Annotated in this window: 110 protein-coding genes (2 of these 110 running past the window's edge); 59 read left to right on the top strand and 51 right to left on the bottom strand. The window is 73.5% G+C overall.

The features are described from left to right. Positions 1 to 168, bottom strand: partial view of a Gfo/Idh/MocA family protein gene (locus CO540_RS22165; RefSeq protein ID WP_099163501.1) — the 5' portion only. 801 nt of this gene lie to the left of the window's left edge; 168 of the gene's 969 nt are visible here — the first part of the coding sequence; it begins with the start codon at positions 166 to 168; its stop codon lies off the left edge, out of view. 132 nt (positions 169 to 300) lie between these two features. On the opposite strand from CO540_RS22165, the gene CO540_RS22170 reads away from it, so the two are divergent. Further along, entirely contained in the window at positions 301 to 1,128 is an 828-nt protein-coding gene (locus CO540_RS22170; protein WP_099163502.1) for an NUDIX domain-containing protein, read from the top strand. A 64-nt stretch (positions 1,129 to 1,192) separates the two neighbouring features. Here the strand turns inward: CO540_RS22170 and pstB are convergent, their stop codons facing one another. The 8 genes from pstB to CO540_RS22210 all read right to left on the bottom strand — a co-directional run bounded on the left by pstB (position 1,193) and on the right by CO540_RS22210 (position 9,399). Continuing rightward, positions 1,193 to 1,969: a phosphate ABC transporter ATP-binding protein PstB gene (gene pstB / locus CO540_RS22175; RefSeq protein WP_091569147.1), complete on the bottom strand. Its 777-nt coding sequence runs from the start codon at positions 1,967 to 1,969 to the stop codon at positions 1,193 to 1,195. A 20-nt stretch (positions 1,970 to 1,989) separates the two neighbouring features. Next, positions 1,990 to 3,078, bottom strand: a complete 1,089-nt coding sequence (gene pstA, locus CO540_RS22180) for a phosphate ABC transporter permease PstA (protein ID WP_098747710.1) — start codon at positions 3,076 to 3,078, stop codon at positions 1,990 to 1,992. Further along, positions 3,075 to 4,163 carry a phosphate ABC transporter permease subunit PstC gene (pstC, locus tag CO540_RS22185; protein ID WP_099163503.1) on the bottom strand — a complete coding sequence of 363 codons (1,089 nt, stop codon included), beginning with the start codon at positions 4,161 to 4,163 and terminating at the stop codon, positions 3,075 to 3,077. The genes pstA and pstC overlap by 4 nt, the downstream gene beginning before the upstream one ends. Before the next feature lie 41 nt (positions 4,164 to 4,204). Then, positions 4,205 to 5,305 (bottom strand): phosphate ABC transporter substrate-binding protein PstS, encoded by a 1,101-nt coding sequence (gene pstS / locus CO540_RS22190; RefSeq protein ID WP_099163504.1) that lies wholly within the window; start codon positions 5,303 to 5,305, stop codon positions 4,205 to 4,207. 291 nt (positions 5,306 to 5,596) lie between these two features. Continuing rightward, positions 5,597 to 6,661, bottom strand: a complete 1,065-nt coding sequence (gene pstS, locus CO540_RS22195) for a phosphate ABC transporter substrate-binding protein PstS (RefSeq protein ID WP_099163505.1) — start codon at positions 6,659 to 6,661, stop codon at positions 5,597 to 5,599. 2 nt (positions 6,662 to 6,663) lie between these two features. After that, positions 6,664 to 7,608: a mycothiol synthase gene (gene mshD, locus CO540_RS22200; protein WP_099163506.1), complete on the bottom strand. Its 945-nt coding sequence runs from the start codon at positions 7,606 to 7,608 to the stop codon at positions 6,664 to 6,666. Positions 7,609 to 7,675: 67 nt separating this feature from the next. Beyond that, positions 7,676 to 8,536, bottom strand: coding sequence for a polysaccharide deacetylase family protein (locus CO540_RS22205; protein WP_099163507.1), 861 nt, complete (start codon positions 8,534 to 8,536; stop codon positions 7,676 to 7,678). A gap of 143 nt (positions 8,537 to 8,679) precedes the next feature. Next, a complete protein-coding gene (locus tag CO540_RS22210) occupies positions 8,680 to 9,399 on the bottom strand; it encodes a response regulator transcription factor (protein ID WP_216642299.1) in 720 nt (239 codons plus the stop codon). Positions 9,400 to 9,646: 247 nt separating this feature from the next. On the opposite strand from CO540_RS22210, the gene CO540_RS22215 reads away from it, so the two are divergent. The 6 genes from CO540_RS22215 (at position 9,647) to CO540_RS22235 (ending at position 14,045) form a co-directional block, all read left to right on the top strand. Next, the gene (locus CO540_RS22215; RefSeq protein ID WP_099163508.1) at positions 9,647 to 10,696 is read left to right on the top strand and encodes a hypothetical protein; all 1,050 of its coding nucleotides are present in this window, start codon (positions 9,647 to 9,649) and stop codon (positions 10,694 to 10,696) included. A gap of 82 nt (positions 10,697 to 10,778) precedes the next feature. Beyond that, complete coding sequence (locus CO540_RS22220; RefSeq protein ID WP_099163509.1) at positions 10,779 to 11,561, top strand: DUF2993 domain-containing protein; 783 nt, start codon at positions 10,779 to 10,781, stop codon at positions 11,559 to 11,561. Between the two features lie 61 nt (positions 11,562 to 11,622). Beyond that, a complete protein-coding gene (locus CO540_RS31375) occupies positions 11,623 to 11,700 on the top strand; it encodes an Ms5788A family Cys-rich leader peptide (protein WP_310503780.1) in 78 nt (25 codons plus the stop codon). 196 nt (positions 11,701 to 11,896) lie between these two features. After that, positions 11,897 to 12,745, top strand: a complete 849-nt coding sequence (locus CO540_RS22225; RefSeq protein WP_091569166.1) for a sulfurtransferase — start codon at positions 11,897 to 11,899, stop codon at positions 12,743 to 12,745. 1 nt (position 12,746) lies between these two features. After that, positions 12,747 to 13,079, top strand: coding sequence for a DUF1416 domain-containing protein (locus CO540_RS22230; RefSeq protein ID WP_091569169.1), 333 nt, complete (start codon positions 12,747 to 12,749; stop codon positions 13,077 to 13,079). A gap of 117 nt (positions 13,080 to 13,196) precedes the next feature. Further along, positions 13,197 to 14,045, top strand: a complete 849-nt coding sequence (locus CO540_RS22235; RefSeq protein WP_099163510.1) for a hypothetical protein — start codon at positions 13,197 to 13,199, stop codon at positions 14,043 to 14,045. A 6-nt stretch (positions 14,046 to 14,051) separates the two neighbouring features. Here the strand turns inward: CO540_RS22235 and CO540_RS22240 are convergent, their stop codons facing one another. The 3 genes from CO540_RS22240 to CO540_RS22250 form a co-directional block, all read right to left on the bottom strand. Beyond that, the gene (locus CO540_RS22240; RefSeq protein ID WP_099163511.1) at positions 14,052 to 16,112 is read right to left on the bottom strand and encodes a glycogen debranching N-terminal domain-containing protein; all 2,061 of its coding nucleotides are present in this window, start codon (positions 16,110 to 16,112) and stop codon (positions 14,052 to 14,054) included. Further along, complete coding sequence (locus tag CO540_RS22245; protein WP_099163512.1) at positions 16,109 to 16,492, bottom strand: SCP2 sterol-binding domain-containing protein; 384 nt, start codon at positions 16,490 to 16,492, stop codon at positions 16,109 to 16,111. Before CO540_RS22245 ends, CO540_RS22240 begins: the two co-directional genes overlap by 4 nt. Positions 16,493 to 16,572: 80 nt before the next feature. Further along, positions 16,573 to 16,947: a DsrE family protein gene (locus tag CO540_RS22250; RefSeq protein ID WP_091569179.1), complete on the bottom strand. Its 375-nt coding sequence runs from the start codon at positions 16,945 to 16,947 to the stop codon at positions 16,573 to 16,575. A gap of 12 nt (positions 16,948 to 16,959) precedes the next feature. Here CO540_RS22250 and mtfM point away from each other — a divergent pair, with 12 nt between their 5' ends. Then, on the top strand, positions 16,960 to 17,064 hold the full coding sequence (gene mtfM / locus CO540_RS31225; RefSeq protein ID WP_013288813.1) for a small membrane protein MtfM: 105 nt from the start codon (positions 16,960 to 16,962) through the stop codon (positions 17,062 to 17,064). Then, a complete protein-coding gene (locus tag CO540_RS22255) occupies positions 17,030 to 17,656 on the top strand; it encodes an FABP family protein (protein WP_099163513.1) in 627 nt (208 codons plus the stop codon). Before mtfM ends, CO540_RS22255 begins: the two co-directional genes overlap by 35 nt. Before the next feature lie 68 nt (positions 17,657 to 17,724). Here CO540_RS22255 and CO540_RS22260 read toward each other — a convergent pair whose 3' ends face one another. Continuing rightward, complete coding sequence (locus CO540_RS22260; RefSeq protein ID WP_099163514.1) at positions 17,725 to 18,585, bottom strand: aminotransferase class IV; 861 nt, start codon at positions 18,583 to 18,585, stop codon at positions 17,725 to 17,727. A gap of 91 nt (positions 18,586 to 18,676) precedes the next feature. On the opposite strand from CO540_RS22260, the gene CO540_RS22265 reads away from it, so the two are divergent. From CO540_RS22265 to CO540_RS22280, 4 genes are all read left to right on the top strand, one after another. Continuing rightward, entirely contained in the window at positions 18,677 to 19,084 is a 408-nt protein-coding gene (locus CO540_RS22265) for a Fur family transcriptional regulator (protein WP_091569188.1), read from the top strand. Next, positions 19,081 to 20,193, top strand: coding sequence for a folate-binding protein YgfZ (locus CO540_RS22270; RefSeq protein WP_099163515.1), 1,113 nt, complete (start codon positions 19,081 to 19,083; stop codon positions 20,191 to 20,193). The genes CO540_RS22265 and CO540_RS22270 overlap by 4 nt, the downstream gene beginning before the upstream one ends. Before the next feature lie 111 nt (positions 20,194 to 20,304). After that, complete coding sequence (locus tag CO540_RS22275) at positions 20,305 to 21,132, top strand: 3-keto-5-aminohexanoate cleavage protein (protein ID WP_099163516.1); 828 nt, start codon at positions 20,305 to 20,307, stop codon at positions 21,130 to 21,132. 94 nt (positions 21,133 to 21,226) lie between these two features. Then, positions 21,227 to 22,186 carry an asparaginase gene (locus tag CO540_RS22280; RefSeq protein ID WP_099163517.1) on the top strand — a complete coding sequence of 320 codons (960 nt, stop codon included), beginning with the start codon at positions 21,227 to 21,229 and terminating at the stop codon, positions 22,184 to 22,186. Positions 22,187 to 22,198: 12 nt separating this feature from the next. Here CO540_RS22280 and CO540_RS22285 read toward each other — a convergent pair whose 3' ends face one another. Beyond that, positions 22,199 to 22,996: an alpha/beta fold hydrolase gene (locus tag CO540_RS22285; protein ID WP_099164895.1), complete on the bottom strand. Its 798-nt coding sequence runs from the start codon at positions 22,994 to 22,996 to the stop codon at positions 22,199 to 22,201. Positions 22,997 to 23,107: 111 nt separating this feature from the next. Between CO540_RS22285 and CO540_RS22290 the strand changes: the two genes are divergently transcribed. The 5 genes from CO540_RS22290 to CO540_RS22310 all read left to right on the top strand — a co-directional run bounded on the left by CO540_RS22290 (position 23,108) and on the right by CO540_RS22310 (position 26,392). After that, positions 23,108 to 23,707 (top strand): helix-turn-helix domain-containing protein, encoded by a 600-nt coding sequence (locus CO540_RS22290; RefSeq protein WP_099163518.1) that lies wholly within the window; start codon positions 23,108 to 23,110, stop codon positions 23,705 to 23,707. Further along, positions 23,704 to 24,372, top strand: coding sequence for a hypothetical protein (locus CO540_RS22295; RefSeq protein ID WP_099163519.1), 669 nt, complete (start codon positions 23,704 to 23,706; stop codon positions 24,370 to 24,372). Before CO540_RS22290 ends, CO540_RS22295 begins: the two co-directional genes overlap by 4 nt. A gap of 72 nt (positions 24,373 to 24,444) precedes the next feature. Beyond that, positions 24,445 to 24,759, top strand: a complete 315-nt coding sequence (locus CO540_RS22300) for a DUF2516 family protein (RefSeq protein WP_091569207.1) — start codon at positions 24,445 to 24,447, stop codon at positions 24,757 to 24,759. Continuing rightward, positions 24,756 to 25,643, top strand: a complete 888-nt coding sequence (locus CO540_RS22305; RefSeq protein WP_099163520.1) for an alpha/beta fold hydrolase — start codon at positions 24,756 to 24,758, stop codon at positions 25,641 to 25,643. The genes CO540_RS22300 and CO540_RS22305 overlap by 4 nt, the downstream gene beginning before the upstream one ends. 11 nt (positions 25,644 to 25,654) lie before the next feature. Then, a complete protein-coding gene (locus tag CO540_RS22310; RefSeq protein WP_099163521.1) occupies positions 25,655 to 26,392 on the top strand; it encodes an alanyl-tRNA editing protein in 738 nt (245 codons plus the stop codon). A gap of 1 nt (position 26,393) precedes the next feature. Here the strand turns inward: CO540_RS22310 and CO540_RS22315 are convergent, their stop codons facing one another. Beyond that, positions 26,394 to 27,143: a DNA polymerase beta superfamily protein gene (locus CO540_RS22315; protein ID WP_371682239.1), complete on the bottom strand. Its 750-nt coding sequence runs from the start codon at positions 27,141 to 27,143 to the stop codon at positions 26,394 to 26,396. Between CO540_RS22315 and CO540_RS22320 the strand changes: the two genes are divergently transcribed. Beyond that, positions 27,142 to 28,056, top strand: coding sequence for an SDR family oxidoreductase (locus CO540_RS22320; RefSeq protein WP_099163523.1), 915 nt, complete (start codon positions 27,142 to 27,144; stop codon positions 28,054 to 28,056). The two genes, CO540_RS22315 and CO540_RS22320, sit on opposite strands and share 2 nt — an antisense overlap. Here CO540_RS22320 and CO540_RS22325 read toward each other — a convergent pair. Further along, positions 28,047 to 29,033 (bottom strand): YafY family protein, encoded by a 987-nt coding sequence (locus CO540_RS22325; RefSeq protein ID WP_099163524.1) that lies wholly within the window; start codon positions 29,031 to 29,033, stop codon positions 28,047 to 28,049. The two genes, CO540_RS22320 and CO540_RS22325, sit on opposite strands and share 10 nt — an antisense overlap. A 102-nt stretch (positions 29,034 to 29,135) precedes the next feature. On the opposite strand from CO540_RS22325, the gene CO540_RS22330 reads away from it, so the two are divergent. Together CO540_RS22330 and CO540_RS22335 are read left to right on the top strand one after the other, a co-directional pair. Continuing rightward, positions 29,136 to 29,927 (top strand): EI24 domain-containing protein, encoded by a 792-nt coding sequence (locus tag CO540_RS22330; protein ID WP_099163525.1) that lies wholly within the window; start codon positions 29,136 to 29,138, stop codon positions 29,925 to 29,927. 1 nt (position 29,928) lies between these two features. After that, positions 29,929 to 30,447, top strand: a complete 519-nt coding sequence (locus CO540_RS22335) for an O-acetyl-ADP-ribose deacetylase (RefSeq protein WP_099163526.1) — start codon at positions 29,929 to 29,931, stop codon at positions 30,445 to 30,447. Here CO540_RS22335 and CO540_RS22340 read toward each other — a convergent pair. The 7 genes from CO540_RS22340 to CO540_RS22370 form a co-directional block, all read right to left on the bottom strand. Further along, on the bottom strand, positions 30,440 to 31,345 hold the full coding sequence (locus CO540_RS22340; protein ID WP_099163527.1) for a GNAT family N-acetyltransferase: 906 nt from the start codon (positions 31,343 to 31,345) through the stop codon (positions 30,440 to 30,442). The two genes, CO540_RS22335 and CO540_RS22340, sit on opposite strands and share 8 nt — an antisense overlap. A gap of 93 nt (positions 31,346 to 31,438) precedes the next feature. Further along, complete coding sequence (locus CO540_RS22345) at positions 31,439 to 32,446, bottom strand: LacI family DNA-binding transcriptional regulator (protein WP_099163528.1); 1,008 nt, start codon at positions 32,444 to 32,446, stop codon at positions 31,439 to 31,441. A 19-nt stretch (positions 32,447 to 32,465) separates the two neighbouring features. Then, positions 32,466 to 33,833, bottom strand: a complete 1,368-nt coding sequence (locus tag CO540_RS22350) for a GH1 family beta-glucosidase (protein WP_099163529.1) — start codon at positions 33,831 to 33,833, stop codon at positions 32,466 to 32,468. Then, complete coding sequence (locus CO540_RS22355; RefSeq protein ID WP_091569244.1) at positions 33,830 to 34,663, bottom strand: carbohydrate ABC transporter permease; 834 nt, start codon at positions 34,661 to 34,663, stop codon at positions 33,830 to 33,832. The genes CO540_RS22350 and CO540_RS22355 overlap by 4 nt, the downstream gene beginning before the upstream one ends. Further along, positions 34,660 to 35,649: a carbohydrate ABC transporter permease gene (locus CO540_RS22360; protein ID WP_099163530.1), complete on the bottom strand. Its 990-nt coding sequence runs from the start codon at positions 35,647 to 35,649 to the stop codon at positions 34,660 to 34,662. Before CO540_RS22360 ends, CO540_RS22355 begins: the two co-directional genes overlap by 4 nt. A gap of 68 nt (positions 35,650 to 35,717) precedes the next feature. Then, a complete protein-coding gene (locus tag CO540_RS22365) occupies positions 35,718 to 37,025 on the bottom strand; it encodes an ABC transporter substrate-binding protein (protein WP_099163531.1) in 1,308 nt (435 codons plus the stop codon). Between the two features lie 178 nt (positions 37,026 to 37,203). After that, complete coding sequence (locus CO540_RS22370) at positions 37,204 to 37,959, bottom strand: maleylpyruvate isomerase family mycothiol-dependent enzyme (RefSeq protein WP_099164896.1); 756 nt, start codon at positions 37,957 to 37,959, stop codon at positions 37,204 to 37,206. A 70-nt stretch (positions 37,960 to 38,029) separates the two neighbouring features. Between CO540_RS22370 and CO540_RS22375 the strand changes: the two genes are divergently transcribed. Next, positions 38,030 to 39,121 (top strand): UDP-N-acetylmuramate dehydrogenase, encoded by a 1,092-nt coding sequence (locus tag CO540_RS22375; RefSeq protein WP_099163532.1) that lies wholly within the window; start codon positions 38,030 to 38,032, stop codon positions 39,119 to 39,121. Between the two features lie 629 nt (positions 39,122 to 39,750). Here CO540_RS22375 and CO540_RS22380 read toward each other — a convergent pair. Then, positions 39,751 to 40,539 carry an SAM-dependent methyltransferase gene (locus tag CO540_RS22380; RefSeq protein WP_099163533.1) on the bottom strand — a complete coding sequence of 263 codons (789 nt, stop codon included), beginning with the start codon at positions 40,537 to 40,539 and terminating at the stop codon, positions 39,751 to 39,753. A gap of 2 nt (positions 40,540 to 40,541) precedes the next feature. Continuing rightward, positions 40,542 to 41,306, bottom strand: a complete 765-nt coding sequence (locus tag CO540_RS22385) for an SDR family NAD(P)-dependent oxidoreductase (RefSeq protein ID WP_091569269.1) — start codon at positions 41,304 to 41,306, stop codon at positions 40,542 to 40,544. A gap of 171 nt (positions 41,307 to 41,477) precedes the next feature. On the opposite strand from CO540_RS22385, the gene mshA reads away from it, so the two are divergent. The 3 genes from mshA to CO540_RS22400 all read left to right on the top strand — a co-directional run bounded on the left by mshA (position 41,478) and on the right by CO540_RS22400 (position 44,474). Next, positions 41,478 to 42,839, top strand: a complete 1,362-nt coding sequence (mshA, locus tag CO540_RS22390; RefSeq protein WP_091569275.1) for a D-inositol-3-phosphate glycosyltransferase — start codon at positions 41,478 to 41,480, stop codon at positions 42,837 to 42,839. A 48-nt stretch (positions 42,840 to 42,887) separates the two neighbouring features. Beyond that, positions 42,888 to 43,421 (top strand): YbjN domain-containing protein, encoded by a 534-nt coding sequence (locus tag CO540_RS22395; protein WP_091569278.1) that lies wholly within the window; start codon positions 42,888 to 42,890, stop codon positions 43,419 to 43,421. An 81-nt stretch (positions 43,422 to 43,502) separates the two neighbouring features. Beyond that, on the top strand, positions 43,503 to 44,474 hold the full coding sequence (locus CO540_RS22400) for a hypothetical protein (protein WP_099163534.1): 972 nt from the start codon (positions 43,503 to 43,505) through the stop codon (positions 44,472 to 44,474). Positions 44,475 to 44,852: 378 nt separating this feature from the next. Here CO540_RS22400 and CO540_RS22405 read toward each other — a convergent pair whose 3' ends face one another. Together CO540_RS22405 and CO540_RS22410 are read right to left on the bottom strand one after the other, a co-directional pair. Continuing rightward, positions 44,853 to 46,103, bottom strand: a complete 1,251-nt coding sequence (locus CO540_RS22405) for an MFS transporter (protein ID WP_099163535.1) — start codon at positions 46,101 to 46,103, stop codon at positions 44,853 to 44,855. Positions 46,104 to 46,183: 80 nt separating this feature from the next. Continuing rightward, positions 46,184 to 47,509 (bottom strand): MFS transporter, encoded by a 1,326-nt coding sequence (locus tag CO540_RS22410; protein ID WP_099163536.1) that lies wholly within the window; start codon positions 47,507 to 47,509, stop codon positions 46,184 to 46,186. 151 nt (positions 47,510 to 47,660) lie between these two features. On the opposite strand from CO540_RS22410, the gene CO540_RS22415 reads away from it, so the two are divergent. Beyond that, the gene (locus CO540_RS22415) at positions 47,661 to 48,428 is read left to right on the top strand and encodes a phosphoglyceromutase (RefSeq protein ID WP_091569294.1); all 768 of its coding nucleotides are present in this window, start codon (positions 47,661 to 47,663) and stop codon (positions 48,426 to 48,428) included. A 102-nt stretch (positions 48,429 to 48,530) separates the two neighbouring features. Here CO540_RS22415 and phoU read toward each other — a convergent pair whose 3' ends face one another. Continuing rightward, positions 48,531 to 49,175 carry a phosphate signaling complex protein PhoU gene (gene phoU / locus CO540_RS22420; protein ID WP_091569299.1) on the bottom strand — a complete coding sequence of 215 codons (645 nt, stop codon included), beginning with the start codon at positions 49,173 to 49,175 and terminating at the stop codon, positions 48,531 to 48,533. Positions 49,176 to 49,376: 201 nt separating this feature from the next. Here phoU and CO540_RS22425 point away from each other — a divergent pair, with 201 nt between their 5' ends. The 3 genes from CO540_RS22425 (at position 49,377) to CO540_RS22435 (ending at position 52,865) form a co-directional block, all read left to right on the top strand. Continuing rightward, positions 49,377 to 50,669 carry a cell wall metabolism sensor histidine kinase WalK gene (locus CO540_RS22425; protein WP_172967910.1) on the top strand — a complete coding sequence of 431 codons (1,293 nt, stop codon included), beginning with the start codon at positions 49,377 to 49,379 and terminating at the stop codon, positions 50,667 to 50,669. Between the two features lie 21 nt (positions 50,670 to 50,690). After that, positions 50,691 to 51,374: a response regulator transcription factor gene (locus CO540_RS22430; protein WP_099163537.1), complete on the top strand. Its 684-nt coding sequence runs from the start codon at positions 50,691 to 50,693 to the stop codon at positions 51,372 to 51,374. A gap of 936 nt (positions 51,375 to 52,310) precedes the next feature. Beyond that, the gene (locus CO540_RS22435) at positions 52,311 to 52,865 is read left to right on the top strand and encodes a hypothetical protein (RefSeq protein WP_099163538.1); all 555 of its coding nucleotides are present in this window, start codon (positions 52,311 to 52,313) and stop codon (positions 52,863 to 52,865) included. Positions 52,866 to 52,911: 46 nt separating this feature from the next. On the opposite strand, the gene CO540_RS22440 is transcribed toward CO540_RS22435, so the two are convergent. Beyond that, complete coding sequence (locus tag CO540_RS22440) at positions 52,912 to 53,565, bottom strand: NADPH-dependent F420 reductase (protein ID WP_099163539.1); 654 nt, start codon at positions 53,563 to 53,565, stop codon at positions 52,912 to 52,914. Positions 53,566 to 53,703: 138 nt separating this feature from the next. Between CO540_RS22440 and CO540_RS22445 the strand changes: the two genes are divergently transcribed. Then, on the top strand, positions 53,704 to 54,282 hold the full coding sequence (locus CO540_RS22445; RefSeq protein WP_099163540.1) for a TetR/AcrR family transcriptional regulator: 579 nt from the start codon (positions 53,704 to 53,706) through the stop codon (positions 54,280 to 54,282). Positions 54,283 to 54,327: 45 nt separating this feature from the next. Here CO540_RS22445 and CO540_RS22450 read toward each other — a convergent pair whose 3' ends face one another. Continuing rightward, positions 54,328 to 55,134 (bottom strand): hypothetical protein, encoded by an 807-nt coding sequence (locus CO540_RS22450; protein ID WP_099164898.1) that lies wholly within the window; start codon positions 55,132 to 55,134, stop codon positions 54,328 to 54,330. A 74-nt stretch (positions 55,135 to 55,208) separates the two neighbouring features. On the opposite strand from CO540_RS22450, the gene CO540_RS22455 reads away from it, so the two are divergent. Beyond that, complete coding sequence (locus CO540_RS22455; protein ID WP_091569317.1) at positions 55,209 to 56,153, top strand: Ppx/GppA phosphatase family protein; 945 nt, start codon at positions 55,209 to 55,211, stop codon at positions 56,151 to 56,153. 75 nt (positions 56,154 to 56,228) lie between these two features. After that, positions 56,229 to 57,035, top strand: coding sequence for a sugar phosphate isomerase/epimerase (locus CO540_RS22460; RefSeq protein WP_172967911.1), 807 nt, complete (start codon positions 56,229 to 56,231; stop codon positions 57,033 to 57,035). Between the two features lie 67 nt (positions 57,036 to 57,102). Here the strand turns inward: CO540_RS22460 and CO540_RS22465 are convergent, their stop codons facing one another. Genes CO540_RS22465 through CO540_RS22475 form a run of 3 tightly spaced genes read right to left on the bottom strand, consistent with a single transcriptional unit; the run spans position 57,103 to position 59,132 of the window. Then, entirely contained in the window at positions 57,103 to 57,669 is a 567-nt protein-coding gene (locus CO540_RS22465; protein WP_091569324.1) for a CGNR zinc finger domain-containing protein, read from the bottom strand. A gap of 19 nt (positions 57,670 to 57,688) precedes the next feature. Then, positions 57,689 to 58,855 carry a glutathionylspermidine synthase family protein gene (locus CO540_RS22470; protein WP_099163541.1) on the bottom strand — a complete coding sequence of 389 codons (1,167 nt, stop codon included), beginning with the start codon at positions 58,853 to 58,855 and terminating at the stop codon, positions 57,689 to 57,691. 1 nt (position 58,856) lies between these two features. Further along, entirely contained in the window at positions 58,857 to 59,132 is a 276-nt protein-coding gene (locus tag CO540_RS22475; protein WP_245666126.1) for a hypothetical protein, read from the bottom strand. Positions 59,133 to 59,249: 117 nt separating this feature from the next. Here CO540_RS22475 and CO540_RS22480 point away from each other — a divergent pair, with 117 nt between their 5' ends. The 12 genes from CO540_RS22480 (at position 59,250) to CO540_RS22545 (ending at position 71,223) form a co-directional block, all read left to right on the top strand. Next, positions 59,250 to 60,170, top strand: coding sequence for a proline dehydrogenase family protein (locus CO540_RS22480; RefSeq protein ID WP_091569337.1), 921 nt, complete (start codon positions 59,250 to 59,252; stop codon positions 60,168 to 60,170). Positions 60,171 to 60,209: 39 nt separating this feature from the next. Continuing rightward, the gene (locus CO540_RS22485) at positions 60,210 to 61,004 is read left to right on the top strand and encodes an alpha/beta fold hydrolase (RefSeq protein WP_099163542.1); all 795 of its coding nucleotides are present in this window, start codon (positions 60,210 to 60,212) and stop codon (positions 61,002 to 61,004) included. Further along, on the top strand, positions 60,997 to 61,566 hold the full coding sequence (locus CO540_RS22490; protein ID WP_099163543.1) for a TetR/AcrR family transcriptional regulator: 570 nt from the start codon (positions 60,997 to 60,999) through the stop codon (positions 61,564 to 61,566). Before CO540_RS22485 ends, CO540_RS22490 begins: the two co-directional genes overlap by 8 nt. Further along, the gene (locus tag CO540_RS22495) at positions 61,563 to 61,898 is read left to right on the top strand and encodes a YrdB family protein (RefSeq protein WP_099163544.1); all 336 of its coding nucleotides are present in this window, start codon (positions 61,563 to 61,565) and stop codon (positions 61,896 to 61,898) included. The genes CO540_RS22490 and CO540_RS22495 overlap by 4 nt, the downstream gene beginning before the upstream one ends. 1,345 nt (positions 61,899 to 63,243) lie before the next feature. Then, entirely contained in the window at positions 63,244 to 64,542 is a 1,299-nt protein-coding gene (locus tag CO540_RS22505) for a hypothetical protein (protein WP_099163546.1), read from the top strand. A gap of 29 nt (positions 64,543 to 64,571) precedes the next feature. Next, positions 64,572 to 65,969: an efflux RND transporter periplasmic adaptor subunit gene (locus CO540_RS22510; protein WP_099163547.1), complete on the top strand. Its 1,398-nt coding sequence runs from the start codon at positions 64,572 to 64,574 to the stop codon at positions 65,967 to 65,969. After that, positions 65,966 to 66,823 carry an ABC transporter ATP-binding protein gene (locus CO540_RS22515; RefSeq protein WP_091569360.1) on the top strand — a complete coding sequence of 286 codons (858 nt, stop codon included), beginning with the start codon at positions 65,966 to 65,968 and terminating at the stop codon, positions 66,821 to 66,823. Before CO540_RS22510 ends, CO540_RS22515 begins: the two co-directional genes overlap by 4 nt. Next, positions 66,820 to 68,004, top strand: coding sequence for an ABC transporter permease (locus CO540_RS22520; RefSeq protein ID WP_099163548.1), 1,185 nt, complete (start codon positions 66,820 to 66,822; stop codon positions 68,002 to 68,004). The genes CO540_RS22515 and CO540_RS22520 overlap by 4 nt, the downstream gene beginning before the upstream one ends. 222 nt (positions 68,005 to 68,226) lie before the next feature. After that, positions 68,227 to 68,436 (top strand): helix-turn-helix domain-containing protein, encoded by a 210-nt coding sequence (locus CO540_RS22525; RefSeq protein WP_013288759.1) that lies wholly within the window; start codon positions 68,227 to 68,229, stop codon positions 68,434 to 68,436. 220 nt (positions 68,437 to 68,656) lie between these two features. Continuing rightward, positions 68,657 to 68,758, top strand: coding sequence for a 30S ribosomal protein bS22 (locus CO540_RS22530; protein WP_007465623.1), 102 nt, complete (start codon positions 68,657 to 68,659; stop codon positions 68,756 to 68,758). A gap of 120 nt (positions 68,759 to 68,878) precedes the next feature. Next, positions 68,879 to 69,952 carry an NAD-dependent epimerase/dehydratase family protein gene (locus CO540_RS22535; RefSeq protein WP_091569368.1) on the top strand — a complete coding sequence of 358 codons (1,074 nt, stop codon included), beginning with the start codon at positions 68,879 to 68,881 and terminating at the stop codon, positions 69,950 to 69,952. Positions 69,953 to 70,365: 413 nt separating this feature from the next. After that, a complete protein-coding gene (locus CO540_RS22545; RefSeq protein WP_091576911.1) occupies positions 70,366 to 71,223 on the top strand; it encodes a lysophospholipid acyltransferase family protein in 858 nt (285 codons plus the stop codon). 21 nt (positions 71,224 to 71,244) lie between these two features. Here the strand turns inward: CO540_RS22545 and CO540_RS22550 are convergent, their stop codons facing one another. The 3 genes from CO540_RS22550 to CO540_RS22560 form a co-directional block, all read right to left on the bottom strand. After that, on the bottom strand, positions 71,245 to 72,120 hold the full coding sequence (locus tag CO540_RS22550) for an HAD family phosphatase (RefSeq protein WP_099163550.1): 876 nt from the start codon (positions 72,118 to 72,120) through the stop codon (positions 71,245 to 71,247). Between the two features lie 111 nt (positions 72,121 to 72,231). After that, positions 72,232 to 73,092: a DUF5667 domain-containing protein gene (locus CO540_RS22555; RefSeq protein ID WP_099164899.1), complete on the bottom strand. Its 861-nt coding sequence runs from the start codon at positions 73,090 to 73,092 to the stop codon at positions 72,232 to 72,234. Between the two features lie 291 nt (positions 73,093 to 73,383). Then, positions 73,384 to 74,358, bottom strand: coding sequence for an ECF subfamily RNA polymerase sigma factor, BldN family (locus CO540_RS22560; RefSeq protein ID WP_099163551.1), 975 nt, complete (start codon positions 74,356 to 74,358; stop codon positions 73,384 to 73,386). Between the two features lie 560 nt (positions 74,359 to 74,918). Between CO540_RS22560 and CO540_RS22565 the strand changes: the two genes are divergently transcribed. From CO540_RS22565 to CO540_RS22575, 3 genes are read left to right on the top strand one after another with little or no spacing between them, the layout of a single operon-like run. After that, the gene (locus CO540_RS22565; RefSeq protein ID WP_172967912.1) at positions 74,919 to 76,547 is read left to right on the top strand and encodes an AMP-binding protein; all 1,629 of its coding nucleotides are present in this window, start codon (positions 74,919 to 74,921) and stop codon (positions 76,545 to 76,547) included. Continuing rightward, positions 76,537 to 76,791, top strand: coding sequence for a glutaredoxin family protein (locus tag CO540_RS22570; RefSeq protein WP_091569385.1), 255 nt, complete (start codon positions 76,537 to 76,539; stop codon positions 76,789 to 76,791). The genes CO540_RS22565 and CO540_RS22570 overlap by 11 nt, the downstream gene beginning before the upstream one ends. Positions 76,792 to 76,805: 14 nt before the next feature. Continuing rightward, positions 76,806 to 77,456: an HAD family hydrolase gene (locus tag CO540_RS22575; RefSeq protein WP_099163553.1), complete on the top strand. Its 651-nt coding sequence runs from the start codon at positions 76,806 to 76,808 to the stop codon at positions 77,454 to 77,456. Between the two features lie 9 nt (positions 77,457 to 77,465). Here the strand turns inward: CO540_RS22575 and CO540_RS22580 are convergent, their stop codons facing one another. Both CO540_RS22580 and CO540_RS22585 read right to left on the bottom strand, forming a co-directional pair. Next, positions 77,466 to 78,122, bottom strand: a complete 657-nt coding sequence (locus CO540_RS22580; RefSeq protein ID WP_099164900.1) for a response regulator transcription factor — start codon at positions 78,120 to 78,122, stop codon at positions 77,466 to 77,468. Between the two features lie 80 nt (positions 78,123 to 78,202). After that, positions 78,203 to 79,507 carry a sensor histidine kinase gene (locus tag CO540_RS22585; RefSeq protein WP_099163554.1) on the bottom strand — a complete coding sequence of 435 codons (1,305 nt, stop codon included), beginning with the start codon at positions 79,505 to 79,507 and terminating at the stop codon, positions 78,203 to 78,205. A 389-nt stretch (positions 79,508 to 79,896) separates the two neighbouring features. Between CO540_RS22585 and CO540_RS22590 the strand changes: the two genes are divergently transcribed. From CO540_RS22590 to hemB, 5 genes are read left to right on the top strand one after another with little or no spacing between them, the layout of a single operon-like run. Next, the gene (locus CO540_RS22590; RefSeq protein WP_099163555.1) at positions 79,897 to 80,667 is read left to right on the top strand and encodes a redox-sensing transcriptional repressor Rex; all 771 of its coding nucleotides are present in this window, start codon (positions 79,897 to 79,899) and stop codon (positions 80,665 to 80,667) included. Continuing rightward, positions 80,664 to 82,037, top strand: coding sequence for a glutamyl-tRNA reductase (locus tag CO540_RS22595; protein WP_099163556.1), 1,374 nt, complete (start codon positions 80,664 to 80,666; stop codon positions 82,035 to 82,037). The genes CO540_RS22590 and CO540_RS22595 overlap by 4 nt, the downstream gene beginning before the upstream one ends. Next, positions 82,034 to 83,002: a hydroxymethylbilane synthase gene (gene hemC, locus CO540_RS22600; protein ID WP_099163557.1), complete on the top strand. Its 969-nt coding sequence runs from the start codon at positions 82,034 to 82,036 to the stop codon at positions 83,000 to 83,002. Before CO540_RS22595 ends, hemC begins: the two co-directional genes overlap by 4 nt. Then, positions 82,999 to 84,579, top strand: a complete 1,581-nt coding sequence (locus tag CO540_RS22605) for a uroporphyrinogen-III synthase (RefSeq protein WP_091569409.1) — start codon at positions 82,999 to 83,001, stop codon at positions 84,577 to 84,579. The genes hemC and CO540_RS22605 overlap by 4 nt, the downstream gene beginning before the upstream one ends. Before the next feature lie 14 nt (positions 84,580 to 84,593). Next, positions 84,594 to 85,577, top strand: a complete 984-nt coding sequence (gene hemB / locus CO540_RS22610) for a porphobilinogen synthase (protein WP_099163558.1) — start codon at positions 84,594 to 84,596, stop codon at positions 85,575 to 85,577. A 632-nt stretch (positions 85,578 to 86,209) separates the two neighbouring features. Here the strand turns inward: hemB and CO540_RS22620 are convergent. The 3 genes from CO540_RS22620 to CO540_RS22630 form a co-directional block, all read right to left on the bottom strand. Further along, complete coding sequence (locus CO540_RS22620) at positions 86,210 to 89,482, bottom strand: lamin tail domain-containing protein (RefSeq protein ID WP_099163559.1); 3,273 nt, start codon at positions 89,480 to 89,482, stop codon at positions 86,210 to 86,212. 95 nt (positions 89,483 to 89,577) lie between these two features. Further along, on the bottom strand, positions 89,578 to 90,594 hold the full coding sequence (locus tag CO540_RS22625) for a GNAT family N-acetyltransferase (RefSeq protein ID WP_099163560.1): 1,017 nt from the start codon (positions 90,592 to 90,594) through the stop codon (positions 89,578 to 89,580). A gap of 72 nt (positions 90,595 to 90,666) precedes the next feature. After that, positions 90,667 to 91,896 (bottom strand): murein transglycosylase, encoded by a 1,230-nt coding sequence (locus tag CO540_RS22630; protein WP_371682240.1) that lies wholly within the window; start codon positions 91,894 to 91,896, stop codon positions 90,667 to 90,669. Between the two features lie 38 nt (positions 91,897 to 91,934). Here CO540_RS22630 and CO540_RS22635 point away from each other — a divergent pair, with 38 nt between their 5' ends. Continuing rightward, positions 91,935 to 92,156 carry a zinc ribbon domain-containing protein gene (locus tag CO540_RS22635; RefSeq protein WP_099163562.1) on the top strand — a complete coding sequence of 74 codons (222 nt, stop codon included), beginning with the start codon at positions 91,935 to 91,937 and terminating at the stop codon, positions 92,154 to 92,156. Positions 92,157 to 92,314: 158 nt separating this feature from the next. Continuing rightward, a complete protein-coding gene (locus CO540_RS22640) occupies positions 92,315 to 95,131 on the top strand; it encodes an adenylate/guanylate cyclase domain-containing protein (protein ID WP_099163563.1) in 2,817 nt (938 codons plus the stop codon). A gap of 112 nt (positions 95,132 to 95,243) precedes the next feature. On the opposite strand, the gene CO540_RS22645 is transcribed toward CO540_RS22640, so the two are convergent. Beyond that, positions 95,244 to 95,786, bottom strand: coding sequence for a phospholipase (locus tag CO540_RS22645; RefSeq protein ID WP_091569438.1), 543 nt, complete (start codon positions 95,784 to 95,786; stop codon positions 95,244 to 95,246). 177 nt (positions 95,787 to 95,963) lie between these two features. Beyond that, positions 95,964 to 97,625 carry a glycoside hydrolase family 10 protein gene (locus CO540_RS22650; RefSeq protein WP_099163564.1) on the bottom strand — a complete coding sequence of 554 codons (1,662 nt, stop codon included), beginning with the start codon at positions 97,623 to 97,625 and terminating at the stop codon, positions 95,964 to 95,966. Positions 97,626 to 97,901: 276 nt separating this feature from the next. Here CO540_RS22650 and CO540_RS22655 point away from each other — a divergent pair, with 276 nt between their 5' ends. Beyond that, positions 97,902 to 99,398: an amino acid permease gene (locus CO540_RS22655; protein ID WP_099163565.1), complete on the top strand. Its 1,497-nt coding sequence runs from the start codon at positions 97,902 to 97,904 to the stop codon at positions 99,396 to 99,398. Between the two features lie 86 nt (positions 99,399 to 99,484). Here CO540_RS22655 and CO540_RS22660 read toward each other — a convergent pair whose 3' ends face one another. Genes CO540_RS22660 through CO540_RS22680 form a run of 5 tightly spaced genes read right to left on the bottom strand, consistent with a single transcriptional unit; the run spans position 99,485 to position 105,179 of the window. Next, entirely contained in the window at positions 99,485 to 100,498 is a 1,014-nt protein-coding gene (locus tag CO540_RS22660; protein WP_099163566.1) for a glycoside hydrolase family 43 protein, read from the bottom strand. Continuing rightward, positions 100,495 to 101,319 (bottom strand): carbohydrate ABC transporter permease, encoded by an 825-nt coding sequence (locus CO540_RS22665; protein ID WP_099163567.1) that lies wholly within the window; start codon positions 101,317 to 101,319, stop codon positions 100,495 to 100,497. The genes CO540_RS22660 and CO540_RS22665 overlap by 4 nt, the downstream gene beginning before the upstream one ends. 10 nt (positions 101,320 to 101,329) lie before the next feature. After that, a complete protein-coding gene (locus CO540_RS22670) occupies positions 101,330 to 102,292 on the bottom strand; it encodes a carbohydrate ABC transporter permease (protein ID WP_091569461.1) in 963 nt (320 codons plus the stop codon). Positions 102,293 to 102,298: 6 nt separating this feature from the next. Next, a complete protein-coding gene (locus tag CO540_RS22675; RefSeq protein ID WP_099163568.1) occupies positions 102,299 to 103,630 on the bottom strand; it encodes an ABC transporter substrate-binding protein in 1,332 nt (443 codons plus the stop codon). A gap of 37 nt (positions 103,631 to 103,667) precedes the next feature. Continuing rightward, positions 103,668 to 105,179, bottom strand: coding sequence for an alpha-N-arabinofuranosidase (locus CO540_RS22680; protein ID WP_099163569.1), 1,512 nt, complete (start codon positions 105,177 to 105,179; stop codon positions 103,668 to 103,670). Positions 105,180 to 105,331: 152 nt separating this feature from the next. Here CO540_RS22680 and CO540_RS22685 point away from each other — a divergent pair, with 152 nt between their 5' ends. Continuing rightward, positions 105,332 to 106,339 carry a LacI family DNA-binding transcriptional regulator gene (locus CO540_RS22685; RefSeq protein ID WP_099163570.1) on the top strand — a complete coding sequence of 336 codons (1,008 nt, stop codon included), beginning with the start codon at positions 105,332 to 105,334 and terminating at the stop codon, positions 106,337 to 106,339. A 28-nt stretch (positions 106,340 to 106,367) separates the two neighbouring features. Here the strand turns inward: CO540_RS22685 and CO540_RS22690 are convergent, their stop codons facing one another. From CO540_RS22690 to CO540_RS22700, 3 genes are all read right to left on the bottom strand, one after another. After that, a complete protein-coding gene (locus tag CO540_RS22690) occupies positions 106,368 to 107,093 on the bottom strand; it encodes a methyltransferase domain-containing protein (RefSeq protein WP_099163571.1) in 726 nt (241 codons plus the stop codon). 539 nt (positions 107,094 to 107,632) lie between these two features. Then, positions 107,633 to 107,950, bottom strand: a complete 318-nt coding sequence (locus tag CO540_RS22695) for a hypothetical protein (protein ID WP_091569484.1) — start codon at positions 107,948 to 107,950, stop codon at positions 107,633 to 107,635. 38 nt (positions 107,951 to 107,988) lie between these two features. Then, the gene (locus CO540_RS22700; protein WP_099163572.1) at positions 107,989 to 109,626 is read right to left on the bottom strand and encodes an ABC-F family ATP-binding cassette domain-containing protein; all 1,638 of its coding nucleotides are present in this window, start codon (positions 109,624 to 109,626) and stop codon (positions 107,989 to 107,991) included. Positions 109,627 to 109,711: 85 nt separating this feature from the next. On the opposite strand from CO540_RS22700, the gene CO540_RS22705 reads away from it, so the two are divergent. The 3 genes from CO540_RS22705 to CO540_RS22715 form a co-directional block, all read left to right on the top strand. Further along, a complete protein-coding gene (locus tag CO540_RS22705; RefSeq protein ID WP_099163573.1) occupies positions 109,712 to 110,482 on the top strand; it encodes an ROK family protein in 771 nt (256 codons plus the stop codon). Positions 110,483 to 110,568: 86 nt separating this feature from the next. Further along, a complete protein-coding gene (locus tag CO540_RS22710; RefSeq protein WP_091569498.1) occupies positions 110,569 to 110,931 on the top strand; it encodes a M48 family metallopeptidase in 363 nt (120 codons plus the stop codon). A 56-nt stretch (positions 110,932 to 110,987) separates the two neighbouring features. After that, positions 110,988 to 111,086: the 5' end (the start) of a Smr/MutS family protein gene (locus CO540_RS22715; protein WP_013288724.1), read on the top strand. The gene runs 156 nt beyond the window's last position; only the first 99 of its 255 coding nucleotides appear in the window; its start codon is at positions 110,988 to 110,990; its stop codon lies beyond the right edge, outside the window.

Below are 111,086 nucleotides of genomic sequence, written 5' to 3' on the forward strand. Positions count from 1 at the left end.
GGCCCAGGAGGCGTACGCCCGCGGCACGTCGTGCCGCCGCGCGAACGTCTCGGCGCTCTCCCGGGTGCGCGACCCGACCGCCACCAGTTCGGCGTCCGGCACCAGCCGCAAATCGTCGGCGAAACAGGCGGCGATGTGCCCGGTGGCCAGGATTCCCCAACGCGTCATGCCGGCACGCTATCCCGGACGGCGTCGCCGTCGGCAGGGTGATCCACCGGTCGGGACGGGCTGGGCGGGCGGCGCGTGGGCCGGCGGGCACCGTCGCCGACCGGTACGCCCCAGGGGAACTAGGCTCGCCGCATGACGATCGACGGCTTCGCCGCACCCCCCGCCCTGGTGGAGCACGCCCGCCGGTTCCACGCCGAGGGTGGCGTGCCGGCGGTGCCCCGGGTCGCCGCCACCGTGCTGCTGCTCCGCCCGGCCGGTGACGACTTCGAGGTCTACCTGATCCGCCGGGTCGCGGCGATGACGTTCGGCGGCATGTACGCCTTCCCCGGCGGCGGGGTGGACCGCTCCGACTCCGAGGCGCACCTGGGCTGGGCCGGCCCGGAGCCGGCGGCCTGGGGTGAGCGGTTCCGGCTCGACCCGGCGGACGCGCAGGCGGTGGTCTGCGCCGCCGCCCGCGAGGTTTTCGAGGAGGCGGGCGTGCTGCTGGCCGGCCCGGACGCGGACACCGTGGTCGGCGACGTGAGCGGCGACGACTGGGAGGCGGCCCGGCAGGACCTGGTGGGTCGGCGTACCGGCTTCGCGGATCTGCTGGCCGGGCGCGGTCTGACGCTCCGGTCCGACCTGCTGCTGCCGTGGACCCGGTGGATCACGCCGGAGTTCGAGCCGCGCCGCTTCGACACGTACTTCTTCGTGGCGCTGCTGCCCGAGGGGCAGCGGACCCGCGACGTCTCCGGCGAGGCCGACCACACGCTGTGGCTGCGCCCGGCGGACGCGCTGGCCCGGGCGGAGGCGGGGGAGCTGACCATGCTGCCGCCGACGATGGTCACCCTGGGCGAGATCGCCGCCGCCGGCGACCTGGCCGGCGTGGCCCGCGCCGCCGCGGACCGCGACCCGGGTACGCCCATCCTGCCGCGCATCGAGGACCTGGACGGTGCCCAGCCGCGCTTCCTGCTCCGCTGAGCGAGGTGTTAAAAGGGGCCCCCTGCTATGCAGAATGCGTTAACAGGGGGCCCCTCCTTACACCTCAGCCGAAGCGGCCGGTGATGTAGTCCTCGGTCTTCTTCTGGCTCGGGTTGCTGAAGATCTTCTGGGTGTTGTCGTACTCGATCAGGCGGCCCGGGTCGCCGGTCTTCTCGATCGAGAAGAAGGCGGTGCGGTCCGACACCCGCGCGGCCTGCTGCATGTTGTGCGTGACGATGATGATGGTGAACTTGTCCTTCAGCTGGAACATCAGGTCCTCGATGGCCAGCGTGGAGATCGGGTCCAGGGCCGAGCACGGCTCGTCCATCAGCACCACCTGCGGCTCGACCGCGATGGTGCGGGCGATGCAGAGCCGCTGCTGCTGACCGCCGGAGAGGCCGGCGCCGGGCTTGCCGAGCCGGTCCTTGACCTCGTCCCACAGGTTCGCCGAGCGGAGCGCCTTCTCGGCCGTCTCCTCCAGGATCGACTTGCGTCGGACGCCGTTGAGCCGCAGCCCGGCCACCACGTTCTCGAAGATGCTCATGGTGGGGAACGGATTCGGCCGCTGGAAGACCATGCCGATCATCCGGCGTACGGCCGTGACGTCCACGTCGCGGTCGTAGATGTCCTGCCCGTCGATGGTCAGGTTGCCCTCGACCCGGGCGCCGGGCAGCACCTCGTGCATCCGGTTGATCGACCGCAGGAAGGTGGACTTGCCGCAGCCGGACGGGCCGATCAGGGCGGTCACCGTCTTCGGCTCGACGGTCAGGTTGATGTTCTCGATCGCCTTGAACCCGCCGTAGTAGGCGGTGACGTTCGACGCTTCGACGCGCTTGGCCATGGTGGCGGTACCTCCGGGGTTCATCGGCCGAGCCGGTTTCGACGGGCCAGCAACTTCGCCGCGACGGTCAGGACGAGGACGAGCGCGACCAGGGTGAGCGCCGCGGTCCACGCCCGCGCCGGCGAGTACTTCGAGGCCTCGCCGGCCTGCTGGTAGACGAAGAGGGCCAGCGACGACTGGTTGTTCTCGAACGGGTTGAAGTTGATCGAGGCGCCACCACCGGCGACGAGCAGCACCGGCGCGGTCTCGCCGGCGGCCCGCGCGATGGCGAGCATGATGCCGGTGACGATGCCGGGCAGCGCGGTCGGCAGCACGACCCGCAGGATGGTCTTCCACTTCGGCACGCCGAGGGCGTAGGCGCCCTCGCGTAGCGGCGCCGGCACGAGCCGGAGCATCTCCTCGGTGGACCGGACGATGGTGGGCAGCATGAGCACGCTCAACGCCAGCGCGGCGGCGAAGCCGGAGAAGCTCGGCCGGCCGTCGTTGAACCACGGCGAGACGATCAGCACCCAGAACGCCAGCACGAACAGGCCGGTGACGATCGACGGGATGCCGGTCATCACGTCGACGAAGAAGCGGATGGTGAACGCGAACCGGCCCCGGCCGTACTCGACCACGTAGATGGCGCAGAGCACGCCGAGCGGCACGGTGATCAGGGCGGCGATGCCGACCTGCTCCAGCGTGCCGATGATCGCGTGGTAGGCGCCGCCGTTGGCGTCCCGCGCCCCGATGTTGTTCATCGAGGTGCCGAAGAAGTTGCCGTCCAGCCGCTCGGAGCCCTTGCTGACCAGCGTCCACACCACCGAGGCCAGCGGCAGCACGGCCAGCACGAAGGCGGAGTGGATCAGCGCGCTCCAGGTCCGGTTGCGGGCGGACCGCCGGCCCTCCACCGCGTTCGTCGCGACGTAGAGACCGACCAGGTAGAGCAGCGCGCCGAGCACCACGACCAGGACCGGTCCGCCGATGCCGGCGCCGTACACGAGGGCCGCCGCGAGCAGCAGCGCCGCGACGGCGATGACGGGCGCGGCGTACGCCGGGAGGCGTCGGGCCCGCAGCGTGGCCGGCTGGGCCGGCGGGCGCGGGCGGGAGGGGGTGAGAGTGGAGGTCATGCCGCAGACTCCGTGAACTCGCGGCGGCGGTAGATGATCGCGCGCGCGGTGATGTTGACGATCAGTGTGATCGCGAAGAGCACCAGGCCGGAGGCGATCAGGGCGCCGCGGCCGGTGTCGTTCGCCTCGGCGAACCGGTTGGCGATGTTCGCGGCGATCGAGTTGCCGCCGCTCTGCAGGATGTTGAACGAGATGGCGTACGTCGAGCCGAGCGTGAGCGCCAGCGCGATGGTCTCGCCGAGCGCCCGGCCCAGGCCCAGCATCACCGCGGCGATGACGCCCGGCCGGCCGTACGGCAGGACCGCGGTGCGGATCATCTCCCAGCGGGTGGCGCCGAGCGCGAGGGCGGCCTCCTCGTTGGCGGTCGGGGTCTGCCGGAACACCTCGCGGGAGAGCGAGGTGACGATCGGCAGCACCATGATCGCCAGCACCACGGAGCCGAGCAGGATCGAGCTTCCGTACGGGCCGTCGCCGAAGATCGGGATCCAGCCGAAGTACGTGTTCAGCCAGGCGGAGAGGTCGGCGACCGGCTGGGCGAAGTAGTCGCGACCCCAGAGTCCGAAGACCACGCTCGGCACCGCGGCCAGCAGGTCGATCACGAACCCGAGTCCGTTGCCGAGCCGGCGGGGGGCGTAGTGCGACAGGTAGAGGGCGATGCCGAGCGCGACGGGCACCGCCATGAGCAGCGCCAGCAGCGAGCTCAGGACGGTGCCGAAGGCGAGCGCGCCGATGCCGAACTTCGGCGGGTTGTCGTTCGGGAACCAGCCCTCGAAGGTCCAGAACGACTCGGTGTTGGCCCGCAGCGCCGGCACGGCCTTGGCGATCAGAAAGATCGCGATGGCCGCGATGATCACCAGCACCGTGGTGCCGGCGGCCAGGGTGAGGCCGCGGAACGCCCGTTCCGCGCCGAAGGCGCGGGCGCGGGGCAGGCCGCCGCCCCCGCCGAGGTCGCCGCCGGGGCGGCCAAGGGGGTTTCCGGAGCGCTCGGCCACACGCGCCGAGGCACCGGCGGGCCGCTCGTGGCTCGTGGCCACGGGGGTCCCGCCGGTGCCGGCGTGCGCCGAGCGGTGAGGGGTGTCACCCATCTGCTCGCTCGCTTCGCGTTGAGGAGGTGTCGATCAGGGCGTCAGGAGAGGCTCTTGACCGCGGCCTCGACCTTGGTGCGGACGGTCTCGGGCAGCGGGGCGTAGCCCAGCTCCACCAGCTCCTGCTGGCCCTCGGCGCTGGCGGCGTGGCCGAGCAGGCCCTTGACCAGGGGCAGCTTGTCGGCGGCGAGGCCCTTGCTGCAGACGATCTCGTAGGTCGCCAGGACGATCGGGTAGGCCCCGGCCTCCTTGGTGTTGTAGTCGATCGACATCTTGAGGTCGTTGCCCTGGCCCTCGAACTTGGCCCCGGCGATGGTCTTGCCGGCCGAGTCGCCGGTCAGCTCGACGAACTCGCCGGCGCCGTTCTTGACCTTGGCCATCTTCAGGCCGGAGTTCTCGGCGTACGACCACTCGACGTAGCTGATGGTGCCGTCGGTGCTCTTGACCTTGCTGGCCACGCCGTCGGACTTGGCCGCGCCGACGCCGCCCGGGGCCTTCCACGCCTTGGAGTTGCCCAGGGTCCAGTCCGCCTCGGCGGTCTTGGACAGGTACTTGGTGAAGTTGTCGGTGGTGCCCGACTCGTCGGAGCGGTGCACCGCCTGGATCGCGGTCGACGGGAGCTTGGCGTCCGGGTTGTCGGCCTTGATCGCCGCGTCGTCCCACTTGGTGACCTTGCCGGCGAAGATCTTCGCCAGGGTGGCCGGGCTGAACTGGAGGTTGTCCGCGCCGCTGACGTTGTAGACGACCGCGACCGGGCCGATCACCATCGGCAGGTTGAGGGCCTGGCCGCCGGCGCACTTGGCGTCGGCCTGCGGCTGCTCCTCCGGCTTGAGGGCGGAGTCGGAACCGGCGAAGTCGGCGGTGCCGGCGATGAACGCCTGGATGCCGGCGCCCGAGCCGCTCGGCTCGTAGTTGATCGTGGTGCCGGAGCACTTCTGCTGGTAGGCCTTGATCCACTCGGCCATGGCGTTCTTCTGCGCGGAGGAGCCCTGCGCGTTCAGCGTGCCGGTGGCGCAGTCCGCCGCGGCGGCGGAACCGGTGGCACCGGCGGCCGGCTCGTTGTTGTCCGAGCCGCAGGCGCTGAGACCGAGAACCGCGGTAAGAGCGAGACAGACGATGGCGCCGTGCCGCTGGAGCTTCACTGGAGGGGTTTCCCTTCACGTCTTTGGTCAGGTCGCCCGGGGTGCCGGGGGCCGGCGCTGACCGGCTGACGTGAAAGTTAGGAGGGCCAGGTGGACGGTTCGCCGGTCAGAAGTGAACGAGGGGTGAACAAGCCCGATCCGCTCGCCGACGGGAAGCTGTAAGTGTGTTGTCCATTACATGAACTGCCGGGGGCAAGTCCCTCTTATCGTTATTTGTCCGGCGACGCGTGACCTGGGCGCTACCGGGCCGTGACGCCACCGTGATGCTCCCGCCGCGGCGAGTGTCCGATCTCAGGAGATGCGGTCGACGGCGGTCCCCACCCGCCGCCGCACCGCCTCGGGCAGCGCGGCGTACCCGAGGTCGCCCGCTGCGCCCTGACCCTGGCTGCTGATCGTGTAGCGGAAGAACGCCCGGGCGAGCGGAGCCTTGTCGACCGCCAGCCCTCGCTCGCAGATCACCTCGTAGGTGACCAGGGCCAGCGGGTACGCCCCGGGTGCCCGGGTGGCCCGTTCCAGCGAGAGCCGCAGGTCGGGCCCGAGTGCGCCGACGCTCTTGACGGTGGCCCGCGAGCTGGGGGCGACGAACTCACCGGCGCCGTTGCGCACGGCCGCGGCGGGCAGATCCCTGCCGCGCAGGTACGACAGTTCGAGGTAGCCGATCCTGCCCTGCTTCTCCTCCACCGCGTCCGGCACCCGCTTGGACCCGGACACGCCGACGCCTCCCGGCAGCGGCCACTTCCGGCTCGCGCCGTAGGGCCAGCGCCCGGAGGCGGTCTCGGCGAGGAACGTGGTGAAGGCTTCGGTGGTGCCGGACGAATCGGCGCGGTGCACCGGGGTGATCCCGATCGACGGCAGGGCGGTGCCGGGATTGTCCGCCCGGATCGCCGGGTCGTCCCACCGTCGCACCGCCCCGGAGAAGATCGCGGCCACCGTGCCGGGGGTGAGCCGGAGCGGAGGGTTGCCGGGCAGGTGGTAGGTCACCGCCACCGGTCCGACCGCCATCGGCAGCGCGAGCGGGGCGGCGCCCACGCACCGGGTTCGGGCCTGCTCCAGCTCGTCCGGGGACAACGGCGAGTCGGTCCCCGCGAAGTCGGCGACGCCGGCGATGAAGGACGTGATTCCTGCCCCGGAGCCGGACGGTTCGTAGTTGATCGTCGTCCCGGGGCAGGCCCTCTGGAAGGCTGTCGACCACACCTGGACAGCGTTCGCCTGAGCGGAGGAGCCCTGGCCGTTCAGGGTGCCGCGGGCGCACGCGACCCCGGGGGTCGGCTCCCGGGTCGGCGCCGGGCCGCACGCGGTGAGCGCGGACAGCACGGACAGCAGCCCCGCGAAAGCGCCCCGGCGGCTGCCGCGCATCGTCAGACCGTCTGGTAGTTGACGTGTCCACACCAGCGGGCGAAGCCGGTCCGCTCGTACAGCGCGACAGCGCCGGTGTTGCTCTCGTCGACGTAGAGCATCACCCGGTCCAGCCCTCGCCGGTCACGCAGGTAGGTCAGGCCGGCGGCGGTGAGGACCCGGCCGAGCCCACCACGGTGCGCGGACGGGTCGACACCGAGCACGTAGACCTCGCCGATCGGGGCCGACCCGGGCCGCTCGTGCACCTTGGTCCAGTGGAAACCGAGCAGCCGGCCGGTGCCGGACTCGACCGCGAGCAGGAAGCCGGCGCTGTCGAACCACGACTCGCCGAGTCGTACGCGGAGGTCGTCCAGCGTCCACCGGCCCTGCTCGGGGTGCTGGGCGAAGGCGGCGTTGTTGACCGCCAACCAGGCCTCGTCGTCCTGGCCGGGACGGAACGCGCGCAGCTCCACCCCCTCGGGCAGGACCGGCTCGGGCAGCGCGGCGGTCAGCGGCCGGCGCAGCTGCCACAACACCCGGGCCCGGGTGAAGCCCAGATCGACCGCGAGCGCGGCGGCCGACGGGTGGTCGCCGTGCGCCCAGGCGCGCACCGGCCCGGTGGCGGCGGCCAGCACCGCCCGGGCCAGCGCCCGGCCGGTGCCCCGGCGCCGGTGCGCGGGGTGCACGACCAACTCCACGCCGACGCCGTCGGCCGGGGCGGTGGTGTCGAGGTGCGCGTAGCCGGTCAGGGCGCCGTCGGGGGTCCGGGCGGTGAGGTGCACGGCCGGTGCCTCCGGGTCGCGCAGCCGCAGCAGTACGTGTTCGTCGAGCGGGTCGGCACCGTCGGCGTCGCCGGCGGCGCGGGCCAGCGCCAGCACCTCGGTGACCTCGTCCGGCGTCAGCCGGTCCGCCGGGGCGACCTCGGCCGCACTCCGCCCTGCGTCGCTCGTCGGCTCGGTGCTGCTCATCCGTGTCACGGTAGCGGCCCGCGGGCCGCCGTTCGCGCCGGCTCCGGGCGGGTGGCGGTGGCCCTCGTCACGGGGCGTCGACGGGCAGCGGTTCCAGCTCGAACCGGGACAGCAGTTCGGGCAGCAGGCGCTGCAACGCGGCCACGGTGCCGGAACGGTCGCCGCCGGCGTCGTGCATGAGCACGATCGCGCCGGGGCCGGTCTGGGTGCGGACGGTCGCCTCGATGGTGGTCGCGCCCGGCGCCTTCCAGTCCGACGGGTCGACGTTCCAGTGCAGCGGGGTGAGGCCCAGCTCCGCGCAGACCGACACCACCGAGGCGGTCCAGGCGCCGCCCGGCTGGCGGTAGTACGCGATGTGCGCGTCGGGCGCGGCGGCCAGGATCGCGTCGTTGGTGCGCAGCAGGTCGGCGCGGATCGTCTCCGGCGACCGCTTGCCCAGGTTGACGTCGTGCCGCCAGGAGTGGTTGCAGACGGTGTGCCCCTCGGCCACGATCGACCGGAGCAGGTCCGGGTGGCTCTCGACGTTCTCGCCGACGACGCAGAACGTGGCCTTCACGCCGTACTGGCTCAGCAGGGCTAGCACCTGCGGGGTCCACCGGGGGTCGGGGCCGTCGTCGAAGGTCAGCGCGACACGGGCGGAGCCGGTGGCGGTCAGGGCGCCGAACGGGCCGGGGCCGTCGTCGCCACCGTCCGGGGCGCTCGGGTCGGCGTCCGGTGAGGTGTCGGGGAGCGCCCGGCCCGGTGCCGCGGGGAACTCGGTGCTCGGCGGCTGGTCGGCGTAGTGCGGCCCGGCGGTGGAACTGGCCACCCCGGTGGTCGTCGGGTGCTGCTCCGGCACCAGGCTGCGACCCAGCACGTAGGCCGAGGCCAGGAGGCCGGCCAGCACCACGGTCACGATGCCGGTCGCGCGCACGGTCGCGCCCGACATCAGTGGTACCGGCCGTTCGTCGCCCCCGTGGTCACCGCGCGCACCGTCGCCCCCTTTACCCGCCAAATCCGGCAGTCAGGATATGACTGACTGATGGGGCAAAAAGGGCATTCAGTGAAACTGTTCCCCCGTCGGGGGAGCGGTCAGACCGGAATCGGGGCGGGCTCCGACTCGGGCAGCGAACGCGACGGCGGCACCACGAACTTGTAACCGACCTGCCGGACCGTGCCGATCATCGACTCGTACTCGGAACCGAGCTTGGCGCGCAGGCGCCGGACGTGCACGTCCACCGTGCGCGTGCCGCCGAAGTAGTCGTAGCCCCAGACCTCGCGGAGCAACTGGTCCCGGGTGAAGACCCGCCCCGGGTGCTGGGCGAGGAACTTCAACAGCTCGAACTCCTTGTAGGTGAGGTCGAGCGGGCGGCCCTTCAGCTTCGCGGCGTAGGTGTCCGGGTCGATGTTCAGCTCACCGGCCCGGATCGAGCCGCCGGCGCCGGCGGTGGCGTTGCTCAACCGGCCGACCGCGAGCCGCAGTCGGGCCTCCACCTCGGCCGGGCCGGCCGCGGCGAGGATCACGTCGTCCACGCCCCAGTCGGCGTTCAGCGCGATCAGGCCGGCCTCGGTGACCACCGCGACCAGCGGCACGCCCAGCCCGGTGGCGTGGAGCATCCGGCAGGTGGCCCGCGCCTCGCTCAACTCCGAGCGGGCGTCCACCAGGACGGCGTCCGGGGTCGGGCCGGAGACCAGCGTGCGGACGTCGCGGGGTGCGGTGCGGACCGAGTGCGGCAGCAGGTCGAGCGCCGGCAACACCGCCGACGGCTCACCCGCCCGTGCGGTCACGAGCAGCAGGAGCTCCACGATCACCTCCGTCCCGGCGGCCCTTCGGCCGCACGCGACCAGCGGCACGCCCGGGTGTGGGGCGGCGCTGTGAACTTGCGTGGGTCCCGGCGTCGCTGACGGGCGGGGTAACGGGTTGAGCGTAACCGATCGTCCGGCCGTCACCTTCGCGTCCTTTCCCGTTTGCCCCATCTGCCCTCGATCGCGGCGCAGGTTTTAACGTTGCCGAAACCGTGACCTCCGCCGAGCCCCCCGGGTCTGGCACGATCGGGGCGTGTTTCCCTCCACCTCGCGCGACAGCGGTCGTGAACCGTGGGCCGACGACCCGCCACCCGGGCCGTCCGGCCCCGCCCGTGGCTACCCGCCCGCCCCGCGTACCGGGCCCGCTGAAGAGGAGGGCGAACGGCGGGAGCGGAAGGGCCCGCGCCGGCTCCGCAAGGGCGGCCCCGGTCGGCGTCCCGACGACGAGCCCGGCGAGGCCCCCGAGGAGGAGGTCCCGCCGGTGGAGTTCCGCCGGCCGCTGGCGCTGACCGTGGCGGGCTTCGCCGCGCTGCTCGGCGTGGGGCTGGTCCTCGGAGCACAGACCTCCGGCCCCGGGCACCGGCTGCCCTTCGCGATCATCATCTTCGGCGTCCAGCTGCTCTTCGTGCTCGCCTGGACGATGGCCATGCGACCGCCCGCCCTCCTGGTCGTCGCGCTGGTCAGCGTCGGCGCGGCGGTCATCGCGGACGTCGCCGCCGTCCGGTCGGACGTCGCCGGCCTGGCCCCGCTCGGCTACGCGGCCGCCGCCGGACTGCTGCTCGGCGTGCTGGGTCAGCTCGTCCGCCGGGTCGACCGGGCCCGGGTCACCGAGTCGCTGGGCGGCACCCTGCTCATCGTGGTCGGCGTGGTCGCCTTCGGCACGTTGATCGTGCTCAGCCGGATCCCCAAGGGCACCCAGGCGATCACGCTCTGCCTCACCGCCGCCGGGGTGGCCCTGCTGGTGGCCCGGTTGACCGACGCCATCGCCCCCTGGCCCCGGCTCGCCCCGCAGGTGCCCCGCGGCGCGGCCGGTGTGGTGGCGGGCGCCATGCTCGGCACCCTGACCAGCGCCGTGCTCGGCAGCTACCTGGTCGGGTTCACCCCGACCAGCGCCGCGCTGGTCGGCGTGGTCGCCGCGGCCACCGCCGTGCTGGCCGACCTCGCCGTGGGCTACGCCGAGGCGGGCCGGCTGATGGCCGGCGAGCCGCCGACCATGTGGGTGGCCCGGCACATGCAGGGGCCGCTGGGCGGCTTCGCGCTCGCCGCGCCGGCCGCGTACGCGATGTGCGTGCTCTTCCTCTGAGCCCGCGGTTGGGGAGGATTCGCCTCGGGTAAGTACGGTTGCGCCGCGAGGCGCGGTGACGGCGGCGAGGACTGGAGGCGGCGTGGCAGAGGCGTACCCGGCGGAGGGCCGGCCCCGCCGGCGGGGTCGGAAGGTGCTCATCGGATTCGTCGTCCTGCTGCTCGTGCTGGCCGGGCTGCTGGTCGTCGCCGACCGGGTGGCCGCCGGCGTGGCCGAGCGGGCGATCGCCGACCAGGTGCGCCAGGAGGTGGCGAAGCAGGACGCGCAGTCCGCCGCGCCCCAGGTCGAGGTGGGCGGCTTCCCGTTCCTGAACCAGGTTCTCGCCGGGAGGTACGAGCGCATCTCGATCCAGCTGACCGACGTGCAGGGCAACGTCCAGGGCGACGCGGTCAGCGTGCCGCGGCTGGACGTGGACGCCCGCAACGTGACCGCGTCGCTGGACACGCTCCGCTCCGGCCAGGGCGACGTGGTGGCGGAGAGCGTCGTCGGCCGGGGCACGGTCACCTACGACAGCCTGGCCAAGCTGCTGGACCGGCCCGGGCTGACGCTGGGCGAGCGCGACGGCAAGCTCGCCGTCACCGCCCCGGTGGACATCCTCGGCGTCAAGCTGACCGTCAACGGCACCGCCGACGTGACAGTGGTCGACGGCAAGGTGGCGCTGCGCTTCAACGACCTCGCCGCCGAAGGGCTGCCGAACGTGCCGCTGGCGCGGAGCCTGCTGGCCAACTACGCCAAGGGCATCTCGATCGACGTGCCGCTGCCGGAACTGCCGTTCCAGCTCAACGTTCGCAAGGTCCAGCCGACGCCGGAGGGCCTGACCGTGGACGCGGACGCGAAGAACGTGCCGATCAACTCCGCCCGCTGACGTCCCGGATGCTGGTCGGCCCGGTGCCCTGTGGCCGGGTCGGCTGGTAGTCTCCCTCCCCATGGGGACCCACCTCACCAAACGGCGCGCGGTCGACCTGTGCCGCGTGGCCACCTGCCTGTGTCGCCCCGTCATCTGACGGCGGGGCTGTCCCCGGTCGCCTGAGCGACCATCGGCACCAAGGGTCCGCAACACCCCCCTGAACGCCCGGCAGCGGCGCCGTCGCACGTACCCGTGATCCGTTCCTAGCTCTGGGTCCCGCGCGTGGTGCGACACCTAACGACCTCGATCCCCGCGCGCAGGCTCACCACCCATCCTCACCAGGGAGTGATCTGATGAGTCGCGACACCGCACTCGTCTCGGCCGAGTGGGCCGAGAAGAACCTCGACGCCCCGGGCGTCGTCTTCGTCGAGGTCGACGAGGACACCTCGGCCTACGACACCGGCCACATCGCCGGCGCGATCAAGCTCGACTGGCGGACCGACCTGCAGGACCCGATCCGTCGGGACTTCGTCAACCGGTCCCAGTTCGAGGCGCTGCTCTCCGAGCGGGGCATCGCCAACGACGACGTCGTCGTCCTCTACGGCGGCAACAACAACTGGTTCGCCGCGTACGCGTACTGGTACTTCAAGCTCTACGGCCACCGCGACGTCAAGCTGCTCGACGGCGGCCGCAAGAAGTGGGAGCTGGACGCCCGTCCGCTGGTCACCGACGCGGTCGAGCGGCCGAGGACGCAGTACGTGGCGCAGGAGCCGGACACCTCGATCCGCGCGTTCCGCGACGAGGTGGTCGACGCCATCGGCACCAAGAACCTGGTCGACGTGCGCAGCCCCGACGAGTACGCCGGCCGGCTGCTCGCCCCGGCCCACCTCCCGCAGGAGCAGGCGCAGCGGGCCGGTCACGTGCCGACCGCGATCAGCGTGCCGTGGTCCAAGGCGGCGAACGAGGACGGCACGTTCAAGTCCGACGACGAGCTGCGCAAGATCTACGCCGACGCCGGGCTGGACGACGGCAAGGAGACGATCGCCTACTGCCGCATCGGCGAGCGCTCCTCGCACACCTGGTTCGTGCTCCAGGAGCTGCTCGGGCACCGCAACGTGAAGAACTACGACGGTTCCTGGACCGAGTACGGCTCGCTGGTCGGCGTGCCGGTGGCGCTCGGTGACGAGCCCGGGGAGGCCTGACATGACCGCTCCCACCGCTCCCACCGCCGCCGGTTGCGCCGCGCCGGACCAGGCCGCCCCCCTCCCGGCCAGCCTGGACCTGGAGAAGGAAACCGTCATCACCGGCCGGGTGCTGGCCGAGTCCGGCGAGGTCGTGCCGGGTGCGTACGTCCGGCTGCTCGACTCGACCGGCGAGTTCACCGCCGAGGTGGTGACCTCGGCGGCCGGCCAGTTCCGGTTCTTCGCCGCGCCGGGCTCGTGGACCCTGCGGGCGCTCTCCCGCCACGGCAACGGCGACACCGCCGTGACCGCGGCCCGGGGGATCAACGAGGTGACCGTCGCGGTCGCCGCCTGACCCACGCTCTGACCGTGGCCCGTCACCCCACCGGGGTGACGGGCCACGAGCCGTTCCGGGGGGCGGGGGTGCCGAGGCGCGGGCGGCCGGGTCGCCGGCACGTGGCACCATGGCCCGGTGAGTGCCGTCCAGGCGGGATACGCCCCGCCCACCCCTCCCGACCGGCCCGCCGCCGGCCGGCGTCGGCTGCGCTGGCTGGTGGCCGCCACGGTGGTGTGGGCCGTGCTGCTCGCCGGGCTGACCTGGTGGTCGGTGCGCAACGACCCGCCGACGGTCAAGGAGCAGCGCTCGCTGGACCAGGCCGGCCCGGTGGTGGACCGGGCGGTCGGCGTGCTGACCGCCGCGATCGGGGCGGACGGCGTCCCGGCGCTCCTGCCGGACCGGCTGGAGCGGGGCTGCCGGGTGACGCCGCTGGACGACGGCGCGTCCCTGGAACGTGGCGTCGAGGTGGCGACCGGCGACGTCGACGTCCGGGAGGTGTTGCGTCGGGTGGCCGACCGGCTGCCGGCGCAGTGGCGCGCCGGTGTCTCGACGCTCGACGGCGAGCCGCTGCTGCGCGCCGACGCCGGGGAGTTCGTCGCGGTCGAGGGCCGGTCCGGCGGGCCGGGCCGGGTGCTGCTGACGGCCGCCACCGGCTGCCGGCCGGTCGGTGCGGGCTACCGCGCTCCCGCCGCCGACGCCGCCGCCGAGTCCGCCGCGCTGGCCCGCGCGCTGGCCCGCTGGGGCGGCGCCACCGGGCCGGTCCAGGTGCTGGCCGCGCCCTGCCCGGGCGGAGGGACCACACGGACCGCCCGCGCCGAGGCCGCCGTGGCGGCCGACCAGCCGCTCGCCCCCGCGTTCGGCGTCGGCGCCGCGCCGGTGGTGGACTCCGCCGACCGGTACGCCCGGGCGGGTGACCCGGCGGTGCTGGCCGAGCGGGTCGACGAGCGGGTCCGGGTCGCGGTCACCACCTCCTGCCCCGGCTGACCCCGCTCAGTGCCGGTGGCCCCGGTGCTCGTCGTGCGCGGTGCGGCTGCGGCCCAGGGCGTCCACCCGGCCCCACCGGCCGGGGATGTCGAGCAGCTCCACCCGGCCCATGCCCGGCGGCACGGCCGGATCGATGATCAGGTGCTCGCCCTGCGGCTCCAGCCCCAGCATCACCCGGAGCAGCAGCAGCGGCGTGCCGGCGGACCAGGCCTGCGGGCTGCACGCGGTCGGGTACTGCACCGGGTAGTCGGTGAGGCCGCGCTCGTAGCCGGCGAACGCCTCGGGGAGCCGCCCGTCGAAGTAGCGGGACGCGCTCAGCATCGACTCACAGATCCGGCCGGCCTCGTCGCGGAAGCCGTACTTCCACAGGCCCCAGGCGATGATCGAGTTGTCGAACGGCCACACGGTGCCGACGTGGTAGCCGATCGGGTTGTACCGGCCCTGGTCGTCGGCGAGCGTCCGTACCCCCCAGCCGGAGAAGAGCCGCGGTCCGAGCAGGTGCGCGGCGATCGCCGGCGCCCGGGACTCGTCGACGATGCCGCTCCACAGCAGGTGGCCGATGTTCGAGGTGAGCGCGTCCACGTGCCGCCCCTGCGGGTCCAGGGCCAACGCGTAGTACTCCCGCTCCGGGATCCAGAAGTCGCGGTTGAACCGCTCCTTGAGCGCCGCCGCCTCCCGCTCCAGCCGGTCGGCGTACGCCGGGTCGTTCCAGTGGGTGCGGGCCAGCCGGGCGCCGCGCAGCTTGGCGTCGTACGCGTACCCCTGGAGTTCGCAGGTGGCGCGGGGGAAGTCCGGCATCCGGCCGTCGGCGTAGGAGATGGAGTCCGGCGAGTCCTTCCAGCACTGGTTCGGCAGCCCGGTCTCCGGGTTGCGGCTCATGTACCAGACGTAGCCCGTGCCGAGCAGGTCCCCGTACGTGTCGAGCCAGGTCAGCGCCGCCCGGGTCTCGTACTCCAGCTGGTGGACCAGCTTCGCGTCGCCGGTCCAGCGCTCGTACTCGTCGAGCAGGATCACGAACAGCGCGCTGGTGTCGGCCGCGCCGTAGTACGGCGAGTGCGGCTGCTCCTCGAAGCCGGCGGTCTCGCCGTACCGCAGCTCGTGCAGGATCTTGCCGGGCTCCTCGTCCCGGAAGTCGTCGATCCGGCTGCCCTGGAGTCCCGCCAGCATGAGGATGGTCGGCTGGACCAGTTCGGGAAGGAACGGCAGCGCCTGGAGCGAGGTGAACATGCTGTCCCGCCCGAACAGGGTCATGAACCAGGGCAGGCCGGCGGCGACCAGCCGGACCCCGAGGGTGATCGACTCGTACCGGAGGGCGGCCAGGTCGTTCAGGCTGCGCCGGTACGCCCCGGCCAGCGGCTCGCAGTCGCAGCCCAGCTTCGGGGCGCGTTCGATGAGCGCGTTCTGCTCGGCGTGGATCTCCGACGCCGAGCGGTGCCCGCCCAGCGGCAGGGTGGCCCGGATGTCCTCGCCGCGGGCCCCGTAGATCACGGTGGCGACGTGCAGCCGGGTGGTCCACTCGCCGTGTGCCGGCACCCGGATCCGGAACGTCATCCCGTTCGAGTCGACCTCGGCCGGGGCGGTGCTGGTCACCCGGGCCTCGCGGTGGAACGCCTCGCGCCGGTAGGTGAGCCGGAGGGCGTTCTCCTCGACGGTCGGCGTGGTGCTGCCCTTCTTCTCCCGCTGGTGCTTGATCTCGAAGAGGTCGGCGAAGTCCGACCCGATCTCCAGCCGCAGGCGGAACTCCTTCTCCTGCTCGGAGTGGTTGAGCAGGGTCAGTTCCTCGTCGAAGCTGCCGCCGATCGAGCGGCTGCGGATCACCGAGACCTTCGCGTCCAGGTAGTGCGTCGGCTCGCCGGGCACCATGAAGAACCGGGTCTTGTAGGACAGCGAGTCGTCGATCGAGAGCGCGTGCAGCAGTTGGCCGTCGAGCGACAGGATCCAGGTGGAGATGAACCGGGTGTCGAAGGAGAACAGCCCGGTGGGGAAGTCGTACGACGGCTCGATGTTGCCGCGCCCGTCGCTGACCAGGAACGTGTTGCCGTCGAGGATGCTGACCCGTTCCTTCACACCGACCGCCGGGCGTGTTCTCGGGCGGTCTCCCGCGGGTCCCGCACCCCGGGCCGGTCGGGCAGGAAGCGGCGGAACAGCAGGAACAGCGCCACCTTTCCACTGAAGGTGGCCTCGTTGCGCAGCACCGCCGCCATGCCCGCCTCCTCGCCGGTGACCAGTTTCTCGAAGAGCCGGGTGGACACGGTCAGCACGGCGTCCGGCGGTCGCTGCTCCTCCCGGGTCACCTGGGCCGACCCGGGAGCGAGCGTCACGAACCAGTGCCCGGTGCGGTTGCCGTCGGTCAGGTCGATCTGCAGGGTCCCGGCTATCGGGCTGCGCAGGACGGACGCGGCCCGCGCCGGCAACGACGCGAAGAACCGCTCGGTCGCCTCACTCACATCCGAATGGTAGGCAGCCTGGGGACATGTCGGGACGGGTATCGGCTCTCAGGGCAGAATGGACAACCCGGGCGGGTTGCTCAGTAGACGAGGGCCTGCGCGCCCTCGGTCATGGCTTCCTCGACGAAGACCGCCGCGCCCGCGATCCGCACGCCGGGGATCACGTCGTCCGTGCCGATGTCGCGGCGGGCGGCGCACTGGGTGCAGGCCGTCACCCGGCCGGTGGTCAGGATGACGTGCAGCAGCTCACCCAGCGGCGCGGAGTGCGGCAGCTCGAACGACTCCGCCCGCCCGGGCAGCGCGAACCAGGTCGACTCGCCGGTGAGCCAGAGCGACACCTCCACCCCCGCCGCGGCGGCGGTGGCGGCGACGGTGAACGCCTGGGCACAGCGTTCCGGGGCGTCCGCGCCCGCGGTGGCCTTGACGACGAGAGTGCGCGCCATGGCACCCAGCATAGGATGGCCCGGATGGTTACCGAGATCGGGTTCGTCAGCCTGCTGGTCGCCGGCCTGGGCGCGCTCGCCGGTGGCCTGGTCTATGTCGCTGTGCGTATCGCAAGAGGTAAGTGGTGAATCTGTGAGTGAGAATCCGCTTCAGCCGCCATGGCTGAACGCGCCGCCGGTCGACCCGTACCCGTACGAGGAGAGCCACGACCTGCGTGTCGGTCCGAAGCTGCACCGGAGCCTGGACGGGCTGCTGCCGTACATCGGGGTGTGGCGCGGGCGGGGCCGGGGCGGGTTCCCGACGATCGAGGACTTCGACTTCGCGCAGGAGATCCGGATCAGCCACGACGGCCGGCCGTTCCTGTTCTACGAGTCGCGGGCCTGGATCCTGGACGAGCAGAGCCGTCCGGTCCGCCCGGCCGGTCGCGAGGTGGGCTGGTGGCGTCCGGTGATGGACGGCGACCGGGTCACCGACGAGCTGGAGGCGTTGATGACCACGCCGACCGGCGTGATGGAGCTGCACATCGGCAAGCGCAAGGGCACCCAGATCGAGTTCGCCACCGACGCGGTCGTCCGCACGGCCACGGCGAAGGAGGTCACCGCCGGCGCCCGCCTCTTCGGCATCGTCGAGGGCGCCCTGCTCTACGCCCAGGAGATGGCCGCCGTGGGCCAGCCCCTCAGCCCCCACCTCTCCGCCCGCCTCACCCGAGTGGCCGGCTGACCCCCGGTTCTGCGTCGATCAAGGAGTTCGCGTCGGAGTCGATCTCTCCGCTGACGCGAACTCCTTGATCACCGTGTGTCGGCGGGCCGGGGGAAGCCCAGGAGGGTGAGCAGGCGGGGGGTCAGGGGGGAGCGGGGGTGTGGGGTTCCGTCCAGGGTGCGGACCTCCGCGAGGCCGCGCAGGGAGCTGGTCAGCCAGATCGCCTCGGCGTCGCGCAGGTCGGCCACCGTGGGCAGGTGCTCGCCGGCCCCCAGGCCCAGCTCGGCCGCCCGGCCCAGCAGGTGGTGGGCGGTCACGCCGGGTAGCACCCCGGTCTGCGCCGCCGGCACCGTGAGGAGACGGCCGCCGCGCAGCCACACCACGTTGGCGGTGGGCCCCTCCAGCACGTAGCCGTCGGTCGAGAGCCAGAGCACGTCGTCCACGCCGGTCCGCCGCGCCCATCGCCGGGCGGCGGTGCTGAGCGCGTACGAGGTGGACTTCACGCCGCTCGGCAGCCACCCCAGCTCCGGGCGGGAGCGGGCGGCCACCCCGAGCGGCAGCGTGGCCACCGTCACCCCGTCCCGACGGGCCCGCCGGGCGGACGCGGGCACCTCGCCGAGCGTGGCGTACACCGTGGGCGGCCCGCCGCCCTCCGGCCCCCGGGTGCAGACCAGCCGGAGCGCGCCCTCGGTCGGCGCGGGCCAGCCGGCGCACACCGCGTGCAGCAGCTCCACCAGAACCCCGACCGGGGGCAGCGGCAGGTCGATCGCCGCCGCGCCGGCGCGCAGCCGGTCCAGGTGGGCGTCGCGCAGCCAGGGCCGGCCGTCGCGCAGGTGCAGCGTCTCGAACAGGCCGTCGCCGTGCAGGACACCCCGGTCGTCGGCGCGCAGCACCGGCTCGCCGGCCGGCACCAGCCCCCGGCCGGGCACCGCCACCCGTGTCGCCTCCACGGGCGCAGCGTAGTGGCGTACCTCGCGGCGAGCGGGACCGACGCGGCGGCCGAACTATGATCGGACGGTGTCCGAATCCTCCCTCGCGGAAATGCTCCGCTCGCGCGGGCTGCGGCTGACGGCGCAGCGGCAGCTGATCCTCCAGGCCGTCCTCGATCTGGGGCACGCCACCCCGGAGCAGGTGCACACGGCGGTCCGGGAGGTGGCGGCCGGGGTCAACATCACCACCATCTACCGCACGCTGGAACTGCTGGAACGGCTCGGTCTGGTCACGCACACCCACCTCTCGCACGGCTCGCCGACCTATCACGCGGCCGGCGAGCACCAGCACGTGCACCTGGTGTGCCGGGAGTGCGGGGCGATCGACGAGATCTCCCCGGAGATGCTCCGACCGCTCGCCGACCAGTTGGCCGGGCAGCGCGGGTTCCAGGTCGACATCGGGCACGTCGCGCTCTTCGGGGTCTGCGGTCGGTGCGCACAGGACGGGGACAACAAATGATCGACATCGCGGGCGCGGTGGCCGCCGACGCCATCGACGAGGAGACCCGGGACCAGCCCGAGCCGGCCCACCGGGCGGCCGGGGTCGGGCCGGTGGTCGCCCACTACGGCGACCCGATGCGCGAGCAGCGCGTGCTGGCCACCGGCGTCGGGCTGGTGGACCGCTCGCACCGGGGCGTGATCGCCGTGCCGGGCGAGGAGCGGATCGGCTGGCTGCACACGCTGACCAGCCAGCACCTGGCCGCGCTGGCCCCCTGGCAGGGCACCGAGCTGCTGGTGCTCTCGCCGCACGGGCACGTCGAGCAGCACGCGATGGTCGCCGACGACGGCGAGACCACCTGGCTGGACACCGAGCCGGGGACGACCGGCGGACTCCTGTCCTACCTGGAGCGGATGCGCTTCTTCAGCAAGGTCGACCCCCGCGACGCCACCGCCGACCACGCGTTGCTCTCGCTGGTCGGCCCGGAGGCCGCCGGCGCGCTCGACACGCTGGGCGTCACCGGGCTGGCCGCCCCCGACGTGATCGGGGTGCCGGGTCCGAAGTTCCGCTCCGGCGAGCTGCCCGCGCGGCCCTCCGTGGTGTACGACGTGAAGCCGCTGCCGGTGGGCGGGTGGGCCCGGCGGGTGGCGCTCGGCGTCGACCTGCTGGTGCCCCGGCCGGCCATGGCGCAGGTGGTGGCCGAGTTGCGGGGCGCCGGCGTGCCGGTGGCCGGGTTGTGGGCGTACGAGGCGATCCGGGTGGCCGCCCGGCGGGCCCGGGCCGGCGTGGACACCGACCACCGCACCATCCCCGCCGAGGTCGACCTGATCGCCCCGGCGGTGCACCTGGACAAGGGTTGCTACCGGGGGCAGGAGACGGTGGCCCGGGTGCACAACCTGGGCAAGCCGCCCCGCCGGCTCGTGCTGCTGCACCTGGACGGCGTGGCCAGCGACCAGCCGCCGGTCGCCGGTACGCCGGTGACGGTCGACGGGCGGACCGTCGGCTTCGTCGGCACCGCGGTGCACCACTTCGAGTTGGGCCAGATCGCGCTCGCCGTGGTGAAGCGCAACACGCCCGACGACGCCCGCCTGATGGTCGGCGAGAGCGCGGCCGCCATCGACGCCGTGTAAGGAAGGGCCCCCGCTTAACGCCTCCGGTAGAGGAAGGGCCCCTGCTTAACGCCTCTCGCGCCGGAAAATCTTCGGTCGACCCGGCAGTGGGCGGGGGTCTAGGATCCGGGCATGACGACAGGGACGTTGATCACGGTTGCCCCCACCGGCGCGGAGTCGGCCAAGGCGGAGGTGCCGGCGCTGCCGGTGACGCTCGACGAGCTGGTGCTGACCGCCAAGGAGTGCGAGGCGCTCGGCGCGGCCGTGATCCACGTCCACATCCGCGACGACGAGGCGCGGCCCACGCTCGACCAGGGCCGGCTGCGGGCCACCGTGGCGGCGCTGCGGGAGAACACCGACCTGATCGTGCAGCTCTCCTCCGGCGGCGCGGTGACCGACCCGGAGGCCGCCCGCCTCGCCGTGCTCGACGCCGGGCCGGACATGGCCTCCTGCACCATGGGCACCGTCAACTTCGGCGACGACGTCTTCCTCAACCGCTGGGAGTTCATCGTCGACCTGCACACCCGGATGCAGGAGCGGGGCGTCGTCCCCGAGTACGAGATCTTCGACCTCGGTCATCTCACCGCGTTGCAGCGGCTGCTCGGCAAGTACGGCCTGCCGCACGGCGGACACGTGCACGTGGACTTCGTCATGGGTGTGCCGGGCGGCATGCCGGGCACCACCGCCACCCTGGTGGCGGCCCAGCAGATGCTGCGCGACCTGCCCGAGGGCACCACGTTCTCGGCCACCGGCATTGGGCGCAGCACCATCCCGGTGATGCTCGCCTCGCTGTCCACCGGCGGCCACCTCCGGGTCGGCATGGAGGACACGGTCACGTACGCCAAGGGCCGGCCGGTGGAGTCCAACATGCAGCTCGTCGCGCGCGCCGTCGGTTTCGCCCAGCTCGCCCAGCGCCCGCCGCTGACCACCGCCGAGGCCCGAACGCTGCTCGGCGTGTAAGTGGCACACGAGCACCCGCCCTTGTACGCCCGAAGCTGACGTCGCAGCTCACCCCCGTGTCGGACGGGCCCGCCCCGTCGGTACCGTCCATCTCGTGGGAAAGACGTACGAGGGCGGCGTGCCGCTCGCCGAGGTGGTCCGGTCCGGTTTCGTGGAGGGCGTCCACCGTGGCTCCGTGGTGGTGCTCGACGGCGCCGGCGCGCCGGTCGCCGGCGCCGGTGACGTCACCTCGCCGATCTTTCCCCGGTCGTCGAACAAGCCGATGCAGGCGGTCGGCATGCTCCGGGCCGGGCTGCCGCTGACCGACCCGGCCGACGTGGCGCTGGTCGCCGCGAGCCACGCCGGGGAGGAGTTCCACCTCGAACGGGTCGCCGCCCTGCTGCGCCGCGCCGACCTGACCGAGGAGGCGTTGCACTGCCCGCCGGAACTGCCGGTCGGCGAGGCCGCCCGGGAGGCGGTGCTGCGTGCCGGCGGCGGGCCGGCGCGGGTGTCGATGAACTGCTCCGGCAAGCACAGCGGCATGCTGCTCACCTGCCTGGCCGCCGGGTGGCCGCTGGACGGCTACTGGCGGCCGGAGCACCCGCTCCAGCGGCGCCTGACCGCGACCGTGGAGGAGTTCACCGGGGAGCGGGCGGCGGCGGTCGGGGTGGACGGCTGCGGCGCGCCGGTGCTCGCCGTCTCGCTGACCGGGCTGGCGCGGGCCTTCCTGCGGCTGGTCACCGCCGAGCCGGGCACGGTGGAGCGGACCGTGGCGGACGCGATGCGGGCGTACCCGGAGCTGGTCGGCGGCACCCAGGCGGACGACACCCGGCTGATGCGCGGCGTACCCGGGTTGCTGGCCAAGGTGGGCGCGGAGGGTGTCATCGCGGCGGCGGTCCCGGGCGTCGGCGCGGTCGCCCTGAAGATCGACGATGGCGCGTCCCGCCCCCGCATGCCGGTCCTGACCTCGGCGCTGCGTCGCCTGGACGTCGAGGCGCCGATCCTGACCGAGTACACCGAGATCCCCCTGCTCGGCGGCGGCCTCCCGGTCGGCGCCGTCCGCCCCCTCTGGTGACCCCGCCGGGGGTCAGGGAAGGAAGGACAGCAGCGCCTCATTGACGGGGGCGGGGCGCTCCAGGGGGAGCAGGTGGGCGGCGTCGGGGACGTCGGGGAGACGCGTGCCGTGGGGGGCCTCGTCGGCGATGCGGTCGGCCAGTCGGCGGATGTCCGCCAGATCGTCCGCCCCGGCCGCGGTCAGCACGGGCATGCGCAGCTCGCCCAGACGGTCGACGGCCGGCGGGTCCAGCTCCTCCACCTCGATCGCGCTGAGCGCCTGCTCGGCGGCGAGCGCCCGACGGTCCATCTCCTCGGCGAACCGGATCAGCTCGGGGTCGACGTCGGCCGGCTCGCGGGTCGGGCCGACCACCCAGAACCGCACCTCGCCAGCGGCGGTGGCGGCGAAGTCCTCCGGGTCCACGTCGCCGACCAGGTCCTCCCAGAGCCGCTCGGTCTCCTCGGACCACTCGTTGCCGGATACCGGGGCGCCGAAGAGGGCCAACGCGCTCACCCGCTCCGGGTGGGCCAGCGCGGTGTCCACCGCGACCCGGCCGCCGAACGAGCATCCGACCAGCGCGGCGCGCTCGACGCCCAGCGCGTCCAGCAGGCCGACCAGGTCGTCGTGGTGGGCGAACGGGGTGGTCGGCAGCGTCGACTCGCCGTAGCCGCGCAGGTCCAGGGCGATCACCCGGTGCCGGGCGGCCAGCGCCGGCACCTGGCCGCGCCACATCCGCCGGTCCGCGATGCCGGCGTGCACCAGGACGACGACGCTGCCGCTGCCGGCCTCGTCGTACGCGATCTCGGCGCCGTTGACTTCGATCTTGGTCACGAGGGAACGGTACGGACCGGACACCGGGACCGCAACAGCCCCCGGGTGACTTCGCTAACTCTGGCTAGCGTTTTGCTTGCAGCAGCTAGCAGGCCGGGTTAGCGTGGAGTCATGGCCACCAGCAAGGACCTTCCCGATGTCGGCGGGTTCATTCGCGACCTGCGACGCAACGCGAAGATCTCGCTGCGTCAGCTCGCCGAGCAGGCCGGCGTCAGCAATCCCTACCTGAGCCAGATCGAGCGCGGGCTGCGCAAGCCGAGCGCCGAGGTGCTCCAGCAGCTCGCCAGCGCGCTGCGGGTCTCCACGCCGGCCATGTACCTGCGGGCCGGGCTGCTGGACGACAAGGAGGGGCAGGGCGTGCTCGCGGCGATCGCCGTCGACCCTGAGCTGACCATGGCCCAGAAGCAGTCGCTCACCCAGATCTACGAGACGTTCCGCCGCGAGAACGCGCGCCTGGCCGAGGCGACCGGCGCCGACCGGGCGGCGGAACCCGCCGAGCCGGCGGCCGCCCCGGAGGCCCCGGCCACCGTCGCGCCGGCCGCGACCGGCCCCGTCACGCCGGAGGGCACCCCGACCGAGGCGGTCCTCGAGTCGGTCGCCGTCACCGAAGCGGGCCCCGCGCCCGCCCCGACCACCGCCGCCAACGAGCGCACGACCGCCCGCCGGGCGGCCCGGAAGGCCGCCGCCGCGGCCGAAGAGGAGCAGTCATGACCCAGCCGAAGACCAACCGCATCCCCGCCCCCCTCTACGCCGCCGCCGGCGCCGGCGAGCTGGCCATCGAGCAGCTGCGCAAGCTGCCCACCGTGGTCAGCGGCCTCGGCACCCGGGTCGTCGCCGACCTCGGTGGCAAGGCCGTCGTGACCGGCGTCGAGCTGCGCCAGAAGGCGACCGACACGCTCAAGACCGCCAACCTGACCGCCACCGGGCTGCGCGAACGGGCCGGCTCCGCCGACCTGGACCAGCTCCGCGAGGCGGCCAACCTGGACAAGCTCCGCGAGGCCGCCACCCGCAACGCCGCCGCCGTGGTCGCCGGCGCGTACGCCGCGCAGGAGCGGGCCCTGGCCGCGTACGCCGAGCTGGTCGCCCGGGGTGAGCGCGTCGTCGGCGCCGGTGTGCTGGAGGCCGCCGACACGGTGAACGCCGACATCGAGGCGACCGAGACCACGCCGGCCCCCGCCACCACGGCGGACGCCGCGCCGAAGACCGAGGTGCCCAGCCCGGCCGAGGTGGCCGAGGCGGTGGCCGCCCAGCCGGCCGCCGTCAAGCGGACCCGCGCCACCAAGGCGACCGCCACCAAGGCCTCCGCCGCCAAGCCGGCCACGCCGTCGGCGAAGCTGCCGAAGGCCACGAAGCGGACCCGCCCGACCGCCGAGTGACCCCTGGCCCCACCGAGACCCCGGACAGCGTCCTGTCGGACGTTTCCGGGGTCTCGGCATAAGCTTGCCGGCATGGCCTACGCCGCGCCGATCTTCGCGTTCGAAGTCCGCTCCGTGATCGAGCTGATCCTGCTCGTCTTCGCCCTGGTCATCCAGGGTGTGGCCCTGGTGCACGCGGTCACCCAGCGGGGCGACGGCTTCGCCGCGCTCGGCACCCTGCCCAAGGGCGGCTGGGTCGCGATCCTGGCGGTCTGCCTGCTGCTGACCCTGCTCGGCTTCGGCCCGATCAGCCTCTTCGGACTGATCGGCATCGCGGCCGGTCTCATCTACTGGCTCGACGTGCGGCCCGGCCTGCGGGACCTGCACGACGGCCGAGGGTCCTGGTGAGAGGTTTCCGCTGGCCCCCACCGCCGGACGGCGGTCCCCGCACCTGGGGTCCCGGCCCGGGTGGGCCGCGCACCGGGCGGCCCGCCCTGCCCGAGCCGGAGACGGACCTGGTCGCCACCCCGCACGGCGTGAGCCTGGAACGACTGGTCACCGGCACCGGCGACCCGGTGACCGTGTTCGCGCACGGGCTGGGCAACGGCATCGCCACCACCCGACCGTTCGGCAGTGGCGTCACCGGGCGGCGGATCTTCTTCCAGTTCCGCGGCCACGGCCGCTCGGACTCACCGCCCGGGACGTGGACCTACCTCGACCTGGCCCGTGACCTGCGGGCCGTCGCCGACCTCGGCGGGGCCACCCGCGCGTTCGGCGCCAGCCTCGGCGCCGGCGCGCTCTGCCGGTTGCTCGCCGAGAGCCCGGAACGCTTCGAGAAGCTCGTCTTCTTCCTGCCCGCCGTGCTGGACACCCCGCGCGGCGAGGCGGCCCGCGCCCGACTCACCGGCCTGCTCGACGCGGTTGCCGACGGCGACGCCTCGGCGCTGGCCGACGTGGTGTCGCTGGAACTGCCGCCGTCGGTGCGCAACACCCCGGCCGGTTGGGCCTACCTGCGGCAGCGGCTCGACCAACTGCTGCGCGACGGGCTGGCGCCCGGGCTGGCCGGCCTGCCCGAGCAGTCCCCGCTGACCGATTCCGGCGCGCTCGCCGCGGTCACCGCCCCGGCCCTGGTCATCGGCTGCCAGGGCGACGACCTGCACCCGGCCGCCGTCGCCGAGCAGTTGGCCGCCGCGCTGCCCCACGCCACCCTGCACGTGTACGACCGGCCCGGCTTCGCCTGGACCGAACGCGCCGACCTGCGGGAGCGCATCTCGACGTTCCTCAACGGGTAACGTCGCCTGCCATGGGCGTCACTCATCACGGCCGTACGCACCGCCTCGACCTCGCCGACCCCACGCTGCGCGAGTGGACGTGCCGGGTGCTGGCGGCCGACCCCGAGCAGGGCGTCGTGCTGGACCGGTCCGCGTTCTACCCGGGCGGCGGCGGGCAGCCGCCGGACCACGGGGTGCTGCTCTGGCAGGGCGTGCAGACCCGGATCGTGGGCACCCGCAAGGGTGACGACCTGTGGCTGGTTCCGGCCGAAGGAGACCCGTTGCCGCCGGTTGGCACCGAGGTGACCGGCGCGGTGGAGGACGCCCGGCGGACCATGCTGATGCGCACCCACTCCGGGCTGCACGTGCTCTGCGGCGTGGTGTTCCGGGACTTCGGCGCGTTGGTCACCGGCGGAAATATGGATGTTGGGGAGGCGAGAATGGACTTCAACCTCCCCGAGGTGCCGCCCGACTTCAAGACCCGCATCGAGGAACTGGTCAACGCCGAGGTGGCCGCCGACCGCTCGGTCGCCGTCCGGGTCCTGCCCCGCGCCGACGCGCTGGCCCTGCCGGACATCATCCGCACCCAGTCCAACCTGATCCCGCCGGACGAGCAGGAGGTGCGGATCGTCGACATCGTCGGGCTGGACGTGCAGGCCGATGGCGGCACCCACGTCGCCTCCACCGCCCAGATCGGCAAGGTCCAGGTGGTCAAGGTGGAGAGCAAGGGACGGGCCAACCGCCGGGTCCGGGTCCGGCTCGCGGACTGACTCAGCCGGGCAGGTGCGCCGCCCGGACGTCGAGCAGCCAGCGTTCCGCCGTTTCCTCGTCCGGTCGTTCCGGCAGCGGCGAACGCACCCGGGCGAACTCGGCCTCGGCGTCGGCCACCAGGGCCTGTGCCTCGCCCAGCGCGCCGCCGGCCACCCGCTCGCCGAACGCCCGGAACCAGCCCGGGTCGGCGAGCCGGATCTCCAGCACCCCGGTCGCGTAGAGCACCCGGCCCTGGTGCAGCAGCCGGGCCAGGTGGCGGGCGTGCTTCGCCGAGCGCCGCCGGCCGCCGACGTCCGGCGGGGCGGTGGTGAGCTTGCGGAACTGCTGCGAGGCGTAGCCGAGGTAGGCGTCCCGGACCCGGGAGGCGCTGAGGAACGCCGAGCGGATGGCGATCAGCCGCTCGCCGAGGTCGGTGCGGGTCTCGTAGCAGTCGTCCGGCAGCCACATCAGCTCGGTGGCGGTCGGGTTGCCGCTCAACGCCAGCAGCGCGTACTTGCGCGCCTCGTGCAGCGTGACGTCCGGGTCGGTGGTCACCACCGACTCCCGGGGCGGGTGCAGGCCGTGGAACGCGACCGTGGGCGCGGCGAAGACGCCGATCCGGTCGGTGTCCGAGCCCGGCCCGGCCAGCCCGTACGCGACCGAGCCGACGATCCCGGAGAGCAGCAGGTGCATGCCGTCATGATCGCCGATACGGCGCGATCGGGAAAACCGGACTTCGGCTGTCAGGTATCGGTGACACGGTGGTCGCATGAACTCACCACTGACCGGAAAGGTGGCGCTCGTCGCCGGCGCGACCCGGGGCGCCGGCCGGCAGATCGCCGTCCAGCTCGGCGCCGCCGGGGCCACCGTCTACGCCACCGGCCGCACCACCCGGGACCGCCGCTCGGAGATGGACCGGCCGGAGACCATCGAGGAGACCGCCGAGCTGGTCACCGCCGCCGGCGGCACCGGCATCGCGGTCGCGGTCGACCACCTCGACCCCGCGCAGGTACGCGCCCTGGTCGAGCGGATCGACGCCGAACAGGGCCGCCTCGACGTGCTGGTCAACGACATCTGGGGTGCCGACCCGCTGATCACCTGGGAGAAGCCGGTCTGGGAGCAGCCCCTCGACGCCGGCTTCCGCACGTTGCGGCTGGCCGTCGACACCCACATCATCACCAGTCACTTCGCACTGCCGCTGCTGATCCGCAACCCGGGCGGGCTGGTCGTCGAGATCGGCGACGGCACCAAGGAGTACAACGACGGCGAGTACCGCCTGTCGGTCTTCTACGACCTGGCCAAGGTCTCGGTGAACCGGCTCGGCTTCAGCCAGGGGCACGAGCTGGCCCCGTACGGCTGCACCGCCGTCGCGCTGACGCCCGGCTGGCTGCGCTCCGAGGCGATGCTGGAGCACTTCGGCGTCACCGAGGCGACCTGGCGCGACGGCGCGAAGACCGAGCCGCACTTCGTCATGTCCGAGACGCCGGCGTTCGTCGGGCGGGCGGTCGCCGCGCTCGCCGCCGACCCGGACCGGGCCCGCTGGAACGGCCAGTCGCTGGACAGCGGTGGTCTGGCCCAGGTGTACGGCTTCACCGACCTCGACGGCACCCGCCCGCACTGGGCCCGCTACCACGAGGAGGTGGTCAAGCCGGGTCGGCCGGCCGACGACGCCGGCTACCGCTGACCGGGCTCGTCCGCGTAGAGCGCCGCCGCGCGGCGGGCCGCCTCGGCGAACCGGGCCCGCAGCTGCGGCGGCGCGAGCACCTCGACCTCGGGGCCGAGCGCCAGCAGTTGGGCGTACGCCACATCGGCCGACTCGACGGGCAGCCGGAGCACCAGCCGGCCCCGCTCGTCGGGCCGGCCGGCCGCGGCGACCGCCTCCTCGTAGACGAACGGCGCGTCCACCAGGTGGCGCAGCACTCGCAGGCCGGCCGGGCCGAGCCGCACCGTGACCCGCTCCCGCAGCAGTTCGCGCAGGAACGCGCCGGCCTGCTCCCGCCAGTACGCCCCGAGGTCGAAGCTCTCGTCCCGGTCGAAGCCCTCCGCGCCCACCTCGACGTCGACCACCCGGTCCACCCGGTACGTCCGCCAGCCGTCGCCGACCCGTCCGACCAGATACCAGACCCCGTTCTTCAGCACCAGCCCGTACGGCGCGAGCGCGCGGGTCACCTCCCGGTCCCCGCGCCGGTAGCGCAGCTCGACCGTCCGGTCCCGCCACACGGCCCGGGCCAGCTCGGCCAGCCGGGGCGGCGGCGCGGTCTCCCGGAACCAGCCCGGCACGTCCAGGTGGAACCGCTGCCCGGTCCGCGCGGGCGCGTCGCGCAGGCTCGGCGGCAGCGCGGCCAGCACCTTCAGCTCGGCGGCCGCCACCGCGTCGGCGAGGCCCATGTCCCCGGCCGGCCCGGGCAGGCCGGCGAGAAACAGCGCCTCGGCCTCGTCCCGGCTCAGCCCGGTCAGCCGGGTCCGGTAGCCGCCGAGCAGCCGGTAGCCGCCGGCCCGGCCCCGGTCGGCGTAGACCGGGACACCGGCGGCGGAGAGCGCCAGCACGTCGCGGTAGACGGTGCGCTCGGACACCTCCAGCTCGCGGGCCAGCTCGGCGGCCGTCATCGTCTCCCTTGACTGGAGCAGCAGCACCAACGAGATCAGCCGCGACGCACGCACCCCCCATTGTGTAAGGAAGGGCCCCCTCTTAACGCATACGGATTGGAGGGGGCCCTTCCTAACACCCGGGCGGCGTGCGGCGGCGCACTAGGCTGTGCCGTCGTGAACGCCTCCCGTACCGTCGCGCCCGTCACCGGCGCGGCCACCCGCTTCCTCGGCGGCGCCGGCCTGCTGCTGCGCGGCTTCGGCATGTACGTCCGCAGCCCGAAACTGATGCTGCTCGGCGTGGTGCCGGCGCTGATCTCCGGCGCGCTCTACCTGGCCCTGTTCGCCGCGCTGCTGTACTTCGTGGACGACCTGGCCGCCTGGTTCACCCCGTTCGCCGACGACTGGTCGTCGACCTGGCGCGGGCTGCTCCGGGTCGCCGCCGGTCTGGCCGTCGTCGGCGTGGCCGGGCTGGTCGGAGTGCTCACGTTCACCGCCGTCACGCTCGTCATCGGTGACCCGTTCTACGAGGCCATCTCCGAGCGGGTCGAGGACCGGCTCGGCGGCACCCCCGGCGCGGTGGACGTGCCGTTCTGGTCCTCGATGCGGCGCAGCGTCGCCGACTCGCTGCGCCTGGTGGCGCTGTCCGCGCTGATCGGCGTACCCCTGTTCGCGGCCGGCTTCATCCCGCTGGTGGGCCAGACGGTGGTTCCGGTGGTCGGTGCTCTGGTCGGTGGCTGGTTCCTGGCCCTGGAGCTGGTCGGCGCGCCGTTCCAGCGGCGCGGGATGCGGCTGCCGGACCGGCGGACGCGGCTGCGGGCCGACCGGCCGACCGCGCTCGGCTTCGGGGTGGCGGTCTTCCTGTGCTTCCTGATCCCGCTCGGCGCGGTGCTGGTCATGCCGGCCGCCGTCGCCGGGGCCGCGCTGCTGGCCCGCCGGTCGCTCGGGCAACACGTCGAGGAGCACTGAGATGGACACCGTGCTGATCGAGGGAGACATCACCGCGCAGCGGGTCGACGCGATCGTCAACGCCGCCAACTCCTCCCTGCTGGGCGGCGGGGGAGTGGACGGCGCGATCCACCGGCGCGGCGGGCCGGCGATCCTGGCCGAGTGCCGGGCACTGCGCGCCTCCCGCTACGGCCGGGGGTTGCCCACCGGCCAGGCGGTCGCCACCACGGCCGGCGAGCTGCCGGCGCGCTGGGTGGTGCACACGGTCGGGCCGGTCTTCTCGCCGCACGAGGACCGGTCGGCGCTGCTGCGGGACTGCTACGCCAACAGCCTGCGGACCGCCGACGAGCTGGGCGCGGCCCGGGTCGCGTTTCCGCTGATCTCGGCCGGGATCTACGGCTGGCCGGTCGAGGACGCGGTGACCCAGGCGTTGACCGTGCTGCACGCGGCCACCCCGGCGCACGTCGTCGAGGCCCGGCTGGTGCTGTTCGGCGCGGACACGTACGCGACTGCGGTGCGGGTCGCCGCCGGGCTCAGCTGAGCGTGCGCCGGCACGACCACTGGCTGTCCACCGGCCGGTAGCCGAGCCGCGCGTTGATCGCCAGCATCGGCGCGTTCGCCTCGTCGTTGGAGGTGTACGCCGTCCGCACCCCACGCGCCGCGGCGACGTGCAGCGCGGCCTGCTTGGTCAGCCGGGCCAACCCCCGCCCCCGGTACGCGGGCAGCGTGCCGGTGAAGTCCGACCACATCCGGTCCCCGTCGCGCTTCACCAGGCTCAACGCCACCAGCTCGCCGTCCACCTCGGCGACCGTGCTGGATTCCCGGTCCAGCCCCAGGTTCTCCCAGCACTCGTGCAGCCAGAGGTCGTAGTCGAGCGCGTCGGTCGGCACGTCGCCCGGCTCGTCGCGGGCCGACTCGGCGTCGATGCGGTGGACCCGGCGCGGGTCGAGCCCGGCGGCCGGCAGCAGCCGTACGCCGGGCGGCGGCTCGGGCATCGGCGGGGCCGGGTCCAGGTCGAGCGCCGAGTAGCGCATCTCCCGACTGGCGGTGAAGCCGTGCCGCTGGGCGAACGGCAGCGACTCGGCGCGTGCGTTGGCGAGGACCCGGGTCGACCCGAGGGTCCGCAGGTGAGCGAGCGCGGCGTCGAACAGCGCGGTGCCGACGCCCCGGCCGCGGTGGTCGGGATGGACGTGCAGGGTGGAGATCTCACCCACGCCCGGCGTCGAGGTCTGGATGTTGCGGTACGCCGACGCCCAGCCGACCACCTGCCCGTCCGCGTCGGCGACCCAGGCCGCCCAGTCCTCGCCGGGCGGCGGCTCGGCGATCATCCGGCGGGTCGACGCGACGCCCCGGACCAGGTAGGGAAAGACGATCGCGCGCAACGCCACCACGGCGGACGCGTCCTCGGCACGGGCACGACGGATCTCGACGTCAGTCATCCGGGCGACCCTAGCCACGCCTCGGCGGCGTCGCGACCGGTTTGTTAAGCGGGGTCCCCTCCTATACCGGAGGCGTTAACAGGGGGCCCCTCCTTACGCGGAATCGCGCAGGACCAGCTCCGTGGGCAGCACCAGCGCCTGCTCGACGTCCTCGCCCGCCGCGATCCGCAGCAGTTGCCGGGTCATCGACCGCCCCAGTTCCACTATCGGCTGCCGCACCGTGGTCAGCGGTGGCTCGGTGTACGCGGCGGTCTCGATGTCGTCGAACCCGATCACCGCCACGTCCTCGGGCACCCGCCGGCCGGCCTCCCGCAGCGTCCGCAGGGCGGCGTGCGCCATCAGGTCGGAGGCGGCGAACACCGCGTCCAGCTCCGGGTCGGCGGCGAGCAGCTCACGCATCGCGGCGGTACCGGACTCCCGGGTGAAGTCGCCGAACGCGACCAGTTCCGGCAGCCCGGCCGCGGTGACCGCGTTCCGGTAGCCGATCAGGCGCTCGATGCCGGCGACCATGTCCTGCGGTCCGGCGATGGTGGCGATCCGCCGCCGGCCGGTCGCGATGAGGTGCTCCACCGCGCGGGTGACGCCGCCCTCGTGGTCCACGTCCACGTACGGCACGTCGGCGCCGTCGAGCGGCCGTCCGCTGCACACGACCGGGATGCCGAGCCGGGCCAGCCGGCCGGGCAACGGATCCTCACCGTGCAGCGAGGCGAAGAGCACGCCGTCGACGTGCCGCCCGGTGGTGTACCGCTCGACCCGTTCGTGCCCGGCCGGCGAACCGGCGAGCATCAGCACGAGCTGCTTGTCCGCCGCCTCCAGCTCCTGCGCCGCCCCCCGGATGATGCCCGGGAAGACCTGGTCGTCGGAGAAGACCCGGGTGGCCGCCTCGGGCATCACCAGTGCGATCGAGTCGGTGCGCTGGGTGACCAGGCTGCGGGCGGCGAGGTTCGGGACGTACCCGAGTTCCTCGACCGCCCGGCGCACCGCCTGCTGGATCGACTCGGCCACGGTGGTGGAGCCGTTCACCACCCGGGAGACCGTGGCCCGGGACACGCCGGCCCGCCGGGCCACCGCCTCCAGGGTCGGCCGCTGTGCCGTCGTCATCCCCGTTACCACCACCTCGTCACAGCCCGTTCCGGGCGATCACCTCCTGGTACCAGCGGGCACTCTGCTTGGGTGTGCGCCGCTGGGTCAGGTAGTCGACGTGGACGATCCCGAAGCGCTTCCGGTAACCCTCGGCCCATTCGAAGTTGTCCAGCAACGACCATACGAGATAGCCGCGCAGGTCGACCCCGCGGGCGATGGCGGCGTGCGCCGCGCGCAGGTGCCCGTCGAGGTAGGCGGTGCGGTCGGTGTCGGCCACCCGGCCCGACTCGTCCCGGGCCGAGTCGGGGAATGCGCCGCCGTTCTCGGTGATCATCAGCGGCAGCCCGGGGTGGTCGGCCGCCACCCGCTCCAGCAGTCGCGTCAGTCCGGCCGGCTCGATCGACCAGCCCATGTCGGTGAGCGACCCGGTCGCCGGCAGGAACTCGACCGACCCGGCGGTGCCCGGGTACGCGTCGCTGCCGCCGCCGTCCGCCCGGCCGGCCACGTAGGTGGGCGAGTAGTAGTTCAGGCCGAGCAGGTCCAGCGGCGCGGCGATCATCTTCTCGTCGCCGTCCCGGACGAAGTCGGTCGGGACGATCCGACTCACGTGCGCCAGCACGTCCTCCGGGTAGCCGGCGCCGGTGAGCGGATCGAGGAAGATCCGGTTGTGCAGGCCGTCGACCAGCCGGACTGCGTCGGCGTCCGCGGCGTTGCCGGCGTCCGCCGGCTGCACGTCGGCCAGGTTGAGCGTGATCCCGAGCGTCTCCGCGCCGGCCGCGCGCAGCGCCCGCGCCGCCAGGCCGTGGCCGAGCAGCAGATGGTGTACGGCCCGGAACGCGTCCCCGGCGTCCCGCCGCCCCGGGGCGTGCACCCCGTTGCCGTAGCCGAGGTAGGCCGAGCACCACGGCTCGTTGAGCGTGGTCCAGGTGCGGATCCGGTCGCCGAGCCGCTGGTGCACGGCGACCGCGTAGTCGGCGAAGTGCTCGGCGGTCTCCCGGACGGTCCACCCGCCCCGGTCCTCCAGCCCCTGCGGCAGGTCCCAGTGGTAGAGCGTGACGATCGGGTCGATGCCGGCGTCCAGCAGCGTGTCGGTGAGCCGGTCGTAGAAGTCCAGGCCGCGCGGCTCGACCGGGCCGGTACCGTCCGGCCGCACGCGCGGCCAGGCGACCGAGAACCGGTACGCCCGCAGCCCCAGCTCGGCCATCAGCGCGACGTCGTCGGCGTACCGGTGGTAGTGGTCGCAGGCCACGTCGCCGGTGTGGCCCTGGAACACCGCCCCCGGCGTACGGCTGAAGGTGTCCCAGACGGACGGGCCGCGACCGTCCTCGCGGGCGGCGCCTTCGATCTGGTACGCGGCGGTGGCCGCCCCCCAGACGAACCCCTCGGGGAAACGGAGACCCGTCATGCCTTCACCGCACCTTCCATGATGCCGCCGATGATCTGGCGGCCGAAGACGACGAACACCAGCAGCAGCGGCAGCGTGGCGATGGCCGTGCCGGTGAACACCTGCGACATGTCCTGGTAGTAGCCGTCGGAGAGGGCCCGCAGCGACAGCTGCACGGTCGGGTTCTCCGGGTCGTTGAGCACGGCGTAGGGCCAGAGGAAGTCGTTCCAGGTGGTCATGAACGTGAGCAGGCCGAGCACGGCGGCGGCCGGGCGCAGCGCGGGCAGCACCACGTTCCAGTAGATCCGCGCGGTGTTGCAGCCGTCCATCCGGGCCGCCTCGATCAGCTCGGTGCTGACCGCCTGGCCGGCGTACTGGCGCATCATGAACACGCCGAAGCCGGTGACCAGCGCGGGCACGATCACGGCGGGCAGCCGGTCGTTCCAGTTGAGCTTCGTCATCAGCAGGTAGAGCGGGATGACGCCGAGCTGGGTGGGGACCATCATGGTGGCGATGATCGCCAGCAGCAGCGCGTTGCGGCCACGGAAGCGCAGCTTGGCGAACGCGAACCCGGCCAGGGTGGAGAAGAAGACCACCGAGACGGTCACCGTGACGGCCACGATCGTCGAGTTGATCAGGCCGGTGAGGAAGTAGGCGTCGGTGTTGTCGAACAGCCGGGCGATGTTGGCGCCGAGGTTGCCGCCGGGGGTGAGCGGTGGCGGCACCTGCCCCATCGCGTCGCTGGTGCGGCTGGCCACCACGAACATCCAGTAGATCGGGAAGATCGACAGCAGCGCGGAGATGGTCAGCGCCAGGTAGGTGAGTCGGCTGGCCGACCAGAGGCGGTTCATCGGGAGACCTCCTTGCGGGAGCCGCCGCCGAGCCGGCGCAGGAGCAGCACGTTGATCGCCGCGACGATCGCGATCAGCGCGAAGAGCAGCCAGGCGATGGCCGAGCCGTAGCCGAAGTTGTAGTGCGGGGCGAAGGCGTTCTCGAACATGTACATGGTCACCGTCTGCGACTCGCGCAGCGGCCCGCCGCGGATCGCGTTGGTGCCGGAGTTGAACATCCGGGGCTCGGTGAAGAGCTGGAGGCCGCCGATGGTGGAGATGATGACCGCGAAGACGATCGTCGGCTTGAGCAGCGGCACGGTGATGGACCAGAACTGCCGGGCCCGGCCGGCGCCGTCGATCGACGCCGACTCGTACAGGTCGCGCGGGATGGCCTGCATGGCGGCCAGGAAGATCAGCGCGTTGTAGCCGGTCCACCGCCAGTCGACCATGGTGGAGATGGCGACCCAGGCGGCGAACCTGTTCGCCTTCCAGTCGATCGCGCTCACGCCGACATGGTCGAGCAGCCAGTTGATCATGCCGAAGTCGCGACCGAAGAGCACCGCGAAGACGATCGCCACCGCGGCGGTCGAGGTGACGTTCGGGACCAGCACCGCCATCCGCCAGGTGGTGCGGGCGCGCAGCTGTCGGTTGAGCAGGTTGGCCAGCCAGAGCGCGGCCAGCAGCTGCGGGACGGTGGAGATGACGAAGATGCCCAGCGTGTTGACCACCGAGTGCCAGAAGTCCGGGTCGGCGAGCAGCTGGCTGTAGTTGTCGAACCCGATGAACGGGTGCTCGGCGCCGAGCAGGTCCCAGTCGTGCAGCGAGACCCAGAACGTGTACGCCAGCGGGTAGGCCCCGAAGACGCCGAAGAGCAGGAAGAACGGGGCGATGTAGAGGTAGGGCGAGTATTTCGTGTCGAACCGGCTGAGCCGGGCGCCCCGTGCGGGACGGCTGTGTCGGGGTGCCGGTGCGACCGGCGGGCGGGCGTCGAGCTGGACGGCCATGACCCGGGACTCCTTTCCGCCGTGCGGGCGGCACCCGTCACCGGGACCGCCCGCACGCGCTGCTCGGGTTACTTGGCGGCGGCCTTCTCGGCGTTGGCGACCGCGTCGGTCCAGCCCTGCTGCGGGGAGCGCTTGCCCAGCTCCACGGTGCGCACGGCGTTCTCCACCTCGGTGCGGACGGCCTGGTTCTTCGGGCCCATGTAGACCGGCTTCAGGCTCTTGGCGCCCTCGGCGAAGATCTTGCCGACCGGGGCCTCGGAGAAGTAGGCGTTCTTCGAGTCGAGGATCGCCGGGTCGGCCAGCGCCTGCGGCGACGAGGGCAGCGGGCCCTTCGCCTTGAACGCGCCGATCTGACCCTTGGCGCTGGTCAGGAACTTGGCCAGCTCGATCGCCTCGGCCTGGTGCTTGCTCTGCTTCGGCACGGCGAGGAACGAGCCGCCCCAGTTGCCGCCGTTGCCGGGGATCTGGGCGATGTCCCACTTGCCCTTGGCGGCCGGGCCGGCGTTGCCCTCGATCACCCCGGTCATCCAGGCCGGGCAGGCGATGGTGGCGAACTTCGACTGCTTGAAGGCGGAGACCCACTCCTCCGACCAGGAGCCGTACTTGCCGGAGAGGCCGGAGTCGATGATGTCCATCGTGGTGTCGTACGCCTGGCGTACCGCCGGGTTGCTGCCCACGACCAGGTTGTTGCTGGTGTCGTAGTAGCTGTAGCCGGTGGTGTTGCCGGCGTTCTGGAGCAGGATGGTGTTGAACGTGTTCGTCGCGGCGTCGAGGAACGCGGCGCCGGTCTTCTTCGCGGTGAACTGCTCGCCGACCCTGATGTAGTCCTGCCAGGTGGGCCAGAGCTTGGACACGGCCTCCCGGTCGGTGGGCAGCCCGGCCTTGGCGAACAGGTCCTTGCGGTAGCACATGGCCATGCCGCCGACGTCGGTGCCGAGGCCGATGAGCTGCTTGCCGTCGGCGGTGAGGCCCTGGTTCCACTTCCAGTCCAGGAAGTTGCCCTTCAGCTCGCCCGCGCCGTGGTCGAGCAGGTTGACGAAGTTCTGCGGGTTGGCCTTGTACTCGACCAGCAGCCCCTCCTCGATGGCCACGATGTCGCCGGCGCCCTTGCCCGCGGCGAGCCACTGGGTGAGCTTGGGCGAGTACTCGTCGAGGTTGCTGCCGGTGCCCCGCTCGACGATCTTCACGTCGGGGTGGCTGGCCATGTACTCCTGGTAGAGATCCGCGTAGCCGAGCTGGCCGAAGGTGTCGACGGTGAGGGTGATCGGCCCGTCGGAGGCGGCCTCGTCGCCGCCGCCGCAGCCGGTGGTGCCGAGCAGTGCGGTGGCGGCGACCAGGGCCACCGCCGCCAGTCGACGGCGCGTGAAGGTGAGCATGCTGTCCTGACCTCTCGGGGTCGTAACGGGTGGTGGAAGGCGGTTCCGGTACTAAGAGAGCGCTCTCACGACAGCGTGCTGGGTGGCCCCCATCCTGTCAAGAGAGCGCTCTCAGAGCGTCCGAAAAAAGCGGAGAGGGGCGATGACCGCCCCTCTCCGCCCGGTATCGGGTGCTGTGTCAGCCCACCCGCAGGCCGTCCAGCAGGCCGCGGTCGCCGGCCACCCCCAACGTGTCGAAGCTGACCCGGCCCATCAGCGCCAGCAGCAGGTCGCTGGCGGTGCCGGTGACCTGGGCGCGGGCCCGGTGGTCGTCGTGGTCCAGGATCGTCGCGGTGTCCAGCAGCGCGATCCCCTCGCCACGCAGCCGCAGGTACCACTCCTGCGCGGCGTCCGTCGCGGTCAGCTGCACCACGCCGTGCCACTGGCCCGGTCGGGTCCGCCGGCCGGCCGGCAGCCAGGTGTCGAGCACCTCGCTCACCCCGTCGGCGGCGAGCTTGGCCTCGATCGGCTCACCCGCCGCGATGGCCAGCTGGGCGTCCCACCGGTGCACCGCCGTCTCGTGCGCCATCCGGCGCGGCCAGAAACCGGCCTTCTTCGGCTGGGGCGCGAAGTTCCAGGCCGGCGCCTCCGGGTCCAGCGCGTCGAAGAGCGCGTTCAGGCGCTCGTACTCCTGGACGTACCACTGGGCCGGGGTCAGACCGGCCGGCGGCTCCGGGTCGCGCCGCTCCGGCCGGGAGGTGGAACCGGCGGTCAGCACCGTGCCCGCCCAGACGTAGGTCCTGGTCAGGTGGTGGGCGAGATCGGTGACCGTCCAGCCGGGACAGGACAGCACCGGTGTCTCGGGAGGCGCCTCCGACACCGCCGCGGCGAAGGCCGGACCCTCCGTCCGCAGCGCGCCGATCCAGAAGTCCTTCGTGTGGTGCAGTCTGCTCATCGCCATCCTCCCGGGGGTGACCGGGCCACCAGTGGGTGCCGCGGCTACCCCTCAGCCTAGGGTGAAAGGCGTGTCAGACGTCTACGCCGAACCGACGACCGCCGCCGGCCCGACCGATCCGGCCACCCTGGCGCGTTACACCACGCTACGCCTCGGCGGTCCGGCCGGCCGGCTGGAGATCGCCACCGACGCCGACGAGATCGTGCGGAAGGTGCGCGAGGCCGAGGCCCGCGAGGAGGCCGTGCTGGTGCTCGCCGGCGGCAGCAACGTGGTGATCGGCGACCAGGGCTTCCCGGGCACCGTCGTGCTCGTCCGCTCACGCGGGTTCCGGGTCGTCGCCGAGGAGGGCGAGACCGTCACGGTACGCGTCGCCGCCGGCGAGCCCTGGGACGACCTGGTCGCGGCCACCGTCGAGCGCGGCTGGTCCGGCCTCGAGTGCCTCTCCGGCATCCCCGGCTCGGCCGGCGCGACCCCGATCCAGAACGTCGGCGCGTACGGCCAGGAGGTGGCCGAGACGATCGTCGCCGTCGAGGCGTACGACCGCACGCACCACGAGGTGGTGCGGATGGCGGCGGCGGACTGCGGGTTCTCCTACCGGGGCAGCATCTTCAAGTACAGCGACCGCTGGGTCGTGCTCTCGGTCGACTTCCGGCTCACCCGCTCGCCGCTCTCCGGGCCGGTTCGCTACGCCGAGCTGGCCCGGGCGCTCGGCGTCGAGGTGGGCGACCGGGTTCCGCTGGCCGACGCCCGGGCCACCGTGCGCCGGCTGCGGGCGGGCAAGGGCATGGTGCTCGACGCGGCCGACCCGGACACCTGGTCGGTGGGCTCGTTCTTCACCAACCCGGTGCTGGAGCGCGAGGCGTACGAGCTGCTCCGGGAGCGCGCGGCCGACCTCGGCGAGCCGCCGCACTGGCCCGGCGCGGGCGACGTGGTGAAGGTCAGCGCCGCCTGGCTGATCGACAAGGCCGGCTTCGGCAAGGGGTACGCCGGCCCGGAGGGTGTCGCCATCTCCGGCAAGCACACGTTGGCGCTGACGAACCGCTCCGGCGCGGCCAGCACCGCCGCCCTGGTGTCCCTGGCCCGCGAGATCCGCGACGGCGTCCACGCCCGGTTCGGCGTCCCCCTGCACCCCGAGCCCGTCCTCGTCAACTGCACCATCTGACCGCCCCTGCCTCCCTTCCGCCCTCCCTCCCCTCTCGGCTCTCGGCTCTCGGCGATCTTGGAGTTGTGGTGCCATGGTGTGCCGGTTTTGAACCGTTGTCGGAGGTGCCACAACTCCAAGATCGCCGAAACAGGAGGTGGAAGTCCGCGTCTTGGGATTGGTGTTCTACTTCGTGGGACGCGGAGAGATCTTGGTACGAAAATGCCCCTGGAGGGGCCTTTCCGTACCAAGATCTCCCAGCCGTGACCCATTGACCTGTTGACCTGTTGACCGGTGACCCGGTGACCCGGTGACCCGGTGACCCGGTGACCCGGTGACCCGGTGACCCGGTGACCGGTGACCGGTGACCCGGATGGCGCGATCCCTGGACCCGTGCCCCCGTGCCCCCGTGACCGGGTGCCCCCGTGCCCCCGTGACCGGGTGCCCCCGTGCCCCCGTGACCGGGTGCCCCCGTGACCGGGTGATCCCGTGGTCCGTGCCCGTGAGGCGGGAGCCGTGAGCCGGGAGCTGTGAGGCGGGAGCCGTGACGCGTCACCCGTGAGCTGTAAGCCGTACGTCGGGGCCCGTGAATCAATGCCGACCGGCTCGTTTCGAGGGGCGCAACCGCGAGATCGACGGGGGAGGGGCGGTCAGGACGGGGCGACGGTGGACCAGGGGAGGGTGAGGTAGCCGTGGCGCCAGGACCGGGGGCCGTCCTGGACCGGCCAGCCCGACTCCTGCACCGTCGCCACGGCGCGCAGCCAGCGCTGCCGGGGGCCGAAGGGGGCGTAGCCGGCGGCGGAGCGCCAGGCCTGTTCCAGCGCGTCGAGCAGGTCGTGGATGCGCTCACCGGGCACGTTGCGGTGGATCAACGCCTTCGGCAGCCGCTCGGCCAGCGTCGCCGGGCTCTCCAGCGCGGTCAGCTTCGCGGCCAGCGTGAGCGTGCGCGGGCCGGCCGCGTCGAGCAGCACCCACGCGCCGAGCCGACCCGGTTCGTCGCAGGTCCCCTCGACCAGCAGCCCGCCCGGTGCCAGCCGTCCGGTGACCGTCCGCCAGGCGTCGGCCACCTCGCTCTCGTCGTACTGGCGCAGCACGTTGAAGGCCCGCACCAACGCCGGGCGCAACCCGGCCAGCTCGAAGCCGCCCCGGGCGAACGTGAGCCCGGGCGGGTCCGCGGCCGGTTCGGCGGCGGCCACGCGTACCGGATCGATCTCCAGCCCGACCACCCGCACGTCCGCGCGGACCCGGGCGGCGAGCCGGGCCCGCAGTTCGAGCGGGGTGACCGGGGTGGCGCCGTAGCCCAGGTCCACCACGAGCGGGTCGGCGGCGGCGCGCAGCGCGTCCCCGCAGGTCTCGACGATCCAGTTGTCCACCCGCCGGAGCCGGTTCGGATTCGTCGTGCCCCGGGTGACCACCCCGAGCGGCCGGCGCGGTTCCACGGTCAGGACGTCCGGTGCACCTTGTGCTGGGCGGCCTGGGCCAGCGGGCGCACCACGAGTTGGTCGATGTTGACGTGATGCGGCCGGGTGGCGCACCAGGCGACGCAGTCGGCCACGTCGTCGGCGACCAGCGGTTCGGCGACGCCGGCGTAGACCGCCTCGGCGCGGTCCGCGTCCCCGCCGAACCGGACCAGGCCGAACTCCTCGGTCCGCACCATGCCCGGGTCGATCTCGACCACCCGGACCGGCCGGCCGCACAGCTCCAGCCGCAGCGTGCCGGCGACCGCCGTCTGCGCGTGCTTCGCGGCCGTGTAGCCGCCGCCGCCCTCGTAGACGACGTGGCCGGCGGTGGAGCTGACGATCACCACGGTGCCCGCGCCGGACCGTTCCAGCGCGGGCAGCAGCGCCTTGGTGACCCGCAGCGTGCCGAGCACGTTGACGTCGTACATCCACTGCCAGTCGCGCACGTCGGCGGTCTCGACCGGGTCCAGGCCGCGCGCGCCGCCGGCGTTGTTCACCAGCAGGGTGACCGGCCCGGGCGCGGCGTCGGCGGCGGCGGCCAGGCCGGCGACGGACTCGTCCGAGGTCACGTCGCACGCCACCGCGGTGGCGGCGCCGCCGGCCGCCTCGATCTCGGCGACCAGCGCGGCCAGCCGGTCGGTACGCCGCGCGGCGGCGAGCACGTGGAAACCCTCGGCGGCCAGGCGGCGGGCGGTGGCCGCCCCGATCCCGCTGGACGCTCCGGTGACGATGGCGACTGAGGTCATCCGGACATTCTCTCCCGCCGCCCCGCTGCCCGCCGTGATGAGGTCCGTCACGCCGGGGAACCCGCCGCAGGCATTTCCGAACCCCGATGGGGAAGATGACATCCGGCGTACGGGTTGACCGAGAAGCGCCGGTCGTGCGGGACGGCATCAACCGTGACAGAGGGAGCGGACGTGGCGGAGTTGCACACCGGTGTCGGTCGTCAGCGAGGTGCCCTGCCGTGGCCCCGGCCGCGCCGCATCGCCACCCTCTCGGTGCACACCTCGCCGCTGCACCAGCCGGGCACGGGCGACGCGGGCGGGATGAACGTCTACATCCTGGAGGTCGCCCGACGACTGGCCGAGGCCGACGTCGAGGTGGAGATCTTCACCCGGGCCACCTCCGGCGACCTGCCCCCGGTGGTGGAGATGGCGCCCGGGGTGACCGTCCGGCACGTCACCGCCGGGCCGCTGGAGGGGCTGACCAAGGAGGAGCTGCCCGGTCAGCTCTGCGCGTTCACCGCCGGTGTGCTGCGGGCCGAGGCGGCCCGACCGCCCGGCCACTACGACCTGATCCACTCGCACTACTGGCTCTCCGGCCAGGTCGGCTGGCTGGCCAAGGAGCGCTGGGGCGTGCCGCTGGTGCACACCGCGCACACCCTGGCCAAGGTCAAGAACGCCCGGCTCGCCGTCGGGGACCGACCCGAGCCGAAGGCCCGGGTGATCGGTGAGGAGCAGGTGGTCACCGAGGCCGACCGGCTGGTCGCCAACACCCGGGTGGAGGCCCGTGACCTGCTCGACCGGTACGCCGCCGAGCCCGGCCGGGTGGCCGTGGTGGAGCCGGGCGTGGACCTGGACCGGTTCCGTCCCGCCGCCGGTGACCGGGAGGCCGCGACCCGCGCCGCCCGCCGCCGCCTCGGCCTGCCGACCGACGGGCACGTGGTGGCGTTCGTCGGCCGGATCCAGCCGCTCAAGGCGCCGGACGTGCTGGTCCGCGCGGTGGCCGCGCTGCGCGAGCGGGAGCCCGCGCTGGCCGACGAGGTGACCGTGGTGATCTGCGGCGGCCCGAGCGGCAGCGGCCTGGACCGGCCGACCGCCCTGATGGAGCTGGCCCACTCGTTGGGCGTCGCCGACCGGGTGCGCTTCCTTCCGCCGCAGACCGGCGACCGCCTGCCCGATCTCTACCGCGCCGCCGACCTGGTCGCCGTGCCGTCGCACAACGAGTCCTTCGGGCTGGTCGCGCTGGAGGCCCAGGCGTGTGGCACGCCGGTGCTGGCCGCCGCCGTGGGCGGGCTGGTCACCGCCGTACGCGACGGGGTCAGCGGGATGCTCATCGACGGGCACGACCCGGTCGACTGGGCGCGGGCGCTGGCCCGCCTGCTGCCCGACCGGCTGCGTCGCGCCTCGCTGGCCCGGGGCGCCGAGCGGCACGCCCGCGCCTTCTCCTGGCAGCGGACCGTCTCCGGGCTGCTCGCGGTCTACGGGGAGGCGATCACCGAGCACCGGGCCCGGCTGGCCGGCCGGCTCGGTGACCCGGCCCTCACCTGTTCCTGGTGACCCGTCGCCGTCGGGCGGGGCGGGGCGGGCGACCGTAGAGTGGGTGCGATGAGCCGCAGAAGTGAGGTCGCCGCGCTGATCGAGGCCGTCTGTGCCGAGCGGGAGCTGGAGTGGGAAGCCACCGGCGAGGCGTCGTACGCGGTGACCCTGCCCGGCACGCACAAGCTCAAGACGATCTGCAACCTGATCGTCGGTGAGCACGCGCTGCGGATCGAGGCGTTCGTGATGCGCCAGCCCGACGAGCGGCGCGAGGAGCTGTGGGCCTGGCTGTTGCAGCGCAACGCGCGGATGTACGGCGTCTCGTTCTCCATCGACACGGTCGGCGACGTCTACCTGACCGGCCGGGTCAACCTGGCCGGGCTCGACGCCGACGAGCTGGACCGGCTCTTCGGCTCGGTGCTGACCTACGCCGACGAGTCGTTCGACAGCATGCTGGAGATCGGGTTCGGCACCGCCATCCGACGGGAGTGGGAGTGGCGGGTGAAGCGGGGCGAGTCGACCGCCAACCTGGCCGCGTTCGCCCACCTCTTCGAGCCCTCGACGCCGGCCGGCTCGGCCGCCGGAGGTTCGGAGTCCTCCTGACGGGTATGCCGCACCGCGCGGTGCGGAGTGTGTGTGGGGACCCACCGCGAGCCGAGGACGGACTGTCGAGGAGCGTGTCCCATGGCTCAGCGCAACAGCTCAGGTCGCGGCACGACCGCGACCCGGACCAAGCGGCAACCCGGTAACCAGACGCCGAACACCCCGAGGGTGTCGGAGTCCGACATCTCCCGGATGAAGGTCGACGACATCCGGAACCAGCTCCGCCGGCGGGGGGTCTCCGGGACCTCCGCGCTGCGCAAGCCGGAGCTGGTGAAGACCCTGGCCCGGACAATGCGGTCGGAGGGTCGGGGCGGCGCGGCCCGGCGGAGCACCGGCCCGGCCGGTCGCCCGGCGGCGAAGAAGACCACGGCGGCGAAGAAGACCGCCGCCGCGAAGAAGAAGACGGCGGCCCGCCGGAAGGCCACGTCTCCGGCCAAGTCCGCGCCGGCCGCCCGCGCCACCGGCGCCCGGGCCAAGGCGACCGGTACGCGCAGGGCGGCCCCGGCGCGCGCGAAGGCGACCGCCTCGCGGGCGAAGGCCGCCCCGGCGCGCAAGGCGTCGTCGGCCCGCGCGACGGCCTCGCCCTCCGGGGCGAAGGCTGCTCCTTCGCGGGCGAAGGCTGCTCCGTCGCGGGCCAAGGCGGCCCCGGCGCGGAAGGCCGCATCCGCGCGGGCGCAGGCCGCGCCGAGGCTCGGGCCGGCGTCCAGTCGGTCGATCGGGTCCTCGCAGCTCATCACCTCGCTCGCGGACCGTCCGGAGCGTCCCGGCCGGAGCCTGGTCACCCGCAATCACGAGGTGATCCAGCGGTGGGCGCGGGCCCGGGGGGCGAAACCGGCGACCATCGCCGGGACCGAGCGCGGCGACCGGCCCGGGGTGCTGACGTTCAACATCCCCGGCTACCGGGAGAGCAGCCGGATCCGGGAGGTCACCTGGGACGACTGGTTCCGGACGTTCGACTCACGGCGGCTGAACCTGATCTACCAGGAGCAGATGCGGGACGGTCGGCAGAGCAACTTCTTCCGTACCGAGAACCCGAATCGTGAGGACGGCTGAGGTTTGCGGGAATGGTCGCCGGGAACCCCGTGCTGGCCATCCCAGAGACCGGAGCACTGACAGCCGGATAGCCGACACGCGTGCTGTGACGGGCGAGACAGCGATCTGGGTTGAATCCGGAATCCGGTCGAACTAACTTTATTGCACCGCGTCACGCTTGTTTTCGTTCGGGGGAGCGGCGGATCGATCAGATCCGCGCAGGCGAGACGCGAAGATCGGGTGGAGCACACCGTTGGGGGACGGTGCCGCCCGTGGAACCGGCGGCGCGAGCGGGCGACGCTTACGGGGGTGAGTGTCGCCCGCCGCCGCCGGGCGTACGGTACGAGCGCCCATCTCGACGGGGGTCGGGGTGGGCGCTCGGCCGTTCCTGAGCCCGGTTCAGCGCGCGGCGCGGACCGGGTGCCGCGTCGCCGCCCGCAGCGCCGCGACCCGGCGCTCCCGAGGCGGCCCGGCGAGCAGGTGCCCGGCCGCGGCGACCAGGCCCAACCCGCCCACCACCAGCCAGTGCCGCTCGCCGAGGTGTTCCAGGCTCAGCCCGCCGAGCGCCGGCGCCACGAACGACGCCGCCGGGAACGTCAGGTAGAACACCGACTGGTAGCGGGCCCGTAGCTCGGGCGGGGCCAGGTCCGCGTTGATCTGCGCGTTCGGCGGCGCGGCGAGCATCTGCCCGACCGTCCAGACCACCGCCGCGCCGAGGTAGAGCGGCAGCCCGTCGGCGACGGTCAGCGTGCCGAACCCGAGCGCCATCAGCCCGGTGGAGACCGCCAGCACGGTCGACCTGCGGTACGGCTCGATCAGCCGGGGGACGAAGAGCTGCCCGGCCACGATCAGCGCCCCGCCCAACGCCACCACCAGCCCGTACGCCGACGGACGCAGACCGTCCGCGCGCATCGCCAGCGGCATGATGGTCGACGTCTGCATGGTCAGCACGGCCAGCAGGAAGGTCAGCCCGACGAAGGTGAGGAAGGTGCGGTCGGTCAGCGCGGTGTGCAGCCCGGGACGCCGCCCCACCACCGCGCGCGGAGTGACCGCCGGCCGGCGGGTCAACGTCTCCGGCACCTTCAGCGCGATCACCACGGCCGCCGCCAGGGTGGCCCCGGCGTCGACCAGGAACAGCGCCAGGAAACTCGCCTCGGCGAGCACCCCGGCCAGCAGCGACGCCACCGCCATGCCGAGGTTGAACGCCCAGAACTGGAGGTTGAAGGCGCGGGACCGGCGGGCCTCCGGCACCACGTCCACGATGGCCGCCACGAACGCCGGGCTGGGCATCGAGTGCGCCACCCCGACCAGGGCGGCGAGCACGGCGATGACCGCGAGGTGCCGGCTGAACGCCAGCGCCGCCATCAGGCCGGCCGCCGTGAGGTGCGCGGCGAGCAGCGTGGCCCGCCGGCCCCACCGGTCCGCGAGCACCCCGCCGAGCAGTGTGCCGGCCGCGCCCCCGATGCCGTACGCGCCGACCACCAGCCCGGCCAGCGACGGCGAGGCGCCCCGCGCGGCGGTCAGGTAGAGCGAGAGGAACAGCAGCGCGAACGCGCCGGCCCGGTTGATCAGCAGGCCGGACCAGAGGTACCAGAAGGTGGCGGGCAGGCCGCCGGCCGTGTCGTCCCACCAGCGCCGCAGGCCGCGCACCCGTCCTCCAGGAAGGTTTCCTTACCGATGCCCCCGCGTACCGTATCCGCCGGTCCGGCGGCCGGCACGCGGGGGCGTACTCAGGAGCCGACCCGAACCGGCTCGGCGGGCGAGGTGGCCGCGGCCTCGGCCGCCTCCGGCGCCGGGGTGCGGGTGGCGGTGACCGGCGTCACCGTCGTGCCGACGGCGCGCAGCCGGGCCGCGCGCCGCTCCCGGGCCGGGCCGGAGACCAGGTGGGCGACCGCCGCCACGACGCCGATGCCGGCGCAGCCGAGCCAGAGCGCGCTGTTGCCGGCGTGCTCGCGCACCAGGCCGCCGAGGATCGGCGCGGCGGCGCCGGCGAGCTGCCAGGAGAGGGAGAAGACGCCCTGGTAGCGGCCGCGCAGCGCGGCCGGTGACAGCTCCGCGATGAGCGTGGCGTTGGACGGCGAGTTGAGCATCTCGCCGAGCGTCCAGATCAGCACGGTCAGGCCGTAGAGCCAGACCGTGTCGGCGAACGCGGTGAGCCCGAACCCGACGCCCATCACCAGCGCCGCGAGCGCCAGCACGTGCGAGCGGCTCCGGCCCTTGATGAGCCGGGGCACGAATAGTTGGCCGACCACGATGAGTACGCCGTTGAGCGCGATCACCGAGCCGTAGGTGGCGGGGCTGAGCCCGGAGTCGCCCATCGCGATCGGCAGCATCGAGATGTGCTGGAGGAACACCAGCGCGGCGAGCAGGTTGAGCGCCACGAAGCCGAGGAAGACCCGGTCGGCGAGGATGGTCCGCAGCGCGCCGGCGGGCGCGGGGGCGCCCTTGACGACGGGGCCGGTCGGCGTGGTCCGGGTCTCCCGCACCCGGGTGAAGATGATCAGCGCGGTGACCACCGTCGTGGTCGCGTCCACCAGGAAGAGCAGCAGGTAGCCGGCCTGGGCGGCGAAGCCGGCGAGGACGGCGGCGCAGGCGAAGCCGAGGTTGATCGCCCAGTAGTTCAGCGAGAAGGCCCGCAGCCGGTCCTTCTCCGGCACCACGTCGACCATCATGGCGCCGAAGGCCGGGCGGGCCGCCTCGGCGAACGTGCCGAGCAGCAACGCGCCCACGGCCACCGCCCAGAGTGGCCGGGCCAGGCCCAGCGCGACCATCATGGTGGCCGCGCCGAGGTGCGCGGTCAGCAGCGTGGGCCGGCGGCCCCAGCGGTCGGTCAGCGTGCCGCCGACGGTGGTGCCGACCGCGCCGCCGACGCCCCAGAGCCCGATCACCAGACCCGCCTGCGAGGCGGAGAAGTCGCGCTCCTGGGTCAGGTAGATGGCGAGGAAGACCAGGATGAACGAGCCGAGCCGGTTGATCAGGGTGCCGGTCCCGAGGTACCAGAACGTCCGTGGCAGGCCGCCCGCCGTCTCCTGGAACCAGCCCCGCACCGTCCGCATGCCGACGCCCCCCGCTCGGTAATGACCGACCTCTGCCGGATGCCTTACAACCTAGTCCCGCCCCGGAACGCCGGTCATCCGCATTTCCACGTGGTGGTCGTCACCACCGGTCCCCGCGTGTCCGCCGGGCCGGTACGGCAGGATGATCCGCATGACTGCGAGCGAAGGGCCCACCATCGGGACGCTGGTCCTGCTGCGGCACGGCGAGAGCGACTGGAACGCCAAGAACCTCTTCACCGGCTGGGTCGACGTCGACCTGACCGCCAAGGGCGAGACCGAGGCGCGGCGCGGCGGCGAGCTGCTCCGCGAGCACGACCTGCTGCCGGACGTGGTGCACACCAGCCTGCTGCGCCGGGCGATCCGCACCGCCGAGCTGGCGCTGAACGCCGCCGACCGGCACTGGATCGCGGTGCGCCGGTCGTGGCGGCTCAACGAGCGCCACTACGGCGCACTCCAGGGCAAGAACAAGAAGCAGACCCTGGACGAGTACGGCGAGGAGCAGTTCATGCTCTGGCGCCGGTCGTACGACACGCCGCCGCCCCCGATCGACGACAACGACGAGTGGTCGCAGGTCGGCGACCCCCGGTACGCGTTGCTGCCGACCGAGCTGATGCCCCGGACGGAGTGCCTCAAGGACGTCGTCGACCGGATGCTGCCCTACTGGTACGACTCGATCGTGCCGGACATCCTGGCCGGCCGGACCGTGCTGGTGGCGGCGCACGGCAACTCGCTGCGGGCGCTGGTCAAGCACCTCGACCAGATCTCCGACGACGCGATCGCCAAGCTGAACATCCCCACCGGCATCCCGCTGCGCTACGACCTGGACGCGGACCTGCGCCCGCAGGTGCTCGGCGGGACGTACCTCGACCCGGAGGCCGCGAAGGACGCCGCCGCCGCAGTCGCCAACCAGGGCCGCTGAGGGTGTAAGGAAGGGCCCCTTATTAACGTCTGCGGTATAGGAAGGGCCCCTTCTTAACACTGGGCTGTTAAGAAGGGGCCCTTCCTTGCACGGGGGCCGGGGTCAGCTGGACGGCGAACCGGTGATCAGGTAGACCACGTGCTCGCCGGCGTTCACCGCGTGGTCGGCGAAACGCTCGTAGAAGCGGCCCAGCAGGGTCGCGTCGATGGCGGTCTCCACGCCGTACGGCCAGTCGTCGCCGAGCAGCACGCCGAACAGGCTCTTGTGCAGGTCGTCCATCGCGTCGTCGTCCCGGTCCAGCTCCGCCGCCACGTCGGCGTCGGGCTTGGCCAGCACCGCGCCGATCTTCTCGGCCATCCGGTCGGCGATGCCGGCCATGTCGGTGAAGACCGGCCGCAGCTCGGCCGGGACCGCCGGCGAGGGGTGCCGGCGCAGCGCGGTCTTGGCCACGTGGTCGGCCAGGTCGCCCATCCGCTCCAGGTCGGCGGCCACGTGCAGGGCGGTGATCATCGCGCGCAGGTCGGAGGCGACCGGCGCCTGACGGGCGAGCAGGTCGCAGACCCGCTCCTCCACGTGCCGGTAGAGGTCGTCGATCTCGGCGTCCCGCGCGATCACCGTCTCGGCCGCGGCGCGGTCGGCGGTGAGCAGCCCCCTGGTGGCCTGCCGCATGGCCGCGCGCACCGCCTCGGCCATGTCCACCAGCAGTTGGCTGACAATCTGCAGGTCGGCCCGGAACTCGTCGCGCATCGTCACTTCCTGGGGTCGGTTGCCGTCGCCGGGAGCGGCTACGGCGTGAGCAGGTGCGCGCCCCACGGTAGGCCGGACGGCCGGCACCAGGGTGAACGCGGATGAACGACGCGGGACCCGCAGGTGAACTTTCCCGGAAGCGAGAGTGGTTCGTCCCTTTGTGCCCGATCCCCGGGTTAACAATGACCCTACGATCGCCGGGTGGAATGGGCGGTGGCCATCGCGGTGGCCGTGGCGCTGGTGACCGGGCTGGTCGCCGGGTCGCTGCTGTCCGAGCCCGTCGGGGAATGGCGACGCCGCCGGGCGTCGCGGGGCGGCGGGACCTCCCGCCGTGACGCAGGGAGGCCGACGATTCCGGACGACCAGCAGGGGGGCCTCTCCGGGCTCGGCCGCAAGACGATCGACTCGTTGCGCGCCGGCGTGGTGGTGCTCGACCCGGACGACGTGCCGGTGCTCGTGAACCCGGCCGCCCGCGCGATGGGGCTGCTGCGCACCGGGGCGACACCTGGCTCGATCGCGGCGCACCCGTTGATCCGTACCCTCGCCGGGCAGGTGCGCCGCACGGGCGTGCGTCGCGAGATCGAGCTGGACCTGCCCCGGGGCCGCGACAGCTCCGGGGTCAACCCGCTCGGCGTGCACCTGCGGGCCATGGGACTGGGCGCCGGTTACATCTCGATCGAGGCGGTCGACGTCACCGAGTCGCACCGCCTGGCCCGGGTGCGCCGGGACTTCGTGGCCAACGTCAGCCACGAGCTGAAGACCCCGATCGGCGCCCTCCAACTGCTCGCCGAGGCGTTGGTGGACGCCACCGAACCGGCCGGCGACGGCGCGCCCGACCTCTCCGAGGACCTGGTCGCCGCGCGGCGGTTCGCCGAGCGGATCCAGCACGAGTCCACCCGGCTCGGCCGGCTGGTGCAGGAGCTGCTGGAGCTGACCCGGCTCCAGGGCGCCGAGCCGCAGCCCGCCCCCGAACCGGTCTCGCTGGACTGGGTGCTCGCCGAGGTGATCGACCGCACCCGCACCGCGGCCACCGCCCGCCGGGTGGAGATCGTCGTGGACGGGCAGCGGGGCCTGACCGCGTACGGCAGCGACAGCCAACTCGCGACCGCGGTGGCGAACCTGGTGGAGAACGCGATCACCTACTCGGCCGAGGACACCACGGTCCGGGTCACCGTGCGGGGCACCGACGAGTACGTCGAGGTCGCCGTCGCGGACCAGGGCATCGGCATCGCCCCGAACGAGGTCGACCGGATCTTCGAACGCTTCTACCGGGCCGACCAGGCCCGCTCCCGGGCGACCGGCGGCACCGGCCTGGGGCTGGCCATCGTCAAACACATCGCCAGCAACCATGGCGGTCGGGTGGATGTGTCGAGCACCCTTGGTGGGGGGTCGACGTTCACCCTCCGGCTGCCTGCCCGCCCCCCGGACGACCTGGAGGCGACACTCGCCTCCGCTGGGATCGAGGCCGGCCCGGCCGAGCTCCGGCAGGTCTGACCACAGGAAAGGAAACACCCGTTGAGCCGCGTACTGGTGGTCGAGGACGAGGAATCGTTCTCCGACGCCCTGTCCTACATGCTCCGCAAGGAGGGGTTCGAGGTCTCCGTCGCCGCGACGGGTCCCTCCGCCCTCACCGAGTTCGACCGGACCGGCGCCGACATCGTGCTGCTCGACCTGATGCTGCCGGAGATGTCCGGCACCGAGGTCTGCCGTCAGCTCCGCCAGCGGTCGCACGTCCCGATCATCATGGTCACCGCCCGGGACAGCGAGATCGACAAGGTGGTCGGCCTGGAGATCGGCGCCGACGACTACGTGACCAAGCCGTACTCGCCCCGTGAGCTGGTCGCGCGGATCCGCGCGGTGCTGCGCCGGCAGAGCACCGAGGCCAACGAGACGGGCGCGCCGACCCTGGCCGCGGGCCCGGTACGGATGGACATCGAGCGGCACGTGGTGACCGTCGACGGCGCCGGGGTGCAGCTCCCGCTCAAGGAGTTCGAGCTGCTGGAGCTGCTCCTGCGCAACGCCGGCCGGGTGCTCACCCGTGGCCAGCTCATCGACCGGGTCTGGGGCGCCGACTACGTGGGCGACACCAAGACGCTGGACGTACACGTGAAGCGGCTGCGCTCCAAGATCGAGCCGGAGCCGTCCGCGCCGCGCTACATCGTCACCGTCCGGGGCCTGGGCTACAAGTTCGAGCCGTGACCGTCGCGGCTCCTCACCCCGTCACCTGACCGACTCCGGCCACGGCGGGTCGGGCCGCGCTGCCCGTGGTCTCCTGCCTCGTCGCCCCTTTCGCGTCGCATTGCTCCGTGTCCGCGTCGCGCCTGCTCACCCGTTTCGTGCCCCCACCTCCTCGCTGTCCGCCTCGCTCTCGGAGAGCTTCGAAGCGGTCTTCGGGCAGTCGTTGTTCGCCGCGAACGAAACTGTCGGCGATCGTCGCGGGCTGCTAGGGCTGCTGCGGCCTGCTCGGGCGGGCGTCCGGTGTGCGGGGTGGGTCTGAGGTTGGGCGGGCGTAGCGCTCGTTGGCGGGCGGTGGGTGGAACGGGGTGGGCGTCTGCTGGGGCCGGGATGCACCCACGGTGTTCCACCGATGGGGCTGGCGGGCGCTGGATGGAGCGTGATGGGTGTCTCCGCGGCGGGATGCACCCATGGCGTTCCACCGACGGGGCTGGCGGGCGCTGGGTGGAACGTCATGGGTGTCTCCGCGGCCGGGATGAACCCATGGCGTTCCACTGGCCGCGTTGTCGGCCGCTGGGTGGAACGTCGCGGGTGTCCGGATGCACCCGTGGACGTCACCCGTCTGCGTGGAGTGCGGGTGGTTGTCCGGTTCGGTGGTGGTGGGCGGCACCCTGGGCGCGGAATCGCCGCAGGCTGGGCGGCGTTGTAGACGGGTGAACGACCGAGCAGGCGAACACCCCCGAGCCGCCACCCCCGCCCCCGGGGAATGACGGCCGGCCGCCGGTCGTTACACATCATCCCGGCGCCGCGACGAGGCCCCTCGCCCCGCGAGCTGCCGGAATCCGGCCCCCGCCACACTGCCTCCGAGCCCGACGGGCAAGCCGGATCCCCCAAGACTTTTCGAGCGCCTGACGGTGCCCACACCCCCCGGTGTGTTGACCCCCGAATGGAGCCCCCGTCATGAACACGATCCTGCGTAAGAGCGTTCTCGGTATTGCTGGTCTGGCCTTCACCGGTGGTGTGTTCGCCGGTCCGGTCGCCGCCCACGCCGACACCCCCGCCCACGCCGCCGCCGGTAAGCCCGTCGCGGTTGCCAGCGTGCAGGGTGAGCAGTCCCGCATCACTCTGAACGACGAGCAGACCGCCAACGCCAAGGCGATCATCGCCGCGACGAAGAAGGCCGGCCTGCCCGAGCGGGCCGCGGTCATCTCGATCGCCACCAGCCTGCAGGAGTCGAAGCTGGAGAACCTGGGCCACCTCGGCGACCGCAACGACCACGACTCGCTGGGCCTGTTCCAGCAGCGCCCGTCGAGCGGTTGGGGCACGCCGGAGCAGATCACCGACCCCGAGTACTCCACCCTGGCCTTCCTCAAGGGCCTGAAGCAGGTCGACGGCTGGGACAAGATGCCGCTGACCGAGGCCGCGCAGACCGTCCAGGTCTCCGCCTACCCCGACGCCTACGCCCAGTGGGAGAAGCAGGCCACCGACATCGTGGCCCAGCACTGGACCAAGTAAGACCGAAGGCCGGCACCCCCAACCGGGTGCCGGCCTTCGCGCGTTCTCAGCGCACGACCTTGACGTTGAACAGGGAAGTGCCCAGCCGGCCGTAGAGGCGCAGCCAGATCGGCAGCAGCATCTCGGTGCCCCGTGCCGTGGTGATGTCGCCCAGGTCGATCACGTCGGTGTGGCCGAAGCTGGTGAGCAGGTCGACGACCACCTTCTTGGCCTCGGCGTCGTCACCGGAGACGAAGACGCTGTGGTCACCGTCGGCGAGCTGCCGGGGGTGCGTCATCAGGTCGGCCGTGAGCGTGTTCAGCGCCTTGACCACCCGGGTGCGGGGGAACGCCCGCTGGATCCGCTCGGCGAGCGAGTCGTCGTTGACCACGGACAGGGTGGGCGGAAAACCCTTGCTGAAGTCGAGCGGGTTGGCGATGTCGAGCAGGACCTTGCCGGCCAGGTTCTCCGCGCCCGCCGCGTCGAGCGCGGGCAGGGAGCCGTCGCCGCTGGTCGCGTTCACCACCAGGTCGGCCTCGGCGGTGGCGTCGGCGTGGCCGGCCAGGGTGACGCCGGAATGTCCGGCGGCCCAGTCGGCCCAGTCTCCGGCCTGTGTGGCGGCGACGTCCCGGGTGCCGACGACGACCTCGTGCCCCAGCTCGGCCGCGCGAGCGGCGATGGCCCGCCCCACCATGCCGGTGCCCAGTACTGCGATGCGCATGTCGAATCCGTCCTCCGATTACGGCGCGACCACGACTGCCACGCCCGATGCGACCGAGACTAACAGACAGGTCTGTCTACTAGAAGGGTGAGGAGACGTACCGGTCTGTAGACTTCGCCGAACGACGGAGGAGGAACCATGGCCCGCACGCCCGCCGGCACCGCCCGGGACCGCATCCTGGAGACCGCGTTCCGGCTGTTCTACGCGTACGGGCCACGTGGCGTCGGGGTGGACACGGTGATCGCCGAGTCGGGCGTCGCCAAGGCCACGCTCTACAAGCACTTCCCACGCAAGGACGACCTGGTCCTGGCGTACCTGGACAAGGTCGACCTGGCCTGGTCCGGCGCGTTGCGGGACGCGGCCCGGGAGGCCGGTGACGATCCCCGGGCGCAGCTCGTCGGCATGTTCGACGCGCTCGGCGGCGCCTGCCGCCGCGAGGGCTACCACGGCTGCGCGTTCATCAACACCGCGGCCGAGTCACCCGCCGGGAGCCCGGTGCACGCCCGTACCGTCGCGCACAAGAACGCGGTGCGGGCCTGGGTGACCGACCTGGCCCGGCAGGCCGGGGCGGCCGAGCCGGAGTTGCTGGCCCGTCAGCTGACCCTGCTGCTCGACGGCGGGCTGGCCGGTGGAGTGCTCGACGGCGACCCGGCGGTCGCCGACGCGGCGAAGCGGAGCGCCCACGCCCTGATCGACGCGGCGCTCCCGGAGCGTTAAGAGGGGGCCCCTCCTCTACCGGAGGCGTTAATAAGGGGCCCTTCCTTACTCGCTGGCCGGGTGGGGGGCGACCTGGCCCTGGCGGAAGCGGGCGGCGCAGAGTTCGGCCAGCTTCGCGTACGCGGGCGCGCCGACCAGCGCGGTCAGCTCGGGCCCGTAGGAGAGGTACATCGGCTCGGCGCCGACGTGCGCGTCGGTGGACGAGGTGCACCACCAGTCCAGGTCGTGCCCGCCCGCGCCCCAGCCGCGCCGGTCGAACTCGGCGAGCGTGGAGATCAGCACCTTGGTGTTGTCCGGCCGGGTGTGCCACTCCTGGTCGCGGCGCACCGGTAGCTGCCAGCAGACGTCGGGCTTGTATTCCAGCGGGTGCACGCCGTCGCGCAGCGCCTGGGCGTGCAGGGCGCAGCCGCCGCCACCGGCGAAGTCGGCGTCGTTGAGGAACACGCACGGCGCGTCGACGTCGCGGGTGGCGGTGCGCCGGGCCGGGGTCTTGCCGTCGACCGTGTCGTTCTCGGTCCAGTTCTTGAAGCCGCGGCGGAAGTGCTGCCAGGTCTCCGGCGTCAGCCGCTTGACCGCCGCCCGCACCCGCTTCTCGTCGTCGGAGTCGGTGAAGAACGCGCCGTGCGAGCAGCACCCGTCGGCGGCCCGCCCGGCGATGATGCCGTGGCAGCCCCGGCCGAAGACGCACGTCCAGCGGGACAGCAGCCAGGTCAGGTCGGCGCGGACGACGTGCTTCGGGTCGGCCGGGTCGACGAACTCGATCCACTCCCGCGGGAAGTCCAGCCCGACCTCGCGGCTGCGCGGGTCGTCGGGGTCGTCCACCAGCACGTGAAGCTCGATCTGCCCTGTCACCCGGACCAGCGTACGCGCGGTCACCCCGCCCGGCCGGCGAGCCGACGAAACGTGTTGCCCCTAGGGTTCTTCCCATGCGACTGGGTGTCCTCGACGTCGGTTCCAACACGGTGCACCTGCTGGTGGTCGACGCCCATCACGGCGCCCATCCCTGGCCGGCCCACTCCGAGAAGGTGGTGCTGCGGCTGGCCGAGCAGATCGGTCCGGACGGCGCGCTGACCGACACCGGGGCGGACGGGCTGGTCAAGGCCGTCGGCATGGCCCGGGCGGCGGCCGACGGGCTGGGCGCCGAGGACCTGCTGGCGTTCGCCACCAGCGCGGTCCGCGACGCCACCAACGCCGGCGAGGTGCTGGCCCGGGTCCGCGACGAGACCGGCGTACGCCTGGAGGTGCTCTCCGGCGCGGACGAGGCGCGGATGACGTTCCTCGCGGTGCGGCGGTGGTTCGGCTGGTCCGCCGGGCGGCTGCTGGCGATGGACATCGGTGGCGGCTCGCTGGAGCTGGCCGCCGGCATCGACGAGCACCCGGACGTCGCGGTGTCGCTGCCGCTCGGGGCGGGGCGGCTCAGCCGGGAGCGGCTGGCGGTCGACCCGGCCGGCCTGCTGCCGCCGCCGGCCGAGGCCGTGGAGGAACTGCGGGCGTACGTGGACGCGCAGCTCGACCCGGTGGTGAAGCAGCTGACCGAGGTGGGTTGGGAGCGTCCGGTCGCGACCTCGAAGACGTTCCGCACGCTGGCCCGGTTGGCCGGGGCCGCGCCGTCCGGCGCCGGTCTCTGGGCCCGGCGCAGCCTGACCCGCACCGGCCTGCGCCAGGTGCTCGGGTTCGTCCGGCACATCCCGCCGGCCCAGTTGCCGGAGTTGGAGGGGGTCAGCGCGCAGCGGGCCCACCAGCTCCTGGCCGGCGCGGTGGTGGCCGAGGCGGTCATGCGCCGGCTCGACGTCGACAGTCTGGACATCTGCCCCTGGGCGCTGCGCGAGGGGGTCATCCTGCGCCGGTTGGATCAGCTCGCGCCGATGTGATCCGCGCGGCCGCTCTGGGCGCTTTGCTGCTGCTCGTCCCGATGCCTCCTGGCGGGGGCGGCTACCCTCAGAGGCGTGACTTCCCGCGTCCCGGTGCTCCTGTCCACGTCCTCGGTCTTTCCCGAACGGACCGCGGCGGCGTTCCAGCTCGCCGCGGCGCTCGGGTACGACGGCATCGAGGTGATGGTCTGGACCGACCCGGTCAGCCAGGATCCGGGCGCGCTGCGTGGTCTCTCCGAGCACTACGGCGTCCCGGTGCTCTCCGTGCACGCCCCCTGCCTGCTGGTCACCCAGCGGGTGTGGAGCGCCGACCCGTGGGAGCGGCTGCGGCGGGCCGCCGAGCTGGCCGAGACGCTGGAGGCGCCGACCGTGGTGGTGCACCCGCCGTTCACCTGGCAGCGCGACTACGCGCGCACGTTCGCCGACGGGCTCGACACCATCGCCGGGCGCTTCGGCGGGCTGCGCTTCGCAGTGGAGAACATGTTCCCGGTGCGGATGGCCGGCCGGCAGTTCGTGCCGTACGTGCCGGGCTGGGACCCGACCGACACCGGCTACGCCTCCTACACGCTGGACCTCTCGCACTGCGCGGCCTCGCACACGGACGCGCTGGCCATGGCCGACCGGATGGGCTCCGGCCTGGCGCACGTGCACCTGGGCGACGGCACCGGCGAGGGGCGGGACGAGCACCTGGTGCCCGGCCGGGGCGGCCAGCCCTGCGCGGAGCTGCTCCGCTCGCTGGCCGGGCGCGGCTTCACCGGCTCGGTGGCGGTGGAGGTCACCACCCGGGGCGCGAAGAGCCGCGCGGTCCGCGAGGCGGATCTGCGGGAGTCGCTGGAGTTCGCCCGGGCCAACCTGACCGCGCCCTCACCGGTCGACGCCTGAGCCGGCCCCGCGCCGGTCGACGGCCCGCGCCGGTCGACGCCCTGAGCCGGCTCGCGCCGGCCGAGGGTCAGATGACCGGGGAGAGCGGCTGGGCCGGCACCGCCTGCTCGCCGACCGCGGCCCGCTTGCGGGCCCGGTGCGCCGCCACGTGCGAGCGGGTGGCGCAGCGCTCGGAGCAGAACCGCCGGCAGCAGTTGGACGAGGTGTCCAGGTAGACGTTGCCGCAGCGCTCGTCCGCGCAGACGCCGAACCGGGCGCTGCCGTACTCGCAGAGCCAGACCGACAGCCCCCAGACCGCGCCGGCCAGGTATTCGGAGGAGACCGAGGCGCCCCGGCTGGTCACGTGCATGTGCCAGTCGGAGGAGTCGTGGCCGGAGATGCGCGGCTGCACCGGGAACGCCTCCAGCAGCGCGTTCAGCTCCGCCACCGCCTCGCCGTCCCGCCCCGAGGTGCCGTACGCGAAGACGTCCCGGAGGCGCTTCTGCGCCCGCCGGAAGATCGCCAGGTCCCGTTCCGCGACCTCGTCGCGCATCCAGGCGTTCTCGTCCGGGAAGAGGGCCCGCAGGCCGTCGAGGTCGTCCAGCCGGGCGTTGACGAGCTCGACCCCGGTCCGGGCGTACGCGTCGAAGTTCACGACACCAACGGTAGACGACTCAGGGCAGACGCGGCGCGTCGATGTAGTGGGGCAGGAACCGCGCGTAACCGTCAGTGATGAGGCTCTCGCTCTCCCGTACCCCGGCACCGGCCGACCCGCCGTCCACGATCCAACTGCCGAGCACCGTCCGGTAGCCGGCGAACTCGGGCAACGCGCGGAACTCCTGGTAGCAGAAGCCCTCGTCGCCGTAGATCCCCGGGTTGGTGATCTCGGTGCCGCCGGTCACGATGCGTACCGAGCCGCCCTCGCGGCCGAGCAGCGGCTTGGCCACGTACTCGGTCATCCCGCGCGGCGAGTCGAGGTATGCCGGCAGCAGCAGCTCGTGGCCCGGGTACAGCTCCCAGAGCACGGCCAGCAGCGCCTTGTTCGACAGCAGCAGCTTCCAGGCCGGCTCGATCCAGGTGGTCGGGGTGCCCGGGTCCAGCGCCGGCCGCCCGTACGGCTCGGCGAGCATCCACTCCCAGGGGTAGAGCTTGAAGCAGGTGGTGATCGGCCGGTCGTCGGCGTCGACGAAGCGCCGCCCGTCCCAGCCGACGTGCTGGATCGGCATGAGCGTCACGTCCAGCCCGGCCTGGCGGGCGGTCTCGGCCAGGTAGCCGGCGGTGATCTGGTCCTCGCCCGACTCCTCCTCGTTCGACCAGAGCACGTGCACCCGGGGGTCGTGCAGCCCGGCGCCGATCTTGGCCCACGAGGCGGTCAGCCGCTCGTGCAGGCTGTTCCACTGGTCCGCGTCCGGGCGGGTGTCCTCCAGCCAGTACCACTGCACGATGCTCGCCTCGACCAGCGCGGTCGGGGTGTCGGCGTTGTACTCCAGCATCTTCGGCGGCCAGCTGCCGTCGTACCAGAGGTCGAACCGGCCGTAGAGCGTCGGCGGGGCCTCCCGCAGCGAGCGGGCGACCGCCTCGGCGGCCCATTCCGGGATGCCGAACTCGGCGTACCGGCGGCGGGCCACGACGTGCTCGGCGGCGGCGACGGACATCCGGTGCAGCTCCTCGGTCGCCTCCTCCAGCCGGAGCACCTCGTCCAGGGTGAAGGAGTAGGCCGCGGTCTCGTCCCAGTACGACATGATCTCGCCGTCGGGCAGCTCGGTGTCCACGTACACCAGGCCCTGGGTCCGGATGGTGTCGTCCCAGTCGGGGCGCGGGGTGCTCGCCTCGCGGCGCACGTCAGCCGCCGCAGGAGGCGAGGTGGGTGCCGAAGCCGCCCCGGTCGGGCAGCGCGGCGGCCGGGGCCGTGTCGCCGCGTGCGGCGGTGGCCGGGGCCGGGACGCGCAGGGCCACGGCGACGGTGTCGCCGCCCCCGCCGGCCGGGCCGAGCGCGCAGTCGTCATCGTCGTCGTCGTAGCCGTTGTTGCAACCGGTGAGCGCGAGGGCCAGCGCGGTCAGCGCGCCGAGCTGCACGGTGGCCGAGCGGAGCCGGCGCCGGGGGTGTCGTCGATCCACGTGAACGTTGTAGCCGATGGCCGCCAGCGCCGGTGCCCCGCGTCCCGGGTTCGCGTGCCGAGTGAGGTTGGCCGCCGCGCCCGGCGAGGGCCCCGGGCCGGGCGTTACGCTCGGCTCATGCTCCGTTCCGTCATCCTCGCCGCCTCCCGGTCAACCCAGGTGGAGCGGCTCGTCGCGACGGCCCCGTTCACCCGGGACGTCGTCCGCCGGTTCGTCGCCGGCGCCGCCACCGACGACGCGCTGCGCGCGACCCGCGCACTCGTCGCCGACGGCCAAGCGGTCACCCTCGACTACCTGGGCGAGGACACCACCACCCCGGAGCAGGCGAACGCCACCCGGGACGAGTACCTCACGCTGCTGCGCCTGCTCGGGGCCGCCGGCCTCACCCCGGCCGCCGAGGTCAGCGTGAAGCTGTCCGCGCTCGGCCAGGCGTTCGACGAGCAGTTCGCGTACGACAACGCGCGGCAGATCTGCGCGGCGGCCGACGCGGCCGGCACCACGGTCACCCTGGACATGGAGGACCACACCACCACCGACTCGACCCTGGACATCCTGGCCAAGCTGCGCAAGGACCACCCGTCGACCGGCGCGGTGCTCCAGGCGTACCTGCGGCGGACCGAGTCGGACTGCCGCGAGCTGTCCGCGGCCGGGTCCCGGGTGCGGCTGTGCAAGGGCGCGTACAAGGAGCCCGAGTCGGTGGCGTACCAGTCCGCCCGCGAGGTGGACAAGTCCTACGTGCGCTGCATGAACGTGCTGATGGCCGGCGACGGCTACCCGATGCTGGCCACCCACGACCCGCGCCTGATCGCCATCGGCGAGGACCGGGCCCGCTGGTTCGACCGCGACCCGGGGCGGTTCGAGTTCCAGATGCTCTACGGCATCCGCCCGGAGGAGCAGAAGCGCCTGGTCGGCGAGGGCTACACGGTCCGCACCTACGTCCCCTACGGCGACCAGTGGTACGGCTACCTGATGCGCCGGCTCGCCGAGCGCCCGGCCAACCTGATGTTCTTCGGCCGCGCGGTGGTCTCGAAGAAGTGAGCCTTGACCGGCAAGGCTAACGACATTAGCTTTATGGCTATGACGGTTAGCCGGGTGGCGCGGGACGGCGGGACGATCGCGTACGAGACGCACGGCTCGGGGCCTCTCGTGGTGCTCGCGCACGGCATGGGGGAGAACCGGGCGGCCTTCCGGCACCTGACCCCCCGACTGGTGGCGGCCGGCTACCGGGTCGCCTCGATCGACGTACGGGGGCACGGCGACTCCAGCCCGCACTGGCCCACGTACGCCCCGGCCGAGGTCGGCGGCGACCTGCTCGCCGTGGTCCGGGCGCTCGGCGGTGGGCCGGCCACGCTGGTCGGCAGCTCGTCCAGCGGGGCCGGCGTCGTCTTCGCCGGCGCCGACGCGCCCGACCTGGTCAGCGGCATCGTGCAGATCAGCCCGTTCGTCGCCGCCCCGAAGCCGAACCTGGCGATGCGGGCCGCCCAGGCGGCCGTGCTCCGCAGCCCCCGGCTGTTCGGGCTGTTCCACCGCACGCTCTTCCCGTGTGTCCGACCGGCCGACGACGCCGCGTACCGCAAGGAGATGGTCGCCAGGCTGCGCGGCCGGATGGACGCGGTGCGCGGGGTGATCGCGCCGGTCGACCCGCACTGGACCACGCGGGCGCCCGAGGTGCGGCAACCGGTGCTGGTGCTGATGGGCACGAAGGACCCGGACTTCCCCGACCCGGGCGCCGAGGCCCGCGCCGCCCGCCGGCAGTTCGCTGTCGCCGAGGCGCGCATGATCGCCGACTCCGGCCACTACCCGCACGCCGACCAGCCCGACGCCACCGCTGCCGACCTGGCCGAGTTCCTGACGGCGACCGCGCGTGCCTAGGGCCGGGCTGACCCCCGCGACGGTGGTCCGGGAGGCCGCCGTGCTCGCCGACGAGGTCGGCTACGACCGGCTGACCCTGGCCGCGCTCGCCGGCCGGCTCGGCGTCGCGCTGCCCAGCCTCTACAAGCACGTGCGGGGCGTGGACGCGCTGCACCAGAAGCTCGCCGTGCTCGCTGCCGCCGAGATGGCCGACGTGCTGACCGCCGCCGCCGCGGGCCGGGCCGGCGACGACGCCTTGCACGCCGTCGCCGCCGCCTACCGGGCGTACGCCCACCGGCACCCCGGCCGCTACCCGGCCGCCCAGCGCGCGCCCGACCCGGCCGACCCCGAGCACCTGGCCGCCGCCGAACGCGCGGTCGGCGCGATCTTCGCGATCCTGCGCGGGTACGGCCTCGACGGTGACGCGGCCGTCGACGCCACCCGGATGTTCCGGGCCACCGTGCACGGCTTCGTCTCCCTGGAGGCGGCGGGCGGGTTCGGGCTGCCCCGCGACGTCGACCGTTCGTTCGACCAGATGGTCGACGGGCTGGACCTCGCCTACCGCGGCTGGCGGTCCCGGTGAAGGCGCTGCTGCTGGGTCTGATCTTCCTGCTGGAGCTGGCGCTGCTCGCGGCGGCCGGACTCTGGGGCTTCACGCTCGACGCCGGCTGGCCGGTGCGGCTGCTCGCCGGCCTCGGCGCGCCGCTGGTGATCGCCGTCGTCTGGGGTGTGTTCTGCTCGCCCCGGGCGACCGTGGCGCTGCCCGCCCCGGCCAAGCTGGGCGTGCAGGCGGCCTGCTTCCTCGGCGGCGGCGTCCTGCTAGCCCTGGCCGGTCACCCACTTCCCGGCGCGGCCCTGGTGCTGCTCTGGGCCGTCGACAAGGCCGTCCTCATCCGCTCTGGCAACCCGATCTGACCCGCCCTCGCGGCGAGGCGCGCGGCCGATCTTGGTACCGATCCGCCCTCGGAGGGGCGGATCGGTACCAAGATCTCGACACACGGCTGGATCTTGGAAGTTTGAGGCCCCTATGAGGGCCGTTTCCTTCCAAGATCTGGCTCGCGGTCCGGCGCGGAGATTGGTCGCGGGCTCCACCCCCCGGCCGCCCGCGTCCGCACCCTTGCCCGCGTCCGCGTCCCCGTCGATCTTGAAGTTGTGGCACCTGGGATAACGGGTCAATCCGACATGCTGGGCGCCACAACTCCAAGATCGATGCACGGTGCCGGTACGGCGCGGTGCCGGGTGGGGGCGGCAGGGATTACGGGTAGGACTCTTTCCCGGAACGCCCGATTGGTCGTACCCTTCGCCGGTGACCGACGGCGACGAGGAGCCTCCCGGCCGGGCAGCCGACGGCGACGAGCCACGCGCCGGGAGCGACGGCGAGGGGCCACGCCCGCGCGTCGAGGCGTCACCCGATCCGACCCCGGTCGGGAGTTCGGACCCGGCGAGCCGTGAGTCGTCAGCGCAGGTCACACCCCGCCCGGTCGCGAAGGTCCCCGTTTCCGGACCGGCCGCACCCGCACCCCGCACGACCGCCCCTGGACCCGACCCGGCCTCGTCCGGGTCGAGCGCGGCCTCGTCCGGGTCGAGCGCGGCCTCGTCCGGGTCGAGTGCCACCGCGCCCGCTCCTGCACTGGCCGCACCCGATTCGAGCGCATTCGTTCCCGTCCTGATCCCGGCTGCACCCGAGCCGGACGCGGCCCTTCCTGCCCCGAGGCCGGCCGCCCCCGAGCCGAGTGCCGTCGTCCGCGAGCCGAGTGCCGTTGTCCCCGAGCCGCGTGCGGTCGCCCCCGCCCAGAAGCCGGCCACCCCTGATCCAGGTGGCGCCGCCTCCGAGTCGGGTGCGGTCGTCCCCGCCCGGAGGCCGGCCGCCGCCGAGCCGAGTGCCGTCGCCTCCGAGCCGAGTGCTGTCGTCCCCGAGCCGGGCGCGGTCGCATCCGCCCCGGAATCGAGCCCGGCCAACCCGACGCCGAGTGCGGTCGCGCCCACGCGGGTGCCGGCCGCCCCGGCTGCAAGGCCGACAGTGCCCGAGCCGATCACGCCCGCATCCCCTCCGGCAGCGGCCGCGCCCGAGGAAGGCGCCGACGCTCCCCGCCCGGCGCCGTCGCCCTCGACACCACCGTCCTCGGCGCCGTCGCCCTCGACACCACCGTCCTCGGCGCCGTCGCCCTCGACACCACCGTCCTCGGCGCCGTCGCCCTCGACACCACCGTCCTCGGCGCCGTCGCCCTCGACACCGTCGCCCTCGACACCGTCGCCCTCGATGCCGCCGCAGGTGGCCGTACCCCATGCGCCTGCCCCGATCGGGAGGGCGGCGAAGAAACGACGCTGGCCGCTCTGGACCGCCCTCGGCCTGGCCCTCGGGCTGACGGCGGGCGCGGTGCCCGGCGTACTCCTGCGGCAGTTGGCGCCCGACGCGGCCGGGCGGCCGGCCGCGGGCCGTGAGGACCGGGGCACGCCGGAGCAGCGGCGGCTCGCCGAGCGGATGGTCACGCAGCTCGACCGCCAGGCCGGCGCGCTGCTCGGCGGCGACCGGGCCGGGTTCCTCGCGGTGGCCGAGCCGGCGGCCCGGCCGGCGCTCAGCAAGCGGTACGCGGCGTTGCGCGCGCTGCGGACCAGCGTGTGGCGACCCGCCGCCGTCGGTGTGCCGGTGGCCGTCGACGGGCGGCCCGGGGAGTGGCGGCTGACGGTGACCGTGGGCTACTGCTTCGTGGTGCCGGGCTGCGGGCCGAGCACGGCGACGATGGGCACCCGTTGGCGGGTGGTGGGGGAGGAGCCGCGGCTGACCGCCGTGGAGCCGTCCCGGACGGATCCGGCGGGCGTGCGGCCGTGGGAGGTCAGTGACCTGGCCGTCGCGGTGGGAAAGCGGGCGGTGGTGGCCACCACGCCGGCCCAGCGGGCCAAGCTGCCGGGGTTGCTGGCGCAGGCGGAGTCGGCCGCCCGGGCCGCGGACCGGTACGCGGTCGACGGCACGCCTCCGGACCGCTACCTGGTCTTCTACGCCGGGCGGGCGGAGTGGCAGCGTTGGTACGGCGGTGGCCGACCGAAGTGGACCGCCGGGTACGCGGTGGGCGTCGGTGGGGGGCGGCACGACGTCGTGCTCAACGCGCAGAGCCTCTCCCCGGCCGGGGTGGACGACCTGCTGCGGCACGAGCTGACCCACGCCGCCTCGCTGCCGGAGCAGGGTTACGCGGATCGGGCGAGCTGGTGGCTGGTGGAGGGGCTGGCCGAGTACGCCGGCACCGACGGCCAGCCGGTCGACCGCTACGAGGGCCTGGCCGAGGTGCGCAAGCTGCTCCGGGGCGGGTGGTCCGGCCGGCTGGACGCGGTGGCTCCGGCCGACGACGCGAGCGACGACCGGGTCGGCGGCGCCTACGGCGTCGGGTACCTGGCCGTGCGGCACCTGGTCGACCGCTACGGCGAGCAGCGGGTGCTGGACTTCTTCCGGGCCGTGGTGCACCAGCGCCGGTCCCCGGCCGAGGCCGCCGACGAGGTGTTCGGCGACCCGTGGTCGACGTTGCAGGACGACTGCGTCGCCTACGTGCGAACCGCCGCCGGCTGACCCGTCGACACCGGTCGACGGGTCGTAGCATGGGCCGGGTGGCCCGCACTCCCTCGCCGCGGCTGCCCGCGGCCCGCCGCCCCCGTCTCGTCACCGCCCTCCTCGCCGTCGTCGCCCTGACCGGCACCACCGCCGCCTCCTGCGGTGACGACACCTCCGCCGTCGCCGTCGCCCCGGTCGGCCGCGCGCCGGTGAGCGAGGTGATCGACGCGCCGGCCACGGTGACCGCCCGGGCCGCCGCCACGCTCACCGCCCCCGCCGACGGCACGCTGGCGAGCCTGCGGGTCCAACCCGGACAGCGGGTTTCCCGCGGGCAGGTGCTCGCGGTGATCGACTCGCCGTCCGCGCGGGACCGGCTGGCGCAGGCGCGGGAGGCGTTGCGCGCGGCGAAGCGCGCCGGCCGGGGCGTCGGCGTCGGCGACCTGGGCGGCAGCCGGCGCGGCACCGACAAGGCCGCGGACGAGGCGTTCGCCGCCGCCCGCGCCGCCGCCGGCAAGGTCGGCGACCCGCGGTTGCGCGCCGCGCTGCTGCTCCAGGTCCGGTCGGCGCAGCAGCAGTACGAGTCGGCCGCCCGCGCCGCCGACCGCGCGGTCACCGCCGTGCAGCGCGGCGTGGCGGGCCTGAACAGCGCCGTCGGCGCGCTGTCGGCCGCGCAGCGCCTCCAGGCCCAGCAGGCGTACGACCTGGCGAAGGCGACAGTGGACGCGTTGACCCTGCGCGCCCCGATCGGCGGCGTGGTGCAGCCGGGTGGCACCCGGGCGGCGGCGCCGACCGACCTCGCCGGGCTGCTCGGCGCGGCCGGCGGCGGGTCGGTGCCCGGGCTGGACCCGTCGGCGCTGGGCGCGGCCGGTCAGGGCGGCCCGCCGGCGGGGGTCGACGACGCGGTGCCGGCCGGTGGCCGGGTCACCGCCGGCACCCCGGTGCTCACGGTGGTGGACACCGGGCGGCTGGGCCTGCTCGCCGAGGTCGACGAGACCGACGTGCTGCTGGTTCGGGCCGGGGTGCCCGCCTCGGTCGAGTTGGACGCGGTGACCGGCGCGACCTACGACGCCACGGTGCGGTCCGTCGACGTGTTGCCCACCAGCTCGGCCCGGGGCGGGGTCACCTACCGGGTCCGGCTGGACCTGGGCGCCGGTCGGCTCGGTGAGGCGGAGGCCGCGCCGGCGCCCCGCCCCGGGATGAACGCGGTGGTCCGGCTCCGGGTGCGGGAGGCCGCCGACGCGGTGGCCGTACCGGCCTCGGCGGTGTTCTCCGCGGACGGACGGGACGCGGTCTGGGTGCTGCGCGACGGACGCGCGGACCGGGTTCCGGTGACGGTCGGCGTGCAGGGTCAGGACCTGGTGCAGATCGTGGACGGGGTGCGGGCCGGCGACCGGGTGGTGGTGCGCGGCGCCGACCAGGTCCGCGACGGCCAGGAACTCCCGTGACCGTCGCCGCGGTCGAGGCGGTCGACGTCTCGCGCACGTACGAGCTGGACGGGGTGTCGGTGTCCGCGCTGCGCGGCGTCTCGCTCACCATCGACCAGGGCGAGTACGTGGCGGTGATCGGCCCGTCCGGCTCCGGCAAGTCCACGCTGATGCACCTGCTCGGCGGGCTGGACCGGCCCACCGGCGGCCGGTTGGTGATCGGTGGCCGGGACGTGGCCACGCTGACCGCCCCGGAACTGGCGACGCTGCGCAACGAGACCATCGGCTTCGTCTTCCAGGCGTTCCACCTGCTGGCCCGGACGTCCGCGGTGGACAACGTGGCGCTGCCGTTGGTCTACCGGGGCGTCGGCGCGCGGCAGCGACGGGAACGGGCGGCGGCGATGCTCGGCCGGGTCGGGCTCTCCCACCGGCTGCACCACCGGCCCAACCAGCTCTCCGGCGGCGAGCAGCAGCGGGTGGCGATCGCCCGGGCGTTGGTCACCGAGCCGGCGGTGCTGCTGGCCGACGAGCCCACCGGCAACCTGGACAGCGCCACCGGCGAGGCGGTGCTGGAGCTGCTGGAGCGGTTGAACGCCGAGTCCGGGGTGGCCCTGGTGATGGTCACGCACGACCAGGAGGTGGCCGCCCGGGCGCGCCGCCGGATCGCCGTCCGGGACGGGCTGATCCGCTCCGACACCCGTCATGATCGACCGGGGTCGGGCGGTTCCGGCGCACCTGCGACACTGGACCCCGCTCCCAGCGCGGAGCCCCGGTCCGCGTCCGGAAGCGGCCCGGGGCACCCGCCCGGTGGCTCCGGTGGCGCCACCGGAGCCACCGGGCGCCTTCCGCGCGCCGGCGCCGGGGGTGCCGGATGAGGGTGGCCGAGGCCTGGCGGGTGGCGCTGGACGCGCTGCGGGCCAACCGGATGCGCAGCCTGCTGACCATGCTCGGCGTGATCATCGGGGTCGCCTCGGTGGTGATCCTGGTGGCCATCGGCACCGGCACCAAGCAGCAGGTGGAGCAGCAGGTCGAAGGGCTCGGCTCGAACCTGCTCCTGGTGGTGCCCGGAAAGATCGAGGTGGGCACCGCCCCGGTGGTGTCGCCGTTGGACCTCAAGGACGTCGACGCCGTCTCCCGGGTGGTCGGCGACCCCGGCCGGGTGGCCGTGACGGTGGCCTCCGGCGCGACCGCCCGCGCCGGCAACCGGTCGGACTTCACCACCGTGCAGGGCGTGCTGGAGACCACCCCGTCGGTGTTCACCCGGTCGCTGGCCCGGGGTCGCTACCTGACCGGCGCGGACGTCGACACCAGCCGCCGGGTGGCGGTGCTCGGCGCCTCGGTGGCCCGGGCGCTCTTCCCCGAGCGGGACCCGCTCGGCCAGCAGGTCACCCTCGCCGGCGTGCGGTTCCGGGTGATCGGCGTCTTCGCGCCGCTGGGGCAGAGCCTCGGCGTGGACCGGGACGACGAGGTGCACGTACCGGTGACCGCCGCGCAGCGGCTGTGGGGCACCCAGCGCATCGACGGCATCGCGGTCAAGGCGCCGGACCGGGAACGGATCGACCAGCTCGGCGAGCGGATCGTGGCGGAGCTGTCCCGCCGGCACCCGGACACCGAGTTCAGCGCCGTCACCCAGCAGCAGATCCTGGGCGTGCTCGGCGACATCCTGGGTGTGCTCACCGGCGTCCTGGCCGCCATCGCCGGCATCTCGCTGCTGGTCGGCGGCGTCGGCGTCTCGAACATCATGCTGGTCTCGGTACGCGAGCGCACCCGGGAGATCGGCCTGCGCAAGGCGGTCGGCGCCCGCCCCCGGGACATCGGCGTGCAGTTCCTGCTGGAGGCGGTGCTGCTCACCTCGATCGGCGGCCTGACCGGGATGGCGCTCGGCGTCGGCACCGCGCTGCTGGTCGACGCGTTCTCGCCGATCCCGGCGGCGATCACCTGGTGGTCGCTGGCGCTCGCCTTCGGCGTCTCGGCGGCGGTGGGCATCGTGTTCGGCGTGGTGCCGGCGCAGCGGGCCGGCCGGCTCGACCCGGTGGTGGCGCTGCGCGCCGAGTAGCAGCCGCCGGTCCCACGAACGGGAACGGGACGAGCCACCCGTCCGGGCGAAAAAGCCCTGGTGGACACCGGGTGAACGGCCGTCCCGCCATGATCAAACGAGAGAAGGGATCGCGCTGGTCACAGCCGTCCCGCTACCGTACTGGTTACACGCGCGTCGCTCGTCGAGGCGGGAGCACCTGCCCGGTGACACGCGCCGGGCACGGGAATGGGTCGGTGAGCCATGGCCGGGTCGCAGTCCGACGCACGGCTGTCGGATGTCAGGTTCCTGACCGTCGCCGAGGTGGCGACGGTCATGCGGGTCTCCAAGATGACGGTCTACCGTCTCGTGCACAGCGGTGAGCTGACCGCGGTGCGCGTCGGCCGGTCGTTCCGGGTGCCCGAGCACGCCGTGCACGAATACCTCCGGGGCGCGTTCCAGGAGTCCGCCTGACCCCTCGGCGGCCGGTCCGTCGAGTGCGACGAAAAGGGGCATCGACGGGGGCGCGTTGGTCCTGCTGACGCACTCCGGCTACCCTGGACCACGACCGTGACCGCACTCTGGTGTGCCCTGCCCACCTCGCTGGTCCGGTCCGTTGTCCGCAAGCGGGCACGGTGTCACCGACGGTGGCGCCTCCCGGTCCGCCCCGCACGTTGCATCGAAAGGCTGTCGTATGGGCTCGGTGGTCAAGAAGCGCCGCAAGCGCATGGCTAAGAAGAAGCACCGCAAGCTGCTGCGCAAGACCCGCGTCCAGCGTCGCCGTCTCGGCAAGTGACCGGGGCCGGGCTCTGGCCCGGCACCCGGCACCACTTGCCAACTGTCGACCCTCGGAGGCTCAGGTGATCAGGCCGCGGACGTCCCGGCTCGATCCCGCCTGCCGCGCAAGGCGCACGACATGACCCCCGGTGGCACCTCCGGTGCTCCGGGGGTCGTCGTCGTCACCGGGGTCGGCCGCTACCTCGGCGCTAACGTCGCCGCCCGGCTCGCCGCCGACCCGCGTATCGAGCGCGTCATCGGCGTCGACCCGGCTCCGCCCAACCCCGAGCTGACCGACCTGCTCTCGGACGTCGAGCGGGTCCGCATCGACCTCGACTCGCTCGGCGGTCTCCTGGCCGACCTCGACGTCGACGCCGTGGTGCACCTGGCGTTGGTCTCCGCCCCCGATCCGCAGCTCGGCGGCCGGACGGGGATGAAGGAGCAGAACGTCATCGGCACGATGCAGCTGCTCGCCGCCTGCCAGCGGGCGCCCCGGCTGCGCAAGCTCGTGGTCCGCTCGTCGACCGCCGCGTACGGGGTGTCGTTCCGCGACCCGGCCGTCTTCACCGAGGAGACCGAGCCACGCGAGGTGCCGCGCGGCGGTTTCGGCCGCGACATCCTCGACATCGAGGGATACGTGCGGGGGTTCCGCCGCCGCCGGCCGGACGTCACCGCCACCGTGCTGCGCTTCGCCCCGTTCATCGGGTACGCGGCCGACACCACGCTCACCCGCTACTTCTCCCAGCCGGTGGTGCCCACCGTCTTCGGCCGCGACCCACGCCTGCAGTTCGTCCACTTCGACGACGCCCTGGAGGTGCTGCACCGGTCGGTCGCCGAGGAGCACCCGGGGACCTACAACGTCGCCGGGCCGGGCGTGCTGTCGCTGTCCCAGGCGATCCGCCGGGCCGGTCGGGTGGCGCTGCCGGTGCTGGAGCCGGGCCTGGCCGGGGTGGCCGCGGTCGCCCGCACCATGGGTTTCGGGCGCTACGGCCTGGACCAGGTCGACCTCTTCGTGCACGGCCGGGTGGTCGACACCAGCCGGCTGGAGCGCGAGTACGGCTTCACCCCCCGTTCCACCGCCGCCGCCTTCGAGGACTTCATCCGCGCCCACCACGGTGGCGTGGTGGTGACCCGGGACCAGCTCGCCGCCGCGGAGCAGCTGGTGCTGGAGAGCATCCGGCAGGTCCGCTCGACCGTCCAGGAGCGTTCGTGAGCAGCCCGGAGGAGCGGCGTGACGCGCGTTACGACGTACCGCTGACCGTGCCCGAGCCGGGTGCGGAGCCGGCGCGGCGCAACGGGCACCGCCGGGTCACCGCGCCGGCCGCCCGCCCGGCCGCGTCCGCCGCGCCGGCCGACGAGCCGGACACCTCCACCGACGAGCCCGCCGGCGGCGCGGCCGCACCCGGCGCGGAGGCCGCCCGTCCCACCGACGAACCGGGCGTCCCCGCCGCCCCACCGCCGCCCCGGAAGGCGGTGGCCAAGAAGGCCGTCGCGAAGAAGGCTGTGGCCAAGAAGGCGGTGGCCAAGAAGGCCGTCGCCCGGAAGGCGGTGGCGGACGGGACCGACTCCGGTACGGCCGGCCCCGGAACCGGGGCGGCCCGGCCGGCGACGCCGCCGGGACCGGCCGTGGCCGACCGGCCGGGGGACCACTGGGACCGCAGGGTCGCCCAGGGGCTCGCGTTCCTGCGTCGCCGGCTCTCCGGTGACTACGAGGTGGACGAGTTCGGCTTCGACCCCGACCTCACCGACGCGGTCTTCCATCCGCTGGTCCGGCTGCTCTACCGGGACTGGTTCCGCACCGAGGTCGGCGGCGTGGAGCACGTGCCGGCCGACGGCGCCGGCCTGGTTGTCGGCAACCACTCCGGCACCGTGGCGCTGGACGCGCTGGTGCTCTCCGCCGCGCTGCACGACCGGCACCCGCAGCGCCGCTACCTGCGGCTGCTCGGCGCCGACCTGGTCTTCCGGATGCCGGTGGTCTCCGAGCTCGCCCGCAAGACCGGCGGCACGGTGGCCTGCAACCCGGACGCGGAACGGCTGCTCGGCAACGGCGAGCTGGTCGGCGTGTTCCCGGAGGGCTTCAAGGGGGTCGGCAAGCTCTACGCCGACCGCTACAAGCTCCAGCGGTTCGGCCGGGGCGGCTTCGTCTCCGCCGCGCTGCGCACCGGCACGCCGATCGTGCCGGTCGCGATCGTCGGCGGCGAGGAGATCTATCCGATGCTCGCCGACATCAAGCCGCTCGCCCGGCTGCTCAAGTTGCCCTACTTCCCGGTGACGCCGACCTTCCCCTGGCTGGGGCCGCTGGGCATGGTGCCGCTGCCGAGCAAGTGGCTGATCGAGTTCTGTCCGCCGATCCCGACCGCGCACCTGCGCGACTCGGCGGACGACCCGCTGGTCGTGTTCAACCTCGCCGACCAGGTGCGGGAGACCATCCAGCAGACGCTGCACAAGCTGCTCGAACGCCGCCCCGACCCGTTCGGCCCCTGACCGGGAGCCGGGCCAGCCGCGTCAGGCGCGCTGGCGGCGGCGGTGCAGCGCCAGCCCGGCGCTGACCGCGCCGGCGAGCAGCCCGGCGGCGGCGGTCGACGGCACGGCGATGCGTGCGGCCCGGCGGCCGGTGCGGAAGTCGCGGACGTCCCAGCCCCGTTCACGGGCCTGGCGCAGCAGCGCGGCGTCCGGGTTGACCGCCACCGCGCGGCCCACGGCCGAGAGCATCGGCAGGTCGTTCGACGAGTCGCTGTAGGCGGCACAGCGGGCCAGGTCGAGCCCCTCCACGGCGGCCAGCTGGGTGACCGCCTCCGCCTTCGCCGGGCCGTGCATCAGGTCGCCGACCAACCGGCCGGTGTACGCACCGTCGACCACCTCGGCCACCGTGCCGATCGCACCGGTCAGGCCGAGCCGAGCGGCGATCACCCGGCCGATCTCCACCGGGGCGGCGCTGACCAGCCAGACCCGTTCACCCGCGTCGAGGTGCCGTTGGGCCAGCCGGTGCGTGCCGGCCCAGATGCGCGGCGCCATCAGCTCGTCGAAGATCTCCTCGGTGAGGCGCTCGACGTCGTCGACCCGCCAGCCCTGCACGAAGGCGAGGGCCGCCTCCTTGGCCTGGGTCATGTCGCCGGCGTGCTCGGTGGCGAGCAGCCGGAACCGGGTCTGCTGCCAGGCGAACCGGGCCAGGTCGCCGGCGGTGAAGTAGTTGCGGGCGGCCAGGCCACGGGCGAACCAGTAGATCGAGGCGCCCCGCATCATCGTGTTGTCGACGTCGAAGAAGGCGGCGGCCGTCGGGTCGGGGGTGACAGTGGTCGCGGGCGCCGCCGGGGTCTCCGACCAGCCGGCGGTGTGCCCGTGGGCGTCGGTGCTGACCGTCACCTTGCGGCTCCCGGCCACGGCGACCTCCCTGCCTCGACGACCACGTACGCGCTCCGCGTCGAGCGTATCCGGCACGTCGTGACGGCCGGGTGTCCGCCGGGAGAAGTGTGGCGTGATCGGCGGCCGCGCTCAGCGGTCGCCGGGGCAGGCGGCCGGGGCCGGCCCGAGCGCGTCGCTGGCCGCCGGCGCGGGCAGCCCGCAGGCGATGGCCTCGCGCAGCGCGTCGGCGCGCTTGCCGGCCGCGTCGAGCAGGGCGAGCGAACGGCGGGTGCGGTCCCGGTCGGCGTGGTCGGGCCGGTCGAGCAGGCCACTGACCACCCGGCGCTGGCCGGCGAGGAAGGTGTCCACCGCGTCCAGCGCGGTCGGGTCGGACCGCTGGGCGGCGACCGTGGTGAGCAGGCGTACGCCCTGGCGGGTGTCGGTGTCCATGTCGTCCAGGACGGCGCTGAAGCCGAGCCGGTCGTCGCGGACCGAGGCGGCCTCGTCGAGCCGGGTCCGGGCGAAGTCGAGGAAGAGCTGGCCCCGGCTGATGTCCGAGCTGGCCAGCGCGAGCTGGGCGCGCTCGGTGGAGCGCTTCATGCCGTAGAGGGCGTCGCCGGGCAGCGCGTTCTCGCTGGCGGCGGAGATGCCGGAGAGGGCGACCGCGCCGGCGGCCACGCCGACCAGGATCGCGCCCCGGGCCCGCGCCCGGCGGCCGGTGATCGCCGGCAGCAGCGCGCCGCGCAGGCCGCCGGCCGCGCCCGCCTTGGCCGGAGCCGTCATGCCCTCGCGCTCGGCGGTGGCCACCAGCATCGCGCGCAGGCCGGTGCGGAACTCGGGATCCACCTCGACGGTGGGCCGTTCGGCGGTGACCCGCCGGCTCACCTCGACGAGCGCGGTGAGTTCACCGTCGGCCCGGGACCGGACGTGGTGCCGGCGTCCGCCGTTGGCCTCGTCGAGGAGTTGCGCGAAGCGCTCGGCTCGCCGACGGGAGAAGAGGTCGCTGTCCACCGCGGGCACCCCCTCTCGCTGGTCACGGCCGGACGGCCGTCGTCGTCACCAGCGACCGGTGGCAGCGTGCGGCCGAGGGCCGACCGGACGGCCGACCTGACCCGCCGGACCGGGTGGCCCGGGGGACGCCGGGACAACCACTGGTCGCACCCGGAGAAACGGTTCGCGCCGGTCGCCGGTTACGGCCCGATCGGCGGCGATATCACCGGGTGTGATCGCTGCCGGGGGACCGGTCGGGCACGCGACACCGCCCGGCGTCTGCGCCGGTGGGGTGGACGGGCTCGGAGCGGGTCAGGCCTGGAAACCGTCGGGCAGCAGCCGGGCCAGCGCCCGCACCGCCCGATACTGCAGGGCCTTGATGGCCCCCTCGTTCTTGCCCATGGCGCGGGCCGTCTCGGCCACCGAGAAGCCCTGGAGGAACCGGAGCACGATGCACTCCTGCTGCTCCGGGTTGAGCTGCTTGACGGCGGTGAGCAGGGCGACGTTGGTGATGTGCTCGACCACCGCCGCCTCCGGGCTGCCCTCCGGCCCGCGGTCCTCCCGGTCGGCGTCGAGGACGTCACCGGTGGTCACCTCCAGCCGGTAGCGTCCGGACTTGAAGTGGTCGGCGACCAGGTTGCGGGCGATGGTGACCAGCCAGGCGCCCAGGTCGCGGCCCTGCCAGGTGAAGCTGCCGATCCGCTTGAGCGCCCGCAGGAACGTGTCGGAGGTGAGGTCCTCGGCGAGCTGGCGGTTGCCGACCCGGAAGTAGACGAACCGGAAGACGGTGTCGACGTACCGGTCGTAGATCAGGCCGAACGCCTCGGACTCGCCGGCCTGGGCCCGTTCGACGAGCGTCCAGACCTCGGTGGCCGGGTCGGACGGGTCGGGGCGGCTCGGGAAGCCGGTGGCCGTCGTGGCGGCCGGGACCGCGGGCAGCACCGCGGTGTCACCGGCGGCCACCGCCGGCAGCACGGCGGTCTCGGCGGCGGACGGTTCGCCGGTGGTGGGCGCCTCGCCGCGCCGGGCCTGGGCCGGCGGCATGGCTGGTCGGACCGGCGCGTTCAGCCGGCCGGCGGCCGGCTTGGCGTTGCCGCCGGGCAGCGCGGGTCTCGGCGGCGCCTCGTTGGCGTGGTGGGCGCGGCTGCGGACCCGCCGCGCCTCGCTCCGCACCGCGAGCAGGCCGTCGGCGCCGCGCGTGGCGGGCTCGGCGCGCTCGTTGAGCGGGTTCCGCTGGGTGGGGCCGGTCACCCCGGCCGGCCGGTCCGCGTAACCGAAGGTGGTCACCGCGCCTCCCCGGTCCGGGTGGACAGCGACCGCGCGGGGCGCCACGGGGGCGCCGCGGGACCGGGTACGCCCCGGTCGGGCGTGGTCGGTCCGGGACGTGCCGGCGGGCGGCAGATCCCCTTGAGGTGCTGGTCCAATGCGCTCACGGGCACGGGGGCCTCCTCGGGCTGAGGGGTGTCGACTCACGGCAAATGGGGTGAGCCGACCCGAGTGATGATAGGGCCAACGTCACCCACGCGTGGCAAGTCCGTTACACAGAGCGGAAGTATTTCCCGCCGGGTCGCACTCCTGGCGGACCGGTTGTCCGTCGTGTGTGGTTGACTTTCGCGCCGGGAGCTGGTCCGGAGTGGAAAGTCCTGGTCGGAGCCGATTTTCTTTTCACTCGGCGTGTCGCGGGAGCGGCTCGGACGGGTCGCTCCCGGCTGCCCGCGCCGCACCGGTGGAGATCCTCATCCCGCACATGGGATTCCCGCCAGGTCGCATGTGCGGTCCCGTGCAACGGACCCGGGCCGGCGTCCGGGCATGGCCCGGCGGTCCCGGCTGTGCCAGACTCAGCCACCGTGCAGGACGCCGCCGACAGCTCCGCGCCGAACCTCGCCGACCGGCTCCGCCGGGCCGCCGCCGACCGGGGTGACCGGGTCGCGCTGCACTGGCGCGACCGGACGGTGACCTGGTCCGAGCTGGACCGCGCGGTCACCGCCACCGCTCACGCGCTGCGCACCGGCACGGCCCCATCCACCGGGGAGTCGCACCCGCCCCGGGTGGCGGTCGCGTTCGGCAACACCCCCGACTTCGTCGTCACCTACCTGGCCGTGCTCCGCGCCGGCCTGGTCGCCGTGCCGGTCAACCCCACGCTGACCGCGCGCGAGCTGCGACACGTGCTCGTCGACTCCGGCGCCGCCGTGCTGGTCGGCGCCGCCGAGGTGATCGCCCGGGTGGACGCCGCCGAACTGCCCGCGCTGCGCGCGGTGCACACCGCCCCGCCGGTCGGCGACCACGACGCCGTCACGCCGTTCCCGATCCGCGGCGGCGACGACCTCGCCGTCCTGCTCTACACCTCGGGCACCGAGGGACGACCCAAGGGCGCGATGCTGTCGCACCGGGCGCTGGCCGCCAACCACGCCCAGGTCGACCGGATCGAGCCGCCCGTGGTGGGGCCCGACGACACCGTGCTGCTCGCCCTGCCGCTGTTCCACGCGTACGGGCTGAACTCCGGGCTCGGGGCCGTGGTGCACCACGGCGCGACCGGGGTGCTGGTCGACGAGCCCGGCCCGGACGGCGCGCGGGACCAGATCGCCCGGCACCGGGTCAGCGTGCTGGTCGGCGTACCGTCGATGTTCCTGACCTGGGCCGACGCGCCGGGTGACGCGGCCGAGGCGCTGGCCTCGGTGCGCGTCGCGGTGTGCGGCGCCGCGCCGCTGCCGCCGGCGGTCGGCGCGCGCTTCACCGAGCTGACCGGGCACCCGGTGCACGTGGGCTACGGCCTCACCGAGACCGCCCCGGTGCTCACCTCGACGCTGGTCGGCGGCGAGCCGAAACCCGGCTCGATCGGCCGGCCGCTACCCGGCGTCGAGCTGCGCCTGGTCGGCTCCGACGGCACCGAGCTGTGGCGCGACGGGGTGCCCGCGGCCGAGGCCGACGACGACGGGATGGACCTCACCGACGACCCGACCGGCACCGACCCCGGGCAGATCGTGGTGCGCGGCGCGAACCTGTTCGCCGGCTACTGGCCGGACGGGCGGGGCGGACCGGACCCGGACGGCTGGTGGGCCACCGGCGACGTGGCCTACGCCGACGCCGACGGCGACCTCTTCCTGGTCGACCGGCTCGGCGAGCTGATCCTGGTCAACGGCTTCAACGTCTACCCGCACGAGGTCGAGCTGGTGCTCCAGGCACACCCCGGGGTGGCCGAGTCGGCCGTCCTGGGGGTGCCGCACCCGCGGACCGGCGAGACTGTCCGGGCGTACGTGGTGCGCTCGGCCGGCCCGCCCGTCCCGGCCGAGGAGCTGCTCGCCCACTGCGCGCGTAACCTGGCCCGGTTCAAGTGCCCGACCGCCGTCGAGTTCGTCGACCGCCTGCCGTACTCGGCGATCGGGAAGGTGCGCAAGACCGAGCTGCGCCCGGCGCCCGCGGTGCCGGCACCGGCGCGACCGCCCGAGACCCGCACGGAGGTATCCGATGTCCAGTGACGCGAGGCTCATCCTGATCACCCGGCCCGGCTGCCACCTCTGCGACGACGCGAAGGCGGCGCTGGACCGGGTGGTGGCCGTCACCGGCGACCGGTGGGTGGAGAAGGACGTGACCGGCGACGTCGAGCTGGAACGCGACTACGGCGACCGGCTGCCGGTGGTGCTGCTCGACGGCAAGGAGCACGGCTACTGGCGGGTCGAGGAGGACCGGCTCCTGCGGGACCTGACCACCCCGCAGCTCTGATCTATCGTGCTCGGGTGACGGGAACACGACGCCACCTGGTGTGGGACTGGAACGGCACGCTCCTCGACGACCTCGACCTGGTGGTGCGCGCCACGAACGTGGCGTTCGCCAGCGCCGGCGGCCCGGCGGTCAGCGCGCGGGAGCACCGGGTCCGGTTCCGCCGGCCGATCGCCGACTACTACGCCGAGATGCTCGGCCGGGCGGTGGACGCCGAGGCGTTCGGCGCGCTCGACCGGATCTTCCACGACGCGTACCGGGCGGGGCTGACCAGCTGCGCGCTGGCCGCCGACGCCACCGCCGCGATCGCCGCCTGGCCGGGCAGCCAGTCGCTGCTGTCCATGTGGTTCCACGACGAGCTGGTGCCGACCGTGCACACGTACGGGCTGACCCCGCACTTCGACCGGGTGGACGGGCTGCGCGCGGCGGTCGGCGGCGGCCCGAAGGCGGAGTGGCTGGAGAAGCACCTGGCCGAGCTGGGGCTGGCCGGTCACGAGGTGGTGCTGATCGGCGACTCGCTGGACGACGCCGACGCGGCCCTCTCGGTCGGCGGCGCCGCGGTCCTCTACACCGGCGGCCTCTCCGACCCGGCGGTGCTGCGGGCCAGCGGCCACCCCACCGCCGACACCCTCACCGAGGCGGTCACCCGGGCCCGCACCCTCCCCTGACCGGGGCGGTCAGGCGCGGAGGTGGGCCAGGACGGCCAGCACGCGGCGGTGGTGGGTCGTCGCGTCGGGCGGCAGGTCGAGCTTGGTGAAGATGTTGCGCACGTGCTTCTCCACCGCGCCGTCGCTGACCACCAGGACGCGGGCGATCGCGGTGTTCGAGCGCCCCTCGGCCATCAGCGCCAGCACCTCCCGCTCACGCGGGGTCAGCGCCGCCAGCGGGTCGTCGCGCCGCCGCCGCACCAGGAGCTGGCTGATCACCTCCGGGTCGAGCACGGTGCCGCCGGTCGCCACCCGGGCCAGCGCGTCCAGGAACTCGTCGATCGCGGCCACCCGGTCCTTGAGCAGGTAGCCGATCCCGCCGCCGGCGCCGCCCGCGGTGTCCAGCAGGTCGTCGGCGTACGACACCTCGACGTACTGGGAGAGCACCAGGATCGGCGTGCCCGGCACCCGGCGGCGGGCCTCCACCGCCGCGCGCAGCCCCTCGTCGGTGTGCGACGGCGGCATCCGCACGTCCACCACCGAGATGTCCGGACGGTGCGTGACCACCGCCTCGACCAGGGCGTCCCCGTCGCCGACGGCGGCCACCACCTCGTGCCCGCACTCGGTCAGCAGCCGGATGAGCCCCTCCCGGAGCAGTACGGCGTCGTCCGCGATCACCACCCGCATGGGTCCGGTGTCTATCACGTCCGGGTCCCACGGCGTGGCCTCCGGCCGCCCCGCAGCGCCGTCCACCGGCCCGGCGGACGTCACCGCGGCAGCTCCGCGTGGACCCGCGTCGGTCCGCCGCTCGGGCTGGCCACCTCCAGCGTGCCGCCGGCCGCCCGGACCCGGTCGGCGATGCCGCTGAGGCCGTGCCCCTTGGCCAGGTGGGCGCCGCCGACCCCGTCGTCGGTGACGGTGATCTCCAGCCGGCCCACCTTCCGGGCCACCTCCACCCGGCACGCGTCCGCCCGGCTGTGCTTGGCGACGTTGGTCAACGCCTCGGCCACCACGAAGTAGGCGGCGCTCTCCAGCCCGGGGTCCAGCCGACCGGCGGCGGTGCCCAGGTCGTCGTCGACCAGCAGTTCGGTCGGCACCAGCGCCCGGGCGGCGAGCGCGGCGAGCGCGCTGGGCAGCCCCCGGTCGACCAGGATCGGCGGCGCGATGCCCCGGGAGAGGGCGCGCAGCTCGTCGAGCGTCTCCCGGGTCTGGGCGACCGCCTCGTCCAGGGTGCGGCGGGCCGCCTCGGGGTCGGCGGCCAGTTGGTGGCGGGCCCGGCCCAGGTCCATGGCGAGCCGGACCAGGCGCTGCTGCGGCCCGTCGTGGATGTCGCGCTCCAGCCGGCGCAGCGCGGACGCCTCGGCCGAGGCGGCGGCCCGCTTCTGCTCCTCCAGCGTGACGATCCGCTGGCGCATCTCGGCCACGCCGGTGAGCAGCGAGTACGCCAGGCCGCCCTGGATCCGGGCGCAGGCCCGGGCCACGAGCGGAAGGGTGAGGAGCGCGAACAGGCCGATCGCGGTGTTCAGGGCGATCCGCGCGTCGGCGCCGTCCCCCATCCCGAGGAGCTGGCTGAGGTCCTGGTCGCCGGGCCCGCGCGGGATCGCCCAGTCGTACGCGCCGTAGAGCGAGCCGGTCAGCGCCAGCGCCCACCACACCACCAGCACCACGAACGTGGGCAGGGTCACCACCAGCCGCAGGAACGCGTGCAGCAGGTCGAGCCAGGACTGCGGGTCCCGCATCGGGGTGAACACCCGGCGCCAGAACCGGGCACCGCGCGGGGGCGTCACGTAGGCCGGCCGGACTCGGGGTCGGCCGAGCACGCCGGGGAGCCGGAGCCGTTCCAGGTCGGCCAGCCCGCGCGCCGCGTAGAGCACGCCGGCGAGGACGGGCAGGCCCAGCGTGGTGACCAGCAGGCCGGCGCTGAGTGAGATCCCCGCCACGGCGAGCACGAAGCCGACCAGCGCCAGCGGGAGGCTGAAGAGCACGTAGCCGGAGTCGCGCGCGAGCCGGTGGAACAGGCCCCGGACGGGCGACGAGGGGGCGGGCGCGGTGGCCAACGGTGCGGCGGTCATGGTCCGAGGCTATGGGCGCGGAGGCGGCCGACCCATCCCGTGCGCCGCCCTTTCCGGGGTGGGGTTCTCCCTACCCGGACGTGAGACGCGCCTCGCCACGCCGGTCACGGAGCGCTACCGGGCGCGTGCGATTGGTCAGAGAAGTCTGGATTGAGCAATAATCGCCACGCGCCGCCCATGCAGCGCGATTGATCGATCTTGTGGGAATGGAGGAGCAGGTGAAGGCGCGTCGCGAGTCAGCAAGATCGCGATTTGTGCACCTCTTCACAAGCGCCTACTCTGTAGTTCCGACGCGCCCTGCTAGCACAGCCGGCAACATCGGTCGCCAGCGGGAGTCCCGAAACGACCGGCCCCCGTCGCTGGTCGAGGATCGCACCGCACGGAGTCTCATGAGCCAGCACCGTCAACCAGGCGCGCCCGGTCGCACCGGTGCCGTACCGGCGCTTCCGGACCTGCCCGAGGCAACCGTGTCCCGGCTCCCGGAATACCTGCGCGCGCTGCACGCGCTCGCCGACGCCGGCCACGAGACGGTGTCCAGCGAGGGCCTGGCCAACGCCGCCGGCGTCAACTCCGCCAAGCTCCGCAAGGACCTGTCCCACCTCGGCTCCTACGGCACCCGCGGCGTCGGCTACGACGTGGCGCTGCTGATCGACCAGATCGAGTCCGTCCTGGGGCTCACCCAGTGCCGCGCGGTGGCGCTGGTCGGCGTGGGTAATCTCGGTCACGCCCTGGCCGGCTACGACGGCTTCGCCAACCGCGGCTTCCGCATCGCCGCGCTCCTCGACGCCGACGCCTCGCGGGTCGGCGAGCAGATCAACGGCCTGGTCGTCCGGCACGTCGACGAGCTGTCCCGGGTCGTGGCCGAGGAGTCGATCTCGATCGGCGTGATCGCCACCCCGGCGCCGGCCGCCCAGGCCGTCGCCGACGAACTGGTCGCCGTCGGCGTGACGAGCATCCTCAACTTCGCGCCGTGCGTACTCTCGGTCCCGGACGGGGTCGACGTGCGCAAGGTCGACCTCGCGATCGAGCTGCAGATCCTGTCCTTCCACGAGCACCGCAAGGCGTCGCTGACCGCGCTGCCCGCCACCGGCGGGCCCGGCCTGGCCGCCCTGCCGGGCGGGCTCGCGGCCACCGACACCCAGGAGGCGATCGGCACGTGAAACTGCTCGTCGTCGGCGCGTCCTACCGCACCGCCCCGGTCGCCACCCTGGAACAGCTGGCCGTCCCGCCCGCGGACCTCACCCGCACGCTGGACCGGCTGGTCGCCCAGCCGTACGTGGCCGAGGCCGCCCTGGTCTCCACCTGCAACCGGGTCGAGGTCTACGCCGCCGTCTCCGGCTTCCACGGCGGGCTCGGCGACATCTGCGCGGTCCTGGCCGAGCAGGCCGGTTGCCCGCCGGCGGCGCTCGCCCCCCACCTCTACGTGCACTACGACGCCGCCGCCGTGGACCACGTGTTCCGGGTCGCCGCCGGGCTGGACTCGATGGTGGTCGGCGAGGCGCAGATCCTCGGCCAGCTCCGTGACGCCTACCACTCGGCCACCGGCGCGGACACCGCCGGCCGCCTGCTGCACGAGCTGATGCAGCAGGCGCTGCGGGTCGGCAAGCGCGCGCACGCCGAGACCAACATCGACCGCGCCGGGCAGAGCGTGGTCACCGCCGCCCTCGACCTCGCCGCCGACCTGCTCGACGGCGACCTGACCGGGCGACCCGCCATGGTGGTCGGCGCCGGGGCGATGGGCTCGCTGGGCGTGGCCACCCTCTCCCGGCAGGGCGCCGGCCCGCTCACCGTCACCAACCGCGGCGCCGCCCGCGCGGTCCGGCTCGCCGAGTCGTACGGCGCGACCGCCGTGCCGATGGCCGAGCTGGTCGAGGCGCTCGCCACGGTGGACGTCGTGGTCGCCGCCACCGCCGCCACCGAGCCGGTGCTCACCCGGGACGTGGTGACCCGGGCGCTGTCCCGCCGGGACACCGACCGGGGCCCGCTGGTCCTGCTCGACCTGGCCGTCCCGCGCGACGTCGAGGCCGGCGTCGCCGAGCTGCCCGGCGTCGAGGTGATCGACATCGACCGGATGGCGGCGATCCTCGCCGACGGGCCGGCCGCCGCCGACGCCGCCGAGGTGACCCGGATCGTCACCGGCGAGGTCGAGGCGTTCCTGAGCTGGCTGCGCGGCGCCGACGTGGCCCCGACCGTGGCCGCCCTGCGCGGCCGGGCCGACGACGTGGTCACCGCCGAGCTGCGCCGGCTCGGCCAGCGCCGCCCCGACCTCAGCGACGACCAGCGCGCCGAGGTGGCCCGCACCGTGCACCGGGTCGTGCAGCGACTGCTGCACCAGCCGACCGTACGGGTCCGCCAGCTCGCCGCCGAGCCCGGCGGCGACCAGTACGCGGCCCTGCTGCGTGAGCTGTTCGACCTGGAAGTACCGCAGACGTCCCCGGTCGACACCGTCCCCGACGTGGTCGCCACCGACCTCGACGGCCGCTCGTCGTTCGACGCGGCCGACGTTCCGCCCACCGGAGGTGCGCGATGACCGCCCCCCTGCGCCTCGGCACCCGGGGCAGCACCCTGGCGATGGCCCAGTCCGGCCACGTGGCCGAGGCCCTCACCGCGGCCACCGGCCGCCCGGTCGAGCTGGTCGAGGTGGTGACCGCCGGCGACCGCTCCTCCGCCCCGGTGCACCGGCTCGGTGTCGGCGTCTTCGTCTCCGCGCTGCGCGACGCGCTGACCGCCCGGGAGATCGACTTCGCGGTCCACTCCTACAAGGACCTGCCCACCGCGGCGGCGCCCGGCCTGCACGTCGCGGCGGTGCCGCCCCGGCAGGACCCGCGCGACGCGCTCGTCGCCACGGACGGCCGTACGCTCGCCGAGCTGCCGCCCGGCGCGCGGATCGGCACCGGCGCGCTGCGCCGGATCGCCCAGCTGCACGCGCTGGGCATGCAGTTCGAGGTCACCCCGATCCGGGGCAACATCGACACCCGGCTCGGCCGGGTGCTCGGCCCGGACGCCGACCTCGACGCCGTCGTGCTGGCCCGGGCCGGGCTCACCCGGATCGGGCGCGCCGACGTCATCACCGAGACGCTCGACCCGATGCTGATGCTGCCCGCGCCCGCCCAGGGCGCGCTGGCGGTGGAGTGCCGGGCCGACGACCAGGACCTGGTCGAGCTGCTCGCGCTGCTCGACCACGCGCCGTCCCGCGCCGCGATCACCGCGGAGCGGGCGCTGCTGGCCACCCTGGAGGCCGGGTGCAGCGCACCGGTGGCCGCCTACGGCGAACTCGCCGAGGGTGAGACCGGTGAGGAGATCTACCTGCGCGGTGCGGTGATCAGCCCGGACGGTACCCGTGACCTCCGGCTGTCCCGCACCGGAACGCCCGCCGACGCGGCGGAGATCGGCAAGGCACTCGCCGCCGAACTCCTCGAACTCGGCGCCGACTCGATCCTCGGCCAAGAAGGACACACCGGCCCGGGGACCCAGCAACTTGGGAGCACAGAATGACCCGCACCCGTAAGCCCGTAGGCCGGATCGCTTTCGTCGGGGCCGGCCCCGGCGACCCGGGCCTGCTGACCCGCCGGGCGCTCGACGCCCTGGTCGAGGCCGACCACGTGGTGTACGACCGGGGAGTCCCCGAGTCGCTGCTGACCCACGTCCGCGCCCAGGCCAGGTCCGACGCCGAGTTCAGCCCCGCCGAGGGCGTGCCCGGGGACGTGGCGAAGGTGCTGATCTCCGCGGCCCGGTCCGGCCAGAACGCCGTGCACCTGGTGGCCGGTGACCCGTTCGGCCACGACTCGGTGGTCAAGGAGGTGCAGGCGGTGGCGCGCACCGCCGCCCACTTCGAGGTGGTGCCGGGCGTCGGCCAGGCCGAGGGCGTCGCCACCTACGCGGGTGTCCCGCTGCCGGGCGTACGCACCGCCGCCGACGTCGAGGACGTCACCACGCTGGACTTCGACGCGCTCGCCGCGGCCGTGGGCCGGGGCTCGCTGGCGCTCGCCGTGGACGCCGGTGACCTCGCCGCCGTCCGGGACGGGCTGCTGGCGGCCGGCATCGACGGCACCACCCCGGTCGGCGTGACCGGGGACGGCACCGGCGAGACGCAGTACACCACCACGTCGAGCGTCGACTCCTTCGTCGCGGCGGCGCTCGGCTTCACCGGCCGGGTGGTGCTCACCGTCGGCGCGGGCGTCACCGACCGCGACAAGCTGAGCTGGTGGGAGAACCGGCCGCTGTACGGCTGGAAGGTGCTGGTGCCCCGCACCAAGGAGCAGGCCGGCGCGATGAGCGCGCGGCTGCGCGCGTACGGGGCGATCCCGTGCGAGGTGCCGACCATCGCGGTCGAGCCGCCGCGCACCCCGGCCCAGATGGAGCGGGCGGTCAAGGGCCTGGTCGACGGCCGCTACGCCTGGGTGATCTTCACCTCGGTGAACGCGGTGCGGGCGGTCTGGGAGAAGTTCGGCGAGCACGGCCTGGACGCCCGGCACTTCGGCGGCGTCAAGATCGCCTGCATCGGTGAGGCGACCGCCGACGCGGTCCGCGCGTTCGGCATCCAGCCGGAGCTGGTCCCCGCCGGTGAGCAGTCCTCCGAGGGCCTGCTGGCCGAGTTCTCGCCGCACGACGAGATCCTCGACCCGGTCGGCCGGGTGCTGCTCCCGCGCGCCGACATCGCCACCGAGACCCTCGCGGCCGGCCTCACCGAGCGCGGCTGGGAGGTCGACGACGTGACCGCGTACCGGACCGTGCGGGCGGCGCCGCCGCCGGCCGAGATCCGCGACGCGATCAAGTCGGGCGGGTTCGACGCGGTGCTCTTCACCTCGTCCTCCACGGTGCGGAACCTGGTCGGCATCGCCGGGAAGCCGCACGCGCGTACCGTTGTTGCCGTGATCGGGCCCAAGACGGCGGAGACCGCGACGGAGTTCGGCCTGCGGGTCGACGTCCAGCCGCCGCACGCCTCGGTTCCCGACCTGGTGGAGGCGCTCGCCGCCTACGCCGTCGAGCTGCGCGAGAAGCTCGCCGCCATGCCGGCGAAGCAGCGCCGCGGCTCGAAGGTGCAGGGCCCGACCGCCCTGAGGTTCCGCTGACAGGAGGCATCCCCATGCCGTACCCCGAGATCCGGCCCCGCCGGCTGCGTCGCAACGCGGCCGTGCGGCGGCTGGTCTCCGAGACCCGCGTCGACCCGGCCGAACTGGTCGTGCCGATGTTCGTCAAGGAGGGGCTGACCGAACCGAGGGCCGTCGCGTCGCTCCCGGGGGTGCTCCAGCACTCCCGGGACTCGCTGCGCAAGGCGGCCGTCGAGGCGGTCCAGGCCGGGGTCGGCGGGATCATGCTGTTCGGGGTGCCGTCGACGCGGGACGAGACCGGCTCCGGCGGCCTCGACCCGGACGGCATCCTCAACGTGGCCATCCGGGACGTGATCTCCGAGGTCGGCGACGCCACAGTGGTGATGAGCGACCTGTGCCTGGACGAGTTCACCTCGCACGGGCACTGCGGCCTGCTCACCCCCGACGGCGGCGTGGACAACGACGCCACGCTCGCCGCGTACGCGGAGATGGCGGTCGCCCAGGCCGACGCCGGGGTCCACGTGGTCGGGCCGTCCGGGATGATGGACGGCCAGGTCGGCGTGGTCCGCAAGGCCCTGGACGCCGCCGGGCACCAGGACGTCGCGGTGCTCGCGTACGCGGTCAAGTACGCCTCCGCCTTCTTCGGCCCGTTCCGGGACGCGGTGGAGTCGGCGCTGGAGGGCGACCGGCGTGGCTACCAGCAGGACCCCGCGAACCTGCGGGAGTCGCTGCGTGAGGTCGCGCTGGACGTCGCCGAGGGCGCCGACATGGTGATGGTCAAGCCGGCCCTGCCCTACCTCGACGTGGTGTCGGCGGTCCGGGCCGCGGTGGACGTCCCGGTCGCCGCCTACCAGGTCTCCGGCGAGTACGCGATGGTCGAGGCCGCCGCCGCGAACGGCTGGATCGACCGGGAGCGGGTCATGCTGGAGACGCTCACCTCGATCCGCCGGGCCGGCGCCCAGATCATCCTCACCTACTGGGCGGTCGAGGCGGCCCAGCTGCTCCGCGAGCGCTACTGACCGTACGGCCGGCGTGTCCGACGAACCAGTACCGGCGAGGCGGAGCGGCGGATCGCCGAGCTGCACGTCGCGCTCGACGACATCCGCTCCGGTCGCCGCCTCTGCGACCTGTGACTCACCCGTCGGCTGATCGCTCCGCCCGCCGGCCCCGCTCGGCCGGACCGGACCTCTTCTCGACGCCTTTCGAGCTGATGTCAGAAACGACTCAGTGCACGCGCTACCTGACCGGGGCCGGCCACCACCGCCGGGTCGGCCACCAGACAGGGTGCTACCTCGGCGAAGTGGCGATGTCCGGGCGGGTCGGACGGTGCCATCTCGGCGAAGTGGCGTCGATCATGCGGACGGAGGTGGCTCGACCAATCCGTAGGTGGCCGTGCGATATCACGAACGACTCAGCTCGAAAGGCGTGCCTCGGGGATCAACCAACTCCCGGGCGGCGGGGATTGGCGGACTCGGCCGGTGGGTGGCACTCCTGCCTGCCTCCGGCGGCACCTCCTGGCAACTTCGCTCACCGGCCGAGGACGCGCCGGTAATGATCCGGACGACTCCGTGGGTGGCCGACTCCGCCGGAACCGCGGCGGCCCGCCGATCCGGCCGTGAGCCGGACGACGGGCCGCCGTGGCGAGCGTCGCTCAGTCGTCGTTCAGGATGGTCCCGACGCCGGCGGGGTCGGCGAGCCGGAGCCCCGGCACGCCGGCCACGTACAGCGTGAGCCGCTCGTCCGCCTCGCGCTTACGGTCACCGCGCACGGTGACCGGGAAGTCCAGCGACGTCCGGCCCGCGGGCAGCACCCGGCAACCCACGTACGGGTCGTAGTCCGTCCCGGCCTGCGCGGTCGTGCCGTAGGTGGCGGCACACAGCAGGGCGGGCTCGGAGAGCGGGCGGGACACGGTGACGGTGAACGTCATCGTGCGGGTGCCCTTGTCGCCCTCGGTGACGGAGGAGTCGGCCACCCGCAGCGCGGCACGGGAGCGGAACCGGGCCACCGTCGGGTCGTGGTCGCTGGCGCCCCGGTCACCCAGCTGCCCGGCGTCGGTGGGGTAGTCGGCGTTGATGTGCGCCGTCCGCACCTGCACCAGGTCGTCGTGCATCGGGTCGTTGACGAACATGTTGTCCAGCGTCTGGGCCTGCCCGCTGAAGGTGTACGAGTAGGCCGCCGCCGGCGCGTCCGCCACCAGGTCGTCCCAGAGGTTGTGCAGGCCGGCCTGGTAGAGCGGGGCGAGCTGGTCCGACGGGGTGGGGTTCTGCCCGGTCGCGATCGGGTCGTCGGGGCGGGGGAAGACGTTCAGGTCGCCGCCGTAGACCACCCGGGCGGACGGGTCGGACGCCTCGACCGCCCGCACCATCGCCGCGCCGTACGCGGCCTGTTCCCGACGCTGCCCGACCCGGCTGTCCGGGCCGGAGGAGAAGTGGTTGGCCACCGCCCAGAGCGTGAAGTTCTCGGTCGAGCCGGGCGCCGCCCTGACCGTGAAGCGGGCCAGCTGCGCCGCGCGGGTGTAGACGTTGCTGCCGTCCACCCCGGTGGACCGGTCCACGTCCTCGGGGAGCACCGCGTTGAACGCCTTCGGGTTCTGCACGTCCGCGTTCGACGGCAGCGCGGCCGAGCGGTACGTGACCGTCGGCGCGGAGCCCAGCAGCGGGTCGGCGGCGGTGGCCTGGGCCAACGTCAGCCGGTCGGTGCGGTAGAGGAACGCCGAGGCGATGCCCCGGGCGTCCGCGCCGGTGCGGTCGTACGCGGCGGCGTAGGCGGGACCGCCGTTCGCCGCCACGGCCAACGCCAACTCCTGCACCGTGTCCGGCGCGCCGTCGGCGTTGTCGGTGTCCCCGCAGGTGAGGTTGCCGTCGACCACCGAGCAGATGTCCTGGTCCTCGGCCTCCTGCACGAGGATCAGGTCAGGGCTGTGCAGCGAGGTGACGATCTGCCGCGCCTGCACGCCCAGCTTGGCGGTGTAGGCCTCCGGGCTGGCCGGCACGTAGTCGAACGGCGGGCTGACGCCGGGGCAGCCGCTGTTGCCGGCGAAGTCGCAGCCGTCGAACGGGTCGTCCCGGTAGTCGTACAGGTTCTCCACGTTGTACGTGGCGACCGCGACCTCGCTGGTCCGGTCCGCCGGGCGCGGCGGGTTGTTCTCCGCCGGGTCCGCGCCGCCGGTCAGGGTGAGCTGCTCGGGCTGCACGCTGTACTTGCTGAACGCGTACGAGACGGAGCCGTAGGCGTCCTCGGTGAGCGTGTCGAACGTGCGCGCCTCGGGCAGCAGCGCGGTGGAGTCGCCGGCGGTCGCCTTCACGCCACCGGCCCCCAGCAGGATCCGCTGGTTGTTGCCGTTGTCGAAGAGCGTGCCCGGGATGTCGTCCAGCGGGTGCGCGTCCCGGAACACCCGGCGGGCGTACGGGTCGGACCGCTTCATCACCGGGTCCTCCCGGTCCAGCACGTAGATCTCGGAGTCGGCGGTGGAGGAGTAGATGTGCCGGGGCGCGGAGACACCGCTGCCGGCCCGGACCCGCATCCGCTCGCCCTCGTGCCGCTCCCAGAACAGGTCGGCGGCGTCCGCCTCGGCCGGCGGGACCGCGTCGGCCACCCGGACCACGGTGTCCACGTCGAGCCCGGAGTCGAGCTTGCGCACCAGCGAGGCGCCGGAGAGCTGGGTCTGGTTGAAGTATTCCGAGACCCGCCCGCGCAGCACGACCTCGTCCCCGACGGTCGGGGCGTAGCCGCCGATCAGCGTGGTGAACGAGCCCATGAAGACGAACAGGCCGTCCGAGGTGAGCGGGTCGCCGTCCTCGCTGCCGAGCCGGCTCTGCAGGTAGAAGCCCCACTGGTCGGCCCCGGCCGAGGTGCGGGTCAGCGACTTGCCGGTGATCACGCCCCGGACGTCGTACAGCAGGGTGCTGGTGCCGTTGCCGCTGGCCGGCGCGAGCGGCGACCGATCGGTGCGGCCGCTCTCGTCGTCGGCGGTGCGGCCCTGCACCTCGCCCACCGACAGCACGCTGGTGGCCTGCACGGTGAGCGTGCAGGTGGCGGTGCCGCCCTCGGCGTCCGTCGAGGTCACGGTGACCGCGTAGCTGCCGGCCGGCAGGCCCGTCGCGGTCAGCGTCGCGGTGGCGGTGCCGCCGGCCGCGGTGGCCGGGGTGAACGCGGTACGGCCGATCGAGCCGCTCGCGGGCGCCGGCGCGACCGAGGTGACCGCGAGGTCGGTGACCGTGTCGTCGGCGTCGGTCGCGGTCACCGCGCGGGTGGCCGTGGCGCCCGCCTCCAGCGTCAGCGCGCCGCCGCAGGTCAGCGTCGGCGGCTGGTCGACCGGGCCGCCGCCGTCGACGCTGTGGCTGCCCAGCCCGTCGAACGTGTCGGTGGCGAACCCGGCCCACTGGGCGGCCGGGTCGAACGGGTCCGACGGGTCGGTGTCGCCGGCGGTCACCGAGGGCAGCCGGCGCAGCGTGTTGTCGGCCGTGCTGGTGAGCCCGCCGCCCCACTCGGTGCCCGGGTCGACGCCGACCTGGCCGAGGGAGTCGACGACGGTCTCCCCACGGCGCAGCACGATCGCGTCGTCGCCGTTGAACAGCGAGCCGGCGTACGTCTGGTCGGCCTGGGCGAGGATCGCCGGCCCGGCCGACGCGGCGGCGAAGACGAACACGTCCCCGGCGGCGACGGTGCCGGTCAGCGCCACGTTCGTGGAGGTGGTCGCGCCGTTGAAGTGGAACTGGAGCTGGTAGCCGCCGGCGGCCAGGTCGACCGGGGCGCCGGTGCCGTTGTACAGCTCGACGGCCTTGTTGTTGGACGACCCCTCGACGTATTCGGAGATGAACAGGTCGGTGGGCGCGGCGCTGGCCGCGGGGGGCGCGACACCGATGGCCGTGACGGTGACGGCGGCGGTGGTCGCGAGCGCGGCGATCGTGCGGCGCGGGCGCATGGAGCCTCCACGATGGGTGGGCGGGGAACTAACGCACGTTAAGGGGCGTGGCCGTCCGACGTCCATCCCCCGGGCAGCCGTTTGGTGAACAGGCGTCAGCGGTGACTGTCCAGCCGGTGCACCAGCTCGGCGACGTCCACACCGTATTCACACCAGTCACGGTCGGTGCGGTAGCCCAGCTCGGCGTTGACCTTGAGCATCGACTCGTTGGCCTGCGCGTTCCAGGTCTGCACCTCGGCCACCTCGGGCTCGGCCGAGCGCAACTCCAGCAGCATCCGGGCCTTGATGGCCCGGTCGATGCCGTAGCCCCGGTGGTCCCGGACCACGATGGTGTCGTACTGGTCGGCGCGGGTGGGGTGCTGTGCCGGCACCACCACCTCGGTCAGGCCGGCCACCTCGCCGGTCTGCTCGTGCAACGCCAGCACGATGTACGGCTTCATGCCCCGCCGGTGCAGCGTGTCGAGGCTGTCCCGCAGACGTTCGGGATCGTAGGAGCTGGGCCGCAGCTCGCCGTCGTCCACGTCGCGCACCTCGGCCTTCGCCCGCGCGTACGCCTCGATCAGCGGGTCCGGCGGGCCGCCCGGCCAGAACTCGACGTGGTAGCCCGCGCCGACCTCGGTGGCCATCTCCGCGAGCGCCGGCCAGTCCACCGTGCTCAGGTCGAGCACGCTGCGGGTCTCCACGTATTCCCGGGTGAAGCCCAGCGCCTCGTAGAACGCGACGGCCGGGGTGTCGCCGACCACCTCGACGCCGATCGACTGGAAGCCCTCGTCCCAGACCCGGCGGGCGGCCACCCGCACCAGCTCGCGGCCGAGCCCGGTGCGCCGGACCGCCGGGTGCACCAGCACCTCCAGCACGCCGATCCCGCCGAGCAGGAGCACGTGGACGTGCCCGACGATGTCACCGGGGGTGCCGTCCGGGGCCGGGTCGTCCTGGGCGATCCAGGAGATCCGTCGTTCGCCGGGCATCACCTCGGACAGGTATTCCCGCATGGAGCTCTCCCGCCAGGGCGGATCCTGCGGCAGATCAGCCGCCAGGACCGCGTTCAGCGTGTCCAGCAGCGACGCGATCTCGGCGGACGACGCGGTCCGAGGGTCCCACTCGCGCACCATCACCCGTCTAGCTTGCCGTCAACCGCTGCCCGGGGGAAGGGTTGAGTCCGCGAATGTACGCGAGCCGTCACGTCACGTGCCGCTGCGCCGCCCGTACTCGTCGGCCTTGGTGAAGACGTCCTGGGCGTAGCGCCGCACATCGTTGTAGGACAGGATCGCGCCCCACCAGTCACCCGGGATGGTCATGTTCCGGCCGCCCTTGCACAGGTATTCGCCGGCGGCCAGCGCGGCGTCGTCGATGTCGTGCGGGTTCTTCACGCCGTCGTTGTCGGCGTCCGCGCCGATCTCCTGCCAGGTGCCCGGGATGAACTGCATCGGGCCGATCGCCCGGTCGTAGACCCGGTCGCCGTCGAGCTGCCCCTGGTCGGTGTCGAGGATCCGGGACCGGCCGCCCTGCCCGTCGAGCGCGTCGCCCCGGATCTCCTTGGAGGTCAGGCCGCTGGGCAGCAGCGTGACCCCGCCGGTGGTGCCGTGCCGGGACTCCACATAGCCGATCGCGGCGAGCGTGGTCCAGCTCAACTGGCAGCTGCGGTGGGTCTGGGCGAGCACCAGCTCGGCGTAGCCGTAGGCCTGCAACGCCACCGCCGGGACGTCGGTGGTGCCGCTGACCCGCTGGGCCCAACCCGCCAGCGCGTCGGCCGGGCGGCCGGTCGGCAGCGCCGGGGCGGTGGTCACGCCACCGGGCGGCGGTGTGCCGGACGGCCCGAGGCTGCCCGGGAAGCCGGTCGGCCCGGGGAGCACGGGCGCGCCGGTCAGCCCCGGCGCCGGGGCGGTCTGCGGGACGCCGAAGACCGGTGCGGCCGAGGTGGCCTCCACGGCGACCGGCTCCGGCTTGCGGATGGCGGCCGGCACCAGCACCGCGCCGGCCGCGGTGGCGGCCCCGACCAGGGCGAGCAGGAACAACGCCGGCAGGGTGGTGCGCCCGCTCGGCCGGCGGGACCAGTCCCGGGTGGCCCGGGCCGCGCCCACGGCGAGCTGCCGGGGTCGCACCGGGCCCGCGTGCGCGAAGGGCATCCGCCTCCGCCGGCCACCGGTGCCGGGCTGCCCGGCGCCGGCCTCCGTGCCTGACCCGGCCGAGGATGTCGACCCGGCCGTGGGCGTCGACTTCCCCGTGGACGCCGTGTGCTCGGCCGTGGACCTGTCTTCCGGTGTGGACGGCGCCGTCCCGGAGGCGGGGGAGCCGGACCGGGCACGGCGGGGGCGAGGGACCGGCCCGGCGCCGCCGTCGGGCGGCGCGGCGGGTCGCAGGGGCCGGGCCGTGTTCCGCCGTTCGCCGTCCACCACCCGTCGAGTATCACCCATCGGTGCGACGACGTCAGGCCCGGCCGTACGCTGGCCGCATGCCCCGGTACGAGTTCCGCTGCCGCGCCTGCGGCGACACCTTCGAGGTCAACCGTCCGATGGCCGAGGCCGGCCGGCCCGCCACCTGCCCCCAGGGCCACGCGGACACCGTGAAGCTGCTGTCCACCGTCGCCTTCACCGGTCGCGGCGGGTCGGGCCCGGTGGGCGGGGCCCCCGCGCCCGGCGGCGGTGGCTGCTGCGGCGGCGCCTGCGGTTGCTGACGCGACGCGCTCACCCGGCCCGCCGGTCGATCCGGGGCTTGCCGCCCGTGTGATCCTTTGGCACCTTGAGTCGGAATCGGCCCGACCGTTCTCACGATGCGTGACGACGCGATCATAGGGCAGCATGAACCCGACGTCAGCGGGCGGAGGTTCGACGTATGTCGCCACGGATCCACCTCCCCAGCGGGTGGGTGACCTTCGTGTTCACCGACATCGAGGGCTCGACCCGGATGGCCCGGATGCTGGGGCCGGTCTACCGTCCCGTGCTGCGTGAGCACCGCCGGTTGCTGCGGGACACGCTGGCCGGCACCGACGGGGCGGAGCTGCTGACCGAGGGCGACTCGTTCTTCCTCGCCTTCCCGGACGCGGCCGCCGCGGTGCACGCCTGCATGGCCGCCCAGCGCGCGCTCGTCGGGCACAACTGGCCCAACCCCGACGCCACGCCCCGGGTGCGGATGGGCCTGCACACCGGCTACGCCGAGCCGCGCGACGGTGAGTACGCCAGTCCCGAGGTGCACCGGGCGGCCCGGGTGGCCGCCGCGGCGCACGGCGGGCAGGTGCTCTGCTCGGCGGCCACCGCCCGGCTCGCCGACCCGCTCCCGGACGGCGCGTCCCTGCTCGACCTCGGCCTGCACCGGCTGCGCGGCTTCGACGACCGGGAGCGGCTGTTCCAGCTCGTCGCGCCCGGTCTGGAACGGCGGTTCCCGCGACCGCGTACGGCCGACGCGGCGGCGCACAACCTGCCCACCCCGGCCACCTCGTTCGTCGGCCGGCACTTCGAGCGCGCCGAGCTGGGTCGGCTGGTCGAGGCGTACCGGCTGGTGACCGTGCTCGGCGCGGGCGGCGCCGGCAAGACGCGGCTGGCGGTGGAGCTGGCCTCCGGGATCGTCGAGGACTATCCGGACGGTGTGTGGTTCGTCGACATCGCCGCGGTGACCGATCCCGGGCTGGTGGCGTTCGAGATCGCCGCCGTGCTCGGCCTGCGCCCGGAGCCGGGCCGGCCGATGGTCGACACCCTGGTCGAGTACGCGGCGCCGCGCCGGATGCTGGTGGTGCTGGACACGTGCGACGCCCAGCCGGGCGCGTCCGCCGAGGTGATCTCCCGGCTGCTGGCCGGCGGCCGGGGCGTGCGGGTGCTGGCGACCAGCCGGGAGTCGTTCGGCGTACCCGGTGAGGTGGTGTGGCGGATTCCGCCGCTGTCGGTGGACGAGGAGCCGGGCGGGGGCGCCAGCGACGCGGTGGCCCTGCTGCTGGACCGGACGGCGGCGGCCCGGGGTGGCCGGGCGCCGGATCCGGCGGAGCAGGCCGACCTGCGCCGGGTGGTCCGGCGGCTGGACGGGTTGCCGCTCGCCATCGAGCTGGCCGCGGCGCGGCTGCGGGTGCTGTCGGCCGGTCAGCTGGCCGAGCGGCTCGACGACATGCTGGGCACGCTGGACGCCGGCCGGGAGGCGGCGGAGCCGCCGCCGGTGGAGGCCGGCTGGAGCGGCAACCAGCAGGACACCGTCGACCTGGTGGCCGCCGCGACCGGCGCCGCCCCGCCGAGCCCGGCGAGCCGGGCGGTGCAGCGCTCGGCCAGCGAACGACACCTGACCATCCAGGCCACGGTGACCTGGTCCTACCGCACGCTCGGGGCGCGCTCGGCGCGGCTGCTGCGCTGGCTGGCGGTCTTCGCCGGCCCGGTGGACCTGCCGACCGTGCAGTGGCTGCTGGACGAGGATCCGCTGGACCCGCTGTCGGTGCTGGTGGACAAGTCGATGGTGCTGGCCGAGCCGCACGCGTCGGGCAGCACCTACCGGATGCTGGACCCGATCCGGGCCTACGCGGCGCGTCGCCTGATTTCCACGGGCGAGGAGCAGAGCGCCCGGGACCGGCACGTCGCCTGGTCCCGGCACGCGTTGGACCGGGCGCACCTGGGCCCGGACGGTCGCCCGGTGACGCTCTCCCTCTACGCGCTCGACCCGCTGGCCGGGGAGTTGCGGGCCGCGCTGCGCTGGTGCGCCACCGGCGGCAGCGCCCGGTCGGGCCTGCACCTGGCCGGCGGTCTGGACCAGTGGTGGCGGGAGCGCGGGCTGGCCCGCGAGGGGCGGCTCTGGCTGTTCCGGCTCTACGGGCGGATCGCCGAGACCGGGGAGGCGATCCCGGAGGCGGAGCTGGCCGCGGCCTACCACATGCACTCGCTGCACGCCGGGGCCGACGGCGAGTTCGCCGAGGAGCTGCGCTACTCGCAGCGGGCCGAGGCGGCCGCCCGGCAGGCCGGCGACCGGGGGCTGCTGGCCCGGGTGCTGGCCGGTCGCGCCGCGCCGCTGGTCGACATGGGACAGTTCGCCGAGGCGGAGCGGGTCTGCCGCGAGGTGATCGACTGGGCGTACGCGCAGGACGTGGTGGGGGACGCGCTGCTCGCCGTCTACAACCTGGCCGAGCTGCTCTGGCGCCGGGGCGCGTTGGACGAGGCGGCCGACCTGCTCGGCGCGGCCCGCCCGGTGGAGGCGGCCCGGCCGGTCGAGCGGGGCCGCCGCTCGGTGGACATGCTGCTCGGCATGGTGGCGCTGTCCCGGGGAGACCTGGTGGCCGCGCACGAGCACCTGCTGGTGGCGTTGCGGTCCCGGATGAGCCACGGCTACCTGGGCCGGGCCTGCGACACGATCAACGCGATCGCGGTGCGCTGCGCGCTGGCCGGGGACGCGGTGTCCGCCGCCCGGCTCTTCGGCGCGGCCCAGGCCACCCGGGCCAATCTGCGGGCCACCCCGGGCATCCACGGGCCGTACTGGCTGGGCCGGCAGGCGGAGCTGCGCCGGGCGCTGGGCGACGAGGCGTTCGACGCGGCCTACGCCGCCGGGGCCGGCCTGCGGTTGGACGAGGCGGCGGCGCTGGCCCTGCACGTCGAGCACCCCGACCTGGCGGCGGACTCGCCCCGGTTCGGGACGCCCACCGCCGGCCCCCGGCCGGCCGCCGAGCCGCGCAGCACGACGGGCTGACCGCCGAGCCGCGCGGCACGACAGGTTGACCGGCGGGCCGGGTGACGCCGGGTCGGGCCCGGGCCACGGGCACGCCGGCCGGGCGGCCCGGCGAGGGCCGCCCGGCGGCGGGTCAGCCGCGGACGGCGGCGCGGCGCTCGGCGTCGGCCTTCATCCGGGCGGCGCGGTCGAGGTCGGCCTGCTGCACCGCGGCGACCGAGCCGAAGATGCTGACCGCCTGGTAGTAGGTCCAGGCCAGGCTGTAGCAGGCCGGACGGACCACCGAGTTGTAGGTGGCGCAGACCCGCTTCAGGTCCGCGTAGAAGGCACTGTCGAGGCGGGACTTGTTGGCCGGGAAGATGCCCATGGCCTTGTGGTTGCGGTAGCCGAAGTCGTGCCGGTAGCAGGACAGGTTGAAGGTGAAGCCGAGCGGGTTGTCCGGGCTGGACGAGCAGTAGTCGGTGGACCAGTCGAAGCCGTACTCGGCCCAGGGGGTCTTGTTCAGCCGGGCGCTGTTCCAGGCGTTGTAGCTGGAGGCGCTGGTCTGGGTCCAGGACGACAGCACCGAGAGTTTCTGCTGGGTGCTCACCGCGGCGGCGGCCGGTGTGGCCAGGCCGAGCAGGGTGAGCAGGGCGAGCGTTCCGGCGGCGAGGGCGGTGGCGAGGCGACGGGACACGGGGACCTCCGCGGGGTGGGCGTCGGGACGGGTGACAACCCGGGATCTCCGGATTTCGACAAGTGTCGATCAATGGGGTGACGGGGGGCGATGGCCCGGGAAACGGCTCGCTGACATCCGCCCAAACAGACGAATGCCCCCGGGTCGCCGTGGCGGCCCGGGGGCATCCGGTGGGGATCAGCGGACGAAGCGCGGCAGGCTCGCCGGGCTCTCGTTCGCCAGCCGGTCCAGCGCGGTCACGTAGTAGGTGTACCGGGTGCCGGCGGCCGCCGTGGTGTCCACCCAGGACTGGACGGCGCCGTCGGTGGCCCGGACGGTGCCGACCAGGTGGGAGGCGTCGGCGAAGTCGCAGCGACCGGCCAGGCCGAGGCCGTCGAACCGGTAGATCGCGTACGACGTGGCGGTGCCGAGCGGGCCCCTGCCGTCGGCCGGCTGCCGCCAGCTCAGCCGCACCCCGTCCGCCTCCCGCTGCGCCCTGGTGACCACCGGGAACAGCAGCGGCTTGTGCGGCAGGTGGGTCATCGTGGGCACCAGCGCCGGGCGGGAGTAGTGCTCGGCGGCGTAGATGTCGGTGGCGCCGAGCCGGTTGGCCCGGACCTGCACCGCCGAGAAGTGCACGTTGCCGAGCACCTCCGGGTACGACCGGTTCAACGTCAGGTGGTTCGACAGCTCCTGCGGGTTCATCCAGAACGACCCGTACGCCGGCTCACCGCTCTTGTAGTCGGCCTGGCCGATGTAGAGCTGGACCTTGGTGCCGCGCACCTGCTCGGCCCACCACGGCACCAGCCGGGCGTAGTCGGCCGCCGGGTACTGGCCGATGTACCAGTAGAGCTGCGGCACGACGTAGTCGATCCACTCCTCCTTGATCCACTTACGGGTGTCGGCGGAGATGATGTCGTACGACTGCGAGCCGGTGGTGTCCGAGCCGTTCGGGTCGGCCGAGGCGTTGCGCCAGATCCCGAACGGGCTGGCCCCGAACTTCACCCACGGCTTGGCCGCCTTGATCTTGGCATTCATCTCCTGCATCAGCAGGTTGATGTTGTCCCGCCGCCAGTCGGCCTTGTCGGTGAAGCCGCGGTTGTACTGCGCGAACGTGGCGTCGTCCGGCACCTGGTAGGTGCCGCTCGGGTACGGGTAGAAGTAGTCGTCGAAGTGCACGCCGTCGACGTCGTACCGCTTGACCGCGTCCATCATCGCGGTCTGGACGAACTCGCGGACCTCGGGGATGCCGGGGTTGTAGTAGAGCCGGCTGCCGGCGACGCCGGCGGGCGGGTAGGCGAAGACCCAGTCGGGATGCTGCCGGGCCGGGCTGTTCGGCGCCAGCTTCGACAGGTCGGCGCCGGCGCCGCCGGGCGCGGGCATGGAGACCCGGTACGGGTTGAACCAGGCGTGGAACTCCAGGTTCCGCTTGTGCGACTCGGCGACCAGGAAGGCCAGCGGGTCCCAGCCCGGGTCCTGGCCGCGCACCCCGGTCAGGTACTCCGACCACGGCTCGTACGGCGAGGGCCAGAACGCGTCGGCGGTCGGGCGGACCTGGACCACGACGGCGTTGTGGTTGAGCTTCTGGGCCAGGTCGAGCCAGGCCAGATATTCGGCCTTCTGCTTGGCCACCCGGTCCGGCGCGGTCCAGGAGTCCTTGCTGGGCCAGTCGATGTTCGTCACCGAGGCGATCCACATGGCCCGGAACTGCCGCTTCGGCGTGGCCGGGTTCGTGACGCAGTCGGTGGAGGTCGTGTCGGTGGAGGTGGGCGCCGGCGCGGCCTGCGCCGGGGTGCCGGCGACCAGCGCGCCGAGCAGCGCCGCGGCCAGCGCGGCGGCTCCCAGCCGAGTTGCCTTCATGCGGTGCGGTCCCTTCGTCGGGTCCGGTGGGACGGCAAGATTCGCCGCGTGACTCAAGTCACCGGTAGAAAACTTTCATCAATCCGTACGCGGCGCAAGACCCCCGCGCCGGATCGATGCGTCCGGTCCGCACCGTCGGCGCCCCGGCGGGTGGCGCACGTTTCGCATGGTGACCGAACCGACACGTCAGGTGGTGGATTGGTTGGGGGAGGGGCTGGGTAGCTTGGCCGGTCACGGACCGCCACCGAGGTGGTCACACCGTGGGGGAGGTGATCCATGTCAGTCCTGCGGACCAAGCCGATCCAGGACGTGCTCGCCCAGGGTGACGCCGACGGCAGCGACGGCAAACCCGGGCTGCGCCGCCGGCTCGGCTCGTTCGACCTGATGGGCTTCGGCATCGGGATCGTGATCGGCACCGGCATCTTCACGCTGACCGGCATCGAGGCGAAGAACAGCGCCGGCCCGGGTGTGGTGATCTCCTTCGGCATCGCCGGGGTGGTCGCGCTGCTCGCCGCGCTCTGCTACGCCGAGCTGGCCGCCAGCGTGCCGACCGCCGGCAGCGCCTACACCTACGCGTACGCGACCATGGGCGAGATCGTCGCCTGGATCATCGGCTGGGACCTGCTGCTGGAGTTCGCGCTCGGCGCGGCGGTGGTGGCCCGGGGCTGGTCCGGCTACCTCGCCGACCTCGTCGGCCTGCCCAGCGCCTGGTTCGCCGAGGAGGGCAGCATCGTCAACCTCGGCGCGATCGCCATCGTGCTGGTGCTCGGCGCGATCGGCATCGTCGGCATCCGGGAGTCCGCCCGGGTGACCAACCTGCTGGTCCTGGTGAAGGTGGCGATCTGTGCCTTCATCATCATCGCCGGGCTGTTCTTCGTGAAGGCGGCCAACCTCAGCCCGTTCGTCCCGTCCAGCGAGCCGGCCGGCGCCGGCGAGGACGGGATCCGGCAGCCGGTGACCCAGGCCATCTTCGGGATGGAACCCTCCGTCTTCGGCTTCGCCGGCGTGCTCACCGCCGCCGCCGTGGTGTTCTTCGCGTACACCGGGTTCGAGGCCGTGGCGAACCTGGGTGAGGAGACCCGCAAGCCCAAGCGGGACCTGCCGCTGGGCCTGCTCGGCACGCTGCTGATCTCCACCGTGCTCTACATCGGCGTCTCGCTGGTCGTCGTCGGCATGGTCAAGTACACCGAGATCGACGAGGGCGCGCCGATCGCGTCCGCGTTCAAGGCGGCCGGCGCCGGATGGGCCGCGGTGCTCGTCTCCATCGCCGCGATCGCCGGCCTGACCAGCGTGATCCTGGTCGACCTGGTGGCCATGGGCCGGATCGGCTTCGCCATCGCCCGGGACGGGCTCATCCCGCCCTCGATCGCCAAGGTGCACCCGCGCTGGGGCACCCCGTACCGGATCTCCGCGATCATGACGGTGGGGGTCGCGCTGCTCGCCGGCTTCCTGCCGCTCTCCGCGCTGGCCGACCTGGTCAGCATCGGCGCGCTCTGCGCGTTCGTGCTGGTCTCGATCGCGGTGCCGATCCTGCGCAAGCGGCGCCCCGACCTGAACCGGCCGTTCAAGGTGCCGTTCTCGCCGGTGCTGCCGATCGTCTCCGCGCTGGCCTGCCTCTACCTGATGTTGAACCTGTCGGTGGAGACCTGGCTGCGGTTCCTGGCCTGGATGGTCCTCGGCGGCATCATCTACTTCGGCTACGGGCACCGCAAGAACCGCCTGGCCCGCCGCGAGCACTCCTCGGACACCCCCGAGCCCGCCCCCACCCCCTGACCCCCGGAAGGAAGGGCCCCTTCTTAACACCCCGGTGTTAAGAAGGGGCCCTTCCTCTACCGGAGGCGTTAAGAGGGGGCCCTTCCTTACGGGCGGGGCTGCGCGGACCTGGTGGGGCCCTTGAGCACCGGCTTGCCGTCGGTCCAGACGATCTCGTCCAGCCACACCTGCCGACCCGGGTCGGTGGTGCCCTCCTGCCCCGGCGGCCACGCGTGGTAGATCAGCCAGGTACGCCCGTCCTTCTCCACCATCGAGGCGTGCCCCGGCCCGGACGCCACGTCGTTGCTCTTCAGGATCGGGTTCTCCGGCGCCTTCACGCACGGCCCGGCCGGCCCCTCGCACACCGCGTAGCCCTCGGCGTAGGTGTCCTTGTCGTACGCGTTGGCGGCGAAGAACAGGAACAGCTTCCCGTCGTGCCGGTGCAGGAACGGCCCTTCGATCAGGGTGCCCTCCCACGGCTCGGTCTGCTTCAGCAGCTTCGCCGCCGGGCCGGTCAGCCGCAGCCCGTCCGGGGCGAGCCGCTGCGACCAGAGCCAGGTGTCCACCCCGATCGCGTTGCCGTCGTTCTTCCACAGCAACCACAGGCTGCCGTCGGTGTCCCGGAACGGGCTGGCGTCGATCGAGCCGCCCAGGTCCGCCTGGCAGACCAACGGTGCGGCGGAGTCGTCGACGTACGGGCCGAGCGGCGTGCTCGCCACCGCCCGGCCCAGGCACTGCCGGCCGGAGGCGCGGTCGGCCACGGTGTAGTAGAGGACGAACCGGTCCGGGGCGAGCTGGATCACCTCGGGCGCCCAGGTCTTGCCCGCGTCCGCCCAGTCCGGCAACTCCGGCAGCGCGTCGCCGGCCGGGGTCCACTCGACCAGGTCGGGTGAGGTGAGCACCGGGACGTTACGTCCGCCGGCGTTGGTGTGGAACAGGTACCAGGTCTCGCCGACCCGGATCGCCTGCGGGTCGGGGGCGTCGCTGCGGACGACCGGGTTGGTGAACACGCGCGCGTCCTCCGGCGTACTCGAGGGGGTGGGTCCGCTGTCGCAGCCGGCGACGAGCAGCGCGGCGGCCAGGGCCGCCGCGCCGCGTCGCCGGAGTCGTCGGCCGGTCATCCCTTCAGGCCGCTGCGGGAGACGCCCTGGATGACGTGACGTTGCGCCAGCACGAACAGGATCAGCACCGGCACGCTGGCCAGCATCGCGCCCGCCATGATGACCGGGTAGTCGGTCACGTACGCGCCCTGGAGCAGGCCCAGGCCCGCCGGCAGGGTCAGCCGCTCCGGGCTGAACAGCACGTACACCGGCCAGAGGAAGTCGTTCCAGTTGGTGAGGAACGACAGCACCGCCAGCGTGGCCAGCGCCGGCTTCGACAGCGGCAGCAGCACCTGACGGAAGATCTGCCACTGGTTCGCCCCGTCCAGCACCGCCGCCTCCTCCAGCTCGGCCGGGATGGAGAGGAAGAACTGGCGCAGGAAGAACACCCCGAACGCGCTGGCCGCGCCGGGCACGATCACCACGGTCAGCGTGTCGATCCAGCTCAGCCGCTCGGCGATGATGAAGTTCGGGATGATCAGCGAGGTCGGCGGCAGGAACAGGGTGCCGACGATCAGCGCGAACAGCACCTTGCGGCCGCGGAACCGCATCCGGGCCAGGGCGTACGCGGCCATCGACGCGGTGACCAGCACCAGCAGCGTGTGCAGGGTGGCCGCCAGCATGCTGTTGAGGAACCAGCGCAGCACCGGGTTGGCCGCGTTGTTCAGGATCTGGTCGTAGCCGTAGGTGGAGAACGGGTTCGGCAGCCAGCCCGGCGGGACCTGCTGCGCGTCGTCGTAGGTCTTCACCGAGGTCAGCAACATCCAGACCAGGGGAGTCACGAAGATCGCGGTGATCAGGAGCAGGACGGCGTAGCGCAGCGCCGGACGCAACTTCGACATGGCGGTCCCCTCAGTCTTCCCGGTAGCGGAACAGCCGGAAGTTGACGATGCTCACCACCGCCAGCATCAGCGCGAAGAACACGCTCATCGCGGCGGCCCGACCGGCGTCGTAGTCGCGCAGCCCCTCGTCGACGATCCGCCAGACCACGGTCCGGGTCTGTTCGCCCGGCGCGCCCTGGGTGATCAGGAAGGCCTGCCCGAAGACGTTCGCCGAGGCGAGGATCGTGGTGGTGAAGACGAAGAGCAGGACCGGGCGCAGGCCGGGGATCGTGACGTGGCGGAAGCGGTCCCAGCCGCCGGCCCCGTCGACCTTCGCCGCCTCGTACAGCTCGGCCGGGATGTCCTGGAGGCCGGCCAGGTAGATCACCGCGTTGAAGCCGCAGGTCCACCACACGGTCACGCCGACCAGCGAGACCCAGGCCCACGGCACGTCGGTGACCCACGGCGTGTCCGACGGGAGTCCGACCAGGCCGAGCAGCCGGTTGACCAGGCCCAGGTTGGCGTCGAGCAGGAACCGCCAGAGCAGGCCGATCACCGCCACGCCGAGCACGTACGGGGCGAAGAACGCGGCCCGGAAGAACGTGCGGCCGGGGAACGAGCGGTTGAGCAGCAGCGCCAGCCCCAGCGGGACGACCACCAGCAGCGGCACCGAGAAGAGGGTGAAGATCCCGGTCGCCCGGACGCTGGACCACCAGTCCCCGTAGATGGCCGAGTCGCTGGAGAACAGGTCCTGGTAGTTGTCCAGCCCGATGAACGGCCGGTTGGGCAGCTGGAGGTCCCACTGGTGCAGGCTGATCCAGACCCCGAACAGGATCGGCGCCAGGCCGAAGACGCCGAACAGGACCAGGTACGGCGCGAGGAAGAGGTACGGCGTGGCCCGGTTGCCGCGTTCCGTCGCGCCCCGGCGGCGGGTACGCCCCGCCGGGGGCGGCGCGCCGTCACGCGCCGCCCCGACCTCGATCACGTCCGCCACGACGGATCAGTTCCCGTACTTCTTGCGGTTGTCCTCGAGCTGCTTGTTGGCCTTCGTCACGCCGTCGTCCAGGGCCTGCTTCGGCGACTTCTTGCCCAGCGCCGCCTCGTTGAAGGCGCTGTAGAAGGTCAGCATCGTCTCGCCGAGACCCGGGGCCGCCGGCGGGAACGCGGCGTACTCCAGCTCCGGCGCGAGCGCGTTGACCTCGGTGAGCGCCTTGAACTCGGCGCTGTCCCGGACCGCCTTGCGGGCCGGCACCTGGCCGCCCTTGGCCCAGTCCAGCGAGTGCTGGCTCAGCCAGTTGATGAAGACCTTGGCGCCGGAGACCTTGTTGTCGTTGGCCGCGCGCTGCTTGACGATGGTGAAGTTGTGCGAGTTCGCCCAGGCGGCCTGCTGGGTGCCGATCTGGGGCAGCGGGGCCACGCCCCACTCCACGTTCGCGCTCTTCTTCAGGTCGTTGATCTGCCAGATGCCGTTCCAGTTGAACGCGTTCTTGCCGCTCTTGAACGCCAGGTAGTCGGCGTCCTGGCCGACGTTGGCCGGCGAGTGGCCCTGCTTGATCAGGCCGACCAGCCAGGTGCACGCCTCGACCGCCGGGTCGGAGTTGAAGGTCGCCTTCGCCACCTCGTCGTCGAAGAGCTTCCCGCCCCACTGGTGCAGCAGGCTGTAGAACGTCATGCCGCCGGTGAACTGGAACGGGCTGACCCAGAAGCCCTGCACGCCGGACTTCTTCAGCTCGGTCAGCGCGGCGGTGTACTCGTCCTTCGTCGCCGGCGGCTTGTTCGGGTCCAGGCCGGCCTTCTGCATGACGGCCTTGTTGTAGTAGAAGCCGAGCGGGTGCATGTCCAGCGGGATGCCGTACCGCTTGTCGTTGTAGAGGCCGCCCTTCCACACCGTCGGGGCGAAGTCGCCCTCGCTCAGCTCCAGGGTCTTGGCCACGTCGTCCAGTTCGCTGATCGTGCCGCGGGCGGCGAACGTGGCGAGCTGGTCCATGTGCATGACCGCGATGTCCGGGCCGTTGCCGCTGGAGACCGCGCCGGGGAGCTTGCTGTAGTAGTCCTCCCACTGGTACGTGATCACGCTGACCGCGATGTTCTGGTGCTCGCTGTTGAACTGCTGCACCAGGGCCTTGAAGATGTCGCCGTCGCCGCCGGTGAAGCCGTTCCACAGCTTGAGGTCGACCTTCGGCCCGGTGTAGTCCTTGCCGCCGTTGCCGGCCGCGCCGGACGGGCCGGAGCTGCTGCCGCCACCGCATCCGGTCAGCGTCAGCGAGGCCGCCGCACCGAGGCCGAGGCCGAGGCCGAGCAGGCGCCGCCGGCTCATCTCGTTCTGGATCATGCTTACTCCTTGGGGGACGGGATGAAGTATTGCCTGGTCACGACTGCGGGGCGAACCGCAGCAGGTTCCAGGAGGTGGCGGGCAGCGCCACGGTGCAGCGGCCGCCGTCGAGGGTGGGGGTGTGGAGCTGCCGCGGCGTGACCCGCTCGGGGTCCGCCTCGGTGTTGGTGGCGGCGGGGTCGGCCCCGGCCGCGACTGTGGTGTGCGCCTCGGCGCGCAGGCCGGGCAGGCCGCGCAGGTCCAGGTCGAGCGGGACGTCGTTCGGGCCGCGGTTGACCGCGAAGACGGCCAGGCCGCCGGTCTCCTCGTCGTGCACGGCGACGGTGTCCAGCACCGGCACGTCGCCGTACCGGCTGGTCCGGTAGGTCGGGCCGACCGGCTCGGTGCGCAGGACCGTGCCGCGCGCGTGCCGGGCGGTGAGGGCGAACGGGTGGAAGATGCTCTGCCGCCAGGCGGGGCCGCCGGTGCGGGTGCGGATCGGGGCGATCACGTTGGCGAGCTGCGCCTGGCAGGCCACGCCCACCCGGTCGGCGTGCCGGAGCAGGGTGATCAGCAGGTCGCCCACCACGACCGCGTCGACCGCGGTGAAGTCGTCCTCGATCAGCGCCGGGGCCTCGACCCAGCCGCGCCGGTCCAGGTCGGCCTGGAGACGGGACTGGTACCAGACGTTCCACTCGTCGAAGGAGATCTTCAGCTTGCGCTTCTGCCGCAGCTTGGCGCCGACGTGGTCGGCGGTGGCGGTCACCTCGGTGATGAAGGCGTCCATGTCGACGGCGGAGGCGAGGATGCTGGCCCGGTCGCCGTCCGAGGGGTCGTAGTAGGTGTGGGCGGAGATGTAGTCGACGTGCTCGTAGGTGTGCTCCAGAACCGTCGCCTCCCACGACGCGTACGTGGACATCTGCCGGTTGGAGCTGCCGGAGGCGATCAGGCTGATCGACGGGTCGATCATCTTCATGGCGCGGGCGGTCTCGGCGGCCAGCCGGCCGTACTCGTCGGCGGTCTTGTGCCCGACCTGCCACGGCCCGTCCATCTCGTTGCCGAGACACCACAGCCGCACCCCGTACGGCTGCTCGGCGCCGTGCTTGCGGCGCAGGTCGGACAGGTGGGTGCCGCCCGGGTGGTTGGCGTACTCCAGCAGGTCGCAGGCCTCGGCCACGCCGCGGGTGCCGAGGTTGACCGCCATCATCGGCTCGACCTCGGCCTCGGCCGCCCAGGTCATGAACTCGTCCAGGCCGAACGCGTTGGTCTCGATCGTCTTCCAGGCCAGGTCGAGCCGGCGCGGGCGGTCGCCCACCGGCCCGACGCCGTCCTCCCAGCGGTAGCCGGAGACGAAGTTGCCGCCGGGGTAGCGGACCACCGAGACGCCCATCTCCCGGGTCAGGTCCAGCACGTCGCGCCGGAGGCCGAGCGGATCGGCGGTCGGGTGCCCCGGTTCGTAGACCCCGCCGTAGACGCAGCGGCCCATGTGCTCGACGAAGGAGCCGAAGAGCCGTCGGTCGGCCGGACCGACCCGGAACGCCGGGTCGACCGTGAGCTGCGCGTTCGGCACGAGTGCCACCTTTCCCTCGGTGCTGTCGCCGGGTGACCGCGGTCACCCGTGTCCCTGGTTTTCTACAACGTTGTAAGCAACGCTGTAAAGGGGTCGTTACGTCGTCGTGACGCGGTAGAGTGCGGCCAGCGTTCATCGGGGAGGGAAGTTCAGTGCGGCACAGGCTCAAGGACGTGGCGGAGCGGGCCGGCGTGTCGGTGAAGACCGTCTCGAACGTGGTCAACGGCTACCAGCACGTCCGCGCCGACACCCGGGCCCGGGTCGAGGAGGCCATCGCCGAACTCCACTACCGGCCCAACCTCTCCGCCCGCAACCTGCGCAAGGGGCGCACCGGCGTGATCGCGCTGGCCGTGCCAGAGCTGGACATCCCCTACTTCGCCGAGCTGGCCCGGCACGTGGTCACCGCCGCCGCCGAGCACGGCTGGACGGTGCTGATCGACCAGACCGGCGGCGGCTCCGAGCAGGAACGCAAGGCGGCCAGCGGGATCGGCGACCACATGATCGACGGCCTGATCCTGAGCCCGCTCGCGCTCACCGCCGACGACCTGGCCGCCCTCGACGGACTGCCGATGGTGCTGCTCGGCGAGCGCGTCGACCACGGCCCCGCCGACCACGTCATGGTCGACAACGTGGCCGCCGCCCGGGAGATCACCGCCCACCTGGTCGGCCTCGGCCGCCGCCGGATCGCCGCGATCGGGTCGCAGCGCACGCCCGAGGGCGCCAGCGCCCGGCTGCGCCTGGCCGGCTACACCGCCGCGCTGGCCGAGGCCGGCATCGCGTACGACGACAGCCTGGTGGCGCCCGCGCCGGCCTGGCACCGCGCCGACGGCGCGGCCGCCATGCGGCACCTGCTCACCTCCGGGGTACGCCCCGACGCCGTGTTCTGCTTCAACGACACGCTCGCGCTCGGCGCGTTGCGCGCCCTGCACGAGGCGGGTCTGCGCGTGCCCGAGGACGTGGCGGTGGCCGGGTTCGACGACATCGAGGACGGCCGCTTCTCGATCCCGACGCTGAGCACCGTCGCGCCGGACAAGGAGCGGGTCGCCCGGCTCGCGGTGGAGCTGCTCGCCGGCCGGCTCGGCGCCGACCGTGAGGCCCCGCCGAGGGAGCTGGTCGCCCCCCACCGCCTGGCCCTCCGCGAATCCGCCCCACCCACCTGACCGCACCCGCCGGGGTAGGTGGTTGGGGTCAGTCGAAGAAGCGGGCCAGGTGGGAAAGGGGTGGGGCGGGGGCGTCGGGGGGTAGAGGGGTGAGGTCGGCGAAGACGGAGGCGCCGTCGCAGCCGACGTGCAGCGGATACCAGCGCGGGGTGCCGGGCGGGCGCTGACCGCAGATGCCCTTGAACGTCTGCACGTCGAGCAGGCGGACGTGGGTCGGGTCGGCGACCGCGTTGACGTGCCGCCACCAGGGGCTCATCACGTGCAGCACCCCGCCCGGTCGGAGCACCCGGTGGCACTCGTCGAACAGCGGCAGGAAGTCGATCAGGTGCTCGACGATGTGCACCGCGAAGAACACGTCGACCGAGTCGTCGCGCAGCGGCAGTGAGCCGGCGAGGTTGGCGACCGCGTTCACCCCGGGCGCCGGATAGATGTCCAGCCCCAGGTTGCCCGGCCACTGCTTGGTCGCCCCGCAGCCGAGGTCGACCACCACCGGCGGCCGGCCGGCGACGCCCACCCGGCACCACACGCCGAGCACCCCGGACAGCCGGCCGATCATCTCCCGGACCAGTCGCAGCTCCGCCGGGTCGGCGACCTCGCCGGTCAGGTGTGCCACCCCCCGGTCGAAGCTCACCTCCACGGTCACTCCGCGCAACCGCTCGTCGTGCCGGGCCATGTCGGCCCACGCCTCGGCGAGGAAGCCGTCGGCCTGTCGGAGCCGCTCACCCGAGAGCGCGGCCTGCCCCATCGCCACCATGTGCCACCTCCGGCGGCGCGTTACCCCCAATTCGCCCCGATACACGCCCACCAGGCGCTGCCGACCGATGCCCGGATGCACCCGGGCCGTCACCAACCGCGCGAGGAGCCGCCCGGCCGTCCGACCCCGAGCGCGACCGTAGGCCCCTCCGCCGCGCCCGCATCACCGGGCGTCGGCTTACCCGTCCGGGCCTGCCGCGCCGACGATTTCCTCCAGAGGTGGTCTGCCCGGCCGGGTGCGTCGCGCCGACGAGGGCCCTCGACGCTGTTTCCTCCCGGCGGCGGCTCGCTCGCCCGGGTGCGTCGCGCCCACGAAGGCATTCCCCCTGACAACGATATGACTCAGAGTCATAAATATGACCAGGAGTTATATCGCTCCCGGGGCCGGTAGTCACCCGCCGGCCAGCACGAGCCGTTTCCGCATGCGCACTCCCTCGCCCTCGACGATGACCAAGGAGTTTGTGTCGAGAGCGGCCTGCCCCGCTGACGCAAACTCCTTGATCACCGCCGGGACGGGGGAGCGGAAGGGAGGGGAGGGGGTCAGGTGGGGAGGGTGCGGCGGGGGGTTCGGGAGCCGCGCATGCGCTGGCGAGGTTGTGCCGGGGCCGTCTTCGGGCGCTTCAGGTGGTAGCGGTGCAGCTCGGCGTTGCCGGGCAGCGACGGGTCCTCGCTCATCGCGACCAGCTCCCAGCCCTGGTCGCCGGCCCGGTTCAGGTGGGCCAGCGCGGTGTCGCCGTAGGGCGTCACGTCGATCATGGAGCCGTCCGGGCCGTACCAGATGAAGACGATCTCCCAGCCGGTGTCCGTGGTCGCGGCCTGGCGGCGGCGGACCAGCAGCGCGTACTCCCACTTGAGCATGGGCTCATTGTGACCCCGCGCGCGCCGGTCGGCACGGATCAATCCTCGGCGATCCGCCCGTCGGTCACGCGCAGCCGCCGGTTCACGCTCACCGCGTCCAGCATCCGCCGGTCGTGGGTCACCAGCAGCAGCGTGCCCGGGTAGGTGGCCAGCGCCGACTCCAACTGCTCGATCGCGGCCAGGTCGAGGTGGTTGGTCGGCTCGTCGAGCACCAGCAGGTTGACGCCGCGCCCCTGGAGCAGGGCCAGCGCGGCCCGGGTCCGCTCGCCCGGGGAGAGGGTCGCCGCCGGGCGCAGCACGTGGTCGGCGCGCAGGCCGAACTTGGCCAGCAGCGTCCGCACGTCCGCCGGGCTCAGCTCGGGTACGGCGGCGCCGAACGCGTCGAGCAGCGGCTGGTCGCCGAGGAACAGCCCCCGGGCCTGGTCCACCTCGCCCACCACCACGCCCGGGCCGAGCGCGGCGTGGCCCTCGTCCAGCGGCAGCCGGCCGAGCAGCGCGGCCAGCAGCGTGCTCTTGCCGGAGCCGTTCGCCCCGGTGATCGCCACCCGGTCGGCCCAGTCGATCTGCAGGTCCACCGGGCCGAGCGTGAAGTCGCCCCGGCGTACGACCGCTCCTCGGAGCGAGGCCACGACGGCGCCGGCGCGGGGCGCGGCGGCGATCTCCATCCGCAGCTCCCACTCCTTGCGCGGCTCCTCGACCACCTCCAGCCGCTCGATCAGCCGGGCGGTCTGCTTGGCCTTCGCGGCCTGCTTCTCGGTCGACTCGGCGCGGTACTTGCGGCCGATCTTGTCGTTGTCGGTGGCCTTGCGGCGGGCGTTCTTCACGCCCTTCTCCATCCACGCCCGCTGGGTCCGGGCGCGCGCCTCCAGGTCGGCCTTCGTGTCGGCGTACTCCTCGAACTCCTCGCGGGCGTGCCGGCGCGCCACGGCGCGCTCCTCCAGGTAGGCCGCGTAGCCGCCGCCGTACTGGTTGACCTGCCCCTGGTGCAGGTCCAGCTCCACGATGCGGTTGACCGTGCGGGTGAGGAACTCGCGGTCGTGGCTGACCAGCACGGTGCCGGCGCGCAGCCCGGTGACGAACCGTTCCAGCCGGTCCAGCCCGGCCAGGTCCAGGTCGTTCGTGGGCTCGTCGAGCAGGAAGATGTCGTAGCGGCTGAGCAGCAGCGAGGCCAGCCCGGCGCGGGCCGCCTGCCCGCCGGACAGGCCGGTCATCGGGTGCTCCAGCTCGACGTCGAGACCCAGCTCGCCGGCGACCTGCGCGGCCCGCTCCTCCAGATCCGCGCCGCCGAGGTCGAGCCACCGTTCCAGAGCGGTCGCGTACGCGTCGTCGGCGCCGGCCGCCCCGGCGGTCAGCGCCTCGGTGGCGACGTCCAGCGCGGCCTGCGCGTCGGTCACGCCGGTACGCCGGGCCAGGAAGTCCCGGACCGTCTCACCGGGCCGGCGCTCCGGCTCCTGCGGCAGGTAGCCGACCGTGGCGGTGGGCGGGTTCAACGCCACCGAGCCCTGCTCGCGGGGTTGAAGGCCGGCGAGCGTCCGCAGCAGCGTGGACTTGCCGGCGCCGTTGACCCCGACCAGGCCGACCACGTCGCCGGGCGCGACGACCAGGCTCAGGTCGGAGAAGAGAAGGCGGTCACCGTGGCCGGCGGTGAGATCCTTGGCGATCAACGTGGCGCTCATCAGGGAACCGAGCCTACCGGCGGGCGCATCCGGATTACCGTGACCCGCGCTCGGGGCGACGCTCGTCTGAGGGAGACTCACAGCCGTGGCGACCACACTGGCGATCGACTGCGGGGGCGGCGGGATCAAGGCCTCCGTGCTGGACGCCGCCGGGACCATGCGGGCCCGACCGTTGCGCGTGCCCACGCCGTACCCCCTGCCCCCGAGCCTGTTCGTGACGACGCTGCTTGATCTCGGCGCCCGGCTGCCCGCGGCGGACCGGCTCACCGTCGGCATGCCCGGCATGATCCGGCACGGCGTGGTGGTGGCCACCCCGCACTACGTGACCCGCTCCGGGCCGCGTAGCCGCGTCGACCAGGACCTGGTCGCGGAATGGTCCGGGTACGACGCGCGCGGCGCGCTGGCCGAGGCGTTCGGCGTGCCCGCGCTGGTGCTCAACGACGCCGAGGTGCACGGTGCCGGCGTGGTCGCCGGCACCGGCTGCGAGCTGGTCCTGACGCTCGGCACCGGGCTGGGCAGCGCGCTCTTCGACGGCGGGGTGCTCGCCCCGCACCTGGAGCTGTCGCACGCGCCGGTGCGCTGGAACACCACCTACGACACGTACGTGGGGGAGCCGGAGCGGCGGCGCCTGGGCGACGCGTTCTGGTCCCGGCGGATCCGGCAGGTGGTGGACGGCCTGCGGCCGGTGTTCCGCTGGGACCGGCTCTATCTCGGCGGGGGCAACTCGCGGCTGATCCGGCCGGAGCAGGTGGCGCGGATGGGGGACGACGTCGTGGTCGTCCCGAACACGGCTGGAATCGTCGGCGGTGTCCGGGCCTGGGACCTGGTGGGCGACCGGTACGACCCGACCCCCTGATCTTCACCCCGTGGAACACTCGCGCTCGCGCCGGTGTTGTGCCAGCGTCGGACAAAGGGCTGACGCGACACGAGGAGGTGGGTCGAGTGGACCTTCTGGCGGAGTACCGGCGGGCGACCATGTTCTTCGACTCCGGGGACCCGACCGGGGCGGCCCGGCTGCTCGAACCGATCATCGAGGCGGAGCCGGACAACTCCTCGGTCCGTCAGCTGCTGGCCCGGGCGTACTTCCAGTCGGCGCAGCTCAACCGCGCCGAGGAGCAGTTGCGCGAGCTGGTCGACCGGGACCCGAGCGACCACTACGCGCACCACGTGCTCGGCCGCACGCTGGAGCGGATGAACCGGCCGGCCGACGCGCTGCGGCACCTGCGGATCGCGGCGGCCATGTACTCGACGAACACCGACTACACCACGGCCCTGCGCCGGGTGGAGGGCAAGGTCGGTCGTTGAGCCCCGTCGAAGGGCAGCCCGGGTGGGCTGCCCTTCGACGTACCTAGGATGGACTGGTGAAGCTGAAGCTCGATCTCCACGACATCTACAACAAGGGCCACGACATCGACCGCGCGCTGCGCGGGATCATGGACGAGGCCGTGGCGAAGAAGGCC

It is taken from the genome of Micromonospora sp. WMMA2032 (genome assembly GCF_002688545.1).
GTDB classification, from domain to species: Bacteria; Actinomycetota; Actinomycetes; order Mycobacteriales; family Micromonosporaceae; genus Micromonospora; species Micromonospora sediminicola.

Bases quoted from the DNA above. Each gene is read 5' to 3' on its own strand.
- CO540_RS22480 (WP_091569337.1), top strand. From the start codon at position 59,250: ATGCTCCGTTCCGTCATCCTCGCCGCCTCCCGGTCAACCCAGGTGGAG.
- CO540_RS22585 (WP_099163554.1), bottom strand. From the start codon at position 79,507: ATGACCGCCGCACCGTTGGCCACCGCGCCCGCCCCCTCGTCGCCCGTC.
- CO540_RS22435 (WP_099163538.1), top strand. From the start codon at position 52,311: ATGAACACGATCCTGCGTAAGAGCGTTCTCGGTATTGCTGGTCTGGCC.
- CO540_RS22535 (WP_091569368.1), top strand. From the start codon at position 68,879: ATGACCCCCGGTGGCACCTCCGGTGCTCCGGGGGTCGTCGTCGTCACC.
- CO540_RS22320 (WP_099163523.1), top strand. From the start codon at position 27,142: ATGAACTCACCACTGACCGGAAAGGTGGCGCTCGTCGCCGGCGCGACC.
- pstA (WP_098747710.1), bottom strand. From the start codon at position 3,078: ATGACCTCCACTCTCACCCCCTCCCGCCCGCGCCCGCCGGCCCAGCCG.
- CO540_RS22690 (WP_099163571.1), bottom strand. From the start codon at position 107,093: ATGGTGGCGATGGGGCAGGCCGCGCTCTCGGGTGAGCGGCTCCGACAG.
- CO540_RS22445 (WP_099163540.1), top strand. From the start codon at position 53,704: ATGGCCCGCACGCCCGCCGGCACCGCCCGGGACCGCATCCTGGAGACC.
- hemB (WP_099163558.1), top strand. From the start codon at position 84,594: ATGCCGTACCCCGAGATCCGGCCCCGCCGGCTGCGTCGCAACGCGGCC.
- CO540_RS22485 (WP_099163542.1), top strand. From the start codon at position 60,210: ATGACGGTTAGCCGGGTGGCGCGGGACGGCGGGACGATCGCGTACGAG.
- CO540_RS22310 (WP_099163521.1), top strand. From the start codon at position 25,655: ATGGGCGTCACTCATCACGGCCGTACGCACCGCCTCGACCTCGCCGAC.
- mshD (WP_099163506.1), bottom strand. From the start codon at position 7,608: ATGAGCAGCACCGAGCCGACGAGCGACGCAGGGCGGAGTGCGGCCGAG.
- CO540_RS22365 (WP_099163531.1), bottom strand. From the start codon at position 37,025: ATGCTCACCTTCACGCGCCGTCGACTGGCGGCGGTGGCCCTGGTCGCC.
- CO540_RS22605 (WP_091569409.1), top strand. From the start codon at position 82,999: ATGACCCGCACCCGTAAGCCCGTAGGCCGGATCGCTTTCGTCGGGGCC.
- CO540_RS22275 (WP_099163516.1), top strand. From the start codon at position 20,305: ATGACGACAGGGACGTTGATCACGGTTGCCCCCACCGGCGCGGAGTCG.
- CO540_RS22630 (WP_371682240.1), bottom strand. From the start codon at position 91,896: ATGGGTGATACTCGACGGGTGGTGGACGGCGAACGGCGGAACACGGCC.
- CO540_RS22270 (WP_099163515.1), top strand. From the start codon at position 19,081: ATGATCGACATCGCGGGCGCGGTGGCCGCCGACGCCATCGACGAGGAG.
- CO540_RS22395 (WP_091569278.1), top strand. From the start codon at position 42,888: ATGAGCCGCAGAAGTGAGGTCGCCGCGCTGATCGAGGCCGTCTGTGCC.
- CO540_RS22355 (WP_091569244.1), bottom strand. From the start codon at position 34,663: ATGAACCGCCTCTGGTCGGCCAGCCGACTCACCTACCTGGCGCTGACC.
- CO540_RS22675 (WP_099163568.1), bottom strand. From the start codon at position 103,630: ATGATCCAGAACGAGATGAGCCGGCGGCGCCTGCTCGGCCTCGGCCTC.
- CO540_RS22265 (WP_091569188.1), top strand. From the start codon at position 18,677: ATGCTCCGCTCGCGCGGGCTGCGGCTGACGGCGCAGCGGCAGCTGATC.
- CO540_RS22590 (WP_099163555.1), top strand. From the start codon at position 79,897: ATGAGCCAGCACCGTCAACCAGGCGCGCCCGGTCGCACCGGTGCCGTA.
- CO540_RS22350 (WP_099163529.1), bottom strand. From the start codon at position 33,833: ATGACGGGTCTCCGTTTCCCCGAGGGGTTCGTCTGGGGGGCGGCCACC.
- CO540_RS22580 (WP_099164900.1), bottom strand. From the start codon at position 78,122: ATGCGGGTGGTGATCGCGGACGACGCCGTACTGCTCCGGGAGGGGCTC.
- mtfM (WP_013288813.1), top strand. From the start codon at position 16,960: ATGGTTACCGAGATCGGGTTCGTCAGCCTGCTGGTCGCCGGCCTGGGC.
- CO540_RS22640 (WP_099163563.1), top strand. From the start codon at position 92,315: ATGTCGCCACGGATCCACCTCCCCAGCGGGTGGGTGACCTTCGTGTTC.
- CO540_RS22400 (WP_099163534.1), top strand. From the start codon at position 43,503: ATGGCTCAGCGCAACAGCTCAGGTCGCGGCACGACCGCGACCCGGACC.
- CO540_RS22370 (WP_099164896.1), bottom strand. From the start codon at position 37,959: ATGAGCAGACTGCACCACACGAAGGACTTCTGGATCGGCGCGCTGCGG.
- CO540_RS22250 (WP_091569179.1), bottom strand. From the start codon at position 16,947: ATGCTGGGTGCCATGGCGCGCACTCTCGTCGTCAAGGCCACCGCGGGC.
- hemC (WP_099163557.1), top strand. From the start codon at position 82,034: ATGACCGCCCCCCTGCGCCTCGGCACCCGGGGCAGCACCCTGGCGATG.
- CO540_RS22225 (WP_091569166.1), top strand. From the start codon at position 11,897: ATGAGTCGCGACACCGCACTCGTCTCGGCCGAGTGGGCCGAGAAGAAC.
- CO540_RS22505 (WP_099163546.1), top strand. From the start codon at position 63,244: ATGCCGCCGCAGGTGGCCGTACCCCATGCGCCTGCCCCGATCGGGAGG.
- CO540_RS31375 (WP_310503780.1), top strand. From the start codon at position 11,623: ATGGGGACCCACCTCACCAAACGGCGCGCGGTCGACCTGTGCCGCGTG.
- CO540_RS22665 (WP_099163567.1), bottom strand. From the start codon at position 101,319: ATGTCGAAGTTGCGTCCGGCGCTGCGCTACGCCGTCCTGCTCCTGATC.
- CO540_RS22345 (WP_099163528.1), bottom strand. From the start codon at position 32,446: ATGACGACGGCACAGCGGCCGACCCTGGAGGCGGTGGCCCGGCGGGCC.
- CO540_RS22655 (WP_099163565.1), top strand. From the start codon at position 97,902: ATGTCAGTCCTGCGGACCAAGCCGATCCAGGACGTGCTCGCCCAGGGT.
- CO540_RS22340 (WP_099163527.1), bottom strand. From the start codon at position 31,345: ATGACTGACGTCGAGATCCGTCGTGCCCGTGCCGAGGACGCGTCCGCC.
- CO540_RS22295 (WP_099163519.1), top strand. From the start codon at position 23,704: ATGACCCAGCCGAAGACCAACCGCATCCCCGCCCCCCTCTACGCCGCC.
- CO540_RS22695 (WP_091569484.1), bottom strand. From the start codon at position 107,950: ATGCTCAAGTGGGAGTACGCGCTGCTGGTCCGCCGCCGCCAGGCCGCG.
- CO540_RS22510 (WP_099163547.1), top strand. From the start codon at position 64,572: ATGGGCCGGGTGGCCCGCACTCCCTCGCCGCGGCTGCCCGCGGCCCGC.
- CO540_RS22635 (WP_099163562.1), top strand. From the start codon at position 91,935: ATGCCCCGGTACGAGTTCCGCTGCCGCGCCTGCGGCGACACCTTCGAG.
- CO540_RS22620 (WP_099163559.1), bottom strand. From the start codon at position 89,482: ATGCGCCCGCGCCGCACGATCGCCGCGCTCGCGACCACCGCCGCCGTC.
- CO540_RS22410 (WP_099163536.1), bottom strand. From the start codon at position 47,509: ATGCGGACGGTGCGGGGCTGGTTCCAGGAGACGGCGGGCGGCCTGCCA.
- CO540_RS22230 (WP_091569169.1), top strand. From the start codon at position 12,747: ATGACCGCTCCCACCGCTCCCACCGCCGCCGGTTGCGCCGCGCCGGAC.
- CO540_RS22335 (WP_099163526.1), top strand. From the start codon at position 29,929: ATGGACACCGTGCTGATCGAGGGAGACATCACCGCGCAGCGGGTCGAC.
- phoU (WP_091569299.1), bottom strand. From the start codon at position 49,175: ATGCGCGACGAGTTCCGGGCCGACCTGCAGATTGTCAGCCAACTGCTG.
- CO540_RS22290 (WP_099163518.1), top strand. From the start codon at position 23,108: ATGGCCACCAGCAAGGACCTTCCCGATGTCGGCGGGTTCATTCGCGAC.
- CO540_RS22170 (WP_099163502.1), top strand. From the start codon at position 301: ATGACGATCGACGGCTTCGCCGCACCCCCCGCCCTGGTGGAGCACGCC.
- CO540_RS22570 (WP_091569385.1), top strand. From the start codon at position 76,537: ATGTCCAGTGACGCGAGGCTCATCCTGATCACCCGGCCCGGCTGCCAC.
- CO540_RS22415 (WP_091569294.1), top strand. From the start codon at position 47,661: ATGACTGCGAGCGAAGGGCCCACCATCGGGACGCTGGTCCTGCTGCGG.
- CO540_RS22385 (WP_091569269.1), bottom strand. From the start codon at position 41,306: ATGACCTCAGTCGCCATCGTCACCGGAGCGTCCAGCGGGATCGGGGCG.
- CO540_RS22255 (WP_099163513.1), top strand. From the start codon at position 17,030: ATGTCGCTGTGCGTATCGCAAGAGGTAAGTGGTGAATCTGTGAGTGAG.
- CO540_RS22650 (WP_099163564.1), bottom strand. From the start codon at position 97,625: ATGAAGGCAACTCGGCTGGGAGCCGCCGCGCTGGCCGCGGCGCTGCTC.
- CO540_RS22205 (WP_099163507.1), bottom strand. From the start codon at position 8,536: ATGTCGGGCGCGACCGTGCGCGCGACCGGCATCGTGACCGTGGTGCTG.
- CO540_RS22625 (WP_099163560.1), bottom strand. From the start codon at position 90,594: ATGGTGCGCGAGTGGGACCCTCGGACCGCGTCGTCCGCCGAGATCGCG.
- pstS (WP_099163505.1), bottom strand. From the start codon at position 6,661: ATGCGCGGCAGCCGCCGGGGCGCTTTCGCGGGGCTGCTGTCCGTGCTG.
- CO540_RS22300 (WP_091569207.1), top strand. From the start codon at position 24,445: ATGGCCTACGCCGCGCCGATCTTCGCGTTCGAAGTCCGCTCCGTGATC.
- CO540_RS22525 (WP_013288759.1), top strand. From the start codon at position 68,227: ATGGCCGGGTCGCAGTCCGACGCACGGCTGTCGGATGTCAGGTTCCTG.
- CO540_RS22315 (WP_371682239.1), bottom strand. From the start codon at position 27,143: ATGCGACCACCGTGTCACCGATACCTGACAGCCGAAGTCCGGTTTTCC.
- CO540_RS22360 (WP_099163530.1), bottom strand. From the start codon at position 35,649: ATGGCCGTCCAGCTCGACGCCCGCCCGCCGGTCGCACCGGCACCCCGA.
- CO540_RS22530 (WP_007465623.1), top strand. From the start codon at position 68,657: ATGGGCTCGGTGGTCAAGAAGCGCCGCAAGCGCATGGCTAAGAAGAAG.
- pstB (WP_091569147.1), bottom strand. From the start codon at position 1,969: ATGGCCAAGCGCGTCGAAGCGTCGAACGTCACCGCCTACTACGGCGGG.
- CO540_RS22700 (WP_099163572.1), bottom strand. From the start codon at position 109,626: ATGAGCGCCACGTTGATCGCCAAGGATCTCACCGCCGGCCACGGTGAC.
- CO540_RS22520 (WP_099163548.1), top strand. From the start codon at position 66,820: ATGAGGGTGGCCGAGGCCTGGCGGGTGGCGCTGGACGCGCTGCGGGCC.
- CO540_RS22455 (WP_091569317.1), top strand. From the start codon at position 55,209: ATGCGACTGGGTGTCCTCGACGTCGGTTCCAACACGGTGCACCTGCTG.
- CO540_RS22660 (WP_099163566.1), bottom strand. From the start codon at position 100,498: ATGACCGGCCGACGACTCCGGCGACGCGGCGCGGCGGCCCTGGCCGCC.
- CO540_RS22440 (WP_099163539.1), bottom strand. From the start codon at position 53,565: ATGCGCATCGCAGTACTGGGCACCGGCATGGTGGGGCGGGCCATCGCC.
- pstC (WP_099163503.1), bottom strand. From the start codon at position 4,163: ATGGGTGACACCCCTCACCGCTCGGCGCACGCCGGCACCGGCGGGACC.